The sequence below is a fragment of the Mycobacterium sp. 852002-51152_SCH6134967 genome, from assembly GCF_001667105.1.
Classification (GTDB): domain Bacteria; phylum Actinomycetota; class Actinomycetes; order Mycobacteriales; family Mycobacteriaceae; genus Mycobacterium; species Mycobacterium neumannii_A.
Window position 1 is genome coordinate 1 of record NZ_LZIK01000026.1, and the last position, 82,696, is coordinate 82,696.

Genomic DNA, 82,696 nt, shown 5'->3' on the forward strand with positions numbered 1-82,696 from the left:
CCGGTCAACGCCTGACGCGGCGCCAGCAGGGCAGCTTCGGTCAGGCGCCGGTTGGCCTCGGTGGTCGAGATCCGCCAACGGACCCTCAACACCTCTTTCCACGATTTCGCACCCATCTGTTGCGGCGTCGCCTCGACCTGCAGGCGGGCGAGCAAACGGTGGCGCATCGCGGGCAGTTGGCACCCGAGAGCTTCGAGCTCATCAAGGGCCGTGACGAGATCATGGCGGGTCAGCAAGTCGACGTCACAGGCGGCCGCCTCCTCAAAGGCCGCACGCAACGCAGTCACCGCGGCCTGCAGGTCATCACCCGACATACATCGAACATACATTCGACCTCTGACAAATCCACTGACCCAAACTTTCTGGCAGGGTCACAATCTGTTGGCACGGGCACCAAGATGAGCGCCTGCGATCGGAATCCGACAGACCCGTCGCTGCAGGTTTGTGCTGGGGCGTGCGGTGATGGGCGCGGAGGGGGCGTTCCCGTCAATCGGCAGTTCTATATCGACGGTTTCAGAAATCGGCGTGCCGACCAGGGCTAGTGTCCTCGACCATGCATCTCTTACAGAGCCGCGCAGTACTCCTCGGTGCGGGCTTGTTGGCGGGCATGCTCTCCTCGCCGTTCACGAGTGGGACTCCTGCTAGCGCCCAACCGTCGGCAACTGAAGCCGACCTCGCGCTCCTCAGGCGGACTTTCGCACTAGCCAACGAAGCAAGGGCGAACGGCAACACCCCGTTCGGTGCTCTCGTCGCGGATGCCGGTGGCAACGTGATCGTCGAGCGAGGCAACGAATCGGCGCTGCCAGACGGCGATCCGACGCGTCACGCCGAGGTCGTCTCCACTGCGGCTGCCTGGCACGTGCTGGGCGACGACGGAATGAACACGGCGACTTTGTACGCCAGCGCTGAGCCGTGCGCGATGTGCGCAGGAGCTGCGTACTGGACCGGCATCGGAAGAATCGTCTACGGCATGCCCGAGCATCGGCTGCTCGAACTCACCGGCAACAATCCGAAGAACCCGACCTTCTCTCTGCCCTGCCGTGAGGTACTCGCTCACGGACAGCGGCCGATCACCATCGTCGGCCCACTGCTCGAAGACGAAGCGGCGCAACCGCACCAGGGTTACTGGAGTTAGCGCTACCCGGCTCAGGCGCTACCCGCCTCAGGAGTAGAACGAGTCGAGCAGCTCCTGGTTCTGTTTCTCGACGACGCCCCGCTTTACCTTCAACGACGGTGTCAACTCACCGTTTTCGATCGACAGGTCGTGGTCCAGCAGCTCCCACTTCTTGATCGTCTCCCATCGATTCAGTTGCGAGTTGAGCTCGTCGACGTACCCGCCGACCATGTCGCGCACCGCATCCGACTTCACCAGCTCCGAGTAGGACTTGCCGCCGAGGCCGTTCTGCTCGGCCCACCCCGACAGCGCATCGGGATCCAGCGTGACCAGCGCGACGCAGAAGTTACGGGATTCGCCGAAGACGAGCATGTGGCCCGCATACGGGCACAGCGCCATGAACTTGCCCTCGATGGCCGGCGGCGCAACGTACTTTCCGCCCGAGGTCTTGAACAATTCCTTGATCCGGCCGGTGACCGTCAGGAAGCCGTCCTCGTCCAACTTGCCCCGGTCCCCGGTGCGCAGCCACCCGTCGTCGGTGAATGTCTCGGCCGTCTTGTCGGGCAGGTCGTGGTACCCGTCCATCACACACGGGCCCTGCACCTGGACCTCCCCGTCATCGGAGAGACGCACCGACGTGCCGTCGAACACCTGCCCGACGGTGCCCAGCTTGTAGTTGTCGGGCCGGTTGATGAACGCACCGGCCGCGGTTTCGGTCAGGCCGTAGCCCTCCAGGATCAACAGGCCAGCGGCGTGGAACCATTCGGCGATATCGCGGTTCAGCGGAGCGGAGCCGGAGATGAAGAACTTGATGCGCCCGCCGAACACGTCGCGCACCTTGCTGAAGACCAAGCGGTCGAACGCGGCGTGCGCGATCTTCAGCGGAAGCGGTACGTCCTCACCCTTCAGCCGGTGCCGGTCGGCATTGCGTCCCACGGCGAAGGCGGCTTCGAAGAGCTTCTCCTTCACACCCTCCTGAGAGGAGGTGACCTTCGCGTGGGCCTTCTCGAAGATCCGCGGAGCAGCGCCCATGAACGTCGGCTTCACCTCGGCCATGTTCGGAACGATCTTGTCGACGCGGCCGTCGATCGCGCTGGCGAAGCCGCACGCCAGCTGGGCCGTGATCAATACCTTGCCGAACGCGTGGGCCAGCGGCAGCCACAACAGCTGCAGGTCGTCCTCGCCCAGGATGCCGAAGTCGGCGATGGTGTTGCCCTCGTACACCCACGCCCGGTGCGGCAGCCTCACACCTTTGGGCTTGCCGGTCGTCCCGGACGTGTAGATCAGTGTCGCCAACATTTCCGGCTTGATCGAGTCCGCGGTTGTCCGCACGCACTCGGGGTGATCGGCGAGGTACTTGGTTCCGACGTCGATCAACTCAGCGACGGTGGTGACCTGGTCCCCGTCGCCCGCACCGTCGAAAAGCACCACCTTCTCGAGGCGCGGCAGGTCGTCGCGCCGCTCCTTGAGCTTCTCCAGTTGCGTCTCGTCCTCGGCGAACACGACGCGAGATTCCGAATCGCTCAGAATGTAGGCGGTGTCGGGCGCGTTGGTCGTCGGGTACACCGTGGTGGTGGCCGCTCCGGCGCACATGACCGCGAGATCCGCGAGAATCCATTCGTACCGCGTGCTCGAGGCGATCGCGACACGTTCCTCGGGCTGGATGCCCAGTGCCAGTAGCCCGGCCGCCACCGCCTCTACCTGTTCGGCGGCCTCTCGCCAGGTAAGCGAAACCCACCGATCCCCATCACGCCTGCGGAACGCCTCCCGGTCGGCGGACTTCCCAACGCGGTCGAAGAACATGGCGGCCACGTTGGCCGGCGACACGGTCGTGGGTTTCTGGTTGGTGTCGGTCGACATCGCTGTTCTCCTGGAATCTCGTACGGCACCGGTGCCGCTAGTGTCGCGCCTCTAGTACCCAATGCGGGCGGGTATGACGCGATGGGACTGTAGCCCCGTGGTTCCGCATCGTCTTGACCCTCTCCCTGGGGGAGACTCGAAGATGAGCGCATGGCAATGCAACCGAGCGACGGCACCGCTAGTTCGCGGGACGAACTGCCCTGGGCGGTGGCGACCTATCTCACCGCCCACCGCGACGTCACGACCGCGCTGACGGCCTTCACCGTCGACGCCACCGTCACCGACGAAGGGCACACCTACCGCGGCCACGGTGAGATCGCCGACTGGCTGCGCAACGCCGCCAGCGGATACACCTACTCCACCGAACTCGTCAGCGCGACCCGCCTCGGCGGCGCACACCTCGATGTCCTCCAGCACCTGGAAGGCGACTTTCCCGGTGGCGTGGCAGACCTGCGCTTCCGCTTCACTGTCGACGGCGAGCTCATCAGCCGCTTGGTGATCGAACCGTGACGAGGACGTGGTTCATCACCGGAGGCACCCCAGGCGGGTTCGGGATGGCGTTCGCCGACGCCGCTCTCGAGATCGGCGACCGGGTCGCGCTGACCGCCCGCCGCCCGGCCGAGCTGACCGACTGGGCGCAACAGCACGGCGAGCGCGTCCTCGTGCTGCCGCTCGACGTCACCGACACCGAGCAGGTGCGAGAGGCGGTGCGCGCCACCGAGGAGCACTTCGGCGGTATCGACGTGCTGGTCAACAACGCCGGCCGCGGCTGGTTCGGGTCAATCGAGGGCATGGCGGCCGCTGCGGTCCGAAAGATGTTCGAGCTCAACTTTTTCGCGGTGCTGTCGGTGATTCGCGCGGCGCTGCCCGGTATGCGTGCCAGGGGCAGCGGATGGGTTGTCAACATGTCCTCGGTCGCCGGATTGCGCGGCGTCACCGGCTTCGGTCACTACAGCGCAACGAAAGCCGCGATCGAGGCGATCACCGAGGTTCTCCGCGACGAGGTCGAACCGCTGGGCATCCGCGTCATGGCGGTCGAACCCGGAGCGTTTCGCACCCGTGCCTACGCCGGCTTCGGCCACGAACAGATCGAGGAGTCCATTCCCGAGTACGGCACTCTGCTCGAGCAGGTGCGCGACGCGATGGCCGAACGGGACGGTGCTCAGCCGGGTGACCCCCGACGCGGGGTGCGCGCGGTCATCGCGGCCCTGGCCGTGCGTCACCGTGGCGAACTCTCCGATAGTCAAACCCGACCGCATGCGGCCAGTCTGCCTTCCCGCCGTCTATCCTGCGCCCATGGGAAGTTCGCGAGTCTCCGGCGGCGTGGTGCACACGCTGCCGACCGATCTGCGTAAGGCATTGCTCGCCAACGACACCGCGCTCGCGGCGTGGAACGACATCACCCCGCTGGCGCGCAACGAGTTCATCTGCTGGGTGGAGGACGCCAAGCAGGAGAAGACCCGCGAACGCCGGATACGGCGGACCCAGGAAGAACTCGAAGAAGGCAAGCGCCGCCCGTGCTGCTGGCCGGGCTGCAAGCACCGTGAGCGAAACGGCAAGTAGTCACTGCTCGTACACGGGCGCCGTCTGCAGTTCCGGTGCCGCCGCGGCCAGCAGCGCCGCACGGTCAGCGGTCAGCGGGGGATAGATCCGCTCGCCGTTGATGATCCGCTTCGTCGCCTTGGCCGCCGCGCCGGTGCTGACGACGCGGCGGTCCCAGCCCTCGGTGTACACCGCACCGGCCGGGCCGAGGTCGAGCACGGTGACGTACCACGGAATCCGAAGCATCCGCATGGGCAGGCCCAACAGGTCGCCGATGACGTTGTAGCCCGCATACCGACCCATCGGCCGGCCGTGTTGACACGACATCATCGACATGTGCTCGTCGTCCATCCGGGCGACGGCCACGTCACCCGCCGCGAACACGCCATTCACGCCGTCGGCCCGTAGATAGTCGTCGACCGGAAGGCGGCCGAGCCGGTCCAGCGGCACACCCAGCTGGCTCGTCAGCGGATGAGCGCGCATACCGGCACACCAGACGACGGTGGCCGTGTCGATGACCTCACCCGTCGACAGGGTGACGCTGTGCTCGCCGACCGCGGTGACGCCCGCTCCGGTGATCGCCTCGACGCCGTTGTCGCGCAACGCTTTCTCGATGACCGGCCGCGCCGATGCGCCCATGTCGGACCCGACGCGGGCATTCCGGTCGACGAGCACCACCCGCGGTATCGACTCCGGACCGAGGGCGTCCGCCAGCATCGCGGGTAGCTCGCTGGCCGTTTCGACGCCGGTGAGGCCAGCACCGACGACGACAGCCGTCGCCGACGCCGGGTCGTCGGCCCGCAGCGTGCGAAGGTGCGTGTGCAGTTCTTGCGCGGCGTCGTAGGTGTCGACGTCGAACCCGAACTCGGTCAGCCCCGGAATGCCGGGTTTGACGACGCGACTGCCCACCGCCAGCACGAGGCGGTCATAGGGCAACGTCGCTCCGTCGGCGGTGCCCAGCGTCGCGGCCGCCGGGTCGATTGCGGTCACCTCGGCGGACACGTGCCCGACGCCGACGGGATCGAGCAACTGCGACAGCGTAATTCGACACGGTGTGAGGTCTGCTTCGTAGTTGCGCACCCGGATATCGTGATACGGCTTCGGGCTGACGACGGTGACGTCCACCGTGCGCACGCCGAGTTCGTCGAGGCGGCGCGCCGCGCCGAGGGCGGCCCACAGCCCGGCGAACCCGGACCCGGCCACGAGAACGCGCGCTGACGCCGGCATCGTCTCATCGTCGTGTGGCGACGGGGTGAGGGCAAGCAGCCTGACGAACTCGCGAACTGTACGCCAGGGTCGTGGTAGCCGGCATCCCGCGACCCTCCGGTACATCTCGTGAGCTTCACACCGTGTGCGCCACGTTCGCGCTAAATAAATCGCTTGATTTAATGGTTGGGCCCGTGTCTACTGGGTCGGTGACCGCAGCTCGGCCCTTGAGTGGACATCGATCGGAAGGAACGCGCGAAGTATTGCTCGCCGCCGCCGAGCGCCTCTTTGCCGAACGGGGTATGCACGCCGTGTCCAACCGCCAGATCAGCGAGGCGGCTTCGCAGGGCAACAACGCCGCGGTCTGCTACCACTTCGGCACCCGCACCGACCTTTTGCGCGCGATCGAGAGCAAGCATCGGGAGCCGATCGAACAGTTGCGCGCCAGGATGCTGGCCGAGCTCGGCACGGCCGCCTCCCTGCGCGACTGGGTCGACTGCCTGGTGCGTCCGCTGACCGAACACCTCGACCAACTCGGCAACCCGAGTTGGTACGCGCGCTTCGCCGCACAAGCCATGGCCGACCCGAGTTACCGCGAGGTCGTCACCAAGGACGCCCTGTCGTCCCCGCATCTGGTGCAGGTGATCGACGGCATCACGGGATGCCTGGCCGAACTACCCAAGCGGGTCCGCTTCGAACGGATCGTGATGGCGCGCAACCTGCTCATGCACACCTGCGCCGAACACGAAGGGGCGCTGGCGCAACACGGTCCGCTCGCAAGGTCGCCCTGGCCGCGCGCCGCCGAAGGGCTCATCGACGCGATCACCGGCCTGTGGCAGGCGCCTGCCCGCCGGACCGTCTCCAGGAACTCACAATGAGCCGCGGGCTCGAACTGCACGTGCCCGATCTGTCGGGTCGCCTCGCCGTGGTCACCGGCGCCAACAGTGGTCTCGGATTCGGGCTGGCGCGGGAGCTGTCGGCGGCCGGCGCCGACGTGATCCTGGCGGTCCGCAACCACACCAAAGGCGAGGCCGCGATGGCGCAGATCCGCCAGGCCGTCCCGCGGGCCAGCACACGCATTGCGCAGCTGGACTTGGCGTCGCTGGAAAGTGTTGCCGCCCTGGGTGAACGGCTCGCCGCCGAAGGTCGTCCGATCGACATCCTCATCAACAACGCCGGGGTGATGACACCGCCGCAGCGGCAGACGACCGACGACAGCTTCGAATTGCAGTTCGGCGCGAACCATCTCGGCCATTTCGCCCTGACCGGACACCTGCTGCCGCTGCTGCGGGCCGCCGAAGCCGCCCGCGTGGTCACCGTGAGCAGCATCGCCGCCACGCAGCGCGGATTGACATTCGACGATCCGAACGCGGAACACGGATACCGGCCTATGCGCTCGTACGGGATGGCCAAGCTGGCTCAGCTGATGTTCGCCAAGGAGCTCGATCAACGCAGCCGCGCACACGGATGGGGTGTGATGTCGAACGCCGCGCACCCCGGCTTGAGCAAGACCAACCTGCTCAGCGGCGCTTCCTACGGTCGGGACAAACCCACCCTGAACGCCCGGCTCACCAGGGCCACGTGGCGCCTGCTGCCGTTCATGTGGCTCGACGTCGACGAGGGCATCAAGCCGACGCTCTATGCCGCGACGTCACCCGACGCCGAAGGCGGTGCCTACTACGGTCCACGCGGCTTCTACGAGACTGCGGGCGGCGGTGTGGGTTTCGCGAAGGTACCGGCAGCGGTGCACCGAGCCGAGGACCGCCAGTCACTGTGGCAGTTGTCTGAGAAGCTGACCGCCGTGACCTACCCGGATTGAGCGCCATGACAACTGCCGCGATCACCGCAGCCGATGAGGTCTTCCACCCCGCCACTGCTGACCCGAATTGGAACGAGAGCGGGTGGTTCAACTTCGCGATCCCCGAACGCGACGTCAACGGGTTCGTGTACTACTACCACGAGGTCCGCACCGGGACCAGCGGCGGCGGGCCCGCGATGTGGGACCCCAGTGGCGAACAGACCTACGACTGCCTGTTCTACGACTGGCGCTGGATCCAACCCCCCACGGGGGCGCTGGATTTCACCGACTTCCAGCTCCCGAACTCGTTGCGTCACGTCGTCGAGGACCCGATGCGCCGCTACCGGCTGTCCTACTCGGAGCTGGGGCTCGACCTGGACCTGGAGTGGACGTCGCTGATGGCGCCGCACGTCCTTGGCGAGGCATCCCCGCAGCACTGCCACTTCGACCAACCGGGCCGTATGCGGGGCACCGCGACGCTGAACGGCGAGCTCTTCGATATCGACTGCTTCTCGATGCGCGACCGCACCTGGGGTCCGCACCGCCCGGGTGCCCGCCGCTCCGGTGACTACCTGTGGGCCATCGCCGATGCCGAATCGAGTTGGCATGCCATCACGATGGCGACCCGCTCTGGTGGCGACCGTGTGATCGGCGGATACCTGCTGCGCGGCGGGACGGTGGGCGAACTCGTCACCGGTGCGCGCCGCGTGCTCGACCGCCGCGCGGGCGCCCCGGCACGGGTGGTGCTCGACGCCGAAGACGACCACGGCCGGGCCCTGCACGCCGAAGGCGAGGTGCGTACCGCGTTGCGCTGGCTCGGCTGGCCCGGACGGATGACGTTCTGGACGTTAACCGACTGGCGGTGGGACGGCCGACAGGGATGGGGTGAGGACCAGGAGTTCTTCGCTCGCGAACAGGTGCGCGCGTTGATGCGTTAAGGCCCAGCCAGTTTCGCTGCCGCACTGCGGGTCTGCCACAGGTTCAGCACATTGATCAGCATCTGCAATGGCGCGCGCACGCTCTCGTCGGACCGGATACGCGGGTCGGTGCGTGTGGTGTGCGGGCCCGCGTCGGGAAGCCGCTTGCGGATCAACGCCGGCACGTCGAGCAGCCAGGTGAGTCCCATCAGCGTCGCGTACACGACCAGGGACTGCTCCACCGCGGCGGGGTCGAGGACCGGCCCACCGCTTGCGAGCACCTCCTTGCAGAACATCTCGAGCAGCTCGTCGAGATGGTTGTCCCACAGGGATGCCTCGGCTCCCGACAGGGATCCCCATATCGCCATCGACACGTGCATCCGGCTGACGCAGCCCCAGTCCATCAGCCCGCATTGCAACTCGCCGTCGTCGCGCCAGAACCAGGCGTTGTCGACGTTGGCGTTCCAGTGGCACAGCGCGAGGTAGTCGGTGTCGGCGCTCAGCTGCTGCCACACGTCTGCTTCACGCCTCATCAACCGAGGTGCCTCCGCGGTCATCTGAGACAGGAACGACGACGAGCGCACGTTCTGTGCGAACAGGCCCTCGTGGTGTTCGACGAACTCGGCGAGCCGGCGCAGTCGGCGCTCGAGTTGATCGGCGGTGTACACCGGCGGTTGGCCCACGGTCGCCGCCCGCAGGTCCACCGGGAACTGCGCGAGCAGATCGGCGGGCAGCCGACCCGACCGTTCGGTTCCCGCCAGCCGCCCCACGGCGGTCAGCAACGCCCGGTAATGCGTTGCCTGCTCGGGTATCTCGTAGTCGAGACATTTGTGGTACTGCGGTTCGATCGCGCCGGTGCCGAACGCGATCCGCTCGCTGATCATCAACCCCGTGCCGGTTTCGCGGTGGAAGTCGGCGAAAACCGTTGCCGGCACCGCGATCGGAAACGCCGGAGCGCGCGTGAGCGCGGCGAACCGGGTCTCGGATTCCATCTGGGTGCGCCCGACATCACGCACGGCGTCGTCGAAGTCGCGGGAGAACTTCACGAACAGGTCGGTGCGCGTGTCGGGATGCTCGCGCGCGTACCGCACGGTCAGGACGGCCTTGCGCCCGGTGCTGCCGCCGGATACTGGGTCGAAGCGCTCGATCGCGATCACTTCGTTGTCTTCGGACAATGCACCGTAAGCGCGAAACGCGTCGGTGAGGAACTCCGTTCCGCCCTTCCGCAGCGCTTCGGGGTGGGCGGGGAACGCGAGGCCGTTGGCGTCACCGTGCACCCAGTCGACCTTCACCATGTCTGTTCCGCCGCCCGCACAAGGATCTCGTTGACCGCGACGCGCCTATCGCGTGTCACCATGTACGTCACCGCGTCCGCGATGTCCTCGGGCCTCAGCTTGACCATTCCGGATGTCCTGGCCTGTTGAGCCGTAAGCGCCTGTGAGTCAAGGTGATCGAAGATCTCGGTTTCGACCGTTCCCGGTTCGACGATTCCCACGCGGACCCGGTTGCCGACGAGTTCCTGGCGGATGCTCTCGCTGAACGCGTTGACGCCGAACTTGGTCAGCGAATAGACGGCGGTTCCCGGCCGCGCCAACCGCCCGCCCGTCGAGCTGATCGTGACGATATCGGCGACAACCCGCGGCGAATCAGCGGCCGCCGCGATCAGATGGGGGAGCGCGGCTCGCGTGGCGTACAAAACGCCTCGAATGTTGACCGAGACCAGGGCATCCCAATCGGCCAGTGGCGCGTGCGCGGCGGCACCCATGCGCAACAGGCCGGCGTTGTTGACCAACGTGTCGAGGCGGCCCCACTCGTCGACGGTCGTCGCCACCGCGGCGGCCACCTGATCGGCGTCGGTCACATCGGCGGGCACGGCCAGGGCTGTGCCACCTGCCGCCGCGATCTCGTCGGCGAGTGCGCTGAGCCGGTCGCGCCGCCGCGCCACCAGTGCAACCGAGGCGCCCTCGGCGGCGAGCGCACGGGCGGTTGCCGCGCCGATCCCGCTGCTGGCCCCGGTCACCAGCGCCACCGTCCGGGCCAACGCGGTCACGTGGTCCTCACTTCCTGCCCGAGGATGTCGCCGAGCACGTAGTCGTTGTGTTCGCCCAAGTTCGGTGCGCCGCGTTCGATGTGTGCGGGACGGGTCATCAGCCACGAGGGCCCAAGCACCGGCCGCTGTCCTTCGACCCGGTCGGACACGAAGCGATACGTGCCGCGGTCCCAGAGCAATTCGTCGCCGATCACCTCGGTGGCCGTCGCGCTCCTGGTCGCGGGCACACCGGCACAACGCAGCCGCTCGGCGAGACCGCCCGCCTCGTGCCCCCGGGTTAGCGCGATCAGGTGCGCGTCCAGAACCTCGGCATCGCGTTGTCGCGCGGCCATTGTCGGATAACGGGCGGCGAGCTCATCGGCGCCGAGCACCTCACAGAGACGGTGCCAGGCATCGTCGTCCGTGACGGCGACGGCGATCCAGTCCGCGCCCACGCAGGGGTAGCAGCCGTGCGGCGCCATGTCGGGGTGGCGGTTGCCGTCGGGTCCCAACAGCCGGTCCGTCAGGTTCTGCTCGAACAGGCAGTCAGCCACCATCGACGAGAGCACCTCGACGGCGGAGACGTCGACGAATTGGCCCTGTCTCGTGCGCTCCCGGTGCAGTAGCGCCGCCACGGCGGCCAACGCCGCGGCCGCACCCACGGTGGAATCGCCGTACCGCATGCTCGCCCCGAGCGGAGGGCCGCCGGGATAACCGACCAGCGAGGCGAGGCCCGCCAGGGCGGCGAAACACGGCGCGTAGCCGGTCTGATGGCCCAGCGGCCCATCATTGCCCCACATCTTGACGGACACCGAGACGATGTCGGATTTGAGCGCGGTCAGATCCCGGTATCCGAGGCCTTGGCGTTCCATCGCGCCGGGCCGCAGGTTGTTGAGCACGATGTCGCTGCGAGAAATCAACGCCAGCAGGGCATCCCGGCCGCGGGGCGTTTTGATGTCGAGGTCGACGCTGAGGATCTCGGGGTTGATGCTCAGGAAGTAGGGGGCGTGGTTGATGTCGGTGCCGCCGTAGGCGCGCATCTCCTCGGGAGTGGCCGAGCACTCGACCTTGATCACCTCGGCGCCGAGGAAAGCCAGCAGCTTGCCGGCGTAAGGCCCGGCCCACACCTTGGTCAGTTCGACGACCCGCACACCCTGCAGCGGTCCACCCCGCGAACCGTGGGCCTTGAGTTGCGGGTTCCGCACCGCGGGCGCGGTGCGCGGACTGGAGAGTTCGGCCAGGACCTCGTCGGTGTGCTGGCCGAGCGTCGGTGCGGGTCGAGTGATCCGGGCCGGAGTCGCGCTCAGCCGGTAACCCACGGTGGGGTGGGGGCTCGTGCCCAGCACGGGATGGGTAGCGTCGCAGAAGAACTCACGGTGGCGGTACTGCGGTGAGCGCAGGAGTTCGGCCGCGCCGTTGACCGGCACCAGGGGTACGCCGAGTCGCTGCGCCTCTTCTGCGGTGTCCTCGCCGGGCCGGTCGCGCATCCAGTCGGCGAAGCCGCTGCGGAAGTCGGCGACCCGCTCCGGTGTGACGCCGAATTCCAGCCAGTCGTCGTCGAATTCGTCGAGCCACGCCGGCGCCCCCATCAGCGTTTTGAGGCCCAGCCAGTGCGTGCTGTTGGTCATGTAGAGGTAGACAAAGCCGTCGCGCGAGGCGAAGAACGTCGCGGGTCCCGCCTGGTCGTAGTCGTCGCGGCGGTTCTGAGGGGCGATCTCCCCGGTGACGAACCGGCCCAGGATGCAATCGGCGCGCGACACCAGGACGGCCTGCTCTGATACGTCGATGTATTCGCCGCGGCCGGTGTGCATCCGCTCGAACAGCGCCGACATCACACAGAGGGCGGCGTCGAGCGCGCCCTCGTAGTCGGCGAGGAACCGGCCGGGTCCCTTCAACGGCGGTCGGTCGGGATCGGCGTGGCTGGGGGTGTGGTAGCCCCACCCGCTGGCGTGAAAGACGTTCAGGCTCACAGCGTTGTCGAGTGCCGTCGGTGCGGTGAGGCCGAACGGCGTGACGGCGCAGAACACCACGTGGGGATGGCGACGGGCGACCTCCGCGGCCGACAATCCGTGCTCGGCGGCCCAGGTCGCGCTGTGGTCGTCGATCACCGCGTCGGCGGTGGCGATCAGCTGATGCGTTGCGGCGGTGTCGAATTCGACCGATCGCTTGTTGGTGTTGAGGTAGGCGAACAGCGCGCTGCGTTCGGGACCGTCCTCGCCACCGACTAGCGGCGCCATGGCCCGGGTGGGACTGCCCCGCCCGGGCCGTTCGACTTTGACGACATCCGCTCCGAGATCGGCCAGTAGCTTGCCGCAGTACTCGCCGGCGACCCGCTCGGCCACCTCGACGATCCGAAAGCCGGTCAGCGCCGACATGCCGGTCAGGGCTTGTTACGTCCGGACCGGCTCAGCCGCCACTCCGGTGGGAAGTTCATGTCGTTGTCCTTGACCACGTTGTTGAGCCCCTTTTCGAAGGTGCCCTCGGTGAGATCGACATCGTTGAGCTGGTCGTTCTGGATCATCGGCAGCATCCCCTCGACCATGCCGGTCAACAGGCTGCCGAAGTACTCGCCCTTGTGCTGCTTGTACAGCTCGAGGAAGGTCTTCTGCACCGCGACTGTGTCGGTCGGGCGCGACTTCGAGCATGCGAGCGCGTACTTCTCGGTCTCGGCTTCGAGCTGGTCCCTGGGCACGACGCTGTTCAGGAAGCCGCACTCGTACATCTCCTTTGCGCTGAACGGCCTGCCGGTGAACAGCATTTCGGAGAACTTGCGCAAGCCCATCGTCTCGGCCCACCACCACAACCGCGGTCCCCACCCGACATAACGGAACGCCGGATGGCCGAACAGCGCGTCGTCCGAGGAGACCACCAGATCGGCGTCGCCGGCCTGATAAAAATGCCAGCCGTAGCAATACCCCTTCGCTTCGATGATGCTGACCTTGCGAAGTTCCTGTAGGGGCCGGTTGCCTGCACGCGCCTTGGCGTAGAAATCGGTCACCGTCGACAGGTAGCGATACGAACCGCCGGGCGGGTACTTGACGTCGTCGTCGTTGATCGCGAGTTCGTGCAGCAGCGGCATGCCCGGGTTCTCCAGCATGCCCCGCTGTTCGGGAAGGTCGCCACCGCTGCCGAAATCATCGCCCTCGCCGCGGATCACGACGACCTTGACGTCGTCGTCGACGTTGCACTTGTGGATCATGTCGGCGTAGAGCTGGCGCATGCCCATCGTCGTCGAGTTCTGCGCCTCGGGCCGATTGAACGTGATGTAGGCGATCCGGTTCTTGCGGTCCTTCTCGAACCGGATGTGCTGCTCGGCTTCCCGTTTCATCTCTTCGTAGTCGTATTCTGGCATGTTCGCTACCTCCACTTTGTGTTATCTCCAGTAGGTGGCCCGCGTAGCCGGGCAGCTGAACGCCTCCGACGCAGTCGAATTCGTCAGGGGCGAAGACTCTGATCTTCGTGCGTATCGCTCTCCGTCAAACCACCACGGCAGGCATCGACTCCCATCCACGCACGGTGGACGTCGGGCTGAGCTCGGCATCGGTGACGTCGACGTGCCAGTCCGGGAATCGTTGAAGGATCTCGTCCAGCGCGATGCGTCCTTCCAATCGTGCGAGCGCGTTGCCGAGGCAGAAGTGCGTGCCGACCCCGAAGCCGAGGTGCTGACGCGGGGGCCGATTGATATTGAACCGCTCGCTGTCAGCGCCGAAGCGTCGCGGGTCACGATTGGCCGCGCCGACGATCAACATCATCGCGTTGCCCGCGGGCACCGTCTCGCCGTAGTAGGTCACGTCGCGGGTGACATATCGGCAGACGTGCGGGGCGGGTGGCTCGAAACGCACGACCTCCTCGATGGCCGCAGGCAGCATTGACCGGTCGGCGACCAACGCGCGCCGCTGGTCGGGGTGATCGGAGAGCAACTTGCCGGCCCAGCCGATCAGCCGGGTGGTGGTCTCGCTGCCTGCCGTTGCGATCACCTGCAGGTAGAGCAGAAGTTCCTCGCGGCCCAGTCGCCGCAGCGTCCCGGTCTCGTCGGTGAACTCGGCGTTGAGCAGTTCGGTCATGATGTCGTCGCTGGGATGCTGTGCCCGCCAGTCGATGTACTCAGCGAAGACCTGACCCGTGGCGATGGGGCCGTCGGGGTTGTCGGTCATCTTGCCGCCCCGTTCGGTGCGGATCGTCGACTCGCCGTGGTCGATCACGTGCTCCTGGTCGGCCTCCGGAATGCCGAGCAGCATGCCGATCACCCGCGTGGGCATCTGAGCGCCGAGGTCCTTGACGAAGTCGAAGCGGCCCGCGCCGACCAAAGGGTCCAGGCAGCGGGCGGTGAACTGACGGATCTTGGGTTCGAGCGCGTTCACCTTCCTGGGGGTGAAGATCCGCGACAGTAGCTTGCGGTGGATGTTGTGGACCGGCGGATCCTCGAAGATCAGCGTGCCGGGCGGGATGTCCAGGCCGGCCTTGATGATCTCCAGGACCGCCCCGCGCGCCGAGCTGAACGTCTCGTGGTCGAGCAGTGCCGCGTCGACGTCGGCGTAGCGGCTCAGCGCATAGAAGTCGTGCTCGGCGTTGTAGTAGCGCGGTGCGTGCTCACGGATCCGCGAGAACATCGGATAGGGGTCGCGGTTGAGGTCGGCGTCGTAGGGGTCGTAGTGGACGCCCTCCTTCTCGGTGTCGCTGTCCCGGCTGTCTCGCACACCTTCGTCAGCGCTCACCGTCATCTGCGTTCCGCCTTTCACCGGACCTCACCGGAGCGGTGCCGTCACACGCCACCGGTTCGTGAACAGTCTGTCAGCGCTCGTCCGCGCCCGGGCTGTTTAGACTGTCCGCTTAAAACGAGGCGTCTTTGGATCAGCGGACTGTGTTTTCGGCTACCAAAAGACCACCAAGATCAATTGTCGGCCGGATCAGTCTCGCGGTCGGGGAGGGGGCACCGCTGAGAGGGTCTCCGGCGCGGACGTCGCAATGTCACGGCCGTGCGGTCACCACCGGCGACCTGCCCCGATGATGTCGGAAGCCGACCCGCTGTCCGCGGAGCGAATCAGCCGTCACGATTCGAGACCTGGAGTTCGGAACCGGTCGCGGCGGCGTTGATCTTGAGTCGCCATTCGCGACGGTTCTTCGGTCGGCAAAGATTTGCACCGGGCCGCCCGCAATCGTCACCAATAGCTCTGTATTGCGGGACTAATTCTGTGTAACAATCGTCTATCAAACCCTCTCTGAACGAGGGTTCTCTTTTCGGACGGAGACGATCATTCCCACGTCACCTTTGCGCCTCACGGCGGGTGTCTGTGTCCTCGCTGTCGGATTGCTGTTCGGCGGCGGCGGTGCCGTCGCCAGTGCTGACGACTCGGGTAGCACCAGTGGCGCGGGAACGAGCGGCTCGACCGGGGCCAGCCAGGGTTCCACCACCGGCGCCGCCGGCTCGGAGACTTCGGGCGCCACCACCGGGACGGCGACGAAGTCCACTCCGAAGATCGACCGGCGCTTCCGGCTCCGCCTTCCCGATTTCTCCCGGCAGTCGCCGTCGCGGAAAGACGGGTTCACCCGCCCCACGATTATCGTGCGGGGCGGCGTCGACAGGACCGCGACCACGGGGAGCAAGGCGGAGGACGCCGACGTGACCGCGGACGAAGAGACCGCGCCCGCCGACGAAGCCAACGCCGCACCTGCCGATCCGCAGGGGACCGAACTCGGCGTCGGGGCGCAGACGACCGAAAGCGGAACCGTCCCCGCGACCCAGGAACTGACGACGGAGACCGATCCCGCTGCCGAGGCTTCGGTTTCGACGGTGCCCGCGGACGGTTCGGCCACTCAGCCCGACTCCAACTTCGCCGCAGACGACGCCGCAGCCTCGTCTGTCCCGCAGACCGGCACGATGCCCGCCGTTCAGGTCAACACCCCTGTGACGCCGGAAGCCAAGACGGCCGATCCGCTGACCAACGCGTTCGTCACCATCAACGGCGCGATGGTGACGTGGTCGGAGTCGCTCGCCGCGCTGCAGACGTCGAAGACGCCGATCCGAGATGCGATCACCTCGCTGCAGACCATGCTGACCACGGTGACGGGCGCAGTCACGCGGGTGCCTTCGGATTTCTACGCGATGCTGGGCATCCCCGCTTCGTCCGGTCCGCCCCAGTCGTTGATCGGTGGAAGCGGCACGCTGGATGCCAGGAAGGTGAACGCCCCGACCGGAGGAACACTGGTCGGACCGCATCCGGGCGAAACCACGCGGCCCGTGGCCCCCGCGGACAGCGGCTCGCTGTTCGGCACCATGGCCCCGCGCCCGGTGCAGGGCAAGGTGGCCACCACTGACACCGTCCAGCCGCTCTCGGTCTCGGGAACGGTTCCGCTGACCACCGCTGCCGCGCCGGCGAGTGCGAAGTCGATCTTCGAGCACGTCATCGAGGCGGTCCTGGTTCCGGCATCGCTGACGGCGCTGGCTGCCGTGGCGTTGCCGGGTGTCGCCGCCTTGCTCATCGTCGCCGCCGCGGGCATCCGGGTCGGCTACCGGCAGGCGAAAGCCGCTGTCGCTCTGCGCGCCTCTGGTATCGCGCGGTTCGCCGGCCCGGGGCCGCTGGGGGTCGTCCGCTCGGGCTCCATGGTCGCGCTCCGTCAGCGCGCCCGTGGGCCGCGCACCAAACGCGCGGTGTGTCCGGAAGCCGAACGCGTAGCGCGCAGCCGCGAGCGCGTCGCCTAGCCCGCCGGCTACATCCTCGATTTGGCGTCGGTCAACGCCGCATCGATCTCGGTCCACGTGCTCCGCACGATGTCCGCGACCGGCAGCAACTCCCGGATCCGGGACGAGACCTGACCGGTGTTGGCCACGCTGGCATTCATATCGCCGTCGAAGTACAGCTCCGTGATCTTGCCCAGCAGGCGTGCGCCGGGGTCGTGAGCCGCGACCCGCGCGGCCAGCCCGGTGCGCAGGACACGCATCGTCGGGTTGCCGGGGATGTCGAGAAGCACGGTGCCGGAGTCGTCGGCCGTCACGATCGCATCCTTGAAATTCGCGTGCACAGCCGCCTCGACGCTGGCCAGCATCCGGGTCCCCATCTGGACGCCCTCGGCACCGAGTACCAGCGCCGCCGCGGTCGACCGTGCGTCGCACATGCCGCCCGCTGCGATGATCGGCAGGTCGACGTTCTCGGCGACCAACGGAAGCAGCACCATCGTCGATGCACCCAGCAGCGACTTGAACCCGCCGCCTTCGACGCCCTCGACCACCAACGCATCGACGCCGGCATCGGCCGCCTTGCGCGCACCCTTGAGGGATCCGACGACGTGCACGACCGTCATGCCGGCGTCGTGCAGGCGTGCGGTGAACAACGCGGGATCGCCTGCCGAGGTGAAGACGTGGTTCACCCCGGCCGCGGCCAGCGTGTCGACGATGGACGGGTCGGCCTTCCAGCCTTGGATCATCAGGTTGGCGGCGACAGGCTTGTCGGTGAGGTCACGCACTCGGTACAGATCGGCGCGGCCGTCTTCGGTCAGCGTCTCGATCATGCCAAGGCCGCCGGCCTCAGAGACGGCGGCGGCGAGCTCGGCGCGCGCGATGTAGGTCATGGGCGCCTGCACGACAGGGAAGTCGACGCCGAGAAGCTCCTGGATTCGGTTGGTCACCAGGTCATTCTGCGTGAGGCCCGCCCGCAACGAAATCACCCTGGCCAAATTTACATTGAGTGCTCTATCATTTGTCCGACCGAGACCCAGTGGCATTGCGCAGCCCGAGAGGACGTCGATGGCCAAGCCACCCCTGTCGATGAAGCCGACCGGATGGTTCCAGGTCGCGTGGTCGGCAGAGCTCAAGCCCGGCGATGTACGGCGGATGAAGTACTTCGACCGCGAGATGATCGCGTGGCGAACGTCTTCGGGCCAAGCGGTGGTGATGGACGCCTACTGCGAGCACCTCGGAGCCCACCTGGGATACGGCGGCCACGTCGAGGGCGACGTCATCGAGTGCCCGTTCCACGGCTGGCAGTGGAACTCCGAAGGCCGCAACGTCTGCATCCCGTACCAGGACCGCCCGAACCGCGGCAGGCGGATCCGCAGCTACCCCGTCGCCGAACGCAACGACTCGATCTATATCTGGCACGACATCGACGGACGCGCACCCTATTTCGACGCACCCGACATCTTCGGCAGCTTCGGTGACACCCGCACCGCCGCCGACTACTACCCGCCGATGACCCTCTTCCGCGACGGCCTCGAACTGCATCCTCAGTACGTGCTGGAGAACGGCGTCGACTTCGCGCACTTCAAGTTCGTGCACAAGACACCGATCATCCCTGTCTTCACTCGTCACGACTTCGCCGAGCCGTGGTCGTATGTCGACTTCACCATCACCTTCGAAGGCGACGAATCCCAGTCGATCGACGATGTCCGAAGTGGTGTGGAAGCCATCAACGGCGGCCTCGGCATCGCGGTGACCAAGAGCTGGGGCATGGTGGACAACCGGACGATCTCGGCGATCACCCCCGTGGACGACCGAACGTCGGATGTCCGGTTCATGGTCTACATCGGCCGCACCCCCGGCCGTGACGACCAGCGGGCCGAGGCGAAGGCCACCGAGTTCGGCGCCGAAGTGATCCGCCAGTTCACGCAGGACGTACACATCTGGTCGCACCAGCGCTATTCCGACCCGCCCGCGCTGGCGACGGCCGAGTACGAGGGTTTCACCGCGCTACGCAAGTGGGCGACCCAGTTCTATCCTGACGGCCGCGGCGGCAATGCTGCGGACCTTCAAACATCCGGTGCCGCAACGTCGTCCGAGAAAGGTCCGACCCGATGAACGCACAACCCACCCGCCCGACGCGTGTGTTCCAGGTGGCCACAGGCAACCTCGGGACCGAGATGATCAAGCGGATCGGGGGGCATCCGGATCTCGAACTCGTCGGATTGCACTGCTACACCCCCGAAAAGGTCGGCAGGGATGCCGGTGAGATCGTCGGCATCGGGCCGGTCGGGGTGCGCGCCACCGGCACGATCGAGGAGATCATCGCCGCCCAACCCGATGTCCTGACGTTCCACGGTGTGTTCCCTGACGAGGAGCTCTACATCAGAATCCTCGAGGCGGGCATCAACATCGTCACCACGGCCGACTGGATCACCGGCTGGCACCGCGACACCAACCATCCGCATCCCTCGGGTAAGCCCGTGTCCCAACTCCTCGAGGAGGCCTGCCGCAAGGGCAATTCCACGTTCTACGGCACGGGAATGAACCCCGGACTCAACCAGATTCTCGGCGTGGTGTGTTCGGCCGACGTCGCCGAGATCGAGAACGTCACGACGATCGAGTCGGTCGACGTGTCGTGCCACCACTCCAAGGACACCTGGATCGAGGTCGGCTACGGCCAGCCCGTCGATGATCCCGAGATCCCGGGCAAGCTGGAGAAGTACACCCGGGTGTTCGCCGACAGCGTGCTGATGATGGCCGACTGCTTCGATCTGAAACTCGACGAGGTCAAGTTCAGCTACGAATTAGGCGCCTGCACAAAGGATGTCGACCTCGGTTGGTATCAGCTGCCGAAGGGCTCGCTAGGCGGTAACTACATCAAGTACCAGGGCATCGCAGACGGAGTCCCTCGGGTGGAGACGCATCTGGAATGGCAGATGACACCGCACACCGATCCACACTGGGACATCAAGGGCTGCTACATCACCCAGATCAAGGGCGATCCGTGTGTGTACAACAAGCACATGATCTTCCCGAAGCCCGGGGTGGACCTGTCCAACCCCGAGGCCTTCGCCTCGATCGGAATGACGGTCACGGGAATGCCTGCGCTGCATGCCATCCGGTCGGTCGTGGCCGCACCGCCGGGGTTGATCACCAGTGCCGACCTGCCGTTGCGCGGGTTCGCCGGCCGTTTCAAGAGGTAGGGAATGCCGCAGGCCGCCAACGTCGCGCCGCGCCGCCCGCCGAACGGTAAGCAGCTCCGAGCCGATCGGACCCGCGCGCTCGTCATCGAGGAAACGGTGCGCTGCGTCCTGGAAGAGGGATTCGCCGCGGCGAGCGCCAAGCACATCACCGAACGCGCGGGTGTGACCTGGGGGGTGATCCAGTACCACTTCGGTGACAGGGACGGGTTGTTGATGGCAGTCGTCGACGAGGGCTTCGGGCAACTGGTGGTTTGCCTGCACGATGTCCAGGCCGCACTGGGGGAGCACCACGGACGCGCGCGCACCGAGCTGGTGATCAACGCGGTTGCTGACGCGTTCCTGAGCCCGACATCCATTGCCGCGCTGGAGATCTTGATTGCGACCCGAACCGGACGCGCCGATGCTCAGCAACGTCACCTGGCCGAGCTGTTCTCCACACTGACCCGGCTCGGCCGCTTCGTGGCCGAGGGTCTCGACCAGAAGCACGCCGACGCGGTAGGCAACCTGATCTGGACCACGCTGATGGGCGCGATGGTGGCCAAGATGGCCGTCGAGGAGCCGGTCGACGTCGGCCGCGAGCTGCGCGCGTTGACCGACGTCGTCACGGCCTACGTCGAGCTTCAGCTGGACGGCGCGGCGGTCGCGCGGTAGTTCTACCGCGGCCGGACAACGATCACCGGCGCCTTGGCCGCCTGAGCCACCTTCGACGCAACGGAGCCGAGCACAAGGCTGGAGAATCCGCCGCGGCCCCGGCTGCCGACGACGACAAGCGCGGCCTCACCCGACGCTTCGACGAGCCGTCGTGCGGGGTCATCGCTGACGATCCGGCGCTGCACCTGCACATCCGGATACCGTTCCTGCCAGCCGGCGAGGCGTTCGGACAGGACCCGGTGCCCGCCGTCCTCGTAGCGTTCCCAGTCGCTGCCGATGGAGGGAAATGAGGCATCGCTCCACGCGTGCAGTGCGATAAGCGCCACATTCCGCCTCGAGGCCTCGTCGAACGCCAACTCCGTGGCGTCTTCGGAGGCAGGCGAGCCGTCGATGCCGACCACGACGGGGGCGCTGGTGTCGACTGCGGCCGCGTCGTCGGTGCGCACGATCGCGATGGGACCTTTTCCGTGGTGCAGCAGGCCACTGCTGACCGAACCGAGGAAGGCTCGGCCGAGAACACCGAGGCCCCGCGACCCGGACACGGTCATGTATGCGTCGCGCGAGGCGGTGACGAGCGCGGCGGGCGCCGCGGCGTTCATGATCTGCGTTTCGATGGCCGGCGGCGCCTTGTCGCCCGCAGCGGCCTGCACGGTTTTCTGCGCCGAGTCGAGGATGTCGCGGCCGTTGGATTCCATCGACTCGATGTAGCTGGCTTCCAGATACGCGACCGGCCACGTCACGACGACAGGAGTGATCGCATGGAGCAACCTGACCGGCTGGTCCCGCAACAGGGCTTCGTGAGTCGCCCAACGAATGGCGGCCTCCGAGTCCGGTGATCCGTCGACGCCAACAAGAATTCCGCTCGGACCGGCAGCCATGATTTCTCCCTTCACCACATGGCGGTTGTTGATTTCGACGTTACGTCCTAAACCGTCCATGTGGACAGGGCCTTTGGTCCCTCAAGCCACCGCGAAGGTCAGGCCTTGGTCAGCTCCGCGTACCGGGTGACGTGGAAGTCGGTGGTGCCGAACTCGTACTGAAGCGCGGTCAGCCGCTTGAAATAGTGGCCGATCGCGAGTTCCTCGGTCATCCCCATGCCGCCGTGCAGTTGCACCGACTGCTGTCCGATGAACCGCGCGGCCCGGCCCACGGTGGCCTTGGCCGCCGACACCGCGTGGGCGCGCACATCCGGCTCGGCATCGAGCTTGAGGACCGCCAGGTACGTGGCGGACACCGCCTGCTCGACTTCCATGTACATGTCGACCATGCGGTGCTGCAGCACCTGGAAACCGCCGATCGGCTGCCCGAACTGCTGACGTTGTTTGGCGTATTCGACGGTGTCGGCCAACACCTTCCGCATGCACCCGACCGCTTCCGCGCAGACCGCGGCCGCACCCTCGTCGCGTGCCTGAGCCAGCGACGGCCATGCCGCACCCTCCTCACCGAGCAGCGCGCCGGCCGGAAGCCGCAGGCCGTCGAACGTCAGGTCGGATGCCCTGCGGTCGTCGATGGTGCGGTAGTGGTGGGCCGCGACAGCGTCTCCCGCCGACTCGAGATCAACGAGGAACAACGAGATTCCGCTGGCGGTGCGCGCGGTGACCAGAAGGTGGGTGGCCAGAGGTGCGCTCGCGACGACGATCTTGGACCCCCGCAGCACCCACTCGTCGCCGTCGCGTTCGGCGCTGGTCGTCACGTCGGCCCAATTGTGGCCGGACTCGGATTCGTTCGCCGCGAGCGCGACGATGGCCGTCCCCTCGACGATCCGCTCCAGCAGCGCCGAGGCCGGCTCACCGCCGGCACGCTGCAGTAGGCCACCCGACACGACAACGGTGTCCACGTAGGGCTCGACGACCAACGCCTGCCCGAGTGCCTCGGCGATCACCATCACTTCCACCGGCCCGCCGCCGATTCCGCCGAGATCCTCCGGCAACGCGGCGCCGAGGATCCCGAGCTCGTTGGCGAACCCGGACCAGATGTCGGGCTGCCAACCGGAACCCGTCTTCGCCGCCGCGCGGCTGCTCTCGAGCTCGTATCGGCTCGACAAGAACTTGTTCAAGCCGTCGCGCAGCAGTTCTTGTTCCTTGCTCAGGTTGAAGTCCATATCAAGCCCCTCAGAGTCCCAGCGCCGCTTTGGCCAGGATGTTGCGCTGAATCTCGTTGCTGCCGGCGTAGATCGAGCCGGCCCGGTCGTTGAAGTAGCGCAATGGTGCGACCGCCTGCCAGGGTTCACCGGTGAGATATCCGTCCGGCGGCGGCTCGAACTCGGCGATCGGCCCGCCGGGGCAGGTGGCGTGCGGCTGATAGACGCGGCCCCTCGGTCCGGCCGCTTCCATGGCGAGTTCGGTGATCGCCTGGCTCAACTCGGTCGCGAGCACCTTGAGCATCGACGACGCGGTGCCGGGGTTCTTACCCTCGGCCACGGTTGCCAGCACCCGGTACTCGAGGATCTCGAGCACTTCGGTGCGGATCCGCGCGTCGGCCAGCTTGCGGGCGAACGCCGGGTCATCGATCAGTCGGCCCCCGCCGGGACCCGGTTCAGTGGCCGCGACGGTGGCGATGTCCTGGGCCATCACCTGCAGCGCCGGGGACGACGCCCCGCCACCGCGTTCGAACTCCAGCAGGTACTTGGCGACGGTCCACCCGTCGTCGATTTTGCCGAGGACGTTCGTCGTGGGGACCCGCACCTCGTCGAAGAAGACCTGGTTCTGTACTTCTTCTCCGGATGTCATCACCAGCGGCCTGATCTCGATGCCGGGTGAGGACATGTCGATGAGCACGAACGTGATGCCCTGCTGTTTCTTCTGGCCTCTGGACGTGCGCACCAGCGCGAACATCCAGTTCGCCTCGCGGGCGTGCGTCGTCCAGATCTTGCTGCCGGTGCAGATGAGGTCGCCTGCCGATTCATCGAGGACCGCCGCCATCGACAGCGCGGCCAGATCCGACCCCGCCTCGGGTTCGGAGTAACCCTGGCAGAAGAAGACCTGGCCGGTGAGGATGCGCGGCAGAAAGAAGTCCTTCTGTGCGTCGGTCCCGAACTTGATCAGGGCGTGGGCGACCATGCGGATCCCCATCGGGGACAGCGACGGAGCGCCCGCCAGCGTGGACTCGCGGCTGAATATGTAGTGCTGGGTCAGGCTCCAGTCGCAGCCGCCGTACTCGACCGGCCAGGCCGGCGCGGCCCAGCCCCGCTCGTGCAGAATCTGCTGCCATTCCATGCTCGCGTCGTGGTCGGCGTAGACGCTGGTCATCAGGCGGCCGGCGCGACGCAGTTCCGGTGTCAGCTTCTCGTCGAGGAAGCTGCGCACCTCGTCACGAAACGCCGCGTCTGCCGGCGACCACTTCAGGTCCATCGTCGATCCCCTGTCTCTTGACGCTCTACACAGTAAACCTAGTTGACTATGTGGCCAGTTCGGGGGCGCTCTTGATCGGCACTCCTACATATTTGTGGAACGAGGACGTTGCGGCGACTGCATAATTGAATCCGTGGAGCGACGACGAGACGGTCAGGTTGCGAAATCGCCGACGGCTGTCCTCGGGGAGTTGCCCGCGTTAGTGGTGCTCGACCGGCTGCCGGTACCGGTGTTGGCGATCGCTGAAGACGGTGCGATCGTGTTTGCCAACGAGACGTTCGCCGACATGGTCGGATACAGCGCTGACGCGCTGCGCGAGCTGCACTTTCATCAGATCTTTCACACCTTGCCCGCCGACGAGTCGGCGGTCTCGGTGATGCGGGCGCACGAGGAGTTGGTGGTCGAACTCCTTCACCGCGACGGTTCGATCGTGCGGGCCAGGATGAGCAAGTCGGCCCTGCGGCGCGGTAGTGACCCGGTCGCCCTGGCCACTTTCCAGGATCTGACCGAACGACTCTGGCTCGACGAACTTTAAGCCTCAGCCGGGCGGGCGCCGTGGCGTAAGGCTTCTCGCGCCAGGTACTGCTGGAAGTAACTCAGTGATTCCTCGGTCGCGATCGCCGGCAGCAGGATCTCCCAGATTCGCCCGAGGCGTTCCATCACGTCGGCGCCGGACGAGGTCGAACTGGAGAGAAGTTCGGCTCCGGTCATCGATCCCACAACCGTCTCGGCGACCGCGACGGGATCGAGGTCAGGACGTACGTCGCCGTCCTCGATGGCCAGCGCCGTGCTCGACGCTATCTCATCGAGCCAGCGGCCGAAGATGCGTGCGTTGGCCTGGCTGAACCCCCCGAATGCGCGCCGCAACTGGGTGGCGCTTCGGGCGACCATGTCCGTGGCGAGCAGGTCCGCGACAACGAAACACGAGTGGATGATGCGTTCGAGCGCGGGCGCCGAGGACTCGCTGATCTTCTCGAATGCCTCGAACAGGATCGTGCTGCCCTCGTCGATGATCGCGGCCGCGAGCGCGTCTTTGGAATCGAAGTGGTAGTACAGAGCGCCCTTTGTCATCTCGGCGCGATCGATGATGTCGCCCAGGCTGGTCGCGGGATACCCGATCTCGTTGAACAGCTCCACCGCGGCATCGACGATCCGCCGCCGGGTGGCTTCAGATCGCGCTTGGCGCACCATCGCCGGTACCTCCGGATGCTCCGACGGCCTCATCCGGTTGGAGATGGCCTGGTCGGGGATCATAGATCATTCAATGGAGCCGCCGTCTTGATGGCGACTGCGGTCCGTCGCTTGACGAACTCGGTGAGATAGGCGATGCGGTCCGGGGCGGTAAGGCCGGGCAGCAGCAACATCCAGGCGGACTGCAGGTCGCGCATGAAGCGCTCGGGGTTGTCGAGATCGCTGGTCTGCCGTAAGCCCATGTACACCGAAACCAGGAGGCGGCCGATCGCTTCGGCGTCATCTTGGTCGCGGATGTCGCCTTCGGCGACCGCCCTGTCGATGACCTTCGCGTAACCCTCGACCCACCGGCGCAGGATGTCGGGCTGCAAGCCGTCGGTACGTCCGATGGATTCCAGGAGATTCAGTCCCGCCCTGGCGACTTCGCTGCCGATGTCGTCGACCGCGAGCCGGAACGACAGATCGATGAGCGTCTCCAGGCCGGACAACCTCCGTCCCAGCACCTCGTCGACCGAGGCTCGCGCTTCCTCCATACGGAGCTCGACGATCGCCGATGCCAGCGCGTGTTTGGAGCGGAAGTGGAAGTACATCGCGCCCTTGGTGACCGCCGCATCGGTGAGAATGTCGTCGAGGTTGACCCGGCTGTACGAGCTGCGGGCGAACAGACGAGACGCCGCACGCAAGATCTGGAGCCGCGTCGAGTCCGACCGTCGATCGACCTGGTCGGCCGGTGGGGGAACGGCGTTCAGTGGGGGCCTCGTTTGCCTGAAATTAACCAACCCTGCAATTCTTCCATCCACTTCCCCGGTTCGATGAATTCTCTCCAGTGTTAGCTGTGTGCGACAACGCGGATGGCCACCTGTTCTTCCGCCGCCTTCGATTCCTCTGCAATCTTTTCGTCTGACTTTTCCAGGATCGCGCACGTCGAATTGTTGTGTCTGACACGCCAAACTTTAAGTCATAGTTAGACGCCCATAACATCCGAAAAGTATGTAAAGTACCTCCCGTGATGACTTTCGGTTCGCGGCGATGCGTATTGCCGCCCGTCGGTCTCACTGCGTCGCAGGCGTTCGGTGCTCACCGCGACCGGACATGTTCGGCGTCGCGCACGTTGTTTCCTATCGCGTTGCCATTGCCTGTATCGGCGAACCCCTCGAGAAAGCCATACGGGCAATGGCAGCTTTTCGAAAACGGCCTGAAACATCGTGTGATGTGCAGGATCCCGCATCGATATGCGGCTGGACTGTAAGTCACAGCGACCTTGGAGAAGTTAACGGTGCAGTGGGACGACGAAGTCGACGTGGTGTGCGCCGGTGCCGGCGCGGCTGGGCTCGCACACGCCATCGCGCTCGACGAACTCGGTGGTGAGGTGTTCATCGCGGACTGGGGAGTCGCCGAGCACAACTGGCTCGGTACGAACGCGACCGATGAGTGCACCCGCCACTTCTTCGCCGAGATGACGTCGGACCTGGGACCGCTGCACGGTCAGTCCCACGATGTCGGCGTGCCGATCCGCGCCGTGCCCTCGCATGTGCCCGCCGATAGCGGTCGCACGGTGGCGCCGTTCGTCGGGGCCCGCCTGCGGGAATGGGCGGCCCAATGTCTGGCGACGCCGTTCGGTTACCTCTCGACCCGGCTTCCGGATTGGAGCGCGACGACCGTGCAGGCGTCGGACGGCCAAATCCTCGAGGTCCTCGAGATCGGTGCGCTCTCCGCCGATTCCGGTGAGCTCGCCGGCTCCATACTCGATCTGCTCACCACGGGTGTGGCCGACCGTGACATCGAGGTGCATTCCGACCATGCGTTGCAACGCCTGGTTTTCGAGGAGGGCCTAGCGGTGGGCGCGGTGTTCGCGACTCCCGACGGGCCGATGGCGGTCCGGGCTCGGCACGGTGTCACGGTCACGAGCGGAGCCGTGCAACTCCCCGAAATCGATCCGCGGTCGGTGTCCGGCGACATCCTGCGTGTCTGCCTCGTCGGACAGCGTGCCAGCAGGTTCGGCCGCGTCGAGGTGCTCACCTCCGAACCGCCGGCAGTGTCCGGCGTCGCGTGCCATACGCGCGGTCGCCGGCTACCGGCCAATCTCCGTGAGACATACCGCCACTCAGGGTCGTGGCGATGCGGCAAAGTCCACGGGTACCCGTCCCTGGGCGAGTAGCGACTGCATCTCGGCGCCCGGCAGCGGACGCGACAACAGAAATCCCTGCGCCCGGTGGCATCCATGTTCGAGCAGGGTTCGCGCGGCCTCCTCGGTCTCCACACCCTCGGCGACGAGCTGCAGGCCGAACGCCTCGGCCAGCGCGATGATGGCGCGCACAATTGCGAGATCGCCGGGATTGTCGCCCAACTCGCGGACGAAGCCCTTGTCGATCTTCAGGGTGTCGACGGGCAGCGACTTCAGATGTGACAGCACGCTGTAGCCGGTGCCGAAGTCGTCGATGGCGACCTGCACGCCGACCTGTTTGAGGCCGGCCAGCGTTTTGCGGGTGGTCTCGATGTCCTGCACCACGACGCTCTCGGTGATCTCCAGGCACACCGATCCGCCGTCGAGGCCGAACTCGTCGATAGTCGCCGCGACCGATTCCACGAATCCGTCGCTCACCAGTTGGACCGGCGAGACATTGACCCGCAATACCGCGTCGCAGCCGACACCGTTGGTGCGCCACTGCGCGAACTCGCGGCAGGCCGTCCGCATCACCCAGCGTCCCAGTTCGCCCGCCAGGTTGATCGATTCGGCCACCCCGATGAAGGAGCCGGGCGCGAGCAGGCCGCGCGTCGGATGCTCCCAGCGGACCAGCGCCTCGGTGGCGAGGATCGCGCCGGTGCGCATGTTGACCTCGGGCTGATAGTGCAGCAGAAGGGCGCCCGTTTCGATGACGTTGTGCAGGTGAAGCTCGATGTCGTTGCGGAAGTCGGACTCCATCGACATCTGATCGGTGAAGACCGCGACCTCGTTGCCGCCGGATGCCTTGGCGGTCAACACCGCTTGGTCGGCGCGCCGCAGGAGGTCTGAGGTGTTGTCGCGGCCCGGCTCGCCCAGGGCCACACCGATGCTGACGGTGCGGGTGAGCGTCTCGCCGTCGACCGCCACCCGCTCGTTGAGCGTCGATTGCAGCCGAGTGGCCAACTCCCTTGCGGTGTCGACGTCCGTCGGCCCGGCAGGCACGACCACGAACTCGTCGCCACCGAGCCGGGCGAGGAACGTGCCGTCGTCGGCACTTTGGCGCAGCCGTTCGGCCAGGACGCGAATGAACCAGTCACCGGCGGTGTGGCCGAGGTAGTCGTTGATGGCCTTCAACCGGTCCAGATCGAAGAACAGCACCGAGACCGGCCCCGGTTGTCCCTGCTGCAGACGGGCGTCCAGGTGCGCCAGCAGCGCCCGCCGATTGCACAGTCCCGTCAAATCGTCGTGTTCGGCCAGGTAGCGCAGGCGATCCTCGGCTTCGACCCGCGCTTGAACCTGAGCGAACAGCGACGCGATCGCCTTGAGCGCGTTGAGTTCCTCGGACGTCCAGTCCCTGTCGCCGAACTTGACGAATCCGAGCACTCCGGAGGTGATCTCACCCGACAACATCGGGACGCAGGCCATCGACGTCGACGGAACCTGTCTGCCCTCGGCGATGGTCTGCTGGTACTCCTCGGTCGAGGGCTCCGGGCGGAACACGATCGGTTCTTTCTGATGCTCGCACCGGGCGAACACCGGGTCGGCGTCGGCGAAATACACCACACCCAACGGGTCGGGATCCGGAATCCCGGGGCGGACCGGCCACTCCGCGACCAGCACGGACGCGCGGATCCGGTGATCGTTGTGGCGCAGGAAGCTGACGTCGACGCCGAGGTACTCGACGAGGTCGGCCAGCACACGCTGGCTCACCTCCACCTGCGTCGCGGCGTTCACGCCCATCAGGTGCGTGGCGACCGACGTGACGAGGTTCTCGAGACTGCTGGGCACTAACCCTCCCTAACGCCGTCGGCGTTGTCGCGACGGTAGTGACTTCGGCGCCGGCTTCTGACCGACGGGCGGGCTGCGTAGGTGAACCTGAGGATCAACGCCTGTGACTCAGCCGTACCGGTTCCCACGAGTTGCCGAAAATCATATTGCAGCCTGGCGAGGTCGTCGGCGAAAGCGGGCGACACCCGGCGGCGGTCCTGCTCGTCGAGCACATACAGAAACGGTGGTGAAAGCGGTTGTACGGCAAGCCCGTGCTGCTGGGCCCGGATCCACACCGACTCGACGGCCGCCCCGGCGTGTGCGTAGTCGGCCAGACGGTGCCCGCCCACCGAGATGACCGCCAGACCGGCGCAGTCCAGCACGCGGCGCGCGGTGTCTTCGCCGAGGACCCGCCCGCCGTCCCACGCCCTCACGTGGCCCATCACCTCCGGCCGGCGCAGGACGTCGAGCATCACCAGGTCCGCGGGAGCGAGCTCGAGCGTGCGTACGTCGATGCCGGACTCCAGCGAGGCCGAGTCGGGCCACCGCAGTTCGGCGAACATCTCAGCGTGCAGGCGCGGAGTCAGATATCGGATGCGATCGGCGGCGGCCAGAATCGCTGCGGCCGATTCGAGGTCGGGCCGGTCGGTCAGGACCCTCAACCGGGCGCCTTCGGCCTCCGCGGCGGCGATCAGGGTCGCGATCGTGTCGGCAGGGATCGGCGCGGCGTTGCCGAGACGCCGATTGGTCTCCCGGGCCAGCATCGGCTCGTAGAGCGATGCGAGTTCGGGGTCGTCGCCCGGCGCGAGATGCACCGTCGCGACCAACGGTGAAGCCTCGTCACCGGCGCCGTAGTGCACCTGTGCGGTCATCTGGTGGGCGGCGGCCGCGACGCGGGCGTTGAAGGTCGCGGCGCCGATCGCGAGGGCGCTGGCACGCAGACCGACGTCCATCGTCGTGGTGAACCGCGGGTCCAACGCGACGGTCACCGATCCGGCGGTGACCTCGATCCGCCATGGCTGCGCATTGCCGCCCGAGGGCGCACGCTGCGCGGCGGCAGCGATCGCGTCCGTCGCCCGGTTCGGCCGGTCTTCGGGGGGGTCGTCGACCGGGTGGTCGCCGACGGGCGCGACCGGGGTGTCTAGACGGTCGAAGACTTCGGCGATGTCCATCCGCGCCCGTCCCGACGGGAGGTGCTCGCCAAGGCCGATCCGCCGGACCGCTTCGGCGACCAGGCTCGTGTTCAGCGCCACCTCGGAGGTCAACTGCGGCCATGTCGAGAGGGTCTGTCCCACCTCGATCAGCGAGGCCGCCATCCGGGCCGAAACCTGGCTGGCCTCGGCCAGTCGAAGCGAGTAGGGCAGCTTGTCGGTGCTGCTGAGATTCGCTAGGCCTGCCGCGTCCATGTCTCCGACGAGGCCGTGCAGGATCGGGTGTGCCGGATCGAGATCGAACCGCTCGACGTCGAGCAGCGCGCGATCGCTGGTCGTCATCAGCACCGGGATCCCGCGCTCGCGTGCGGCCTCGCGGACCAGCAGCTTGGCGTCCAGGGAGTCGCATTCCTCGATGACGAGGTCCAGGCCGTCGAGGAACTCGTGCACGGTTCGCTCGTTGACGCCGGCGACGTCGACGCGCACCGGCAGATACGGATCGAGTTCGGCGATCCTTCTGGCGCACACGACCGCCTTGTTCACGCCGATGTCGAGCACCGAGGCGGGCACCCGGTTCAGGTTCGTCAGATCGATGTCGTCGAAGTCGCTCAACCGCAAGCCGCCGCACAGCCCCTGAGCCGCGAGCGCGTAAGCGATCGTATGACCGACACTCAAACCGACGACGCCGACGGTGAGGCCGCCGAGCTTCTTCTGTTCGGCGGCCGTGATCAGGTTGCGGTTGCGATCCAGACGCACACGGCGAAAACCGCGTGGGCCGAGGATGCTGGCCGCGGCCCGCCGCCACGGGTAGAAGACCCATCGAATCGGTTCAGCGAGAACGTCTTCCGGCGGTGGTGGGCGCATTTCGCGCAGCACCTGCTGTTGGTGTGCTGCGCCGTCGGTGATTTCGATGCTCGAATCCGAGTGCAGTTGGGCGAGGACGGGATCGTCGGCGCGCAGAACTACTGCAGTGCACCAACTCGGATCGCCGTCCCCGCCGATCACCGCTCCGTCCCGGTGGCGGCCGATAACCCGACCGCCTTGTGGACAGGCGCCAGCATCTGCTGTTCGGCAAAATACAACGAAAGCTGTTTAGGGTCGGCATGTTTGGCGAACGTCGCACGATCCCACCAGGCCAGTCGGGTTTCATAACGCTCGTCGGGATACGGCGTCGGAGGAATCTTCGTTGCGAGAATGCCGCCGGACGAGAGCCATCGCTTGAGCACATAGGAGGCCGCCGTCGCGACGATGAACTGAATGTCGAGAAGCCCCATCGCGTGCAGCGGTGTTCGGGAGATGGCATAGGTGAGCTGACGGTTGCGATCGGGATCATCAGTCACCCATGCGGTTTTCATCTCCACGACGCCGAATGGTAGCCGGTCGCTGATCATCTTCCGCACCGCGTCGAAGCCCGGCTGGCCTTTCCACTCCAGCAGTGCATGGGCCTCGTCGGCCGACTGGTAGGGCCCTTTCGCGCGAAGGCCGCCGACCACTTTTCCTGATCGGTCGACGCAGGCGGCGAACAGGATGGTGTCCGAGCCGGTGTGCAACGCATCCATGTCGAGTGCCTTCGCCACACCGTGCTTGGTGTAACTGCGCGTCGCCCCGTGCACGAAATCCCGCCAGAGCTCCGGCTCGACCGCGGGGTGCGCAAAGGTGATCGTGCAGGCGGTCTCCGAATCCCAGAAACTGGGAGTCTGTCGCAAACTGGTGGCGACATCGGTGGCGGACTGGATTTGTGCAATGGTCATAATCGTCCGATCATCGGGCAGTTCCCATGGACAGGTCGCTGCTGATTACGTGTGGATTCCCCACATCCATATGAGTATCTCGCCGAGTGCGGTTTTATTACCAGGAAGCGCACTGATCTTGTTGTGAAAAAGCGTGTTGTCGGCGCGAAAAAAGCGGACCGGCGTGGTGCGGTGAACGCACGCAGCTAATTGCCGAGAATCTCCTGCGGAATCGGATGGGCCACGCGCGGATTCGGTGCGGCAACCGCGCGATGCGGCCGTTCACCTGCGCTTGCGGCGGCCGAGTGCCACGCTGGGTGAGGTGACCGGGGGATATCCGAGTCCGGGTGCAGGGAACCTGCCCGTTAACGATGTGGGCAGGTTGCTGCTTCGCTGTGTGGATCGGCCGGGATTGGTGGCGGCCGTCAGCGCATTTCTCGCCGCCGCCGGGGCGAACATCGTGTCGCTGGATCAGCACGCGACCGAACAGTCCGGCGGCACATTCATGCAGCGCACCATTTTTCACCTGCCCGGCCTGACCGCTGCGCGCGATGACCTCGAACGCGAATTCGCCGAACAGGTCGCCGTACCATTCGGTATGGACTTTCGGCTCACCGAAGCCGCGAAACCCAAACGGGTGGCGATCATGGCATCCAAAGAAGACCACTGCCTGCTCGATCTGCTGTGGCGCAACCGGCGCGGCGAGCTCGACATGTCTGTGGCCATGGTGATCTCGAACCATCCCGACCTCGCGGATCAGGTCCGGCCCTTCTCGGTTCCGTTCATCCACGTACCGGCCAGTAGGGAAATCCGCGAGGATGCCGAACGTCGCCAGCTCGAGTTGCTGCGCGGCAACGTCGACCTGGTGGTCCTGGCGCGCTACATGCAGATCCTCACGCCGCGATTCATCGCCGACGTCGGGTGCCCGCTCATCAACATCCACCACTCGTTCCTGCCGGCGTTCATCGGCGCCGCGCCGTATCGGCGGGCCAAGGAGCGAGGGGTCAAGCTCGTCGGCGCCACCGCGCACTACGTGACCGAGGACCTCGACGAGGGCCCGATCATCGAGCAGGACGTGGTGCGGGTCGACCATAGGCACGGCGTGGAGGATCTGGTCCGCCTCGGATCGGACGTCGAACGCGTTGTTTTGTCCCGAGCGGTGCTGTGGCACTGTGAGGACCGCATCATCCGATTCGGCAACCAGACCGTCGTCTTCTAGCCGAATCCCATCGCCGGTACGAAGGAGAAGTAGTGAAGAAGTTCAGCGACCTCGACGAGTTCATCGCGGCCGAGGGCAGCCAGCTCGGCCCCACCGAATGGCTCGAAGTCACCCAGGACCGCGTCAACCTGTTCGCCGACGCGACCGAGGACCACCAGTGGATCCACGTCGACCCCGAGAAGGCGGCCAACGGGCCGTTCGGGGCGACGATCGCCCACGGCCTGCTGACGCTGTCGCTGCTCCCGTACTTCTCGCATCAGCTGTACACGGTCGGCAACATCGCGATGGCCATCAACTACGGCTACAACAAGGTTCGCTTCATCACACCGGTCAAGGTCGGCGCCAAGATCCGCGCCACGGGCGAACTGACGAAGATCGACCAGCTCGACGGCGCCGTGCAGTCGACGATGACCACGACGATCGAGATCGAAGGCTCGGAAAAGCCTGCCGCCGTCGCGGAGTCGATCGTGCGCTTCATCCGCTGATTCAGTACTGGGTGGAGCCCTGATCCACCGGAATGGCCGTCGCCGTCATGTGTTTCGACTCGTCGCCGGCCAACCAGCACACCACCTCGGCGACGTCTTCGGGTTGCAGGACCCACGTCGGCAGAAACGGCGTCATCATGTGCTGCAGCGACGGGTTGGTCTCCATCACCTTGGCGATCGCGGTGATCATGTCGCCCGAACCCATCGGGGTGTTGACCGGGCCGGGGTGCACGCTGTTGACGCGGATCGAGTGCTTTCCGAGTTCGGCGGCCAGGGCGCGGGCCATGCCGGTGACGGCGTGCTTGCTCGCGGTGTAGTGAACCATGAACGGCTGCAACTTGATTCCGGCAGCCGAGCTGATCAGGATGATGGACCCGCCCCGGCCGCCATCGATGATGTGCTGCGCGCCGGCCCGAACGGCGTTGAAGGTTCCTGCCACGTTGATGTCCATCACGTCGCGGAAGTCCTCCGGCGTGATCTCGTCCCACAGCTGCGGTGGCGAGATACCCGCGTTGGCAACGATCACGTCGAGCCGGCCGAATGCGGCAACCCCTTCGGCGACAACCTCGTTGAGGGTCTCGGCGTCACGGGTGTCGGCCTGCGCGGTGAGGATGCGGCGACCGGTGGCCTCGACCAGCCGGGCCGTCTCGGCGAGTTCCTCAGGTGTCGCATGGTCGTAAGGCACACAGTCCGGAAGCTTTCCGGCGATGTCGACGGCGATGATGTCGGCGCCCTCGGTGGCCATCCGGACGGCGTGTGCGCGACCCTGACCGCGCGCGGCGCCGGTGATGAACGCGACCTTGTCGGTGAGCCTGTTCACGAGCGCTCCTTCTGTGCGGCCTTGACGAGGTTGGACCCGATGATGAGACGCTGTATCTCGCTGGTGCCCTCGTAAAGTCGCAGCAGCCGGACATCGCGATAGATGCGTTCGACGGGAACCTCGCGCATGTAGCCGCTGCCGCCGTGGATCTGGACCGCGATATCGGCGACATCACCGGCCATCTCGGTGCAGAACAGCTTGGCAGCCGACGGTGCCACCCTGCGGTCCTCGCCGGTGACCCATTGGCGCGCGGCCTCGCGGACCAGTGCGCGGCCGGCCATCACGCCGGTCTGCTGATCGGCGAGCATCGCCTGCACCAATTGGAAGTTGCCGATCGGCGTATCTCCCTGGGTCGCGGTGGCGGCGTAGGCGACCGACTCGTCGAGCGCGCGTTGCGCGGCCCCGACCGCCAAAGCGGCGATGTGTACGCGTCCGCGAGCCAACGAGATCATCGCGGCGCGATAACCGATGTCCTCGCTGCCGCCGACGAGTGCTTCGGCGGGCACACGCACGTCGTCGAAGCTGACGTCCGCCGTCCACGCGCCCTCCTGGCCCATCTTCGCGTCCTTGGCGCCGACCTGGACACCGGCGGCGTCGGCGGGCACCAGGAACACAGCGATGCCCGCGCCGTCCGCATCGGCGGGGCGGCTGCGGGCGAACATGACGAAAAGGTCGGCGGTCGGGGCGTTGGTGATGAACCGCTTCTGACCCGTGATCACCCAATCGCTATCTTGCCGAACGGCTTTGGTGCGAAGTCCCGACGGATTGGAGCCCGCGCCGGGCTCGGTGAGTGCGAACGATGCGACGACGTCGCCGGTGGCCATCGGCTCGAGCCAGCGGGCCTTCTGCTCGTCGGTGCCGAATCCGACAAGGACCTGTCCGGCGATGCCGTTGTTCGTCCCGAACATCGAGCGCAGAGCCAGCGAGGTGTAACCCAGCTCCATCGCCAGCTCGACGTCCTGCGAGAGGTCCAGCCCCAGCCCGCCCCACTCCTGGGGGATCGCATAGCCGAAGAGCCCCATCTTCTTGGCCTGCTCGCGAAGGTCGTCGGGGACCCGGTCCCCGGCCAGGATCTCCTGCTCACGGGGGATCACCGCGGTGCGGACGAAGTGACGGGTCTGCGCCAGGATCTCCTGGAAGTCCTCGTCGCTGACTTCGGATGTCGCCATCCTGTGCTCCTTGTCCTCATCTGCTCGCGCGAGCGTCGCTGCAAGTCGCGGCGAGCACGCGCGCGGTGTGATCGGTCGCCCATCGAATGGGGGCGATCATATATGAAATATGATGTTCGAATGACGCGGCCCCGGGTGGGCCTTGACCAGTGGAAGGGGTGATCAGGTGTCGCTGTTGACCGGACAGACGGCGGTCGTGACCGGAGGCGCGCAGGGCCTGGGATACGCGATCGCCGAACGGTTTATCGCCGAAGGCGCGCGGGTGGTGCTTGGCGACGTGGATCTCGCCGCGACCGAAGCGGCGGCCGGGAAACTCGGCGGCGAGGACCTCGCGCTGGCGGTGCGCTGTGACGTCACCAAGGGCGCCGACGTCGAGGCGTTGGTCGGCGCCGCCGTCGAGCGGTTCGGTGGGCTGGACATCATGGTCAACAACGCCGGGATCACCCGTGACGCGACGCTTCGCAAGATGACCGAGGAGCAGTTCGATCAGGTCATCGCCGTGCACTTGAAAGGCACATGGAACGGGCTGAAGGCGGCGGCGCCGATCATGCGCGAGAACAAGCGCGGCTCGATCGTCAACATGTCATCGATCTCGGGCAAGGTCGGCATGATCGGCCAGACCAACTACTCGGCGGCCAAGGCAGGCATCGTCGGTATGACCAAGGCGGCGGCCAAGGAACTCGCCCATCTCGGGGTGCGGGTCAACGCGATTCAGCCGGGACTGATCCGCTCGGCGATGACGGAGGCCATGCCGCAGAAGGCGTGGGACCAGAAGTTGGCCGAGGTGCCGATGGGCCGCGCCGGCGAGCCGGAGGAGGTGGCCAAGGTCGCCCTGTTCCTGGCCAGTGATCTGTCGTCGTACATGACCGGGACCGTTCTCGAGATCACCGGGGGACGACACCTATGAGCGCCCGCGAGGCCGTCATCTGCGAACCGGTGCGAACGCCGATCGGCCGTTACGGCGGAATGTTCAAGTCCCTCACCGCCGTCGATCTCGGCGTCACCGCACTCAAGGGTCTGCTGGAGCGCACCGGGATCGAGCCGGAAGCAGTCGAGGACGTGATCCTTGGTCACTGCTATCCGAGCAGCGAGGCGCCCGCCATCGGCCGCGTCGTGGCGCTGGACTCCGGGCTGCCGGTGACCGTGCCCGGTATGCAGGTCGACCGGCGGTGCGGTTCGGGTTTGCAAGCCGTCATCCAGGCGTGTCTGCAGGTCGCCAACGGCGACAACGACGTCGTGATCGCGGGTGGCGCGGAGAGCATGAGCAACGTGACGTTCTACTCGACCGACGTCCGGTGGGGCCCTGCGCCCGGCGGGGTCATGCTGCACGACTCGTTGGCCCGCGGCCGCACCACCGCCGGTGGCAAGCACTATCCGGTGCCCGGCGGGATGCTCGAGACCGCCGAGAACCTGCGCAGGCAGTACGACATCTCGCGGGAAGAGCAGGACGAGCTCGCCGTGACGTCTCATCGTCGCGCGGTGGCCGCCCAGAAGGACGGCATCCTGGCCGAGGAGATCATCCCCGTCACGGTGCGCACCCGGCAAGGCGAAGAGGTGATCGACACCGACGAGCACCCGAGACCCGACACCTCGCTCGAATCACTGGCGAAGCTGAGACCCGTTCTCGGCAAGCAGGATCCGGACGCGACGGTCACCGCAGGCAACGCGAGCGGCCAGAACGACGCCGCATCGATGTGCGTGGTTACCACGCGCGACAAGGCCGAAGAGCTGGGGCTGACGCCGCTGGTGCGGCTGGTGTCGTGGGGTTCGGCGGGCGTGGCCCCCAACGTCATGGGGATCGGGCCCGTGCCCGCCACCGAGGTGGCGCTGGCCAAGGCGGGACTGTCGTTGGCCGACATCGACCTGATCGAGCTGAATGAGGCGTTCGCCGCGCAGGCCCTTGCTGTGATGCGGGAGTGGAGTTTCGGCGCGGCCGACACCGAACGCACGAACGTGTACGGCTCGGGAATCTCGCTCGGGCATCCCGTCGGCGCGACGGGCGGTCGGATGCTGGCGACGCTGGCGCGTGAACTGACGAGGCGCGGCTCCCGCTACGGCTTGGAGACCATGTGCATCGGCGGCGGCCAGGGGCTGGCCGCGGTGTTCGAGAGGGTCGACGCATGACCAAACTCGCGCAGACAGTGGGCCTGACCGATGTCCAGACCGAAATCCTGTCCACCGTACGTCAATTCGTCGAGAAGGAGATCATCCCGAACGCCCCGGAGTTCGAGAAGACCGACACTTACCCACAGGCCATCGTCGATGCGATGAAGGAGATGGGGCTGTTCGGGCTGATGATCCCCGAGGAGTACGGGGGCCTCGGCGAATCGCTGCTGACGTACGCGCTGTGCGTCGAGGAGTTGGCGCGCGGCTGGATGAGCATCTCCGGTGTGCTCAACACCCACTTCATCGTCGCCTACATGTTGCGTCAGCACGGCACCGATGCGCAGAAGCAGCGCTACCTGCCGCGGATGGCGACGGGGGAGACGCGCGGTGCGTTCTCGATGTCCGAACCCGAACTCGGTTCCGACGTCGCCGCGATCCGGACGCGGGCCACCCGCAACGACGACGGCACCTACCGGATCGACGGTCAGAAGATGTGGTTGACCAACGGGGGCACGTCCACCCTGGTCGCGGTGTTGGTCCGCACCGACGAGGGAGCCGACAAACCGCATCGCAACCTGACCGCGTTCCTGGTCGAAAAGCCGGTCGGTTACGGGGAAGTCGCGCCGGGCCTGACGATTCCGGGCAAGCTCGACAAGCTCGGTTACAAGGGCATCGACACCACCGAGTTGATCTTCGACGGCTACGTGGCCAAGGCCGACGACATCCTCGGCGAGGCGCCGGGGCAGGGATTCTTCCAGATGATGGACGGAATCGAGGTCGGCCGGGTCAACGTCTCGGCGCGGGCGTGCGGTGTCGGCATCCGCGCGTTCGAACTGGCGGTCCGCTACGCCCAGCAGCGCCAGACGTTCGGCAAGCCGATCTCCGAGCACCAGGCCATCGCCTTCCAATTGGCCGAAATGGCAACCAAAGTCGAGGCGGCCCATCTGATGATGGTCAACGCCGCCCGGCTGAAGGACTCCGGGGAACGCAACGACGTCGCGGCCGGAATGGCGAAGTACCTCGCGAGCGAATTCTGTTCGGAGGTCACCCAGCAGAGTTTCCGAATCCACGGTGGTTACGGGTACTCCAAGGAATACGAGATCGAGCGGTTGATGCGCGACGCGCCGTTCCTGTTGATCGGCGAGGGCACCAGCGAGATCCAGAAGAACATCATCAGCAAGCGGTTGCTCGCCGACTATCAGGTGTGACTGTGACAGCGCCCGAATTCGCCTTCCGGCCTCAACTCGCCGAGGACGTCGCACGTTTCGTGCGCAAACGCATCTTCGACGGCACCTACGGCGCCGGTGAGTACGTGCGGCTGGAGCAACTGGCCGCCGACCTGGGCATCAGCGTCACCCCGGTCCGCGAGGCGCTGTTCGAGTTGAAGGCCGAAGGGTTACTGGCCCAACAGCCGCGGCGCGGTTTCGTCGTGTTGCCGGTGACGGGCCGCGACCTCACCGACGTGTCGAATGTGCAGGCGTACATCGGTGGTGAGCTCGCGGCGCGTGCCGCGGCCAACATCACCGACGAGCAGCTGCGCGACCTAAAGCAGATCCAGTCCGACCTGGAAGCGGCGTACGCGGCCGCCGACGACGAGCGGGCGGTACGGCTCAACCACGAATTCCACCGTGCCATCAACGTCGCCGCGGACTCACCCAAGCTGGCCCAGCTGATGTCACAGATCACCCGCTACGCCCCCGAGTCGGTCTTCCCGGTCATCGCGGGCTGGCCGGAGAAGTCGAACGATCACCACCGCAGGCTGCTGGCCGCGCTGGAACAGCACGACGAGAGCCTCGCCCGCGCCGAGATGTCTGAACATCTCGCCGCAGGCGCGAAGCCGTTGATCGACCACCTCACAGAGCGAGGCGTGGTCACCTGACCTGCTCGCGCAGGACTTCGCGCAGCGCCCGGACGTCGACCTTGCCCGACGCCTTGCGGGGGATGTCGTCGTCCTTACCGGTCACGAGCCACACCGTCGGGACCTTGAAGGCGCTCAACCGGTTCCGGGCCTCGACGCGTAGCTCGTCCACGGGTCGTGCCGACACCACGACGGCACCGACGGCACCTGCCACGTCGGTGACGATCGCGTTCAGCACCCCGTCGATGGTCCGCAACGCGCGCTCCACCTCGCTGGGGTAAACCGTCGCGCCGCTGACCTTGAACATGTCGTCGCTGCGACCGTGGTAGAACATAAAGCCGTCGTCGTCGAGATGCCCGAGGTCGCCGGTCGGGTAGAAGCCGTCAGGAGTGAACACGTCCTCCCGGCTGCGACGGCAGGTACCCCGCATGACGTGTGGCCCGCGGATCTGGATCATCCCGATGGTCCCGGCCGGCACCGGCTCGCCGGTGTCGGGGTCGACGATGCGAACTTCCATGCCGTCGAAGGGTTTTCCGCAACTGCCCCATGCCGAACGCGGCATGTCGGTGTCGGCGGGGTAGCCACAGTACGGTCCGAACGACTCGGTCATACCGAACAGATTGGCCCGCGCGCCGCGGGCCGCGCGCTGCTCGGGTGGCAGCAACGCCTCCATGCTGCCGGGCCGCAGCTGTGACAGATCAGCTCCCACAGCGGCGTTCGCGCGTGCCAGCGCCGCCGCCTGATCGGGCCAGCCGCGAAACAGCGTCACGCGCTCGCGTTCGATCAGGCGCAGTGTCGTCTCCGGGCGGGGCATCTCCTCGGTCACCAGCGTCGCACCGGTCAGCAGCGCAGACAGCAGGCCGCCCGCCAGCCCGCCCACCCAGAAGAACGGCATCGGTAGATACAACCGGGTGCCTGCGGAAATGCAACGCGCCGCCAAACCGGATCGCACCGCGCCCAGAGCGTTGCCGTGCGAATGGATCACGCCCTTGGGTGGGCCGCTGCTACCCGAGGTGAACATGATCGCCAGCGTGTCGCTCGGGGTGACCGCGGCCGCGATCTCGTCGACGGGCGCCGCGCCACCCGATGGGAGCCGGTCCGCGCGCCAGACCTCGCGCAGAGCCGGGAGATTGCCGCGTTGGGCGCGGATGTCGTCGAGGTAGCGGTGGCCGCGGAACTCCTCGACGGCCACCACGAACTGCACCGCCGCCACGCGAAGCTGGGCCGCGAGTTCGGGTGGCTGCAACAGCGTGCTCAACGGCACCAGCACCGCGCCGACGCGGGTCAGCGCGATCGCGATCCGCACCCACTCGACGCAGTTCGGCATGATCAACGCGACCCGACTGCCCTTGCCCACCCCTGCGGCCACGAACGCGGCTGCCATCTCGCGCGTGTTGGCGTCGAGTCCGGCGTAGGTGATCTCGGCCGACGGGTCGATTACCGCCGGCTTGTCGCCATGTTCGGCGGCGCAGCATCGCACCAGCGCGTCGATCGTGTCAGACATCGAAAACCTCTGCCAATTTCGACAAGTCGACCTTTCCGCTCGACAACACCGGGACGTGGGCAGCGGGCACTGCGGCGAACCGCCGGGGGATCTTGTAGGAAGACAGCTCGTTCTTGAGTCGCTCACGACATCCGGTCTCGTCGAATGACGCACCGTCTTCCAGCGCGATGACCGCGGCGACCAGCTGGCCGCGTTCGGCGTCGGGGAGGCCGACCACGTGCGCGACGACACCGCCGGTCACCTTCGCGATCGCCCGTTCCACCTCCGCGGGTGCGACATTGGCGCCCGCGGTTTTGATCAGCGAGCCGCGGCGGCCGACGAAGTAGAAGAAGCCGTCGGCGTCAGTGCGAACGAGGTCGCCGGTGTGGAACCAGCCGTTGGCGTCGAAGCACTCCTCCCGGCTGCGCTTGTAATACCGCTGCATCATGAACGGCCCACGGGTGTACAGCTCACCGACGGAGCCGGTGCCCACGGGCGCTCCGGTATCGGGATCGACGACCTTGACATCGAATCCGGGTACCGGCTTGCCGAACGATCCGCGCCGATGCTCGGGCTGATCGGATTCGTCGGCGCAGGCGAGGATGACGCTTCCGGATTCGGTCATGCCGAGCATCGTGTGGCGCAGTTCGGGGTCGGCGGGCCGGACGTCGGACGCCATGATCGGGTACAGGTTGCCGCGCCTGATCGATGACAGATCGCGGCTGGGCAGGCTGGGGTGTCGCGCCAGGTGCGCGATACCCGCCACGAACCCGTTGGTCATCGTCGGCTTCTCGGCCTCCAGCAGGTCGAGGGTTTCGCCGGCATCGACGGCGTTGGAGCACAACAGCGTTGCGCCGGCGAGCAGGGTGGCCAACACCGAATAGGCGAACCCGCCGATCCAGAAGAACGGCGAATTGCTGAACAGCCTGACCTCGCCGGTCAGCCCGCGGATCTCATTGAGCACCACCTGGTGGTCGAGGAGCCCGGCGTGCGTGTGCACGACACCTTTGGGTGCGCTGGTGGACCCCGACGTGTAGATGATCGCCAACTCGTCGCACGGTTCGACATCGTCTTCGAGCGCGGCCAACAGGTCGGCGTCGGCCAACTCCGTTGGCTCGGTGTCGACGAGAACGTGACGGAGCAGCGGAAGGCCCTCGACGTCGGCGAGCCGTTGTCGGTAGTCGTGAGATCGGTATGCCCCTGTGGCCAGGAGAATCTCGACATCGGAGTGGGCGAGTTGTTCGCGCATCTCCGGTGCGGTTGCCAGCGTCGAAATCGGGATCACCACGGCGCCGATCCGCGCGGCGGCCAGCATCGCCACGACGAACGCTGACCCGTTCGGATACAACACGCCGACGTGCGTGCCCTTGCCCGCGCCGAGACAGATCAGCCCGCGGGCCAGCCGGGCCGACCGGCGTTCGACGTCCGTATAGCTCACCCGGTCCGCATCGCAGATCAGCAGGGGGTGATCACCCCGCGCAGCGGCCTGCGCGCGCAGCACCGACCCGACGGTGCGGTCAGCCATGGCCGGCGGTGGCTCCGGTGTCGAAGTGTTGCCGGACCGCGCTGAGGTCGGGTTTACCCGAGGGAGTGCACGGCATCTGCTCGACGATCGCAATTGCGGTGGGAACCTCGTAGTGGGCCAAGTGATTTCGGAGGAACTCCTCGAGCGTCGCGGCGTCGACCGGCTCGCGCGGCTGCACCATCGCCACCGGTGTCTCGCCGAGCCGATCGTCGGGTCGACCGACGACAGCGGCGCTGTGCACCGCGGGGTGGCTCTCGAGTGCTGAGCGCACATCGTCGGGCATGACCTTGAATCCGCCGCGGATGATGGCTTGATCCGCGCGTCCCAGGATCCATACGAACCCGTCGGAATCGATGCGGGCCAGGTCGGTGGTGCGCATCCAGTCTGCCGCGGGGCCCAGCTGGCCGGGCTTGACCTCGAGTAGGCCGGGCTGATCGACGCCGAGGGGGCGCCCGTCGTCGTCGACGACGCGCAGTTGTGCGCCGAGGCTGGCCCTACCCACACTGCCCCGCTTGGTCTGCCAGTACTGCTGGTAGTCGGCCAGCGTCCAGCCGGCAACCCCGCCACCGAACTCGGTTGCGGCGTAGGACGTGAGAACCGGTATGCCGAATTTCTCGGTGAACGCGTCGGCGTCCTCGGCGGACAGTGGTGCGGTGCCGGAGGTGACCGCCTGAATGCCGGCCAGATCGTCGCGGGTCAGGTCCGAGTGCAACACGGTGCGCAGTGCCGCGGGCACAAGGGACACCGCGCGCGGACGGTGACGCCGCACCGCGTCGGCCCAGCGCGTCAGTTCGAAACGGTCGAGCAGGACGAACGAACGCCCCTCGCAGACGCACTGCAGCACCCGGAACACCCCGCCGATGTGCACCAGCGGGGCGTTGACGATGGCCACCCCGCGCCGCAGTTGCTTCGGCGTCGGCGCTTCGTCGAAGCCCTCGCCGATCACGCTGTGGGCCAACATGTCGTAGGTCAGGTCGATCCGCTTGGGCGGACCGGTCGTGCCGCTGGTCAGCATCCGCACCGCGACGCCGATGCGGTTCTCCTCGGGCACCAGGGCGCGGGCCGCGGTCCATCGGATGGGGTCGCGAACCGTTGAGATCGCCACCGTGTCGGTACCCGGGGTGCGCACCAGCCGTGTCAGGTCGTCCTGTTCGCCGATCACCACCGGCAGCGCCAGCGCGGCGAGGTCGGCCCTGATGCGCTCGTCGCCGCGCGACGGGTTGACGACCACCACGGTGCCTCCACCGAGCAGGACACCGAGGAAGCTTGCGACATGAGCGGGCGTGTTGCGCAACAGCATTCCGACCTGGCGCCCCATCACCCCGACCCCGTGGACCTGCGAGGCCAGTCCGTACAACTGACCCCACGTGACCCATTGCCCTTCGTATTCGATCGCGGGGGCGTCCGCATCGATGGCGAGCACGTCCCTGATGCGTCTGCTGAGCGGGTGATCACCCATCAGCGGATCCTCGGTTCGGATCGCGTGGCCGTTGGCGCTTGGGCCAACTCGGCCTGACCGAGCGGATTGCCCAGCCGGGTGTAGATCAAGTTCTGCTCCATCGCTGCGCGATAGGGCTTCTCCAGCGACTCCCAGATCGCCTTGACGGTGCCTTGTGTCGCTGAGGGCGGTTTTGCGGCGATGCCGGCGGCGATCTCGTGTGCGCGCGTCCACAGGCGGTCGGCGGGAACCACCTCCGTCACCAAGCCCATCTGCAGAGCCGTGGTGGCGCTGACGCGTTCGTCGTTGCCCATCAACGCGATCCGCAGCGACTGGGCAAGGCCGACGCGTCGCATCAGCCCGATCGGTTCCAGTGCGCACACCAGGCCTGCGCTCACGTGAGAGTCGAAGAAGGTGGCATCCTGCGAACAGATGACCACGTCGGCCTCGTTGAGGAAATAGAACGCCCCCGCTGTGCACATGCCGTGGACCGCGCAGACAACCGGCTTCCACATCTTCTGCCACTTCGGGCTGAGGTGCTCGCCGGGATCCTCGTGGTTCCACACGTTTTGAGGCTGGCCGTAGGACTCCTTGATATCCAGGCCCGCGCTGAACGCGCGGTCGCCCGCCGCACGAAGCACCACCGCGTTGACCGCGTCGTCGGTCTTGACGAGCTGCCACGCCTGCGACATCTCCTCACACATCGTGCGGTTGAAGGCGTTCAGCGACTCCGGTCGGTTCAGCGTGATGGTCGCGACGTGGTCGGTGGCGTCCACATCGACGAGGATGGTCTCGAACGACGGCTCCGACATGTTATCGACACTGCCAGTTCGGGGTGCGCTTCTCCATGAACGCCTTGGGGCCCTCGGCGGCGTCGTCGGTGCGCACCACCCGCTCACGGAACGTCTCGGCGAGGATCTCCGCCTCGTGCAGCGGCAGGTCGAGCGTCTTGTGGATGGCCAACCGGGTACCCCGGACCGCGAGCGGGGCATTCGAGTTGACGATGTCGGCGATCTCGTGCGCGCGCTCCAACAGTCGGTCGTGCTCCACCACCTCGCTGATCATGCCCAGCTCGTACGCCCGTTCGGCGCTCATCCGCTCGTGCTTGCCCATCAGCGCCATGCGTAGCGCGATGTTGCGCGGCAGGATCCGGGCCAGCCGGACCATCTCGCGGCCGGCCACCAGACCGATGCTCACGTGCGGATCGAAGAACGTGGCCTTGTCGGAAGCGATCGCGATGTCGCCGGTGGTGATCCAGTCCAGTCCTGCCCCACAACACAACCCGTTCACGGCAGTGAGGACCGGCTTGGCCATCCGCCGGAACGGGGGAGTGCCCTCCTGTGGCGCCTCCCACTGTTCGTAGGTGGACAGGTACGGCCGCTCATAGATGACCCTGCCGTCCTCGGGGATCTCGCCGACATCGGCGCCGGTGCAGAACGCACGGCCCGTGCCGGTCACGATCAGGATCCAGATGTCGTCGTCGTTCTCGGCTTCGTCGTAGGCGTTGCGAAGTTCTGAGACCATGTGCGGGCTCAGCGCATTGAGCGCATTGGGCCGGTTCAAGGTGATCGTGGCCTTGTGCCCGTCGACCTCGTAGGTGATGTTCTCGAAAGTGGGGGACATCGTCTTCCTATCCGTCAGCGCCCTTGGAATTCCGGCGGGCGCTTGTCGCGGAACGCCGCCAACCCTTCTTTGAAATCGGTGGTTCGGCAGGACAACTCGACGTTGTAGAGCTCCCTGTCCATGGTGTCGGAAAGCGACGCGTGCTGGCCGTAGTGCATGGATTGTTTGGCAAGGCCCATCGCGACGGTCGGCCCGGATGCCAACCGCTCGACGAGTTCGTCGCTCACCGCGGATAATTCGTCTTCGGGCACCGCGGCGTGGATCAGACCCCACTGCGCCGCGTCGGCGCCGCTGACCCTCTCGCCCAGCAGCAGCATCCGCTTGGCGCGCGCCAGGCCGACGAGGCGGGGCAGCAGCCAGGTCGAACCCGAGTCGGGGCTGAATCCGCGGCCGAGGAACGGCTCCCAGAACACGGCGTCCTTCGCGGCCACGGTGAAGTCGGCTGCCAGCGCCAGGTTACAACCGAGCGCGGCGGCCCAGCCGCGCACCGTGCACACCACCGGTAGATGAAGTGTGTGGACCAGTTCGACCACTCGGTGCGCGGTGTGGGGTTGGCGCCGGAGGATATCTCCGGTGCGGGGACGCCGGTCGCCGGCGTTGGAAGCCACCCAGTCCACCCCGGCGCAGAAATCCGACCCTTCGCCACGGATATGCACAGCGCGTAGGGAATCGTCGGTGGCGGCTGCGGTCAATGTCGCCACGAGCGTGTCGGTCATGCTGCGGCTCAACGCGTTACGCCGCGATGGGCGGCTCAGCGTGATACGCAGGATCGCGCCGTCGCGCGAGGTCTCGACCACGCCGTCGTCAGCCGCATCGGTCACCGTTGAATCCGCCAATCTCGAGCTATACGGTTAGACATACAGTATTGCTATCTTGTACAAGTTAGCAAGGACAGCGGTCGAAAAGACGGCGCCGCCGACGAGAGGCCATCGATGGCACAGGACACGCCGAGCTACGGCGAGCAACCGCTGGCGCAGACCGTCGCGGCCGCGGGTGCCCTGCGTCGGCTCAGCGGCCTGCTGCTGTCACTGGAACACGACCATCCCACCGTCGACGTGATGCTGCGCCAGATCGGTGACTGGGAACGTGAATTGGCCGCCGCCGCTCCGACCGATATGGCGCCGCGCATAGGCCCCGACGCCGCGGAGGCGCAGCGGGTATACCTCGACCACGCCTTCGACGTCGGCGCGTACAACCCGGCGTTTCCCGAATACACCGTCGATGAGCTCGACGCGGACTCCGCGTCGGGCAGGGTCACGTTCCCGGTCGTCTTCGAAGGTCCACCAGGATTGGTCAACGGTGGGTTTCTCGCTGTGTTCTTCGACTGCGTGACCCAGCATCACAGCTGTGCCATGGGCCGAACGGGCAAGACCCGCTCGTTGACCGTCACCTTCCGCAGGCCGACGCCGATCCTCACGGAGCTGCAATTCGACGTGAGGCGCGTGGAGGCCGACGGCCGCGTGACATCGACGGCCCGGTTGCTGCTCGGCGACGAGGTGTTGTGCATCGGTGAGTTCAACACGTCGGCGTCCTCACCCGAGCGGCTGTCGGTGTTCCAATTCGGGAAGCGCCGGCCGAGATGACCAGCGCGCACAGGATCCGTCAGCCCCGAGTGGCCGAGATCATCGCTGCGCGGCTGCGAGACGACATCCTGTCCGGGCGGCTCAAAGAGGGCGACGTGCTGCCATCGCAGGACGGCCTTCTCGCTGAGTTCGGCGTCAGCCCACCGGCCTTGCGCGAGGCCATCCACATCCTCGAGACGGAAGGCCTGATCTCGGTACGGCGGGGCAACGTGGGGGGTGCGGTCGTGCATCAGCCGTCGGCGGACCGCACCGCCCACATGATCAGCATGGTGTTGCAGGCCCGGTCGGCGACTCCCGCGGACGTCAGCGGCGCACTGCTGCACCTCGAACCGATCTGCGCGAGCATGTGCGCGGCCAGGGCCGACCGCAGGACCGAGGTCGTACCCCACCTCGAGGACGAGATACAGAGACAGATCGACGAATTCGACGACCCGTCACGGTATGTCCCCAATGCCCGGCGGTTCCACGAGACGATCGTCTCCCGCTGCGGCAACGAGCCAATGATCCTGTTGATCGGCTCGTTGGAGCTGATCTGGTCGGCGCACGAGTCGTCGGTGTGGGGCGACGAGACGGGCGCCGATCCGATGAACGACAAGACAATGCGGGCCGCGCTGCGCGATCACCAACGCCTGCTCGACGCGATCCGCGACGGCAATCAGGCCCGCGCGGCGCGGCTGGCCGCAGACCACCTTGCGGCCGCACGGCGCAACACGCTCGCGGCCGGAACGGACAAAACCATTGAGGCCAAGCTCATTTCCGACGTTCAGTGAGGACACTCCATGACCACCGCCGATGACCGTGTGCTGTTCGACGTCGACCGCGACAAGCGGATCGCGACCATCACGCTGAACAACCCCGCCCAGCGCAACTCCTACGACGCGGCGATGCGCGAGACCGTCGGTCGCCACCTCGACCAGGTCGCCGAGGACGACGACATCACCGTCGTGCTGCTGCGCGGCGCCGAAGGGGTGTTCAGCACCGGGGCGGACATGAACAACGCCTACGGCTGGTATGGCGAGAAGGACTCGGCGCAAGCCAAGCGGCGCCCGAGCCAACGCAGGCGATTGACGGTGGACCGCAAGTCGTTCGGCTTCTACCACAACTTCATGGGCTTCCCGAAGGTCACGGTGGGGGAGATCAGCGGGTACGCCCTGGGCGGCGGCTTCGAGATGGCGCTCATGACCGACATCTCCGTCATCGCCCGCACCACCAAGATCGGCATGCCTGCCACCCGGTTCCTGGGGCCCGCGCTGGGCAGCCTGCACATGTTCTTCCATCGGCTGGGCCCCGTGCTGGCACGCCGACTGCTGCTGACCGGCGACATCATCGAGGCCGGCTCGGTCGAACATCTCGGCGTCTTCACCGAGACCTGCGAGGCCGACCAGGTGACCAAGCGGGCCCGGTACTGGGCGGAGAAGGCCGCCAAGATGCCCGCCGACGGCGTCGTGATCGCCAAGGAGGCGTTCCGTCTCGTCGAGCAGAGCCAGGCCTACCAGGGTGAGGAAGTGGCGAGCTACCTGTTCCATGCGTACGGGACGAACCTGCAGTTCGCAGAGGGGGAGTTCAACTTCGTCAAGACCCGCGCCCAGCACGGCACCAAGGAGGCGTTCCGGCTGCGTGACGAGCATTTCCACGTATCGGAGCCCGAGTAGCGGCGTCCGCTACAGTATCTGTTAGTTTTGTAACGTCGTTAACGTCGAAACCCGAGGTAGAAACATGGGAACACCCGTCATCGTCGGTGCCGCCAGGACCGCGATCGGCCGATCCTTCAAGGGGACGCTGGTCAACACTCCGCCGGAGACGCTGATCACCGCCGTCCTGCCGGAGGTGATCCGTCGCTCGGGTATCGACCCCAACGACATCGACGATCTGATCTTCGCCGAATCCCATTATGGCGGGGGCGATTTGGCGCGCTATGCGGCCGACGCAGCCGGGTTGCCGGATGTCCCGGGCCAGTCGGTGAACCGGCACTGCGCGGGCAGCCTCACCGCGATCGGCAACGCCGCGGCGCAGATCGGCTCCGGTATGGAACGTGCGCTGATCGCCGGCGGCGTGCAGTCGCTGTCGATGACGCCGCTGGTCAACTGGCGTATCCCGGGCCCTGAACTGAAGTTCGAAGAGAAGTGGATGCCGCCCACCCACGTCGAGACGCCGGACGCGCCGACGCGCGACATGTCGATCACCGTCGGGTGGAACACCGCGCAGTCGGTCGGCATCACGCGCGAGGAGATGGACGCCTGGGCGGCGCGCTCACACCAGCGCGCGATCGCCGCGATCGACGCGGGCAAGTTCGTCGACGAGATCGTGCCGCTGAAGGTGCAGCAGTTCGACGGCTCGGTCACCGAGTTCAGCGTCGACGAGCACCCGCGCCGCGACACCACGGCCGAGAAGCTGGCCGGGCTCAAGCCCCTGCACCCCGAGATCGAGGGCTTCTCGATCACCGCGGGCAACAGCAGCGGCACCAACGACGCGGCCGCCGCGGTAGCGCTCGTCGACAGCGGCTATGCCGCCGCCAACAACCTGACCACGCTGGCCACCGTGAAGGCTTGGGCCGCAGCGGGTGTGCCGCCTCGCGACTGCGGGCTCGGTGCGGTGAAGGTGATCGGCAAGGTGCTCGACCGCGCCGGCCTCAAGCCGTCCGACGTCACGCTGTGGGAGATCAACGAGGCTTTCGCGTCGGTGCCGATCGCGGCGTGCCGCGAGTACGGCATCGACGAGGAGCTGGTGAACTTCTCCGGAAGTGGTTGCAGCCTCGGCCATCCCATCGCGGCGTCGGGCGCGCGGATGGTCACCACGCTGGTCTACGAATTGCAGCGGCGCGGCGGCGGAATCGGCGTCGCGGCCATGTGTGCCGGCGGCGGCCAGGGCGGCGCGGTCGTCGTCGAGGTCTAGCAGGCTTGGGTGTAGTTGGTTGCGGTGAGCGCGACCAACTACGCCGAACCCGCATCTAGCGCTTGCGGGCGGTCTTCTTCGCCGACTTCGCGCCGGCGTCGTCGATCAGGCGTTCCGCCCGGTCGAGGATGCACTCGAGACCGAACTCGAAGTTCTTGTCGTCGGCCGCGCCGATGTGGTGGCCCTTCTCGGTGACCAACGCCAGCAGCGGTGTGCTGTCGGCGTCGATGCTCATGGTGTCCTCGAGATCGCTGGGGCCCTCGTTGGCGGCCCGATTCTTCTCCCGAAGGCGGTGCAGCACAACGGATCCGCGAACGTGCACCGAGACCGCCGAGTAGGTGTCGAACGCGTCCTCGGCCGACAGGCCTGCCTCGACCAGGCCGGCGATCGCCTTCTCCACCTCCTGCACGCCGAGCTTGGCCACCCGGGGGCTCAGCGCCGACCGGATGAGGATCAGGTCGCAAAGAATCGGGTTGCCCATGAACGTCTTTCGCATGGTGTGGGCATGGTTGCGCAGCGTCTCGCGCCAGTCCTTGGCTTCGACGTAGGGCGTGGCGAACACGTACTGGCGCAGCGCGCGGTCGGTCATCGCGTTGAGTAGATCGTCCTTCTTGCGGAAGTACCAGTAGATGCTGGTGACGCCGACGCCGAGATGCTTGCCGAGCAGCGGCATGGACAGGTTGTCGATGCCCACCTCTTCGGCGAGTTCGAAGGCGCCCTTGATGATGTCGTCGGGATTGATCGATCCGCGCTCGCGTCGTTGACGCTTCTCCGCGGTCGCCTGCCTTGCCACCTAGGGCACCTCCATCGAATAAGCCGCGCGCACCCCCGTAAAGCGGGGTTGGTGGACCTGAATGTACCGTCAGCCGCCCCTGATCTGCGCCAATGCAGGTGTGTCGCGGCTGCGCCGTTGCCGTCAACCATACCGGGAGCCGTTCCGTCACCGGTCTCCACGTGGATTTCGCTGTTCTACTGTAAGTCCTATAGTAAGCTTTTCTACGCAATCGGGTGAGCGAAAGGCCGCATGGACCTCGGGCTGAAGAATGCCACCGCTGTCGTTGTCGGCGGCGGGCGCGGAATGGGTTTTGCGACGGCGCGCTGCCTGGCCGAGGATGGAGCCAGGGTCGCAATTGTCGGACGGACGCCGGATGTCCTCGCCGACGCGGCGACGGCCCTTGCCGAAATCGGCAGCCCGGACACGCTCGCGCTGAGTGCCGACACGACCGACGCCGATCAGGTGCAGCGAGCCTTCGACGAAGTCGCGCAGCGCTGGGACGGCCGACTCAACATCCTGATCAACGCCGTCGGCCCCGATGCCGTCGGCACCTTCGAGGACCTCACCGACGAGCAGTGGCGCATCGCGTTCGACAGCGGCGTGATGGGCATGGTGCATTGCGTGCGCTCGGCGCTACCGCTGTTGCGCGCGGCCGAATGGGCGCGCGTGGTCAACTTCTCCGCCCATTCAACGCAACGGCAGAGCGTGATCCTGCCCGCCTACACCGCCGCCAAAGCGGCGCTGACGAGCATCTCAAAGAACCTGTCGCTGCTGCTGGCCCCCGACGAGATCATGGTCAACGTGGTCTCTCCGGGCAGCATCGCCTCCGAGGCGCTGATCGGCTGGGCCGAGTCGGTGGGCGTCGACGGCAACGATCCGTACGCGTTGATGTCGGCCATCGGCGAGCACTTCGGCCATCCGGCGCATCTCCCGCGCGCGGGATTGCCCGACGAAATCGCGCCCGTGGTCGCATTTCTCGCGTCTCGCCGCAACTCGTACATGACCGGTGCCAACGTCAACGTCGACGGGGGCTCAGATTTCACCTGAACCTTCGCGTGAGGTTCATCGGAATCGGCTGAGGAGGTCGTCGTGGCTTCGGCGAAGGACGCCCGGGAGTGGGCTCGAAATCATCTGCGCGGCATCGGTGATTCGCTGTACACGCCGTTTCGCGGTGTCGACGGCGACGGCATCGACTGGGACGCCTACCGGACGCTGGTGCGGCACTGCGTCGGCGCGTTGAACCATCCGCTGTTGTGGTGTACGAGCGGTATCGCCGAGTTCTGGGCGCTGACCATCGACGAGCGAAAGCGCCTGCTGGAGATCGCGATCGAGGAGGGCCGCGCCGCCAACCCTGACGTCGTCGTGCAGGCGTGCACGGCGGCGACGGCGGCCAAGGACTGCCTCGAGCTCACGCGTCACGCGCAAGAGGCCGGCGCCGACATCGTCTACATCCAGACCCCGATGATGGAGGCGCACGGCGGGCAGGGGGTGCTGAACTTCTTCCGCTACATCGCCGACCGCACCGACATCGCATTGGGCATGTTCAATTCGCCGTCGTCGGGCTATGTCCTGACGCCGGCCGAAAGCGCCGCTATCTACGACCAGATTCCGGCGGTCTGCGCGACGAAGGAGGGCGCGTTCCGCCCGATGGCCAGCCGGATGCTGCACGAGTTGGCGCCGGATCTCGCGGTGTGGGAGTGCGACAAGACCGTGTACCGCGCGGGCTGGCTGCGCGACGGCATCGTCTGCCCCGCGCAGCTCGGCACCGCCGGCTACCTGTTCGAGACCCCGGAGCGACGCGTGTTCAGCGAGTACTGGGAGCTGATCGTCAATGACAAACTGGTCGAGGCGATGGACCACGCGCGCGAGTCCGGGCTCGACCAGTTCGACCTCGACATGGGCTCGTGGTTTACCTGCTATCCCGGGCGACCCGATTACTTCACCCACTGGGGCGGCGCGTTCAAGTACGCGGCGTCGGTGCTCGGCCTACCGATCGGGGAGTACCCGCACTCCCGGCCGCCGCAGGCCCACCTGCCCGCCGAGGCGAAAGCCCAGATCGACACCGCGTATCGGCGGCTCGGGCTGGTCGACAACTAGCTGGGGGACGGTTGCGGAAGGCACTACCGATAGGTGTACAGTATGAGCATTCACAGAGCTTGCGCCGCTGGAAGGGGACTGCTGGGTGAGCGCTCCTGACCAAGTCGCCGACGCCCACTCCGACTCTGAGGCCGCGCCGGTCCGCTACGAGGTGTTCGACACCGGGGTCGCGCTGCTCACGCTCAACCGGCCCGACCGGATGAACGGGTGGGGTGGCGGGCTCGCCGGCACGTTCTACGAACGCATGGACGACGCCGAGGCCGACCCCGCGGTGCGCGCGATCGTGGTCACCGGCAGCGGCCGCGCGTTCTGCGCCGGAGCCGACATGGGGGACCTGACGACGATCAGCGCCGCGACGGTCGATGCCGCCGCCGACACAGACGTCGGAAAGCTGGTCGGCGCCCGGCATCCGCATTTTCTGATGGGCATGCGCAAGCCCGTCATCGCCGCGATCAACGGCGCTTGCGCGGGCATGGGGCTGACTCTCGCCCTGGCGTGCGACGTGCGCTTCGCGGCCGAGGGCGCCAAGTTCACCACGTCGTTCGCCCGGCGCGGGTTGATCGCCGAATACGGCATCTCCTGGATCCTGCCGCGCATCGTCGGCACCGGCGTGGCCATGGACCTGCTGCTGTCCGGCCGGGTGTTCTTCGCCGACGAGGCCGCCCGGCTGGGTGTGGTCAACGACGTGGTGGCACCGCAGGAGTTGCTCCCACACGCGGTCGGCTATGCCGAGGACATCGCCGCCAACTGTGCGCCCAGTTCGCTGGCGGTGATCAAACAACAGGTGTACGCAGACAGCATGCGCGATGTCTTCGATGCCAGCGACCACGCCGAGAAGCTGATGCACGAGTCGATGACCCGACCCGATTTCCTCGAGGGCATCACGAGTTTCTTCGAGAAGCGCCCGCCGAACTTTCCGCCGATCAAGGAGGACACGCCATGACTTCCCCGAAACCGCTCGACTACATGGCGATCGACGTCGACAACCACTACTACGAGCCGATCGACGCGTTCACCCGGCACCTGCCCAAAGAGTTCAAACGCCGTGGGGTGCAGATGCTTACCGACGGCAAGCGCACCTACGCCGTGATGGGCGGCGTGGTCAACCACTTCATCCCCAACCCGACGTTCGACCCGATCATCGAGCCGGGGTGCCTAGATCTGTTGTTCCGCGGCGAGATCCCCGACGGTGTGGATCCGGCCTCGCTGATGAAGGTCGACCGGTTGGGGGATCACCCCGAGTACCAGAACCGCGACGCCCGGGTGAAGATCCTCGACAAGCAGAACCTCGAAACGGTGTTCATGCTGCCGACATTCGCGTGTGGGGTCGAGGAGGCCCTCAAACACGACATCGAGGCCACCATGGCGTCGGTGCACGCGTTCAACCTCTGGCTCGACGAGGACTGGGGTTTCGACCGGCCCGACCACCGGTTCATCTCGGCGCCGATCGTCTCGCTGGCCGATCCCGACAAAGCCGTCGAGGAAGTCGAATTCGTGCTCGGCCGTGGCGCCAAGACGGTGTGCGTGCGGCCCGCGCCGGTACCCGGTCTGGTCAAGCCGCGCTCGCTGGGTGACCCGCTGCACGACCCGGTGTGGGCGCGACTGGCCGAAGCCGGTGTGCCGGTGATCTTCCACCTGTCCGACAGCGGTTACCTCGCGATCGCCGCATTGTGGGGTGGAAAGGCGACGTTCGAGGGTTTCGGGAAGAAGGACCCGCTCGACCAGGTCCTGCTCGACGACCGTGCGATCCACGACACGATGGCGTCGATGATCGTGCACCAGGTCTTCACCCGCCACCCGAAGCTCAAAGTGGCCAGCATCGAGAACGGCTCCTACTTCGTCTACCGCTTGATCAAACGGCTCAAGAAGGCGGCGAACACCGCGCCGTACCACTTCAAGGAAGACCCGGTCGAACAGTTGCGCAACAACGTCTGGATCGCCCCCTACTACGAGGACGACGTCAAACTGCTGGCCGAGACCATCGGCGTGGACAAGATCCTGTTCGGCTCGGACTGGCCGCACGGTGAGGGCCTCGCCGATCCGATGGCGTTCACCGCCGACATCCCGCAGTTCCCAGAGTTCAGCGTCGAAGACACCCGAAAGGTGATGCGCGACAACGCACTGGACCTGCTCGGCGTGAACGTTCCGGCCGTGTGATGCCGACCGGATTCGGAATCAGGCGTCACTGTGCGGTTTCATCCGGACATGGCCGCGTGTCGCGGATGAAACCGCACAACGGGAACCTCGGGGGCGCTGGCAGATGAGCGAGTGGACGATCGGAGGGGTTCTCGACGCGATTGCCCAGGCGGTACCCGATCGGGTGATGACGGTGTGCGGCAGCCGCCGCAGCACCTTCGGTGAATCGGCGGACCGCACCCGCCGCCTCGCCAACTATCTGGCCGCACAAGGGCTCGGGGCACACCGCGAACGCGACGAACTGCAGAACTGGGAGTGCGGACAAGACCGCGTCGCGCTGCTCATGCACAACGATCTGTACCCGGACATGGTGATCGGATGCCTGAAGGCCCGCACGATCCCGGTCAACGTCAACTACAACTACACCCCGCGCGAGGTCGCCGAGCTCCTCGATTACCTGCGTCCGCGCGCGGTCATCTACCACCGGTCGTTCGGCCCGAAGTTCGCCGACGTGCTGCCGCCCGCCTCGGCGGACCTGTTGATCGAGATCGACGACGACACTTCCGTACGACAGCTCGCCGACGCCATCACACTCGATGATGTTCTCGCGCAAGGCGATAGCGACGCCGACATCGCCGCCTCGCCCGACGATGTGATGATGGTGTGCACCGGCGGCACGACCGGCCGGCCCAAGGGGGTGATGTGGCGGCAGAGCGACACCTACGTCATCTCGATGAACGGGGCCGACCACGAGTCGGTCGACGAGATCCACGCCAAGGTCGCGCACGGCGGTCAGGCCTGGTTCGCGGTCTCGCCGCTGATGCATGCGGCGGGGATGTGGACGGCGTTCGCCGCCCTGCTCAACGGCCTGCCCGTGATCCTCTACGACCGAACGCGATTCGACGCGCGGGCAGTGCTGGAAACCGCCCAGCGGGAGAAGGTCGGGCTGATGACGATGGTCGGCGATGCCTACGCGGCGCCGTTGGTCGAGGAGCTGCGTCGCGGGACGTACGACCTGTCGTCCTTGTTCGCGATCGGGACCGGTGGGGCGGCCACCAATCCGAAACATCAACGCGCCCTTCTGGAGTTGCTGCCTCAGATCACCCTCATCAACGGGTACGGGTCCTCCGAGACCGGCAATGTCGGATTCGGCCGCAGCCAGCGCGGCGAGCAGAAGGAGACCTTCGAGTTGCGCGAGGGCGCGCTGGTGTTGTCCGAGGACTATCGGCGCTTCCTCGAGCCGGGTGAGGACGAGATCGGTTTCGTCGCTCGTGGCGGACGGATCCCGCTCGGCTACTTCGACGACGAGGCGGCGACGCGCCGGACCTTCCCGGTGGTCGACGGTCAGCGCGTGGTGATCTCGGGTGACCGCGGATCGTTGGCCGCCGACGGCACGCTGCGGTTGTTCGGACGCGATTCATTGGTCGTCAACACGGGAGGCGAGAAGGTGTTCGTCGAGGAGGTCGAAGAGGTGCTGCGCGCGCATCCGGCGATATCCGACGCCCTGGTGGTGGGGCGGCCGAGCGAGCGGTGGGGTGAGGAGATCGTGGCGCTCGTTTCGCTGCGCGACGGCGCCGAAGCCGCTCACGAGCCGTTGCACGCGCACTGCACGTCGAGCCTGGCGCGGTTCAAGGCGCCGAAGGAGTTCATCTTCGTCGACCAGGTTCGTCGGCTCGGAAACGGCAAGCCCGACTACCGCTGGGCCAAAGCCGCTGCGACACAACAGGTGAGCGCATGAGCACGCGGGCCATTGATTGTCTGGTCAACGTCCACTTCGGCGAGACCGAACAGCAGCCGACGTGGATGCTCAAGGTCCGCGACGACTACTTCAAGGGCCCACCGTCGATGTTCGCCCCCGTCGACCTCGGCGAACTGCTCGAGGAGATGGACGAGCAGGGGGTCCAGAAGGCGATCCTGATGGACAGCATCGCCAAACCCTCGACCACGGCGCGCAAGTTCGTCGACGCCAGACCCGACAGGTTCGCGCTGGCGGTCGGCGGCGTCAACCTGCTGCGGCCGATCCCGTCGCTGCGCGAGTTGGCGGCCGTCGTCACCGACTTGCCGGTGGCGTATGCGGCGGTGGGACCGAGCTTTTGGGGCGACGGGCAATACCCGCCCAGCGACGCCGTGTACTACCCGCTCTACACCAAGTGCGCCGAACTCGGGGTGCCGCTGTGCGTCAACACCGGGATCCCCGGCCCACCGATCCCCGGCGAGGTGCAGAACCCGATCCACCTCGACCGCGTCTGCGTGCGATTCCCCGAACTCAAACTGTGCATGATTCACGGCGCCGATCCGTGGTGGGACGTCGCGATCCGCTTGCTGATCAAATACCAGAACCTTCGCCTGATGACGTCGGCGTGGTCGCCGAAGCGGCTGCCTGACAGCCTGCTGCACTACATGCGCACCCGTGGACCCAACAAGGTGATCTACGCGTCGGACTGGCCGGTGCTCAAGATGCGTCGGGTCGTGCCCGAGGCGCTCGCTCTTGACCTGCCGGCCGAGGTGCTGGACAACTACTTGTACAACAACGCGCAGGAGTTCTTCTTCGGCGCCGACGAGGAGCAGTGATGGACCGCTACGAACTGCGCAGGCTCGACTACAGCCTGTCGGATGATCACCAGGCGCTGCAGGCGGCGTACAAGGACTTCTTCAAGACGCACTGTTCGATCGAGACCGTCCGCGCCGCAGAGGCATCCGGCTTCGACAAGAGCCTGTGGGAGCGGCTGTGCACGATGGGCGCGACCACGATGGCCCTACCCGAGGACGTGGGCGGCGACGGTGCCACGCTGGTCGATCTGACCTTGGTGGCCGAGGAGATCGGCCGCTCGCTGGCGCCCGTGCCGTGGATCGATCACGTGAGCGCGGCGCGCCTGCTCGGCCGACTCGGCGCGACCGACCCCGACATCGTGAGCGGTACGCAGATCGTCGGGCTCGACCCTGCGCAGGACAGCGCATCGGGTGTGCGCCTGCTGCCGAGCGGATCGGTTGCCGACCACATCGTGCTGCGCGACGGAGACGACGTCGTCAAGCTGACGTTCGCCACCCGACCCACCAAGGTCGACAACATCGGCCGCCTGCCCATGGCGTGGATCGACCCGGCCGCCGCAGACACCCGCACCGTCCTGGCCAGCGGGACCGATGCGCTCGCGGAGTATCAACGGGCACTTGACGAATGGCGGGTGCTGACCGGCGCGGCGCTCGTCGGTCTGGTCGAGGAGACGATGACGATCGCCGCGGAGTTCGCCAAATCGCGCTACACCCTCGGAGTGCCCATCTCGACACTGCAGGCGATCTCGCATCCACTGGCCAACATCGCGATCACGGTGCAGGGCGGGCGCAACCTGGCTCGCCGCGCCGCATGGTTCCTCGACAACGAACCCGAAGAGCGGCGTGAACTGGCGCCGTCGGCGTTCGTGTTCATGGCCGAAGAGGCGTCCAAGGCCGCCACGATGGCGGTGCAGGTTCAAGGCGGGCTCGGGGTGTCGGCGGAGGCCGCCGCCAGTGCCTACCTGCTGCGTGCCCGCGGGTGGGCGCTCGCCGGGGGAGACCCGGCCGCCAGCGCCAAGTACATCGCAGGCATCGTCGCGGCTCGCGAGAGCGGAGAGGGCAAGTAATGGATTTCTCACGGGTCGAACTCTCCGAAGAGGACCAGGCGTTCCTCCAGGAGTCGCGCGCCTTCCTGCGCGAGATCGTCACCGAGGACGTCATCCGGCGCGACCGTGAGACCGGCGACAACTTCGACGAGGGCGTGCATCTGGCGCTGGGCAAGGCCGGATACCTTGCCCGCGAATGGAAGCCCGAGTCCGAGGGCGGGTTCAACCGGGTTCGGCGGCGCATCTGGGAGCTGGAGAAGCGCCGTGCCCACGTGCCATGGGTGACGTTCGGCACCACGGCCATGATCGCCCGGTCGGTCGACAAGTTCGGCTCAGCCGAACTCAAGGCCGAGGTGATGCCGCGGGTATACAACGGCGAGGTCCGGCTTTGCCTCGGCTACACCGAACCCGAGGGCGGATCCGACGTGGCCACGTGCAAGACCAGGGCCGTGCGCGACGGCGACGGGTGGGTTATCAACGGCTCCAAGATGTTCACCACCGGCGCGCACAACTGCCAGTACGTCTTCCTGATCACCAACACCGATCCCGACGCGCCGAAACACAAGAGCCTCACCATGTTTCTGGTTCCTCTGGATTCGCCCGGCATCGAGATCCAGGGCATCCGCACGGTCGACGGCGACCGGACGAACATCGTCTACTACAGCGACGTACGCGTCGACGACAAGTACCGTCTCGGCGAGGTCAACGACGGCTGGACGGTGGTGCGCGAACCGCTCAACGTCGAGCACGGCGCGGTCGAGGCGGCCGCCGACGGCCTTCAGGACGTTTCGATCATGATGCACCAGGCCAACACCATGGCCGCCGCCGTCGACAAGGCCGCCGCCAAGGTCACTGAGCCGGATCCCAACGGCCGCAGGCTGATCGATGACGGGTCGGTCGCATACCGCTTGGGCCGCAGCGTCGCCCGCATGGAGGCGGCTTTCTCGGCCACCAGCATCTTCGGTCGGGTGGCCTTGGCGCAGACGATGCGCGACATCTCACCGGATCTGATGGACATGCTCGGTACTGCGGCCTCGCTGCCGCTGGGCACCGACGGGGCCGCCGACGACGGCGCGGCCGAGTACGTGTACCGCTTCGCGCCGCTGGTCGGGATCTACGGCGGCACGCTAGAGGTGTTCCGCAACATGATCGCCCAGTACGTGCTCGGCCTCGGCAAGCCCGCATACGCCCCGCCGGCCAGGAAAGCCTCCTAACCTTGTTTCCGCGAGCGCCCGTGTTTGCACACGACACGCCGCGAACATGTGACAATTTTCGGTCGCTCGCGAGGTGGAGAACATGACAGAAACGCCGCCGACAGCAACACCACCCGCCCGCCGCGCGCTGGTGATGGGTCCGAGCGGTTTCGTCGGCTCGCACGTCACACGCAAACTCGCCGAACGCGGCGACGACGTCAGGGTGTATCTGCGTCAGACGAGCTCGACGGTGGCGATCGACGACCTCGACGTCGAACGCTGTTACGGCGATCTCTACGACGAGGAAGCGCTTCGCGCGGCGATGGCCGACCGCGACGTCGTCTACTACTGCGTCGTCGACACCCGATTCCATCTGAGCGACCCGGCCCCGTTGTTCGAGACCAACGTCAACTGCCTGCGTCGCGTGCTCGACATCGCGGCGAAGGCCGGGCTGCACCGGTTCGTCTTCTGCAGCACGATCGGCACGATCGCACTCGGTGATGGAAGCCGCCCGGTGACCGAGGACATGCCCTTCGACTGGGGAGACAAGGGCGGTGCGTACATCGAATCGCGTCGCCAGGCCGAGGAACTGGTCCTGTCCTACGCCCGCGACCGTGGCCTTCCCGCCGTGGTGATGAACGTGTCCAACCCGTACGGGCCTCGCGACTGGCAACCGCACCAGGGGCTGATGGTGCAGTACGCGGCGTTCGGCAAGATCCCGGCCTACATCAAGGGCGTGTCCACCGAGGTCGTCGGTATCGAAGACGTCGCCGAGGCGTTCCTGCTCGCCGGCGAACGCGGCGCGGTCGGCGAGCGCTACATCATCTCCGAGAGCTACATGCCGATGCGCGACATGCTCACGACGGCGGCCAGGGCGGTCGGGGCGAAACCGCCGCGGTTCGGCGTCCCGCTTCCCGTGGTGTACGCCTCGGTGCGGGTCGCGGGCGCGCTGGCCCGACTGCTGCGGCGGGAGCTTCCGATCAACACGACCGGGATCCGGCTGTTGCACATCATGGCGCCTGCGGACCACAGTAAGGCTTCACGCGAACTCGGCTGGTATCCGCGGCCCACCGCCGAGTCGCTCGAGCGGGCCGCGCATTTTTACGTCGAACAGGCCAAGAAGATGAGCGCAAGATGACCACGAGATGACCGAGGCCGACCTCGTCGAGATCGAGGCGATCAAGCAACTGAAGGCGCGTTACTGCCGCTTCCTCGACACCAAGGACTGGGCGGCGTGGCGATCGCTGTTCGCCGACGGCTTCCTCAGCGACACTTCCCCTGCCGGTGGGAAGGTGATCCCTGGCGCCGACGACTTCGTCGCGTTCACCCGTAAGAGCCTGCGCAGTCAGGTCACCGTCCATCAGGTGCACGCCCCTGAGATCGAGCTGACCTCACCGACGACGGCCCGCGGCGTATGGGCCCTCGAAGACGTCGTGCGCTTCGGCCCCGGCGTCAACCTGCGCGGCTACGGCCACTATCACGAGACCTACGAGAAGATCGACGGGCAGTGGCGCTTCACCAGTTCGACATTGACACGCCTGCGCGAAGACGTCTTCAACGGCATTGTCGCCGTGTACATCTCCCCCCGCGTGCGCAAGCTCATCATGGCGGCCTCCCGCCGCGCGATGAAGTGAGCCCCCGGTCAGGGCCGGATGAACTCCAGCAGGTCGGGGTTGATGACGTCGTGGTGGGTGACGAACGCGCCGTGCGGAAAGCCGGGGTAGGTCTTCAAGGTTCCGTTCGGCAGTAGCTTCGCCGACAGCGGACCGGAGTTCTCGTACGGCACGATCTGATCGTCGTCGCCGTGCATCACCAGGACCGGAATGGTGATCTTCTTCAGGTCCTCGGTGAAATCGGTCTGCGAGAACGCGACGATGCCGTCGTAGTGCGCCTTGGCGCCGCCCATCATGCCTTGGCGCCACCAGTTCTCGATGATCGCTTCCGACGGTTCTATGCCCGGGCGGTTGAACCCGTAGAACGGGCCGGCGGCCAGAGAGCGATAGAACTCCGAGCGGTTCGCCGCCAACTGCGCCTGCAGATCGTCGAACACGTCCTTGGGCAGGCCACCGGGGTTGGCGTCCGTCTTGACCATCAGCGGCGGTACGGAACTGATCAGCACCGCCTTGGCCGCACGCGACTGCCCGTGCCGGGCCAGATAATGCGCCACCTCGCCACCGCCGGTGGAGTGGCCGATGTGGACCGCGTCGTGCAGATCGAGGTGCTCGACGACGGCGGCGAGATCGTCGGCGTAGTGGTCCATGTCGTGGCCGTCGGCGACCTGCGCCGAGCGGCCATGCCCACGGCGGTCGTGGGCGACCACGCGGTACCCGTGTTGCAGGAAGAACACCATCTGCGTGTCCCAGTCGTCGGCCGACAGCGGCCAACCGTGGCTGAACACGATCGGCTGACCCGACCCCCAGTCCTTGAAGAAGATCTCGACGCCGTCGTTCGTGGTGATCGTGGGCATGGTGGCTCCTTCCGGGAACATCCGGTCATGCGCACTCTGCCACGCCATGTCCTCCCGCGCGAGCGTGCGAGTCTGCACAGGACACGCCGGTCACGAGCGACACTGCACGCACGCTCACCCCGCGGTGACTGTGCGCATCCCGCGGTCAGGCGTTCGACAGCGCGGGCGGTCTGACGGCGTCCGGGTCCGGGTTCGCGATCGGCAGGCCCATGAACCGGCGTGCGTTGTCGCCCATGAAGTCGTAGGTGCGACGCACGTCCATGCCCTCGGCGTACTTCCAGAACCCCTTCGGTTCCGCGAGCCCCTCCGGGTGCGGGTAGTCCGAACCGAACAGCACCTTGTCCCAGCCCACGGTGTCAACGACGTCGGACACGCAGCCCTCCCAGAACGGGCTCACCCAGATGTTGCGCCGGAACACGTCGTGCGGATGCTCACCGAAGTTCTGCGGCATCTTGCGGTAGAGATCGCCGAAGTCCTTGAACAGCGGCTCGATCCACGAGCTGCCGTTCTCGACGCTGGCGATGCGCAGCTTGGGGAAGCGCGTCAGCGTGCCGTGGCAGATCAGGGCGGTGATCATGTCGGCGATTTCCCGATGTCCGAGCACCATCCACCGAAACGCGCTCTGCGCCATGAAGTTCTGGGTGTAGGGCGGTTCCCACTGCCCGACGTAATCGTCGAGCGGCGGATAGCTGGCGTGCAACACGATCGGCAACCCGGCCGCCTCGACGTCGCGCCAGAACGGGTCGAACTCGGGCAGCGCCGGTGAGCGCCAACCGTGCAGCCCCCGAACCGGTCCCGGTTTGATCAGCGCGACCTTGGCGCCGTTGGCGAGGATGTATTCCAGTTCGCGTTGCGCGCCGTCGACTTCGGAGAGGTTGATGATCGGAGTGGAGAAGATCCGGTCGTCGTAGTTGAAGCTCCAGTGCTCGGCCATCCACTGGTTGAGCGCATGAATGATCGCGAGGCTGAGTTGGGGATCGTCGGCGGTGGCGTGTTCGATGAGGCTGGCCAGGGTCGGGTAGTTCAGCGCCTCGACGACACCTTGGCGGTCGAGTTCGGCGATGCGGTCGACCGGGTTGCGGGTCGCCGCGGGTGCTTCGATCGCCGGGCCTTGCATCTCACGCAGAGTCAATCCGTCGGTGTTCTCACCGGCGAAGAACTTCTCGTGGGCGCCGGGCGCGGCCACCCGTTCGAACGTCGGGTTGGGGATGAAGTCGTTGACGCGGTTGTTGATGACGATTCGGGTATGCCGACCAATCTGCGCGAATTGCACCGCCCGCGAGTACTTGTCGGGCAGGTACTTGACCAGCGCGTCGGCGGTCTCGTACATGTGTTGGTCCGCGTCGAAGATCGGCGCATCGGTGAACTGGGTCATGGTCACCTCGTCAGGATCGTCGCGGCGGCGGTTCCGGGTGCGCCGTAAAGCTGCGCGAAGCCGACCTTCGGCTCGCCGGGCACCTGGCGGTCGCCGGCTTCGCCGCGCAATTGGCGGACCAATTCGTGGATCTGGCGCAGGCCCGATGCGCCGATCGGCTCACCGTTGGCGATCAGCCCGCCGTCGGTGTTGATGGGCAGCGGCCCGGTGATCTCGGTGGCCCCGTCGGCCAACAGCTTCTCCTGGTCGCCGTCGGCGCAGAAGCCGCATTCGGCCATGTGAATGATCTCGGCGCCGGCGTCGGTGTCCTGCAACTGGATGACGTCGACGTCCTGCGGTGCCACACCGGCCTTTTCGAACGCGGCTTTCGCGGCGTAGACGGTGGGTGCGACGTCCTCTTCGACGGGTGCGAACGTGGTGTTCACCTCGTAGGCGCCGTATTTGCGCGTCCGGACCTCGACCGCCCGCAGATACACGGGTTTGGTGGTGTAGCGCTCGGCGATGTCGGCACGACACATCACGACGGCGGCCGCTCCTTCGTCGGGAGCGCAGAACATGTACTGCGTGAGCGGATAATTCAGCATCGTCGAGCTGAGGATCTGGTCCTCCGGGATGGGTTTGCGCCGGAACGCATTGGGGTTGCGCGCGCCGTTGCGAAAATTCTTGGCCGCCACCTTGGCCAGTGTCTGCTGGGAGATGCCGTGCTCGTGCAGATAGCGGTTGGCCTTCATTCCGAAGAACTGCGTAGTCAGGTACTGGCCGTTCTCGGCGTACCAGCGCGGCATCCCGACCAGGGCGGGGTCTTCGGTGAACGCACCGCGCGGGTGTTTGTCCAGCCCGATCGCGATGCCGATGTCGTAGTCGCCCAACCGGATTCCGTCGGCGCACGCCTTGGCGGCGCTGGCCGCGGTGGCGCAGGCGTTGAACACGTTGGTGAACGGGATCCCTGACAACCCGACCATGCCGACGATCGCGTCGGGGTTGGCGACGGTCCAGCTACCCCCAGTTGCGAACTGCACGTCCTTCCATTCGACACCGGCGTCGGCGACGGCGGCGAAGATCGCGTCGACGCCCATCTCCATCGCGGACTTGCCTTCGAAACGCCCGAAGGGATGCAGTCCGACACCGATGATGGCCACGTCGTGCATGCCTGATCCTCTCTGGTCAACGCCGATTCGACGTGTAACTGTAACTCTTACAGTATCGTAGTCGGCGTGGCGCCGGTCATCGAGAACAAGCCGACCTTCTGCCGGATCTGCGAGCCGTTGTGCGGAATGATCGCGACGGTCGAGGACGGTCGCCTGGTGGCGCTGCGGCCGGACAAGGAGCACCCGCTGTCGGCCGGCTTCGCATGCCAGAAGGGCATCGCGTTCACCGAGGTCGTCAACGATCCGGATCGGGTGACGCGGCCGCTGCGCCGCGGACCGTCCGGCTTCGAAGAGGTGACGTGGGACGAGGCGATGGCCGACATCGCCGACCGCCTGTCGCGAATCCTGCGTCGCCGCGGCTCCGGCGCGGTGGGCTGGTACATGGGCAATCCGGGGGCCTTCAGCTACGCGCACACCTTCGCGGCGCTGTTGTTCATGAAGGGTCTCGGCCGCCACGGGCACTACTTCACCGCGTCGTCGCAGGACACCAACAGCAGGCTCATTGCGAGCCAGCTGCTCTACGGGGTTCCCACGTCGGTACCGATTCCGGATCTGACGCGAACCGACCTGCTGGTGATGATGGGCGCCAATCCGGTTGTGTCACATGGCAGTTTCCTGACGGCGCCGCGGATCAAAGACCGCATGCACGACGTCGTCAAGCGCGGTGGGCGCGTGGTGATCGTCGACCCGCGGCGCAGCGAGACCGCGGTGGCGTTCGAATGGCTCGGCATTGTGCCGGACACCGACTCGCTGCTGCTGCTCTCGCTGCTGCACGTGATGTTCGCCGACGACCTGGTTGACGTGGCCGCGGTGAAACGCAAGGCCGACGGCGTGGACTGGCTGCGCGACCTGTGCAGGCCCTTCACCCCGGAGTCGACGTCAGCGCGAACCGGGATCGACGCGGACAGCGTGCGGGGCTTGGCGCGCGACCTGGTCACCACACCGCGCGCGGCGGTCTACGGCAGGCTCGGCACCTGCGTCGGCAGCCACGGCACGCTGACCACGTACCTGATCGACGCGGTGAACCTGGTGGCAGGCAATCTCGACGTGCCGGGCGGTTCGGTGTTCAGCTCCATGCACACCGTCGGCCAGAAGTGGCAGAACGTCGCGATGGGCGCCCTGATGCGTCGGTCCTACCGGCGGAAGCGCTCGCGGGTCGGCGCGATCCCGCGCGCGATCGGTTCGGAGCCTGCCGCGCTCATGGCCAAGGAGATCACGACACCGGGTGAGCGCCAGATCCGGGCGATGTTCGTTTCGGCAGGCAATCCCGTGCTGTCGGTGCCCAACGGTGAGGAACTCGAGGCGGCGTTCGGTGAGCTGGAGCTGTCGGTCGCACTCGACTTCTACGTCACCGAGACGAGCGCGCAGTGCGACTACATCTTGCCGGTCACGACGATGTACGAGCGCGACGACTTCCCGTACACGTTCCAAGGTTTCCAGGCCACGCCGTTTCGCCAAGCGACCGAGGCCGTGCTGGCCCCGGTGGGCGACGCCCGCGGAGAGTGGGACATCGTCGAGGAGCTGGCTCGGCGGCTGGCGCGTCGAGTACCCGCGTTCGCAGCGTTCTCGGGTGTGCGAAAACTCGGGCGGCTGTTGGGTTTTGAAACGTCGCCGCGGGCGATGATCGACGCCCTGGTGCGGATGTCGGAGGGCGGCGACAGGTTCGGTCTGCGCCGCGGCGGGCTGTCGCTGCGCCGGCTGACCGAGCAGCATCCGCACGGCGTCGTGGTCGCACCGCACATCCGCACGGGTGTGCTGCGCGAGGCTGTCGGCTACCTGTCGCGGCGGGTTCGGCTGGCCCATCCGGGGATTGCCGCCGAGACCGACAAGTTGTCGCGGCGGGCGCTGCCCGACGGCTACCCGCTGCGGATGATCGGGTTGCGCGAGCCGCGCTCGGAGAACTCGTGGATGCACAACTCACCGCTGTTGATGCGGGGTGACCGTCGCCAGCATGCGCTGATGCATGTCGACGACGCGGCCGAGAAGTCCATCGTCGACGGCGACGAGGTGCGGATCGCCTCACCCTACGGCGCCATCACCGTGCCGGTGCTGACGACGAAGGACCTCGTGCCCGGGGTCGTCGCGGTGCCACACGGCTGGGGCCACAAGGGAACCGGGAGCTGGCGCCTGGCCAACCGGGCCGGCGGCGCGAACGTCAACCAGCTGACGTCCAGCGACCCCGCCGATGTCGAGGCGCTGTCCGGGATGGCGTGGCTGACCGGGGTGCCGATTCGGGTGTCGCGGGCCTCGTAGCTGCCGCGAGCGACCGCGCAATGCACACGTGCGACGGCGTGTCGGCGGGCAAACACGGTCGCTCGCGGTAGTGAAGCTCGCGCAACAGGGAAGCTCAGGCGATCGCGCCCTTTTCCTTCAGCGCTTCGATGCGGTCCCAGTCCATGCCGATATCCATCAGCACCAGCTCGGTGTGCTCGCTGGCCTGCGGTGCGCGCGTCGTCTCCAGCGGCTCGTGGTTGAACTGCACCGGGCCGCGGACGACCTTGAAGGGCTCGCCCCCGTCGGCCGCCTCGACCTCGACGACCATGTCGTTGGCGAGGGCCTGCTCGTCGGTGGTCAGATCAAGGAAGCTCTGGAACGGCGCCCACTGGCCCTTCATGGTCTTCAGCCGTTGACGCCAGTACTCGAACGGTTTGCTGCGGATCTTCTCGCGAATCAATTCGACTGCGGCCGCGGCGTTCTCGATCAACGGCATCACGTCGCCGAAGCGAGGATCGTCGGCGAGTTCGGGCAGTTCCAGATGCTCGAACGCGTCGCGGATGTAACCGGTCGGGCTGACGATGCAGAGGTTGATCGTGCCGCCGTCGGAGGTCAGATAGTTGGCCATGAACGGATTCACGCTCGGGCCCGCGGCATCCGGCATCAGCGAGCGCATGGTCTCGCCGGTCTCCATACCCTGCGTCACGCTGGCCCCGCCGGCCCACCACGCCGTGCTCAGCAGCGAAACGTCGAGCTCGACCGCCTCGCCGGTACGCATCCGGTGAAAAAGCGCGGCCGAGATCCCACCCGCGATGTTCATCCCGCCAATCGAGTCGCCGAACGCCGGGATGCCCTGCGACAGCGCACCGCCGATCTCCTCGGGGGTCAAGGCGTGGCCGACGCCGCTGCGGGTCCAGAAGGCGGTGCCGTCGAAACCACCGGCGTCGCGCTCGGGCCCCTTGTCGCCGTATGCGCTGCCGCGCGCGTAGATGATGTCAGGGTTTGCGGCGCGAATGTGCTCGACGTCGAACTTGTTCTTCTGCCGTTGCGCGGGAAGGTAATTGGTGAGGAAGACGTCCGAGGTCTTGGCGATCTCGTAGAGCACCTCCTGACCCTCGGGCGTCGACACGTCGATGCCGACACTGCGCTTACCGCGGTTGGGGTGTTCGATCAGTGGATGGCGGTTGGGGTCGAGTTGGAATCCGCCCATGTTGATGAAGCCGCGTTGGGTGTCGCCGCGCACCGGGTGTTCGACCTTGATGACGTCGGCGCCCCAGTCGGCGAGAATCGCCCCCGCTGCGGGAACGAACGTGAACTGTGCGACCTCGAGGACGCGCACGCCCTCCATGACCTTGACCAAAATCGGCTCCTCGTACCCGGCGCTCCGGCTGTTGTATAAACTTACTGTAAGCATTACAGTTAGTCGTCCCGCAATGAGAGTCTACGAGGTAGCCGCTTGAGCTCCGCCAGGAATCCAGAGGAACGGACCGAGACCAGCATCGACGTCGGCAAGCGAGCGGCGGGTCGCGCCGAATCGCGGATGCTCATCGACGGACAACTTGTGCAGGCCGCCTCCGGCGCACAGTTCGACAACCTGAGCCCGGCCACCGGCCGACTGCTAGGCAGCACGGCCGCCGCCGAGGCCGAGGACATGGACCGCGCGATTGCGGCCGCCCGCCGTGCCTTCGATGAGACCGACTGGGCCACCAATCGACGCCTGCGCGCGCATTGCCTCGACCAGTTGCAGGCCGCTATCGAAGCCGAGCAGGAGGAGCTTCGTGAAGAGCTGATCGCCGAGGTCGGCGCTCCGGTGATGACAACCCGGTCCGCACAACTGGATTGGCCATTGGCCGACGGCTTGCGGTACCCCGCGCGGCTGATGCTCGACTTCGGATGGGAGCGAACGCTCGACGGAGGCGGGCTGTTCGGCGAGCGCAACGTGCGTACGGTGATCAAGGAACCGGTCGGCGTCGTCGCCGCGATCACCCCGTCCAACTTCCCGATCGAGGTGATCCTCAACAAGCTCGGGCCCGCGCTCGCCACCGGAAACACCGTGGTGCTCAAGCCGGATCCGAACACGCCGTGGAACGCCACCCGGCTCGGCCGGCTCATCGCCGAGCACACCGACATCCCGCCCGGTGTCGTCAACGTGGTGCCCACACCGTCCAACGATGTCGCCGCGCTGCTCGGCGCCGACCCCCGCGTCGACATGATCTCGTTCACCGGCTCGACAGACGTCGGCAAGCGCTTGATGCGGCAGGGCGCCGACACGATGAAGCGGATGTTTCTGGAACTGGGCGGCAAGTCCGTGTCGATCATGCTCGACGACGCCCCGCCCGCGGCGATTGTCGGGTCGGCGGTGGGAGTGTGCGTGCATGCGGGTCAGGCCTGTGCGGCCACGACGCGCATGCTGGTGCACCGGTCGCGCTACGACGAGGCCGTCGCCACGGTCACCGCCGCCTATCAGGGTGTGCCGGTAGGCGATCCGGTCCAGCCCGACACGTTGGTGGGACCGGTGATCAGCGCCGCGCAGAAGAAGCGGGTCCTCGACGCGATCGAGCAGGCCCGTGCGGACGGTGCCGAGATCGCCGCGGGCGGCGGGCCCGTCGCAAACCTCCCCGACCATCTGGCGGACGGCCATTACGTGGCGCCGACGGTGATCGCCGGCGTCGGCAACGATGCGGCGATCGCGCAGCAGGAAGTATTCGGTCCGGTGCTGGTGGTGCTGCCGTTCGATGACGACGACGAGGCGGTGCGGATCGCCAACGACAGCGCATACGGGTTGGCGGGCGCGGTTTCGTCGCGCTCACTGGAGCGCGGGATGGCGATCGCCCGTCGCATCCGCACCGGTTCGTTCGGCGTGAACGGAGGCATGTTCTACGGGGCCGATGCGCCGTTCGGCGGGTTCAAGAGCAGCGGTGTCGGAAGACAATGCGGCGTCGAAGGTTTCGAACAGTACCTGGAGTCCAAGACGGTCGCCTACCGCGCGTCCAAGAGCGGTGCTACGCCGCCGCGATGATCGCCTCGGCATGGTCGAGGATGCTGTCGAGGATGTAGCCGAAGTCGACGGCGTCGGCGAACCCGATGTAGCGGCCGCCGTCGGCGCGCTGGGCGGGAAAGCCCTCCGTCCGTTCCTGCAGACGCTCGAGAACCACCGAACCCCGGATGTGCACCGAGATCGCGCCATACGTCTCGGCGGCCTGGTCGACCGTGAGCCCCGCTTCGACCAGCGCCCCGATCGGCTGCCCCAGTTTCTGCAGCGCACCGTGCATCGCACGGTGTCCGAACTGCCCGCGGATCAGCACCAGATCGCAGAGGATGGGGTCCGCACGGAACCGCTTACGCATGGTCAAGGCGTGGTCGCGCAACGACTCTCGCCAGTTCGACGCCGAGATGGTCGGCACCGTGAACTCGAACCGCTCCAGCGCCCGGTCGGTCATCGCGTCGAGTAGATCGTCCTTGCGGCGGAAGTACCAGTAGATGCTGGTGACGCCGACGCCTAGGTGCTTGGCGAGTTGCGGCATGCTCAGGTTCTCGATCGAGACCTCTTGTGCGACCTGCAGTGCGCCCTCGAGGATCTCATCGGCACTGATCGAGCCGCGGTCACGGCGCTGGCGGGTACGGCCGCCCGCGGCTTTGGCCACCGATCAGCCGGCCGGATCGAACGTCACGGGCAACGCCGTTGGTGAGCGGAAGGGTTGGCCGGCGATGTGGGGGTTGTCGTCGGTGACGAGTTCGATGTTGGTCAGCCGGTCCAGTAGGGATTCCATCGCGACCCGGGTCTCCATGCGCGCTAGATGCAGTCCCATACAGGTGTGCTCGCCCGCTGCGAAGGAGATGTGTGGTGTCCGCTTGCGGAAGATGTCGAACTCCTCGGAGCGTTCCCACCGGTTTTCGTCGCGGTTGGCCGATCCGATGCATACGTCGATCACCGAACCCTCGGGGATGGTGACACCGCCGAGTTCGGTTTCCTCGGTCGCGTAGCGCTGCACGGTGGTCAACGGCGTCTCGAACCGCAGGCCTTCTTCGATGGCCGGCGAGATGAGCTCCCGGTCGGCCTGTACTGCTGAGAACTGCTCAGGGTGGGTGAGCAACAGGTACAGCAGGTTTCCCGACGACCGGTAAGTGGTCTCCAACCCCGCGGGCAGCAGGAGCCGCAGGAACGAGTAGATGGACTCGTCGCTGAGCTTCTCGCCGTCGATCTCGGCGGTGACCAGATCGCCGATAATGTCCTCGGTCGGCTTGGACCTGCGCTTGTCGATCTGCGCCAGGAAGTAGTCCTTCAGCGCGGCGGACGCCTCGAATGCGCGCTTGTACCGGACGTGGTAGCTGATCAATTCGACGGCCCGCTTGCGGAACCACGGCAGGTCCTCCTCGGGCAGGCCGAGCAGCTTGGAGATGACGCGGGTCGGGAACTCGAATGTGAATTCCCGAACCAGGTCTGCGCTCCCGTGGTCGATGAACTCGTCGATCAGCGCGGTGACAACCGGGCGCACGACCTCGGGTTCCCAGCGCGCCAACGACTTCGACTTGAACGCCGAGGACACCAGGTTGCGGTGGTCCCAGTGCTTCTTGCCCTCCATCGCCAGGATGGTCGGCCCGATGAACAGGCCGATGGTGTTGTCGTAGATGTGTGAGTTGAACACCTTGCCGTCGCGGAAGACCCGGTTGACCGCGTCGAAAGACACGGCCGCATAGAGGTTTTCCGGCATCGCCTCCGGCGCCTGGGACCAGTCCATGACGCTGCCGCGAAACACGCCGCTGGTTTCCCGCCGCTTCTGCGCGAACATCGGGTAGGGGTCTCGCAGCAGGTCGAAGGTTTCGTCGACCGTGACGTCCTGCACGGGGCTATCCACGAATGATCTCCCTCGTCTGGTCCGGACACGTAACGAGCATGGGTACTGTAAAGCTTACAGTATAGGGCTACGTGACGATAGGTGCAGGCTGGGGAAGTTGCACCGGTGCGCCCGCGAGCATCGAGTTGACGAAGCCGGCGTCGACCTGCAGATCCTGGCCGGTGATCCACCGCGCCTGCGGGGACCCGAGGAACGAGATCACCGGCACGATGTCGTCGACCGATGCATGGCGCCCGACGGTCGCCTTGCACATGTCCAAGACCTCTTTGCCCATGGTCTGTTCGAAGTCGGTGAGGATAGGAGTCTCGACCGGGCCGGGGCTCACGGTGTTGACCCGCACGCCGTACGTCGTCCATGCCGGGCCCGCAAGTCGTTTGGCGTACAGGATCGCCGCCTGCTTGGACGTGCTGTACACCGGGTAGTCCGGATCCTGCTCGGCCTGCCAGCGCTCGACGGCGTCGGCGTCGCTGAGTCCGAGCAGGCCGTTCAGGGTGTCGATGCGCTGGTCCCATCCGAGCGCGGCGGTGGAGGCGACCGCGACGATCGACCCGCCTCGGCGCATGCGGGGGAGCATTCCCTCGACGACCAGTCGCATGCCGAGGTAGTTGACCTTGAGCACGTCGGCAGCCGGCGCGGTGCCGGGGACGCCCGCGACGTGTGCCAGCATGTCCCAGCCGGACCCGATCGAGTCGATCAGACCCCGGATGTCTGCCGGATCGCGCAGATCGCAGCGGGCGGACTCGGAGGCGGGCGTGCAGTGGTCGCGGACGTCGACGGCGAGGACGTGATCGCCGCGCTCGTGCAAGTGCGTCGCGAGAGCTGCCCCGATGCCCGACCCCGCGCCGACTACGACGACTTTGCGCTTCTCCGTCATCTCATCCGTTCCCTTCGCGGCCGAGTGGTGTCGGCGTACCATTCGAACGGCCGACTGTAAGCACGACAGTAAACAATTCGGGTGCGGCAGACAATCACTTGCGGAGATGGTGGTGCGATGAGCGAGAGCACAATTCAGGTCAGCGCGGCCCAAAGCGCCCGCGGGAGGCGATGTCAGCCGTTCTCGAACGCCAACGGAGCGCATTCCTGACCGACGGCCCGCCGAGTGCTGCCGAACGGCGCCATCGCATCGACCGGTTGCTGTCGCTGGTGCTGCGACTACATCAACCGGCGGCCCTCACCTCTGGTCGCATACTGGTACGGACCCGACAACGCCGAGTTTCGGCGCTTCGTACGCGGCACCCGCAGCGGCGGCGTGGCGCGCAATGACTTCGCCGCGCAGATGATTCCGTCGGCGGCACCGTTCGGGGGAGTGGGGCGCAGCGGGACGGGCGCCTACCACGGCAAGGCGGGGTTCGACGCGTTCAGTCACCACCGCACGGTCGTCGGCACCGACCTGCCGTTCACCATCACCGGACGCGCCGCGCCGCCGTTCACACCGTCGATGCGGGCGACGACCGCGCTCGGACTGCGTCTGGCGCGCAACCGGACCAGGCGTCGGCTCAGGCGTTCGCGCTGATCGCCTGCTCCCGGGCCCACCGGTAGTCGGCCTTGCCCGCGGGACTGCGTTCGATCACCGGCCGGAACACCACGGCTTTCGGAAGCTTGTAGCGCGCAATGGAATTCGCGGCATGGTCGATGAGTTCCTGGGCGTCGGCGCTGGCACCCTCGCTGAGCGCGACGACCGCGACCACTTCCTGGCCCCACCGGTCGCTGGGCCGGCCCGCCACCACGACGTCTGCGACCGCGGGATGTGACAGCAGCGCGGTCTCGACCTCTTCGGCGAAGATCTTCTCGCCGCCGGAGTTGATGGTGACCGAATCGCGGCCCAACAGTTCGATCGACCCGTCGGCCTGATGGCGGGCACGGTCGCCCGGAATCGAGTAGCGCACACCGTCGATCACCGGGAAGGTCTTGGCGGTCTTGTCCGCATCGCCCTTGTATCCCAACGGCACATAACCCCGCTGCGCCAACCATCCGATGCCGTCGTGGCCGGGTTCGAGGATCGCGGTGAAGTCCTCGGACGCGACGAAAGTATCGGGACCCGCGTTGAACTGGCCGGTCGACACCGCACCGGGGGCCGACATGTGGTTCATCTGGATGCCGGTCTCCGAGGACCCCACACCGTCCATGACGATGAGGCCGGGTTTGACGTCGATGAGCCGTTGTTTGGCGGTCGGGGTGAGCAGCGCTCCGCCGTTGGCCACCACGGCCAGCGACGACAGGTCGGCCGAACTGCGCTCGATCGCGTCGGCGAGCGGACGTGCCACCGCATCGCCGACCACCTGCACCACGAGGACTTTCTCCCGCTCGATCGTCTGCACCACCTCGTCGACGTCGAGGCTGGCGGGATTCGCGGTGAACACGATGGTCTGGCCCGTCGTCATCGCGGTCATCGCCGCCCACTGGGCGGCGCCGTGCATGAGTGGCGGCAGGGTGAGGATCTTGGTGCCGGGGCCTTCGGTGACCCGCTTGGCGATGTCGTCGAGTGAGGTGATGAGCTCGCCGGTGGCCATGTTGCGGCCCCCGAACGAGGTCATGAAGATGTCGTGCTGACGCCACAGCACACCCTTCGGCATGCCCGTCGTGCCGCCGGTGTAGAGCACGTAGAGGTCGTCGGGAGAGGCTTCGATGGGCGGCAGCACCGCGGTGCCCGAGCCGACGATCGACTCATAGTCGACTGCGCCGTCGAGCAGATCGTTGCCCGACTCGTCGGCGATCTGGATGAGCACCCGAAGGTTCGGCAGACCCGGGAGGACCTCGGCGACGCGCGGCGCGAACGTCGCGTGATACAGCAGCGCACTGGCGCCGGAATCGTTGAGCAGATACTGCAATTCGTTCTTGACGTAGCGGTAGTTGACGTTGAACGGTGCGACCCGGGCCCGCCACGAGCCGAGCATGCCTTCGATGTACTCGGGGCCGTTGTAGGCGTAGATGCCCAGCAGGTCCTGGCCCACCTCGTGGCCGGCGAGCTCGGAACGCTCGACATGGCAACCGAGCCCGCGGCTGTGCAGGAACGCGGCCAGGCGGTTGGCCCGCTCGACGACCTGGGCGTAGGTGTATCGGCGATCGCCTTGGACGATGAACTCTCGGTCGCCGATCACGGCGGCGACGGTGTCGGCGGCGGCCGGGACGGTGAACTGTGTGGTCACAGACATCGCGCCTTTCAAGGCTGGTGGGCAAGCAGTTTGATCATCAGACCGTTGGCCTCGGATAGTACGTTGCCGTCCGCGTCCGTCATCGCCGCCCTCACGAACAGTTTCCGCCCCTCGACCGAGTCGATCCATGCCCGGGCCTCGAGCGGCGCCTCGATCGGCGTCACCCGCCGGTAGTCCACATGCAGGTAGGCGGTGCGGCTGTCGGGTCGGCCCGCCGCCGACACCACCATGCCGAAATGCCAGTCATAGAACAGCGGGATGACGCCGCCGTGCACGGCGTCGTTGCCCCCGACGTGGAAACGGCTGAAGTACCCGCGCATGCTGACCTCGTCCGGTCCGGACGTCGCGACCTGCCACGGCGGCATCAACGGATGGCCGTTACCGGGCAGGTTGGGCGCCCGGCCCGCGGGGGCGACGCCAGCGGGAGCCTGGTGTGCTTCGAGGCGTTCGCACATGTCCTCGAGCAGTGCGGCCGAGTCGTTCCACAGCGCGGCGTCGGGATCGGTGGAGACCGTGATGTTCTGCAGTCGACGCAGCGCCGAGATGAACCGGCCCATCTCCGGAGTACCTAGAGTCGGCTTCACCCTGGCGAATTCGCGGATGTGGTCCTCAGTGTCGGTCACTGCTCGGCTACCGCGGGCTTCATACCGTTGCGGGGACGTCGTAGAACTGTGTCGCCCACTTCCGCAGCGCCATATACGGTTTCGCGTCCGTGCGGGACAGGGCGGGGTTTTCGATGTATTCCTGGTAACGCCAGATGTTCAGGTCGTCCCATACCGTCCCCATGAACTGGCGCTCGACCTTGCGGCGCACCTCCTCGGGCGGGATGTCGGAGGTGTCACCGGGCAGTCGCGGCCACCAGATCGAATAGAACATGTCCGAGTAGCCGTCCTCGACCGGGGTGCACGCGAAGATCAGCCGGTGGTTCGACGAGCCCTCGAACGCGCTGATCGCGAATCCGAGACCGGACAGGTGGCTGTGGATGTAGAGCGCCATCTTGTCCGGGTCGTCGCTGGAGGTGTCGGGCCACCCGGTCAGGAACCGCCACTCCTCGTCGACGATCTCCCAGTTGAGGCACTTGGGGGTAACGGTCGCGTGATGCACGTAGTGGAAGTGTGCGCTGTCTGGGCCGTTTTCGGCGACGATCTGCGGATGCACCGGCTCGCGTTCCGCGCGGCTCGAAAACTCCGGGTACGGGCGGTAATACGCGTCTTCGTCGATCGGGAACTGCGGAAACTTTTTGAACAGGTCCGGCAGTTCCCACCGCGGCGGCTCGCCTTCGGGGTGATGCCAGGCGAACACGCAGCCGTACTGCTCGCGCACCGGAAAGACGCGTAGGCGCAGCGCCTTGTTGGGCCGGTCGGGCTGGTAGGGGATGTAGCGGTTGGTGCCGTCCGGGCCCCATCGCCAGCCGTGGAAGGGGCATTCGACGCAATCGCCGACGACCTTGCCGCCGTGGCCGATGTGCGCGCCGAGATGCCGGCAGTGCGCAGATAGGACGTGCAGTTCGCCCGCCTCGTCGCGGTAGGCGACCAGGTCTTCGCCGAAGTACCGCAGCGGCCGCGTCTCACCTGCGGGGAACTCCGCGGACCAGCCGATCATGAACCAGCCGGTGACCTTCCAGGTGAACGGTACTTTCATCCCGCGTCGCCTCCCATGTCCGCGTAGTAATGGAAGAGCTTACAGTAGCGGTTTCAGGAGCAGCGACGATCCGGCGGGGTTCCCCGAAATCGGCCTGCGGTCCGGCGCAATACTGTAATAGTTACAGTATCTCCACTTCTTGACGTGAGGGCCCAACCTGTGAAGACATCCGATTCCACCCGGTTCGACGCGATCATCGTCGGGGCCGGGTTCTCCGGGCTGTACGCGCTGCATCGACTGCGCGAGCAGGGGTTGCGCACCGTCATCTTGGAGAAGGCCGAAAACGTCGGGGGCACATGGCTGTTCAACCGGTATCCCGGTGCGCGCTGTGACATCGAGAGCATCGAGTACTCCTACAGCTTCTCCGAGGAGATCGAGCAGGAGTGGGTGTGGACCGAGACGATGCCGCGCCAGCCCGAGATCGAGGCCTACTTGAACTTCGTCGCCGACCGACTCGATCTCCGCCGCGACATCCGATTCCACACCGAGGTCACCGCGATGACCTTCGACGAGGCCGCCTCCGAGTGGGAGGTGCGGACCGCGGACGGGCAGGCGTTTGTCGCGCCGTTCGTCGTGGCGGCGACGGGGATCCTATCGGTGCCGAAGGAACTGGAGATTCCCGGCATGGGTGCCTTCGAGGGGGTTTCGCTGTTCACGAGTCGGTGGCCGAAGCCCGACGTGGACTTGGCCGGCAAGCGGGTCGGCGTGATCGGGACGGGTTCGACCGGCGTACAGCTGATCCCGGTCGTGGCTGAACAGGCCGGCCACCTCACCGTGTTCCAGCGATCGCCGGCCTACACGCTGCCGTGGGAGGTCCGCCCGTTCGACGACGGCGAGCTCGACGAGCTGAAGGCGAACTACGCCCAGATCCGCGCGGCGCAACGAGAACACGCGGTGGGTGCGGCCCGGCTAAGTGCGTTCTCGGTGATGTTCGAGATGATGACCAAACCGCCGCTGAAGTCCGCGTCGCGCGACGAACAACTGCGCGCCGTCGAGGAGGGCGGCATCATCGGTGCGCTCAGCTGGGGCGACGTGTTCTTCGACATCGAAGCCAACCAGATGGCGGCCAAGCTCTACGGCGAGGCGGTGGCGCGCATCGTCAAGAATCCCGAGACCGCCGCGGCGCTGACCCCGTCGCACCCGTTCGGGTGTAAGCGCCCGATCATCGACCAGGGCTATTACGAGACGTTCAACCGCGACAATGTGACGCTGGTCGACCTGCGCAAGGGTCCGATCTTGGAGGTCACCCCGACGGGCATCCGCACGGAACAGGCCGACCACGAGCTTGACGTGATCATCTACGCCACCGGCTTCGACGCGATGACCGGGGCGATGACGCGGATCGCGGTGACCGGGCGCGACGCGCTGTCCCTCGGTGATTTCTGGACGACCGAGGGGCCGTACGCATACCTGGGGATCGCGGTGGCGGGCTTCCCCAACCTGTTCATCATCCAGGCGCCCGGGAGCCCCGCCCCGGCAAGCAATTTCGTGACCGCGCTCGAACAGCACGTCGAGTGGATCGGCGACTGCATTGGGTACCTGAGAGCCAACGGGTATCGCAGCATCGAAGCATTGCCGGACGCGCAACGCGAGTGGATCGAACACGCGACATCGCTGGTGGCGCCGACGGTGCTCGACCATCCGTCGTGCAACTCCTGGTACAACGGCGGCAACGTACCGGGCAAGAAGCGGATGTACATGGGCTACACCGCGGGCATTCCGGAGTACCGGCGTCGCTGCGACGAGGTCGCCGATGCCGGTTACACCGGGTTCAAGCTGGCATGAGGCCGGCCGAACGCGCATACCGCATCGGGCGAGACTTCGCCGGTGTCGTGCCGCGAGCCCACGCCGCGGTGGCTGCGCCCGGCGACTGGAGGCCGCTGTCGCGCAGCGGTGCCCGGCAGCTCGGTGAGGTCATGCTCGACGAACTGGCGCTGACCGGAATGACGCTGACCGCACCTCCACCGCGCCTGGAGCGCACGGTCGAGTCCTGCGCGGCCGCTGCAGAGGAACTGGCCGGCTTGGGCATGGGGGGCGTGCACGTCGAGCCGGATGAACTGCGGCCCAGAATGATCCGGCAGCGCCGGTTCGGCCGATCCCGATACGAACAACTGACCTTCGAGCACGACCCGCAGCTGCCATCATCGCTGCAAGGGTTCGGCGGCCCCGCGACGGCGGTGGTCCATCTGTGCCGCAGCGGCGACGAGACCCGGCCGTGGTTGGTGTGGGTGCACGGGGCCGGCCAAGGGCTGCCTATCGATCTGGTGTTCTCGCGAGCCCGGCGACTGCAGGAGCAGCTCGGCTACAACATCGCTTTGCCGGTGCAGCCCGGATGCGGCGTCCGGCGTGACCGGTGGCCGACCTATCCGAACATGGACCCGCTGAACAACCTGGCGGGCATGATCCGCGTGGTGTCGGAGGTGCGGGCGGTGCTCGGCTGGCTGCGGCCGCAGGCGAGCACCCTTGTGGTGTCGGGGGTTTCGATGGGCAGCCCCGTGGCGGGCCTGGTCTCACACCTCGAAGACGTCGACGCCGTCGCGGTCTACACGCCGATCTTCGGGCTGAACGCGATGATCGCCGCACACCTGGGGCGGTGGGGACCGTCGGTGCGCGACACGGTCGACCTGTTGCGGTCAGAGCCCGTCGAGCGCGTGATGTCGGTCGTGGACTACCAGGCCGTGGAGCCCACGGCTCCGCCGGAGCGTCGGCTCATCGTCGGGGCGTGGCACGACCAGATGGCGCGACGGGAGCCGGCCGAGCGACTGCACGAGCGGTGGGGCGGCGAACTGTACTGGCACCGGGGCAGCCACGTCGGCCACCTGTTCGCGGGCGGTGTGCAGCGGGCGTCGGAACGCTTCCTTAGGGCGGTCAGCGGAAGCGGGGCGCGATGACGGCGAGTACGGCCGCCGCGGTGCCCGGTGGAATCGACGAGATCGACGCCGCGTGGTTGACCGAAGCGCTCCGTACCGACGCGGGGCTGGACGGCGCGACGGTCGACGAGATCCGCGCCGAGCAGATCGCGATGGACAGCGGCTTCTCGTCACTGCTGTACCGGCTGCACCTGACCGGCACCGCGGTGCCGTCCACATTGATCGCCAAGCTTCCCGCGGTGTCGGAGGCGCGCGGCGCGATGGAGCTGCTGGGCGGCTACCGGCGCGAGGTGTCCTTCTACCGTGACGTCGCCGGGCGGGCGCCGATGGACACACCGCGGGTGTACACCGCCCGGATGGCCGATGACGGCGTCGATTTCGTGCTGCTGCTCGAAGACCTCTCAGCGTGGGACAACGCCGATCACCTGGCGGGGCTGACGATGGACCGGGCCCGCACCTGCATCGGAGAACTGGCCGGCCTGCATGCGTGGTCGGGCGAACCGGCTGTGCTCGAGCAGTTTCCGAGCATCGACACCCCCATCGCGAGGGACCTGCTGCTGCCGGCGTTCGGGCCGGGATGGGAGATCTACCGGGCGCAGACCGCGGTGCGAGTCCCGCCCGGTGTGGCGGCGTTCGCGGAACGCTTCGCCGAACGCGCGGTCACGGCGCTGCCCGTGCTCGCCGAACGGGACATGGTGCTGCACGGCGATATCCGGGCCGACAACCTCTTCTTCTCCGGCGACGGGATGAAGGTGGTCGACTTCCAGTTCACCGCCCGCGGCGCGGGCGCGGCCGACATCGCGTACCTCGTCACCCAGGGCCTGCCGACCGACGTCCGGGAAGGCCACGACGAGGCGCTGCTGCGTGAGTACCTCGACCACATCGCGGCGCACGGATCTGCGTACGAATTCGATGAGGCGTGGCGGCACTACCGCTTCGCCGCGGTCTATCTGATGGTGCTGCCGGTCATCACGCTCAACGGGTGGGACGCGTTGCCGGAACGGTCCCGGCGACTGTGCCTGACGCTCACCGACCGCGCCGTGGCCGCGATCGATGCCACCGACGCCCTGGAGGTGTTCTCATGAGCCGGTCCGCACGCGAGGTGGTGGAGTTGTACAACCTGGTGGCGTGGAACAAGGCGGACTTTGCACTGGCCGAGGAACTGTTGGGCGAGACGGTGATTCGCCACGAAGTGGGGGAGCCGGCGCATGTCTTGACGCACGAGCAGGCGGTGCGACGGGTGGTCGATATGTGGCAGGTCTCGGAGAGCATCCGCTTCGACCTGAACCTCGTGGTGGCGGGCGACGACGGTGAACACGTCGCGATCGTCTACCAGTCACCGATCACGATGAAGGACGGGACGCAGACCACGATCGGCAGTATGGAAGTCTTCCGGGTGGTCGACGGCAGGATCGTCGAGGTGTGGAACTGCGGTTACAAGCAAGGAGTGTGGGCGTGATCCGGCGGGCAGGAGCGAAGCGACATGGGGAAATGAGCGACGAACAAGTGCTCGACGAACTGGGCTACTACCTGTTGGCGGGCGCCGGGGGTGAGGGCCCGGCCACGTTGATGGACGAGGCCCGCCGCGGCGAAGAGCTCGGGTTCGGCACCGCGTTCATTTCCGAACGATGGAACATCAAGGAAGCGTCGTCGTTGGTGGGTGCGGCGTGCGCGGTCACGTCGCGCATGCAGATCGCCACGGCGGCAACGAATCACAACACACGTCATCCGTTGATCACCGGATCGTGGGCCACGACGATGCACCGCCTCTCGGGCGGCCGCTTCACCTTGGGCATCGGGCGCGGGGTCGCGGCGATGTACGCGGCGTTCGGCATTCCGTCGGTCACGACCGCGCAGATGGACGATTTCGCCCAGGTCATGCGTCGGCTGTGGAACGGCGAGGTGATCTTCAACCACGATGGACCGATCGGCAAGTATCAGGTGCTGTTCCTCGATCCGGACTTCCGCGAAGACATCCGGCTGGCGATCGTGGCGTTCGGCCCGCAGACGCTGGCGCTGGGCGGACGGGCGTTCGACGACGTCGTCCTGCACACCTACTTCACTCCCGAGACCCTGCAGCGCGCCGTGAAGACGGTCAAGGACGCCGCCGAGAAGGCGGGCCGCGATCCGTCGAGCGTGCGGGTGTGGTCATGCTTTGCCACGGTTGGCGACCATCTACCCGAAGAGCTGCGGTTGAAGAAGACGGTAGCCCGGCTAGCGACTTACCTGCAGGGCTACGGTGATCTCCTGGTCAGCACCAACGGCTGGGATCCCGCTGTACTGCAACGCTTCCGCGACGACAAGGTCGTACAGTCGATCCCCGGCGGTATCGACCACAAGGCGTCGGCCGAGCAGATCGAGCACATCGCGACCCTGATCCCCGACGAATGGTTGGAGCCGTCGGCCACCGGATCGGCGCGGCAGTGCGTCGAGCGCATCCGCAAGGAGTTCGACTACGGCGCCGACGCGCTGATCATGCACGGCGCGACGCCCAACGAACTGGAACCGATCGTCGCCGCCTACCGCGCGTCACTGTGAACTGCCCCATCTGCGCGAGCATTGCTCCTATGTCAAGCCGCGGCGGGCTGGGGGGTGTGGTGGCGGGTTTGTTCATCGTTTCTGAGGT

The 82,696-nt window shown here is 66.6% G+C and carries 76 protein-coding genes and 1 pseudogene; 41 read left to right on the plus strand and 36 right to left on the minus strand.

The window, feature by feature from the left end; translation table 11 throughout:
* On the minus strand, positions 1-329 hold a 329-nt coding region (locus A5790_RS09235; protein ID WP_156656343.1), incomplete at its 3' end, for a DUF222 domain-containing protein.
* A 224-nt stretch (positions 330-553) separates the two neighbouring features.
* Between A5790_RS09235 and A5790_RS09240 the strand changes: the two genes are divergently transcribed.
* Positions 554-1,135, plus strand: a complete 582-nt coding sequence (locus A5790_RS09240) for a nucleoside deaminase (protein WP_082961644.1) — start codon at positions 554-556, stop codon at positions 1,133-1,135.
* A gap of 27 nt (positions 1,136-1,162) precedes the next feature.
* On the opposite strand, the gene A5790_RS09245 is transcribed toward A5790_RS09240, so the two are convergent.
* Positions 1,163-2,974, minus strand: a complete 1,812-nt coding sequence (locus A5790_RS09245) for a long-chain fatty acid--CoA ligase (RefSeq protein ID WP_066842880.1) — start codon at positions 2,972-2,974, stop codon at positions 1,163-1,165.
* 150 nt (positions 2,975-3,124) lie between these two features.
* On the opposite strand from A5790_RS09245, the gene A5790_RS09250 reads away from it, so the two are divergent.
* From A5790_RS09250 to A5790_RS09260, 3 genes are read left to right on the plus strand one after another with little or no spacing between them, the layout of a single operon-like run.
* On the plus strand, positions 3,125-3,484 hold the full coding sequence (locus A5790_RS09250; protein WP_066842881.1) for a DUF4440 domain-containing protein: 360 nt from the start codon (positions 3,125-3,127) through the stop codon (positions 3,482-3,484).
* Positions 3,481-4,329 carry an SDR family NAD(P)-dependent oxidoreductase gene (locus tag A5790_RS09255; protein ID WP_082961641.1) on the plus strand — a complete coding sequence of 283 codons (849 nt, stop codon included), beginning with the start codon at positions 3,481-3,483 and terminating at the stop codon, positions 4,327-4,329. The genes A5790_RS09250 and A5790_RS09255 overlap by 4 nt, the downstream gene beginning before the upstream one ends.
* Positions 4,271-4,537, plus strand: a complete 267-nt coding sequence (locus tag A5790_RS09260) for a YdeI/OmpD-associated family protein (RefSeq protein WP_066842882.1) — start codon at positions 4,271-4,273, stop codon at positions 4,535-4,537. The genes A5790_RS09255 and A5790_RS09260 overlap by 59 nt, the downstream gene beginning before the upstream one ends.
* Here the strand turns inward: A5790_RS09260 and A5790_RS09265 are convergent, their stop codons facing one another.
* Entirely contained in the window at positions 4,538-5,743 is a 1,206-nt protein-coding gene (locus A5790_RS09265; RefSeq protein WP_066842883.1) for an NAD(P)/FAD-dependent oxidoreductase, read from the minus strand.
* Positions 5,744-5,904: 161 nt separating this feature from the next.
* Here A5790_RS09265 and A5790_RS09270 point away from each other — a divergent pair, with 161 nt between their 5' ends.
* Genes A5790_RS09270 through A5790_RS09280 form a run of 3 tightly spaced genes read left to right on the plus strand, consistent with a single transcriptional unit; the run spans position 5,905 to position 8,458 of the window.
* Positions 5,905-6,600 (plus strand): TetR/AcrR family transcriptional regulator, encoded by a 696-nt coding sequence (locus tag A5790_RS09270; RefSeq protein ID WP_156656344.1) that lies wholly within the window; start codon positions 5,905-5,907, stop codon positions 6,598-6,600.
* Positions 6,597-7,541, plus strand: a complete 945-nt coding sequence (locus A5790_RS09275) for an SDR family oxidoreductase (RefSeq protein ID WP_066842885.1) — start codon at positions 6,597-6,599, stop codon at positions 7,539-7,541. Before A5790_RS09270 ends, A5790_RS09275 begins: the two co-directional genes overlap by 4 nt.
* A gap of 5 nt (positions 7,542-7,546) precedes the next feature.
* Positions 7,547-8,458: a hypothetical protein gene (locus A5790_RS09280; protein ID WP_066842886.1), complete on the plus strand. Its 912-nt coding sequence runs from the start codon at positions 7,547-7,549 to the stop codon at positions 8,456-8,458.
* Here A5790_RS09280 and A5790_RS09285 read toward each other — a convergent pair.
* The 5 genes from A5790_RS09285 to A5790_RS09305 all read right to left on the minus strand — a co-directional run bounded on the left by A5790_RS09285 (position 8,455) and on the right by A5790_RS09305 (position 15,187).
* A complete protein-coding gene (locus A5790_RS09285; protein WP_066842887.1) occupies positions 8,455-9,732 on the minus strand; it encodes a hypothetical protein in 1,278 nt (425 codons plus the stop codon). The genes A5790_RS09280 and A5790_RS09285 overlap by 4 nt on opposite strands.
* Complete coding sequence (locus A5790_RS09290) at positions 9,726-10,487, minus strand: SDR family NAD(P)-dependent oxidoreductase (RefSeq protein ID WP_066842889.1); 762 nt, start codon at positions 10,485-10,487, stop codon at positions 9,726-9,728. Before A5790_RS09290 ends, A5790_RS09285 begins: the two co-directional genes overlap by 7 nt.
* Positions 10,484-12,841 (minus strand): CaiB/BaiF CoA-transferase family protein, encoded by a 2,358-nt coding sequence (locus A5790_RS09295; RefSeq protein WP_066842891.1) that lies wholly within the window; start codon positions 12,839-12,841, stop codon positions 10,484-10,486. Before A5790_RS09295 ends, A5790_RS09290 begins: the two co-directional genes overlap by 4 nt.
* 5 nt (positions 12,842-12,846) lie before the next feature.
* Entirely contained in the window at positions 12,847-13,818 is a 972-nt protein-coding gene (locus A5790_RS09300; RefSeq protein WP_066842893.1) for an enoyl-CoA hydratase/isomerase family protein, read from the minus strand.
* A gap of 124 nt (positions 13,819-13,942) precedes the next feature.
* Positions 13,943-15,187 (minus strand): cytochrome P450, encoded by a 1,245-nt coding sequence (locus A5790_RS09305; protein WP_082961645.1) that lies wholly within the window; start codon positions 15,185-15,187, stop codon positions 13,943-13,945.
* 548 nt (positions 15,188-15,735) lie between these two features.
* Here A5790_RS09305 and A5790_RS09310 point away from each other — a divergent pair.
* Entirely contained in the window at positions 15,736-17,166 is a 1,431-nt protein-coding gene (locus tag A5790_RS09310) for a hypothetical protein (protein WP_066842895.1), read from the plus strand.
* Positions 17,167-17,174: 8 nt separating this feature from the next.
* Here A5790_RS09310 and A5790_RS09315 read toward each other — a convergent pair whose 3' ends face one another.
* On the minus strand, positions 17,175-18,092 hold the full coding sequence (locus A5790_RS09315; protein WP_231987680.1) for a nitronate monooxygenase family protein: 918 nt from the start codon (positions 18,090-18,092) through the stop codon (positions 17,175-17,177).
* A gap of 115 nt (positions 18,093-18,207) precedes the next feature.
* Here A5790_RS09315 and A5790_RS09320 point away from each other — a divergent pair, with 115 nt between their 5' ends.
* The 3 genes from A5790_RS09320 to A5790_RS09330 are packed head-to-tail and all read left to right on the plus strand — an operon-like array spanning position 18,208 to position 20,996.
* The gene (locus A5790_RS09320; protein WP_066842897.1) at positions 18,208-19,257 is read left to right on the plus strand and encodes a Rieske 2Fe-2S domain-containing protein; all 1,050 of its coding nucleotides are present in this window, start codon (positions 18,208-18,210) and stop codon (positions 19,255-19,257) included.
* Positions 19,254-20,345 (plus strand): dihydrodipicolinate reductase, encoded by a 1,092-nt coding sequence (locus A5790_RS09325; protein WP_066842899.1) that lies wholly within the window; start codon positions 19,254-19,256, stop codon positions 20,343-20,345. The genes A5790_RS09320 and A5790_RS09325 overlap by 4 nt, the downstream gene beginning before the upstream one ends.
* A 3-nt stretch (positions 20,346-20,348) precedes the next feature.
* Positions 20,349-20,996 (plus strand): TetR/AcrR family transcriptional regulator, encoded by a 648-nt coding sequence (locus tag A5790_RS09330; RefSeq protein WP_066842902.1) that lies wholly within the window; start codon positions 20,349-20,351, stop codon positions 20,994-20,996.
* A gap of 2 nt (positions 20,997-20,998) precedes the next feature.
* Here A5790_RS09330 and A5790_RS09335 read toward each other — a convergent pair whose 3' ends face one another.
* The 3 genes from A5790_RS09335 to A5790_RS09345 all read right to left on the minus strand — a co-directional run bounded on the left by A5790_RS09335 (position 20,999) and on the right by A5790_RS09345 (position 24,346).
* On the minus strand, positions 20,999-21,874 hold the full coding sequence (locus A5790_RS09335) for a universal stress protein (protein ID WP_066843000.1): 876 nt from the start codon (positions 21,872-21,874) through the stop codon (positions 20,999-21,001).
* 98 nt (positions 21,875-21,972) lie between these two features.
* Positions 21,973-23,097: an acyl-CoA dehydrogenase family protein gene (locus A5790_RS09340; protein ID WP_066842904.1), complete on the minus strand. Its 1,125-nt coding sequence runs from the start codon at positions 23,095-23,097 to the stop codon at positions 21,973-21,975.
* 10 nt (positions 23,098-23,107) lie between these two features.
* On the minus strand, positions 23,108-24,346 hold the full coding sequence (locus A5790_RS09345; RefSeq protein ID WP_066842906.1) for an acyl-CoA dehydrogenase family protein: 1,239 nt from the start codon (positions 24,344-24,346) through the stop codon (positions 23,108-23,110).
* Positions 24,347-24,479: 133 nt separating this feature from the next.
* Between A5790_RS09345 and A5790_RS09350 the strand changes: the two genes are divergently transcribed.
* Positions 24,480-24,881 (plus strand): PAS domain S-box protein, encoded by a 402-nt coding sequence (locus tag A5790_RS09350; RefSeq protein WP_064398269.1) that lies wholly within the window; start codon positions 24,480-24,482, stop codon positions 24,879-24,881.
* Here A5790_RS09350 and A5790_RS09355 read toward each other — a convergent pair.
* Both A5790_RS09355 and A5790_RS09360 read right to left on the minus strand, forming a co-directional pair.
* A complete protein-coding gene (locus tag A5790_RS09355; RefSeq protein WP_341271756.1) occupies positions 24,878-25,600 on the minus strand; it encodes a ScbR family autoregulator-binding transcription factor in 723 nt (240 codons plus the stop codon). The genes A5790_RS09350 and A5790_RS09355 overlap by 4 nt on opposite strands.
* Positions 25,597-26,220 (minus strand): TetR/AcrR family transcriptional regulator, encoded by a 624-nt coding sequence (locus A5790_RS09360; protein WP_231984637.1) that lies wholly within the window; start codon positions 26,218-26,220, stop codon positions 25,597-25,599. Before A5790_RS09360 ends, A5790_RS09355 begins: the two co-directional genes overlap by 4 nt.
* A 593-nt stretch (positions 26,221-26,813) precedes the next feature.
* Between A5790_RS09360 and A5790_RS09365 the strand changes: the two genes are divergently transcribed.
* A complete protein-coding gene (locus A5790_RS09365) occupies positions 26,814-27,695 on the plus strand; it encodes a hypothetical protein (RefSeq protein WP_066842908.1) in 882 nt (293 codons plus the stop codon).
* Here the strand turns inward: A5790_RS09365 and A5790_RS09370 are convergent.
* The 3 genes from A5790_RS09370 to A5790_RS09380 are packed head-to-tail and all read right to left on the minus strand — an operon-like array spanning position 27,642 to position 32,370.
* Positions 27,642-29,441 (minus strand): bifunctional diguanylate cyclase/phosphodiesterase, encoded by a 1,800-nt coding sequence (locus tag A5790_RS09370; RefSeq protein ID WP_066843001.1) that lies wholly within the window; start codon positions 29,439-29,441, stop codon positions 27,642-27,644. The two genes, A5790_RS09365 and A5790_RS09370, sit on opposite strands and share 54 nt — an antisense overlap.
* Before the next feature lie 47 nt (positions 29,442-29,488).
* Positions 29,489-31,624 (minus strand): Rv1355c family protein, encoded by a 2,136-nt coding sequence (locus A5790_RS09375; protein WP_066842910.1) that lies wholly within the window; start codon positions 31,622-31,624, stop codon positions 29,489-29,491.
* Entirely contained in the window at positions 31,621-32,370 is a 750-nt protein-coding gene (locus A5790_RS09380) for a hypothetical protein (protein WP_066842912.1), read from the minus strand. The genes A5790_RS09375 and A5790_RS09380 overlap by 4 nt, the downstream gene beginning before the upstream one ends.
* A 265-nt stretch (positions 32,371-32,635) precedes the next feature.
* On the opposite strand from A5790_RS09380, the gene purU reads away from it, so the two are divergent.
* Together purU and A5790_RS09390 are read left to right on the plus strand one after the other, a co-directional pair.
* Complete coding sequence (purU, locus tag A5790_RS09385; RefSeq protein ID WP_197696755.1) at positions 32,636-33,568, plus strand: formyltetrahydrofolate deformylase; 933 nt, start codon at positions 32,636-32,638, stop codon at positions 33,566-33,568.
* Positions 33,569-33,600: 32 nt separating this feature from the next.
* Positions 33,601-34,053 (plus strand): MaoC family dehydratase, encoded by a 453-nt coding sequence (locus tag A5790_RS09390; RefSeq protein WP_064398279.1) that lies wholly within the window; start codon positions 33,601-33,603, stop codon positions 34,051-34,053.
* 1 nt (position 34,054) lies between these two features.
* Here A5790_RS09390 and A5790_RS09395 read toward each other — a convergent pair whose 3' ends face one another.
* On the minus strand, positions 34,055-34,873 hold the full coding sequence (locus tag A5790_RS09395) for a mycofactocin-coupled SDR family oxidoreductase (protein ID WP_064417611.1): 819 nt from the start codon (positions 34,871-34,873) through the stop codon (positions 34,055-34,057).
* The gene (locus A5790_RS09400) at positions 34,870-36,042 is read right to left on the minus strand and encodes an acyl-CoA dehydrogenase family protein (protein WP_066842916.1); all 1,173 of its coding nucleotides are present in this window, start codon (positions 36,040-36,042) and stop codon (positions 34,870-34,872) included. The genes A5790_RS09395 and A5790_RS09400 overlap by 4 nt, the downstream gene beginning before the upstream one ends.
* A gap of 166 nt (positions 36,043-36,208) precedes the next feature.
* On the opposite strand from A5790_RS09400, the gene fabG reads away from it, so the two are divergent.
* Genes fabG through A5790_RS09420 form a run of 4 tightly spaced genes read left to right on the plus strand, consistent with a single transcriptional unit; the run spans position 36,209 to position 40,027 of the window.
* Positions 36,209-36,949: a 3-oxoacyl-ACP reductase FabG gene (fabG, locus tag A5790_RS09405; protein ID WP_066842918.1), complete on the plus strand. Its 741-nt coding sequence runs from the start codon at positions 36,209-36,211 to the stop codon at positions 36,947-36,949.
* Complete coding sequence (locus tag A5790_RS09410) at positions 36,946-38,166, plus strand: acetyl-CoA C-acetyltransferase (RefSeq protein WP_066842920.1); 1,221 nt, start codon at positions 36,946-36,948, stop codon at positions 38,164-38,166. The genes fabG and A5790_RS09410 overlap by 4 nt, the downstream gene beginning before the upstream one ends.
* A complete protein-coding gene (locus A5790_RS09415) occupies positions 38,163-39,356 on the plus strand; it encodes an acyl-CoA dehydrogenase family protein (protein WP_066842924.1) in 1,194 nt (397 codons plus the stop codon). The genes A5790_RS09410 and A5790_RS09415 overlap by 4 nt, the downstream gene beginning before the upstream one ends.
* Before the next feature lie 2 nt (positions 39,357-39,358).
* On the plus strand, positions 39,359-40,027 hold the full coding sequence (locus tag A5790_RS09420; protein ID WP_066842926.1) for a GntR family transcriptional regulator: 669 nt from the start codon (positions 39,359-39,361) through the stop codon (positions 40,025-40,027).
* Here the strand turns inward: A5790_RS09420 and A5790_RS09425 are convergent.
* Genes A5790_RS09425 through A5790_RS09450 form a run of 6 tightly spaced genes read right to left on the minus strand, consistent with a single transcriptional unit; the run spans position 40,020 to position 46,896 of the window.
* Entirely contained in the window at positions 40,020-41,510 is a 1,491-nt protein-coding gene (locus A5790_RS09425; RefSeq protein ID WP_066842928.1) for a class I adenylate-forming enzyme family protein, read from the minus strand. The genes A5790_RS09420 and A5790_RS09425 overlap by 8 nt on opposite strands.
* Positions 41,503-43,014, minus strand: a complete 1,512-nt coding sequence (locus A5790_RS09430; protein WP_066842930.1) for a class I adenylate-forming enzyme family protein — start codon at positions 43,012-43,014, stop codon at positions 41,503-41,505. Before A5790_RS09430 ends, A5790_RS09425 begins: the two co-directional genes overlap by 8 nt.
* Positions 43,007-44,473 (minus strand): class I adenylate-forming enzyme family protein, encoded by a 1,467-nt coding sequence (locus A5790_RS09435; protein ID WP_066842932.1) that lies wholly within the window; start codon positions 44,471-44,473, stop codon positions 43,007-43,009. The genes A5790_RS09430 and A5790_RS09435 overlap by 8 nt, the downstream gene beginning before the upstream one ends.
* Positions 44,473-45,264 (minus strand): enoyl-CoA hydratase/isomerase family protein, encoded by a 792-nt coding sequence (locus A5790_RS09440; RefSeq protein WP_066842934.1) that lies wholly within the window; start codon positions 45,262-45,264, stop codon positions 44,473-44,475. The genes A5790_RS09435 and A5790_RS09440 overlap by 1 nt, the downstream gene beginning before the upstream one ends.
* A 1-nt stretch (position 45,265) precedes the next feature.
* The gene (locus tag A5790_RS09445) at positions 45,266-46,075 is read right to left on the minus strand and encodes an enoyl-CoA hydratase/isomerase family protein (protein ID WP_064398297.1); all 810 of its coding nucleotides are present in this window, start codon (positions 46,073-46,075) and stop codon (positions 45,266-45,268) included.
* Between the two features lie 14 nt (positions 46,076-46,089).
* Complete coding sequence (locus A5790_RS09450) at positions 46,090-46,896, minus strand: enoyl-CoA hydratase/isomerase family protein (RefSeq protein ID WP_066842936.1); 807 nt, start codon at positions 46,894-46,896, stop codon at positions 46,090-46,092.
* A 111-nt stretch (positions 46,897-47,007) separates the two neighbouring features.
* Here A5790_RS09450 and A5790_RS09455 point away from each other — a divergent pair, with 111 nt between their 5' ends.
* The 4 genes from A5790_RS09455 to A5790_RS09470 all read left to right on the plus strand — a co-directional run bounded on the left by A5790_RS09455 (position 47,008) and on the right by A5790_RS09470 (position 50,550).
* Positions 47,008-47,658 carry a hypothetical protein gene (locus A5790_RS09455; RefSeq protein ID WP_066842938.1) on the plus strand — a complete coding sequence of 217 codons (651 nt, stop codon included), beginning with the start codon at positions 47,008-47,010 and terminating at the stop codon, positions 47,656-47,658.
* On the plus strand, positions 47,655-48,428 hold the full coding sequence (locus A5790_RS09460) for a FadR/GntR family transcriptional regulator (RefSeq protein ID WP_066842940.1): 774 nt from the start codon (positions 47,655-47,657) through the stop codon (positions 48,426-48,428). Before A5790_RS09455 ends, A5790_RS09460 begins: the two co-directional genes overlap by 4 nt.
* Positions 48,429-48,437: 9 nt before the next feature.
* A complete protein-coding gene (locus A5790_RS09465; protein ID WP_066842942.1) occupies positions 48,438-49,310 on the plus strand; it encodes an enoyl-CoA hydratase/isomerase family protein in 873 nt (290 codons plus the stop codon).
* A gap of 64 nt (positions 49,311-49,374) precedes the next feature.
* On the plus strand, positions 49,375-50,550 hold the full coding sequence (locus tag A5790_RS09470; protein ID WP_066842944.1) for a thiolase family protein: 1,176 nt from the start codon (positions 49,375-49,377) through the stop codon (positions 50,548-50,550).
* 55 nt (positions 50,551-50,605) lie between these two features.
* Here the strand turns inward: A5790_RS09470 and A5790_RS09475 are convergent, their stop codons facing one another.
* On the minus strand, positions 50,606-51,343 hold the full coding sequence (locus tag A5790_RS09475; RefSeq protein ID WP_066809506.1) for a TetR/AcrR family transcriptional regulator: 738 nt from the start codon (positions 51,341-51,343) through the stop codon (positions 50,606-50,608).
* Between the two features lie 231 nt (positions 51,344-51,574).
* Here A5790_RS09475 and A5790_RS09480 point away from each other — a divergent pair, with 231 nt between their 5' ends.
* The 10 genes from A5790_RS09480 (at position 51,575) to A5790_RS09525 (ending at position 61,981) form a co-directional block, all read left to right on the plus strand.
* Positions 51,575-52,372, plus strand: coding sequence for an SDR family NAD(P)-dependent oxidoreductase (locus tag A5790_RS09480; RefSeq protein WP_066842946.1), 798 nt, complete (start codon positions 51,575-51,577; stop codon positions 52,370-52,372).
* Between the two features lie 42 nt (positions 52,373-52,414).
* Positions 52,415-53,422 carry a dihydrodipicolinate synthase family protein gene (locus A5790_RS09485; RefSeq protein WP_066842948.1) on the plus strand — a complete coding sequence of 336 codons (1,008 nt, stop codon included), beginning with the start codon at positions 52,415-52,417 and terminating at the stop codon, positions 53,420-53,422.
* Positions 53,423-53,507: 85 nt separating this feature from the next.
* Entirely contained in the window at positions 53,508-54,365 is an 858-nt protein-coding gene (locus tag A5790_RS09490) for an enoyl-CoA hydratase (protein WP_066842950.1), read from the plus strand.
* A complete protein-coding gene (locus tag A5790_RS09495) occupies positions 54,362-55,579 on the plus strand; it encodes an amidohydrolase family protein (RefSeq protein WP_066842953.1) in 1,218 nt (405 codons plus the stop codon). The genes A5790_RS09490 and A5790_RS09495 overlap by 4 nt, the downstream gene beginning before the upstream one ends.
* 103 nt (positions 55,580-55,682) lie before the next feature.
* The gene (locus A5790_RS09500; RefSeq protein ID WP_066842955.1) at positions 55,683-57,296 is read left to right on the plus strand and encodes an acyl-CoA synthetase; all 1,614 of its coding nucleotides are present in this window, start codon (positions 55,683-55,685) and stop codon (positions 57,294-57,296) included.
* On the plus strand, positions 57,293-58,129 hold the full coding sequence (locus A5790_RS09505) for an amidohydrolase family protein (RefSeq protein WP_066842957.1): 837 nt from the start codon (positions 57,293-57,295) through the stop codon (positions 58,127-58,129). The genes A5790_RS09500 and A5790_RS09505 overlap by 4 nt, the downstream gene beginning before the upstream one ends.
* Positions 58,129-59,175, plus strand: coding sequence for an acyl-CoA dehydrogenase family protein (locus A5790_RS09510; RefSeq protein WP_066842959.1), 1,047 nt, complete (start codon positions 58,129-58,131; stop codon positions 59,173-59,175). Before A5790_RS09505 ends, A5790_RS09510 begins: the two co-directional genes overlap by 1 nt.
* Positions 59,175-60,368, plus strand: a complete 1,194-nt coding sequence (locus A5790_RS09515) for an acyl-CoA dehydrogenase family protein (RefSeq protein ID WP_066842961.1) — start codon at positions 59,175-59,177, stop codon at positions 60,366-60,368. Before A5790_RS09510 ends, A5790_RS09515 begins: the two co-directional genes overlap by 1 nt.
* 82 nt (positions 60,369-60,450) lie before the next feature.
* Complete coding sequence (locus A5790_RS09520) at positions 60,451-61,485, plus strand: NAD-dependent epimerase/dehydratase family protein (protein WP_066843003.1); 1,035 nt, start codon at positions 60,451-60,453, stop codon at positions 61,483-61,485.
* 7 nt (positions 61,486-61,492) lie between these two features.
* A complete protein-coding gene (locus A5790_RS09525) occupies positions 61,493-61,981 on the plus strand; it encodes a nuclear transport factor 2 family protein (protein WP_066842963.1) in 489 nt (162 codons plus the stop codon).
* Positions 61,982-61,989: 8 nt separating this feature from the next.
* On the opposite strand, the gene A5790_RS09530 is transcribed toward A5790_RS09525, so the two are convergent.
* The 3 genes from A5790_RS09530 to A5790_RS09540 all read right to left on the minus strand — a co-directional run bounded on the left by A5790_RS09530 (position 61,990) and on the right by A5790_RS09540 (position 65,337).
* Entirely contained in the window at positions 61,990-62,814 is an 825-nt protein-coding gene (locus A5790_RS09530; RefSeq protein WP_066843005.1) for an alpha/beta fold hydrolase, read from the minus strand.
* 145 nt (positions 62,815-62,959) lie between these two features.
* Positions 62,960-64,189, minus strand: coding sequence for an amidohydrolase family protein (locus A5790_RS09535; protein ID WP_066842964.1), 1,230 nt, complete (start codon positions 64,187-64,189; stop codon positions 62,960-62,962).
* A gap of 2 nt (positions 64,190-64,191) precedes the next feature.
* Positions 64,192-65,337, minus strand: coding sequence for a thiolase family protein (locus tag A5790_RS09540; protein WP_066842965.1), 1,146 nt, complete (start codon positions 65,335-65,337; stop codon positions 64,192-64,194).
* Between the two features lie 126 nt (positions 65,338-65,463).
* On the opposite strand from A5790_RS09540, the gene A5790_RS09545 reads away from it, so the two are divergent.
* The gene (locus A5790_RS09545; RefSeq protein WP_066843007.1) at positions 65,464-67,590 is read left to right on the plus strand and encodes a molybdopterin-dependent oxidoreductase; all 2,127 of its coding nucleotides are present in this window, start codon (positions 65,464-65,466) and stop codon (positions 67,588-67,590) included.
* 94 nt (positions 67,591-67,684) lie between these two features.
* Here A5790_RS09545 and A5790_RS09550 read toward each other — a convergent pair whose 3' ends face one another.
* Positions 67,685-68,899 carry a CaiB/BaiF CoA-transferase family protein gene (locus A5790_RS09550; protein ID WP_066842966.1) on the minus strand — a complete coding sequence of 405 codons (1,215 nt, stop codon included), beginning with the start codon at positions 68,897-68,899 and terminating at the stop codon, positions 67,685-67,687.
* Between the two features lie 192 nt (positions 68,900-69,091).
* Here A5790_RS09550 and A5790_RS09555 point away from each other — a divergent pair, with 192 nt between their 5' ends.
* Positions 69,092-70,570, plus strand: a complete 1,479-nt coding sequence (locus A5790_RS09555) for an aldehyde dehydrogenase family protein (protein WP_369829780.1) — start codon at positions 69,092-69,094, stop codon at positions 70,568-70,570.
* Here A5790_RS09555 and A5790_RS09560 read toward each other — a convergent pair.
* The 3 genes from A5790_RS09560 to A5790_RS09570 all read right to left on the minus strand — a co-directional run bounded on the left by A5790_RS09560 (position 70,554) and on the right by A5790_RS09570 (position 73,281).
* Positions 70,554-71,195, minus strand: a complete 642-nt coding sequence (locus tag A5790_RS09560) for a TetR/AcrR family transcriptional regulator (protein WP_066842970.1) — start codon at positions 71,193-71,195, stop codon at positions 70,554-70,556. The genes A5790_RS09555 and A5790_RS09560 overlap by 17 nt on opposite strands.
* A 3-nt stretch (positions 71,196-71,198) precedes the next feature.
* Positions 71,199-72,407 carry a cytochrome P450 gene (locus A5790_RS09565; protein ID WP_066842974.1) on the minus strand — a complete coding sequence of 403 codons (1,209 nt, stop codon included), beginning with the start codon at positions 72,405-72,407 and terminating at the stop codon, positions 71,199-71,201.
* A gap of 67 nt (positions 72,408-72,474) precedes the next feature.
* A complete protein-coding gene (locus tag A5790_RS09570; RefSeq protein ID WP_066843008.1) occupies positions 72,475-73,281 on the minus strand; it encodes an SDR family oxidoreductase in 807 nt (268 codons plus the stop codon).
* A gap of 276 nt (positions 73,282-73,557) precedes the next feature.
* On the opposite strand from A5790_RS09570, the pseudogene A5790_RS09575 reads away from it, so the two are divergent.
* Positions 73,558-73,920, plus strand: a pseudogene (locus tag A5790_RS09575) (aldehyde dehydrogenase family protein); the annotation flags it as partial.
* Here the strand turns inward: A5790_RS09575 and A5790_RS09580 are convergent.
* From A5790_RS09580 to A5790_RS09590, 3 genes are read right to left on the minus strand one after another with little or no spacing between them, the layout of a single operon-like run.
* A complete protein-coding gene (locus tag A5790_RS09580; RefSeq protein WP_066842979.1) occupies positions 73,904-75,559 on the minus strand; it encodes an acyl-CoA synthetase in 1,656 nt (551 codons plus the stop codon). The pseudogene A5790_RS09575 and the gene A5790_RS09580 overlap by 17 nt on opposite strands.
* An 8-nt stretch (positions 75,560-75,567) precedes the next feature.
* Positions 75,568-76,182 carry a PaaI family thioesterase gene (locus A5790_RS09585; RefSeq protein ID WP_066842981.1) on the minus strand — a complete coding sequence of 205 codons (615 nt, stop codon included), beginning with the start codon at positions 76,180-76,182 and terminating at the stop codon, positions 75,568-75,570.
* 19 nt (positions 76,183-76,201) lie between these two features.
* Complete coding sequence (locus tag A5790_RS09590) at positions 76,202-77,200, minus strand: aromatic ring-hydroxylating dioxygenase subunit alpha (protein ID WP_066842983.1); 999 nt, start codon at positions 77,198-77,200, stop codon at positions 76,202-76,204.
* 144 nt (positions 77,201-77,344) lie between these two features.
* On the opposite strand from A5790_RS09590, the gene A5790_RS09595 reads away from it, so the two are divergent.
* Genes A5790_RS09595 through A5790_RS09615 form a run of 5 tightly spaced genes read left to right on the plus strand, consistent with a single transcriptional unit; the run spans position 77,345 to position 82,608 of the window.
* Positions 77,345-78,985 carry a flavin-containing monooxygenase gene (locus tag A5790_RS09595; protein WP_369829779.1) on the plus strand — a complete coding sequence of 547 codons (1,641 nt, stop codon included), beginning with the start codon at positions 77,345-77,347 and terminating at the stop codon, positions 78,983-78,985.
* Positions 78,982-80,091 carry an alpha/beta hydrolase gene (locus A5790_RS09600; RefSeq protein ID WP_066842988.1) on the plus strand — a complete coding sequence of 370 codons (1,110 nt, stop codon included), beginning with the start codon at positions 78,982-78,984 and terminating at the stop codon, positions 80,089-80,091. Before A5790_RS09595 ends, A5790_RS09600 begins: the two co-directional genes overlap by 4 nt.
* Complete coding sequence (locus tag A5790_RS09605) at positions 80,088-81,155, plus strand: phosphotransferase (RefSeq protein ID WP_066842990.1); 1,068 nt, start codon at positions 80,088-80,090, stop codon at positions 81,153-81,155. Before A5790_RS09600 ends, A5790_RS09605 begins: the two co-directional genes overlap by 4 nt.
* Positions 81,152-81,529: a nuclear transport factor 2 family protein gene (locus A5790_RS09610; RefSeq protein WP_064398356.1), complete on the plus strand. Its 378-nt coding sequence runs from the start codon at positions 81,152-81,154 to the stop codon at positions 81,527-81,529. The genes A5790_RS09605 and A5790_RS09610 overlap by 4 nt, the downstream gene beginning before the upstream one ends.
* A gap of 32 nt (positions 81,530-81,561) precedes the next feature.
* Positions 81,562-82,608 carry a TIGR03857 family LLM class F420-dependent oxidoreductase gene (locus A5790_RS09615; protein WP_066842992.1) on the plus strand — a complete coding sequence of 349 codons (1,047 nt, stop codon included), beginning with the start codon at positions 81,562-81,564 and terminating at the stop codon, positions 82,606-82,608.
* Positions 82,609-82,696: the final 88 nt, after the last annotated feature.

Coding starts and splice junctions, on each gene's coding strand:
- A5790_RS09520 (WP_066843003.1), top strand. CDS start 60,451: ATGACAGAAACGCCGCCGACAGCAACACCACCCGCCCGCCGCGCGCTG.
- A5790_RS09495 (WP_066842953.1), top strand. CDS start 54,362: ATGACTTCCCCGAAACCGCTCGACTACATGGCGATCGACGTCGACAAC.
- A5790_RS09400 (WP_066842916.1), bottom strand. CDS start 36,042: ATGGCGACATCCGAAGTCAGCGACGAGGACTTCCAGGAGATCCTGGCG.
- A5790_RS09580 (WP_066842979.1), bottom strand. CDS start 75,559: ATGTCTGTGACCACACAGTTCACCGTCCCGGCCGCCGCCGACACCGTC.
- A5790_RS09500 (WP_066842955.1), top strand. CDS start 55,683: ATGAGCGAGTGGACGATCGGAGGGGTTCTCGACGCGATTGCCCAGGCG.
- A5790_RS09260 (WP_066842882.1), top strand. CDS start 4,271: ATGGGAAGTTCGCGAGTCTCCGGCGGCGTGGTGCACACGCTGCCGACC.
- A5790_RS09265 (WP_066842883.1), bottom strand. CDS start 5,743: ATGCCGGCGTCAGCGCGCGTTCTCGTGGCCGGGTCCGGGTTCGCCGGG.
- A5790_RS09320 (WP_066842897.1), top strand. CDS start 18,208: ATGGCCAAGCCACCCCTGTCGATGAAGCCGACCGGATGGTTCCAGGTC.
- A5790_RS09570 (WP_066843008.1), bottom strand. CDS start 73,281: ATGACGGAGAAGCGCAAAGTCGTCGTAGTCGGCGCGGGGTCGGGCATC.
- A5790_RS09460 (WP_066842940.1), top strand. CDS start 47,655: ATGACCAGCGCGCACAGGATCCGTCAGCCCCGAGTGGCCGAGATCATC.
- A5790_RS09615 (WP_066842992.1), top strand. CDS start 81,562: ATGAGCGACGAACAAGTGCTCGACGAACTGGGCTACTACCTGTTGGCG.
- A5790_RS09380 (WP_066842912.1), bottom strand. CDS start 32,370: ATGACCATTGCACAAATCCAGTCCGCCACCGATGTCGCCACCAGTTTG.
- A5790_RS09510 (WP_066842959.1), top strand. CDS start 58,129: ATGGACCGCTACGAACTGCGCAGGCTCGACTACAGCCTGTCGGATGAT.
- A5790_RS09340 (WP_066842904.1), bottom strand. CDS start 23,097: ATGGACTTCAACCTGAGCAAGGAACAAGAACTGCTGCGCGACGGCTTG.
- A5790_RS09435 (WP_066842932.1), bottom strand. CDS start 44,473: ATGGGTGATCACCCGCTCAGCAGACGCATCAGGGACGTGCTCGCCATC.
- A5790_RS09335 (WP_066843000.1), bottom strand. CDS start 21,874: ATGGCTGCCGGTCCGAGCGGAATTCTTGTTGGCGTCGACGGATCACCG.
- A5790_RS09345 (WP_066842906.1), bottom strand. CDS start 24,346: ATGGACCTGAAGTGGTCGCCGGCAGACGCGGCGTTTCGTGACGAGGTG.
- A5790_RS09540 (WP_066842965.1), bottom strand. CDS start 65,337: ATGCACGACGTGGCCATCATCGGTGTCGGACTGCATCCCTTCGGGCGT.
- A5790_RS09295 (WP_066842891.1), bottom strand. CDS start 12,841: ATGTCGGCGCTGACCGGCTTTCGGATCGTCGAGGTGGCCGAGCGGGTC.
- A5790_RS09370 (WP_066843001.1), bottom strand. CDS start 29,441: ATGGGCGTGAACGCCGCGACGCAGGTGGAGGTGAGCCAGCGTGTGCTG.
- A5790_RS09535 (WP_066842964.1), bottom strand. CDS start 64,189: ATGACCCAGTTCACCGATGCGCCGATCTTCGACGCGGACCAACACATG.
- A5790_RS09445 (WP_064398297.1), bottom strand. CDS start 46,075: ATGTCCCCCACTTTCGAGAACATCACCTACGAGGTCGACGGGCACAAG.
- A5790_RS09240 (WP_082961644.1), top strand. CDS start 554: ATGCATCTCTTACAGAGCCGCGCAGTACTCCTCGGTGCGGGCTTGTTG.
- A5790_RS09480 (WP_066842946.1), top strand. CDS start 51,575: ATGGACCTCGGGCTGAAGAATGCCACCGCTGTCGTTGTCGGCGGCGGG.
- A5790_RS09590 (WP_066842983.1), bottom strand. CDS start 77,200: ATGAAAGTACCGTTCACCTGGAAGGTCACCGGCTGGTTCATGATCGGC.
- A5790_RS09545 (WP_066843007.1), top strand. CDS start 65,464: ATGATCGCGACGGTCGAGGACGGTCGCCTGGTGGCGCTGCGGCCGGAC.
- A5790_RS09270 (WP_156656344.1), top strand. CDS start 5,905: ATGGTTGGGCCCGTGTCTACTGGGTCGGTGACCGCAGCTCGGCCCTTG.
- A5790_RS09605 (WP_066842990.1), top strand. CDS start 80,088: ATGACGGCGAGTACGGCCGCCGCGGTGCCCGGTGGAATCGACGAGATC.
- A5790_RS09285 (WP_066842887.1), bottom strand. CDS start 9,732: ATGGTGAAGGTCGACTGGGTGCACGGTGACGCCAACGGCCTCGCGTTC.
- A5790_RS09610 (WP_064398356.1), top strand. CDS start 81,152: ATGAGCCGGTCCGCACGCGAGGTGGTGGAGTTGTACAACCTGGTGGCG.
- A5790_RS09430 (WP_066842930.1), bottom strand. CDS start 43,014: ATGGCTGACCGCACCGTCGGGTCGGTGCTGCGCGCGCAGGCCGCTGCG.
- A5790_RS09415 (WP_066842924.1), top strand. CDS start 38,163: ATGACCAAACTCGCGCAGACAGTGGGCCTGACCGATGTCCAGACCGAA.
- A5790_RS09305 (WP_082961645.1), bottom strand. CDS start 15,187: ATGACGGTGAGCGCTGACGAAGGTGTGCGAGACAGCCGGGACAGCGAC.
- A5790_RS09465 (WP_066842942.1), top strand. CDS start 48,438: ATGACCACCGCCGATGACCGTGTGCTGTTCGACGTCGACCGCGACAAG.
- A5790_RS09470 (WP_066842944.1), top strand. CDS start 49,375: ATGGGAACACCCGTCATCGTCGGTGCCGCCAGGACCGCGATCGGCCGA.
- A5790_RS09280 (WP_066842886.1), top strand. CDS start 7,547: ATGACAACTGCCGCGATCACCGCAGCCGATGAGGTCTTCCACCCCGCC.
- A5790_RS09455 (WP_066842938.1), top strand. CDS start 47,008: ATGGCACAGGACACGCCGAGCTACGGCGAGCAACCGCTGGCGCAGACC.
- A5790_RS09600 (WP_066842988.1), top strand. CDS start 78,982: ATGAGGCCGGCCGAACGCGCATACCGCATCGGGCGAGACTTCGCCGGT.
- A5790_RS09275 (WP_066842885.1), top strand. CDS start 6,597: ATGAGCCGCGGGCTCGAACTGCACGTGCCCGATCTGTCGGGTCGCCTC.
- A5790_RS09555 (WP_369829780.1), top strand. CDS start 69,092: ATGCTCATCGACGGACAACTTGTGCAGGCCGCCTCCGGCGCACAGTTC.
- A5790_RS09300 (WP_066842893.1), bottom strand. CDS start 13,818: ATGCCAGAATACGACTACGAAGAGATGAAACGGGAAGCCGAGCAGCAC.
- A5790_RS09410 (WP_066842920.1), top strand. CDS start 36,946: ATGAGCGCCCGCGAGGCCGTCATCTGCGAACCGGTGCGAACGCCGATC.
- A5790_RS09440 (WP_066842934.1), bottom strand. CDS start 45,264: ATGTCGGAGCCGTCGTTCGAGACCATCCTCGTCGATGTGGACGCCACC.
- A5790_RS09355 (WP_341271756.1), bottom strand. CDS start 25,600: ATGATCCCCGACCAGGCCATCTCCAACCGGATGAGGCCGTCGGAGCAT.
- A5790_RS09530 (WP_066843005.1), bottom strand. CDS start 62,814: ATGCCCACGATCACCACGAACGACGGCGTCGAGATCTTCTTCAAGGAC.
- A5790_RS09245 (WP_066842880.1), bottom strand. CDS start 2,974: ATGTCGACCGACACCAACCAGAAACCCACGACCGTGTCGCCGGCCAAC.
- A5790_RS09525 (WP_066842963.1), top strand. CDS start 61,493: ATGACCGAGGCCGACCTCGTCGAGATCGAGGCGATCAAGCAACTGAAG.
- A5790_RS09505 (WP_066842957.1), top strand. CDS start 57,293: ATGAGCACGCGGGCCATTGATTGTCTGGTCAACGTCCACTTCGGCGAG.
- A5790_RS09550 (WP_066842966.1), bottom strand. CDS start 68,899: ATGGAGGGCGTGCGCGTCCTCGAGGTCGCACAGTTCACGTTCGTTCCC.
- A5790_RS09250 (WP_066842881.1), top strand. CDS start 3,125: ATGGCAATGCAACCGAGCGACGGCACCGCTAGTTCGCGGGACGAACTG.
- A5790_RS09515 (WP_066842961.1), top strand. CDS start 59,175: ATGGATTTCTCACGGGTCGAACTCTCCGAAGAGGACCAGGCGTTCCTC.
- A5790_RS09325 (WP_066842899.1), top strand. CDS start 19,254: ATGAACGCACAACCCACCCGCCCGACGCGTGTGTTCCAGGTGGCCACA.
- A5790_RS09425 (WP_066842928.1), bottom strand. CDS start 41,510: ATGTCTGACACGATCGACGCGCTGGTGCGATGCTGCGCCGCCGAACAT.
- A5790_RS09330 (WP_066842902.1), top strand. CDS start 20,349: ATGCCGCAGGCCGCCAACGTCGCGCCGCGCCGCCCGCCGAACGGTAAG.